Raw genomic sequence first — 115,343 nt, forward strand, 5'->3', positions numbered from 1 at the left:
GTGGCTGCGCCGGGCGGGCCCGGGTGCGGGGCCGTCGCGGAGGTACGACGTCGTGCTGGTCGACCTGCCCGACCCGGACCTCTCGCGCAGCGCGAAGCTCTACTCGCAGGAGTTCTACGGGCTGGCCGAACGCGTGCTGGCCCCGGACGGGCGGCTCGCCGTGCACGCGGGCGCGCCCGGGGCGTCGCCGAGCGGCTTCTGGACCGTGGACGCCACCGTGCGCGCCGCGGGGCTGCGCACCGCCGACTACTGGATCGGCGCGGGCCACCGGGGCGGTGACCGGGGCTTCGTCCTCGCCGCCCGGCACCACGCCCCGCCGCTGCGCCTGGCGGCGGACGCCCCCCGTCTGCGCTCGCTGTCCCCCGCGTCGCTCGCGGCGGCCGAGCGCAGGGCGGACGCGTCCGCCGTGCGGGACCTGCCTCCCTCCACGCTGATGCACCCGCGGACGGGCTGAGCGGACCCGGTGGGCGCCATCCGGGGGCGCGAACCAGGGCCGATCGCCCACCGGATCGCGCCGGGGGCGATTAGGCTCGCCCGCATGGAGCCGCATGAGGTGTTCGTTCCGTTTCCGGCCGAAACCATTCGCCAGGCGCTCGCCGACCTGGAACGCGTCGCCCGCTGCGTTCCCGGCCTCCAGCGCGACGCCGGCGCCGCGGAGGGCCTCGCCGGCCGCCTGAGGCTTCGTATCGGCGGCTCGACGATCACCTATCGCGGCACCCTCCGGCTGGCCCCGCGCGGCGGCGGCCTGTCCGTGGAGGGCGAGGCGGTGGAGGCGCGCGGCGCCGGCACGGTCAAGCTGGCGCTGGAGGTCGGCGTGGACGCCGTGTCGGGCGGGACGCTGCTGACCTTCACCGGCGGGGCGCAGGCCGACGGCCGGCTCGCGGAGTACGACGACGCCGTCGCGGCGGCCGCGGGCGTACGGCTCCTGGACCGGTTCGCCGCCGCCCTCACCTCCGACCTGGAACCGGCCGGGGAGGGCATCGAGGAGATCGCCGGCCTGGTGGACCTCGCCGAGGAGGACCTGCCCGCGCAGGTCGACGAGTTCACCGTGCACGACGTGCACGACGTGCACGAGACCCGCGACGCCCGCGGCCCGGAGACCGGGGAACCCGGCGAACTCGCCGATCACCTCTCCGGCGACCTGGACGCCGTGGACGACGACCTCGCGGACGACGACCTCGCGGACGACCTCGACGAGGACGAGGACATCGACGGCATCGGACCCATCGGCCGGGTCCCGGACGTCCCCGAGGACCCCGCGGGGATCGACCTGCCGGCCGAGGCCGCCTACGCCCGCCGCACCCTCATCGGCCGCAGCGCCGAGGAGGTCGACCACGCCCCGCCGCGCGGCCGGTACGCCCCCGTGCCCGCCCCGCAGAACGGTTCGGCCACGGCCTCGCTGCGCCGCTACGCCCCGGCAGCGGCGGCGCTGCTGCTGTCGGCGGTGGTCGCGGGGCGCGTACTGAGGCGCCGCAGGCGGTCGTTCCCGTAGGGTCGGGTCCGTGGCCACGGACCAGACCCATGACGGGCGAATCGACGAGCAGGCAGTCCAACTCGAGGCCGGGCAGGCGCGGCTGACGATCCACCCGGATCGCGGCTGCCGCGTCGCCTCGCTGACCGTCGGCGGCGTGGAGCTGCTGCGGCAGGGCGAGAAGTTCGGGTCCTTCCCAATGGTGCCGTGGTGCGGCCGCACCAGGGACGGGCAGTTCCGCAACGGCGGCGTCCTGCACCAGCTGCCGCGCGACGCCGGACCCCACGCGATCCACGGCACCGGCCGGCACACCGCCTGGCAGCAGGCGCCGGGCGCCACCGCGAGCGAGGCCAGCTTCTACTACGACCTCGCCGAGCCCTGGCCGTACAAGGGCCGGGTCACCCAGCGCTTCGCGCTCGCCGAGGACCACGCCGAGCTCACCATGAGCGTGGAGACCACCGGCGACTCCTTCCCCGCCCAGGCCGGCTGGCACCCCTGGTTCCTGCGCAACCTCGGCCGCGGCGGCCAGGACGCCGAGATCGCCTTCTCGCCGGGCTGGATGGAGCTGCGCGGCGAGGACCACCTGCCCACCGGGCAGCGGGTCGACCCGACGCCGCGCCCGTGGGACGACTGCTTCGGCATGCCGGACGGTGTGGACGTCACCCTGACCTGGCCGGGTGAGCTGCTGCTGCGGGTGACCAGCCCCGCGCCGTGGGTGGTCCTGTACGACGAGCAGCCGGAGGCGGTCTGCGTCGAACCGCAGTCCGGCCCGCCCAACGGCCTCAACACCGACCCGCGGCTGGTCACCCCGATCGAGCCGCTGGAGATGCGCGCGACCTGGGCCTGGGAACGGCTCGGATAGGCTCGCGACCATGAGTGACGCGCGTGAAGCCCTGCTGCGGCAGATCAAGGACAAGGCCGTGGTGCACGGCAAGGTGACCCTGTCGTCGGGCATCGAGGCCGACTACTACATCGACCTGCGCCGGATCACGCTGGACGCCGAGGCGGCCCCGCTGGTCGGCCAGGTCATGCTGGACACCACCGCGGACCTGGACTTCGACGCCGTCGGTGGGCTCACCCTGGGCGCCGACCCGGTCGCCACCTCGATGCTGCACGCCGCCGCCGCGCGCGGCCGGAAGCTGGACGCGTTCGTCGTCCGCAAGGCGCAGAAGGCGCACGGCATGCAGCGCCGGATCGAGGGCCCGGACATCGCGGGCCGCCGGGTGCTGGTCGTCGAGGACACCTCCACCACCGGCGGTTCCCCGCTGACCGCCGTGGAGGCCGCCCGCGAGGCCGGTGCCGAGGTGGTCGCCGTCGCCGTGATCGTCGAGCGCGGCGCCGCGCCGGCCATCGCGGAGGCGGGCCTCCCGTACCTCCAGGCCTTCGGGCTGGAGGACCTGGACCTCGCCTGACTCCCGTCCTGAGCTGGGGTTTTCATCAGGGGTCGGCCGTTTCACGTGAAACGGCCGACCCCTGACGTATGTCCACGGTGCGCATAGTGTGGAGCTGATGCGGTCGTCTGCCAAGATGGGGACGACGATGACGTCGATCCCAGGTCAGGGTCACTCACCGAACAACCCGCACATCACAAGGAGCGGACACAATGCCCATCGCAACCCCCGAGATCTACAGCGAGATGCTCGACCGGGCGAAGGCAGGCAGGTTCGCCTACCCGGCCATCAACGTGACCTCGACCCAGACCCTGCACGCCGCGCTGCGCGGCTTCGCGGAGGCGGAGAGCGACGGCATCGTCCAGATCTCGACGGGCGGCGCCGAGTTCCTCGGTGGCCAGTACAACAAGGACATGGTCACCGGCTCGGTCGCGCTCGCGGAGTTCGCGCACATCGTCGCCGAGAAGTACCCGGTCAACGTCGCGCTGCACACCGACCACTGCCCGAAGGACAAGCTCGACGGCTATGTGCGCCCGCTGCTGAAGCTCTCCCAGGAGCGCGTGGCCGCTGGCCGCAACCCGCTGTTCCAGTCGCACATGTGGGACGGCTCCGCCGAGACCCTCGACCACAACCTCGCCATCGCGCAGGAGCTGCTGGCCGAGGCCGCCAAGGCGAGGATCATCCTCGAGGTGGAGATCACCCCCACCGGCGGTGAGGAGGACGGTGTCTCCCACGAGATCAACGACGAGCTGTACACCACCGTCGAGGACGCGCTGCGCACCGCCGAGGCGCTCGGCCTGGGCGAGAAGGGCCGCTACCTGCTCGCCGCCTCCTTCGGCAACGTCCACGGCGTCTACAAGCCGGGCAACGTCGTGCTCCGCCCCGAGCTGCTGAAGGACCTCCAGGCGGGCGTGGGCGCCAAGTACGGCAAGCAGGAGCCGTTCTGGTTCGTCTTCCACGGCGGCTCCGGCTCCACCAAGCAGGAGATCGCCACGGCGCTGGAGAACGGCGTCGTCAAGATGAACATCGACACCGACACGCAGTACGCCTTCACGCGCCCGGTCGTGGAGCACATGTTCCGCAACTACGACGGTGTGCTGAAGGTCGACGGCGAGGTCGGCAGCAAGAAGCAGTACGACCCGCGCACCTGGGGCAAGTCGGCCGAGGCCGGCATGGCCGCCCGTGTCGTCGAGGCCTGCGGCGACCTGCGTTCCGCGGGCACCCGCATGAAGTAGCCGTCGCCCGCGCGAACGGCACCGGCACCGGGCCCGGCCCCTCCAGGTGGAGGGGCCGGGCCCCGGCCATACTGGGGCCCATGGCCATTCACGAGAACCTGCTCGGGGGACCGCCCCCGACCAACCTGCCCGACGACCCCGAGCCGCGCGAGCTGCTCGCCTCCGGAGCGGCCGCCGCGGACGTCGCCGCGAAGTACCCGGCGTCCTCCCTGGCCTGGGCGGAACTGGCGGACGACGCCTACGCCGGCGGCCGGGTCGTCGAGTCGTACGCCTACGCGCGCACCGGATACCACCGCGGTCTGGACGCGCTGCGCCGCAACGGCTGGAAGGGCCACGGCCCGGTGCCCTGGGAGCACGAGCCCAACCGCGGTTTCCTGCGCGCTCTGCACGCACTGGCGCGGGCCGCCCAGTCGATCGGCGAGAAGGAGGAGTACGAGCGCTGCTCCACCTTCCTGCGCGACTCCTCCCCGACCGCCGCGGACACCCTGGGCTGACGCCCGCGGGGCCCGGAACGGCCGACCCCGGACCATCGCGGCTGGTGGGAGGGGCTTGCCGGACCGGGCCCCGACCACGGATGATGCGCGATGGGTCCGGCACCCGTGTGAGCGCGGACCCGAGGGGACCGGGGCCCGCCGCCGGACGGCGGGGGGCAGACCGCTACCCGGTAGCTCGTATTCACGGAGACACCGATGTCCCACCACCCCGATGCTTCCCAGGCGGCCGCCGAGGCCCCGCACCTGGACTTCGAGGGCACCACCCCGTACGAGGACTACGTCCAGGCGGACGTCCTCACCCACCTTCAGCACCCCCGCTCCGACGACCCCGGCGAGATGGTCTTCCTGGTGACCACCCAGGTCATGGAGCTGTGGTTCACCGTCATCGTGCACGAGTGGGAGACCGCCTCCCGGGCGCTGGCGGCCGACGACCTGCCGACGGCGATGGCCGCGCTGAAGCGCAGCACGTATGAACTGCAGTCGCTGAACGCCTCGTGGGAGCCGATCGCGCACCTCACGCCGGCGCAGTTCAACGCCTACCGAGCCGCGCTCGGCGAGGGTTCCGGTTTCCAGTCGGCGATGTACCGGCGCATGGAGTTCCTGCTCGGCGAGAAGTCGGCCTCGATGCTGGTGCCGCACCGCGGCTCGCCGCGCGTCCACGCCGAACTGGAGAAGGCGCTCCACGAGCCGAGCCTGTACGACGAGGTGCTGCGCCTGCTGGCGCGGCGCGGGTACGCGATCCCGGCGCGGGACGACCTGTCCCAGCGGTACGAGGGCGATCCGGCCGTCGAGCGGGCCTGGCAGGAGATCTACTCCGGTGACCAGGACGCGGAGCTGGTGCGGCTCGGCGAGGCGCTGACCGAGGTCGCCGAACTGGTGTGGCGCTGGCGCAACGACCATCTGGTCGCCACCCGCCGCGCGATGGGTGCCAAGACCGGCACGGGCGGCTCCGCCGGGGTCGCCTGGCTGGAGAAGCGCGCCGGCAAGAACGTGTTCCCCGAGCTCTGGACGGCCCGCAGCCATGTCTGACACCACGAACCACCCCGACTCCGGCTCCGAGTCCCCCGCGGCCAGGGCGCTGCGCCTGGACACCGGCGACGAACTGGCCAAGGTCCGCGACCGCTTCGTGCTGGACGACGTGGTCTACCTGGACGGCAACTCGCTGGGCGCGCTGCCCGCCGGGGTGCAGGACCGCATCGCGGACGTCATCGCGCGCGAGTGGGGCTCCCTGCGTATCCGTTCGTGGACCGAGAGCGGCTGGTGGACCGCGCCCGAGCGGATCGGCGACCGCGTCGGCGCGCTGATCGGCGCCGCGCCCGGCCAGGTCGTGGTCGGCGACTCCACCAGCGTCAACGTCTTCAAGGCCGTCGTGGGTGCCGTCCGGATGGCGCAGCAGGCCGATCCGGGCCGCACCGAGGTGCTGGTCGACGCCACCACGTTCCCCACCGACGGGTACATCGCCGAGTCCGCCGCCCGGATGACCGGCTGCTCGATCCGCGCGGTCGACCCGGCCGGACTCGCCGCCGCGGCCGGCCCGCAGACCGCGGTCGCGCTGGTCAACCACGTCGACTACCGCACCGGCCGGCTGAACGACCTGCCGGGCACCACCGCCGCCGTCCACGCGGCCGGCGCGCTGGTGGTCTGGGACCTGTGCCACACGGCAGGGGCGCTGCCCGTGGGACTGGACGAGCACGGTGTGGACCTGGCGGTCGGCTGCACCTACAAGTACCTCAACGGCGGCCCGGGCGCGCCGGCGTACCTGTACGTCCGCCGTGACCTGCAGCCGCGCTTCGACTCGCCGCTGCCGGGCTGGAACTCCCACCGCGACCCGTTCGCGATGGAGGCCGCCTACCGGCCTGCCGACGGCAGCCCCCGCGGCCGGGTCGGGACCCCCGAGATCCTGTCGCTGCTGGCGCTGGACACGGCCCTCGACGTCTGGGACGGCGTGTCCCTGGACTCCGTGCGGGCCAAGAGCCTGGCCCTGACCGACTTCTTCCTGGAGTGCGTGGCCGGGTACGTCCCGGCGGGCCTGGTCACCCCGGTGACCCCGGCCGCGCACGCCGAGCGCGGCAGCCAGGTCGCCCTGCGCTGCGCCGACGCGGGCGCGGTGATGGGGCAACTGATCGGCCGGGGCGTGGTGGGGGACTTCCGGGAGCCGGATATCCTCCGCTTCGGATTCACCCCGCTGTACACGAGGTTCGCGGACGCGGAGCGCGCGGCCCGGGTCCTCGCCGAGGTCCTCGAAGGAAGCCGGTAAGCATGCACGACCCCACCCCGCCCCCCGCCTCCGCCGGCCGACCGGAGGTGGCCTCCGGGCCGAGCGGCACCACCGCGGCCGGCGGCGCCGGGGCGGGGGAGGCGGCCGCGCTGCGGGACGCCGCCGAGGAGGCGTCGGCGCTGGGGCACGCCCCCGTGGCGCCCGACGCCACCGCCGCGTACGGCGAACACCCCGACCAGGTCGTCGACTTCTACCGCCCGGGCGACGCCGCGCAGGGCCGCCCGGGGCCGCTCGTGGTGTTCTTCCACGGCGGCGCCTGGCGTGCCGCGTACGACCGTCGTCACGTCTCGCCGCTCGCGGCGTTCCTGGCGCGGCGCGGCTTCGCGGTGGCCTCGGTGGAGTACCGCCGGGGCAACGGCGGTCCGGTGGCGGGGCGCTGGCCGGACACTTTCGACGACGTGGCCGCGGCCGTGGACGCCGTGCCGGGACTGGCCGTGGCCGCCCTGGGCGCACCGGCCGTGGACGCCCGGCGGATCGTGCTGGCCGGGCACTCCGCGGGCGGTCACCTCGCGTTGTGGGCGGCGGCACGGCACGTGCTGCCGCCGCGGTCGCGCTGGTACCGTCCGGCGCCCGCTCCGCTGCGCGGGGTGGTCGCGCTGGCGCCGCTGGCGGACTTCGCGACGGCGGTGGAACTGGACGTCTGCTCCGGCGCGGTCACCGAACTGCTCGGCGGCGCCGAGCAGCTGGCGCTGCGCGGCCCGGAGACCGACCCGGCCGCGCTGCTGCCCACGGGCATCCCGGTGACCGTCGTGCAGGGCAGCGCCGACACCGTGGTGCCGTCCCTGGTGGCGGAGGCGTTCGTGACCGCGACGGCGAAGGCGGGCGAGGAGGCACAGCTGACGCTGCTGGCGGATGTGGGCCACTTCCCGGTCATCGACCCCGACGCCGACGCGGCGGCCGTGGTCGCCGAGGAGATCGCGCAACTGGCCTGGTGACGCCCGTGTCGTACTTGAGACGGATGCCCGGACGTCATCTTCTGCGGTGACGACGGCGGACGCAGCGATCCCTACGGTGAGAGCGTGACCGAGACGAGCCAGACCACGCTGCGGACCGAGCTCCGCATGGCGCGCGGCGCCCTGAGCGGACTGCGGCAGGACCTGATAACCGACGCCTTCGCCTTCGACCCGATGGCACCGCTCCGTGACGGGCACCCCCTGCTCGGCCTGGTGCCGCGCCGGCTGCGGGTGTACGCCCGCTGGCTGCCGCACGCCGTGCTGACCGGCTTCGCGTTCCTGCTGACGCTGGTGGCGGCGGAGAGCAACGGCGGCCTCGGAGGTTTCCTGGCCGCCCTGCTCGCCGGTGTGCCGTTGCTGACGACGATGTTCCGGCCGGTCGGCGCCTGGTGGCTGTCGCTCGGGGCCGCGGTCGTGACGGGGCTGCTGTTCACCGACGGCTGGTCGTCCACCGCGCCGTGGACGGACGCCGGTTTCGTCTCGCACCTGACGGTGATGGCGGTGGTCGCGGCGCGCTCCCGGGCCCGGGTGGCCGTCGAGATGTGGCTGCTCACCGCCGTGCTGGCACTGGCCTTCAGCTCCCTGGGGGGCTGGTACGGGGCCGACCCGTTCATCATGATCTTCCTGTCCGGCGTCCTGCTGTTCGTCGTGGCGGCGGTGCGCGGGCTGCGCGACTCCAAGAAGAAGGTGGCCGCGCAGGTCGCCGTCACCGAGGTCGAGCGCACCCGCCGCACGCTGCTGGAGGAGCGCACGACCATCGCCCGCGAACTGCACGACGTCGTCGCCCACCACATGTCGGTGATCGCCATCCAGGCGGAGGCCGCCCCCTACCGCGTCGAGAACCCGCCCGAGGCGCTGACCCAGAGCTTCGCGATCATCCGCGAGAACGCCGTCATCGCCCTGACCGAGCTGCGCCGGGTGCTGGGCGTCGTACGGGCGGAGGACTACGAGGCGCCCGACGCCCCGCAGCCGACGCTGGGCGATCTGGACCGGCTGATCGCCAATGTGCGCGAGGCGGGGCTCGGCGTGGACAAGACGGTGACCGGCGCGGTGCGCGAACTGCCGCAGGGCGTCGAGCTGTCGGCGTACCGGATCATCCAGGAGGCGCTGAGCAACACCCTGCGGCACGCACCGGGCGCCTCGGCCCGGGTGGAGATCTCCTACGTCCTCGGCGGCCTCGGCCTGCGCGTCGTCAACGGGCCGCCGCGCGGCCTGGCGAAACCGTCACCCGGGGCCGGACACGGCATCACCGGCATGCGGGAGCGGGTGACGATGCTCGGCGGCGAGATGACCGACGGGACCACCGAGGACGGCGGTTACGAGGTCGCGGTCTTCATCCCCGTCGTCGCGGACCGGTCATGAGCGCCACGACGATCCGGGTGCTGGTCGCGGACGACCAGATGATGGTCCGCGAGGGCTTCTCGGTGCTGCTCAACGCACAGCCGGACATCGAGGTGGTCGGTGAGGCGGTCGACGGCCGGCAGGCGGTCGAGCAGGTCGCGGCGCTGCGGCCGGACGTGGTCCTGATGGACATCCGCATGCCCGAGATGAACGGCCTGGAGGCGACCCGCGAGATCGTCGCCGCGGACGCCGACGCCAAGGTGCTCGTGCTGACCACCTTCGACCTGGACGAGTACGTCTACCAGGCGCTGCGGGCTGGCGCGTCGGGCTTCCTGCTCAAGGACGCCTCCGCGCGCCAGCTCGCCGACGGGGTGCGGATCGTCGCCGCGGGGGACGCGCTGCTGGCCCCGGCGGTCACCAGGCGGCTGATCACCGAGTTCAACCGGCTCGGCACGCCGCGGCCGCCGACCCAGGAACGGGTCGGGGACCTCACGGAGCGTGAGACGGAGGTGCTGGTGCTGGTCGCCCAGGGACTGTCCAACGGGGAGATCGCCGAGCACCTGGTGGTCGCGGAGTCGACGGTGAAGACCCACGTGAGCCGCGTGCTGGTGAAGCTCGGGCTGCGCGACCGGACGCAGGCGGCGGTCTTCGCGTACGAGGCGCGGCTGGTCACCCCTGGCGGCTGACGGGACGGAGGGTAGTCTCCGCACATGAGCAGCCCTGCGACCGCCTTCGATCCCTGGTCGGCCGAGTTCGTGGCCGACCCCTACCCGGCGTACTCCCGGCTTCGGGCAGAGGGCCGCGCGCACTGGTTCGAGCCCAGCAGCCAGTGGCTGATCCCGCACTACGCGGACGTCAGCGCCCTGCTGCGGGACCGCCGCCTCGGCCGAACCTACCTGCACCGCTTCAGCCACGAGGACTTCGGGCGCACCCCGCCGCCGCCCGAGCACGAGCCCTTCACCGTGCTCAACGGCAACGGCCTGCTGGACCTGGAGGCCCCGGACCACACCCGCATCCGGCGACTGGTCTCCAAGGCCTTCACCCCGCGGACGGTCGAGCGGCTCACCCCGACCGTCCAGCGGCTGGCCGGAGAACTCGTGGAGCGGCTGGTCGCGGAGGGCGGCGGCGACCTGATCGCCGCCGTCGCCGAGCCGCTGCCGGTCGCGGTCATCGCCGAGATGCTCGGGATACCGGCCGGCGACCGGCACCTGCTGCGGCCGTGGTCGGCGGACATCGTCGGGATGTTCGAGCTCAACCCGACCGAGGAGGCGGCGCGGCGGGCGGTCCGGGCGAGCGTGGAGTTCTCCGAGTACCTGCGCGAGCTGATCGCCGAGCGGCGCAAGGCGCCCGGCGAGGACCTGATCAGCGCCCTGATCGCGGCGCACGACGAGGGCGACCGGCTCAGCGAGCAGGAGATGATCTCCACCTGCGTGCTGCTGCTGAACGCCGGGCACGAGGCGACCGTCAACACCACCGGGAACGGCTGGTGGACGCTGTTCCGGCACCCCGACCAGCTGGCGGCGCTGCGCGCGGCACCTGAGGAACTGCTGCCGACCGCGATCGAGGAACTGCTGCGCTTCGACACGCCGTTGCAGATGTTCGAGCGGTGGGTGCTGGACGACATCGAGGTCGGCGGCACCGTGATCCCGCGCGGCAGCGAGGTGGCCCTGCTGTTCGGCTCCGCCAACCGCGACCCCGAGCGGTTCGCCGACCCCGACCGCCTGGACCTCACGCGGCCTGACAATCCGCACATCACCTTCGGCGCGGGCATCCACTACTGCCTCGGCGCGCCGCTGGCCCGCATCGAACTCGCCGCGTCCTTCTCGGCTCTGCTGCGGGCCGCGCCGCGCCTGGAACTGGTGGCGGAGCCGAGCTGGAACGAGGGGTACGTCATCCGGGGCCTGCGGGAACTGCGCGTCAGCTGCTGAACGCCGGCGCGCCCCGGCCGCCCGGTCCTCCGGGGCGGCGGGGGCGCTTCGTCGCGGGGGCGTCACACGACGAGGTCCCGGCGGCGCAGGGCCGCGAGGCCGCCGGTGCCCAGGGCGAGCGCGAGCACGGTGAGGAGCACCAGCGGGCCGGGGGTGACCTCCGCGGACGGTGCCTTCGGCAGGTGCGTGAAGACCGACAGGTCCATCACCCAGGGCGAGAGCTTCAGCGCCGGTCCGTACAGCCCGATCCCCAGGGTCAGCGAGGCCACGCCCCAACTCGCCACAGCGGCCTTGGGGACGGCGCCGTACAGCAGGAGCGCGACCGCCGCCACGCACCACACCGCGGGCAGCTGCACCAGGGCCGCGCCCGTCAGCCGCACCATCTGGTGCCCCGTGCCCCCGGTCGTCGCCCCGTAACCGAGGCCCATGGCGAGCCCGGACAGCAGCAGGAGCAGCACGGACCCGCCCGCGGCGAGCAGCGTGTGGCTCACGGCCCAGCGGACCCGGCCGACACCGGTGGCGAGGACGGGTTCGGCGCGGCCGGAGTTCTCCTCGCCCTGGAGCCGCAGCACGGCCTGGACGGCGTAGAGCGCCGCGATCATGCCCATCACGCCGCTCATCGAGGCGAGATAGGAGTCGACGAGGCCCGACGCGCCGCCCATGTCCCTGATGACGTCCGCGAGCCGGTCGTTGCCGCGCACGAGGTCGGTGGCCCCGTCGGCGAGGGCGCCCAGCGTGGCGCCGCCCACGGCGAAGCCGAACGCCCAGCCCCCCAGGGAACCGCGCTGCAGCCGCCAGGCCAGGCCCTGCGCGCCGCGCAGCCGGGGACCGGCCGCGGCGGGTCCGGGACGGGACGGGATCAGGGAGGCGTCGATGTCCCGCCGGGCGACCAGGGCGTACGCGAGGGCGACGAGCCCGGCGACCCATAGGGCGAACAGCGCCGGCACCCACCAGCGTTCGTCGCCGTAGGGCCGTATGTTCTCGGCCCAGCCGAGCGGCGAGAGCCAGGTCAGCGTGCCGGAGCCGCCGTCGCCGGCGGCGCGCAGCAGGAAGGCGAGGCCGAGCACGGCGCCGCCGATGCCCCGGGCGGCACGGGCGCTCTCGGTGAGCTGCGCGGCGACCGCGCCGACGGCGGCGAAGGCGCAGCCCACGCCCGCGAAGGCACAGCCGAAGGCCGCGGCCCCGAGCGCGCCGTGCCCGAGCAGCCCGAGCGTGACGAGGACGCCGAGCGCGACGGAGGCCCCGAAACCGGTGGCCAGGGCCGCGGCCAGCGGCGCCCGGCGGCCGACGGCGCCCGCGCCGACGAGTTCCAGCCGGCCGGCCTCCTCTTCCTCGCGGGTGTGCCGGACGACCAGGAGCACGGCCATCAGCCCGGCCGCGGCGGCACCGAAGGCCATCGTGCGCCAGGCCGTCAGCCCGCCGATGCCGGTGTCGAAGACGGGTCCGTACAGCGCGCGGAGCGAGGCGTTGCCCGCGGCGCTCGCGGCCACCTCGGCACGCTTGGCGGCGGTGTCGTACAGCGAACCGAAGGCGGAGGCGCTGGAGGCGACGAGCAGGGCGATCGGCACCGCCCACGCCGGGATCATGATCCGGTCGCGGCGGAGCGCGAGGCGGGTGAGCACCGCGGTGCCGGCGAGCGTGTCCGGCCGGTTCACCGCGCCGCCTCCGTCACGCCGGCGGTGTCGTCGTCCGCGGCGGCGTCGCTGTCCGTCTCGTAGTGCCGCAGGAACAGCTCTTCCAGCGTGGGCGGCGTGCTGGTGAGGCTGCGGACCCCGGCCTCGCTCAACCGCCTCAGCACCGCGTTCAGTTCCCCGGCGTCGACCTGGAGCTTCACGCGACTGCCCTGGATGTCCAGGTCGTGCACGCCGGGCAGGCCGGCCAGGGCGTCGGCCGGCCCGGCGAGCTCGGCGGTGACCGACGTGCGGGTGAGGTGCCGCAACTCGGCCAGGCTCCCGGTCTCGACGGTGCGTCCCTTGCGGATGATGCTCACCCGGTCGCACAGCGCCTCGACCTCGCTGAGGATGTGACTGGACAGCAGCACTGTGCGCCCGCGGTCGCGCTCCTCCCGGACGCACTCCCGGAAGGCCTCCTCCATCAGCGGGTCCAGCCCCGAGGTGGGCTCGTCGAGTATCAGCAGCTCGACATCGGAGGCGAACGCGGCGACGAGCGCGACCTTCTGCCGGTTGCCCTTCGAGTAGGCGCGGCCCTTCTTCGCCGGGTCCAGCTCGAAACGCTCCAGCAGCCGGCGCCTGCGCGCCTCGTCCAGCCCGCCGCGCAGCCGCCCGAGCAGGTCGATGACCTCGCCGCCGCTGAGGTTGCGCCAGAGCGTGACGTCACCGGGGACGTAGGCCAGGCGCCGGTGCAGCGCGACCGCGTCCCGCCACGGGTCCCCGCCGAGCAACCGGGCGGCACCGCCGTCCGCGCGGAGCAGCCCCAGCAGGACGCGGATGGTCGTGGACTTCCCCGCCCCGTTGGGCCCGAGGAAGCCGTGCACCTCACCGGTCTCGACGGCCAGGTCCAGGCCGTCCAGTGCGTGCGTGCGGCCGAAGGACTTGTGGAGTCCGGCCACACTGATTGCCTTCGTCATGGTTCTGAACGTACAGTACGTTCACAAATTTGTGAAGTTAAGGAACTGTATAAACTTCGGACGGGAGGCGATAGTGGTGGCAGAGCGATCCTTCGAGCCGATGACGTTCGTCGAGCGGTTCGCGGCGGAACTGGTCGAGGCCGGCATGCAGCGCATGGCCGCCCGCGTCTTCGCGGCGCTGCTCGCCTCCGACACCGGGATGCTCAGCGCCGCCGAGCTGGCCGAACGCCTGCAGGCCAGCCCCGCCGCGATCTCCGGCGCGGTCCGCTACCTCTCACAGGTCGGCATGCTGACCCGCGAGCGCGAGCCCGGCTCCCGGCGCGAGCGCTACCGGGTGCACAGCGACCAGTGGTACGAGACCTTCACCCGCCGCGACCGCATCCTCGCCCGCTGGGAGGGCACCCTCCGCGACGGCATCGAGGAGGCCGGCCCCGACACTCCCGCGGGCCGCCGCATCGCCGAGACCGCCGCGTTCTTCGACTTCCTCCAGAAGGAGATCGTCGACCTCATGGACCGCTGGCGCGAGCACAAGTCCGAACTCCGCGAGAACGGCCTCCTCTAGCCCCTGCCTCCCCGTCGCGAGTGAGCCGGAGGCGGACCGAGCCCCTAAAAAGACCGCGGCACCGTCAGCCGCCAGGCCGCCGGCATCACCGTCCAGGTGCGGCGGCGGACCGGGCCCGCGTTCGCCGCGTCAGCGGTGTAGCGGAAGTCCCGTCCGGAGACGGTGACCGTGCGGGCGTGCACCGGCGCGGCGGTCGCGGCGCCGTCGCGGCGTACCAGGACCTCGGCCAGGCCGGGGGCGGCCATGGAGACCGACACCTCCTCGACGCCGTCGTCCAGGTCGGCCAGGACGACCCCGTCGGCCTCGACGCGCAGCCGCTGGACGCCGCGCATGGCCAGGCCCGCGGGGTGCCCGTGCAGGCTGAACGTGCGGGCCAGTGAGCGGGCCCGCCGCTCGACGGGCATCAGCCACGCCGGGGTCGCGGAGGAGATGCGCAGGGCGCCCAGCACGATGCCGCCGCTGTCGTCGAGCAGGAGGTCCAGTTCCCGTTCGGCCCCGTCGAGCACCGCCCGCGCCGCGTTCACCGCACCGCCGGGGACGCCCAGCGCCCGGGCCAGCGCGGTGCTCCGCCCGACCGGGACCAGTCCGACCACCGCCTCGCCCAGCGCCCGCGCCCCGTACAGCGCCCGTACGGTGCGCAGCAGCGCCGCGTCGTCGCCCACCACGACCGGGCGCCGCCGTCCCCGGTGCTCCAGCGCCCGTACCGCCTCTTCCTCGGACTCCGGAAGTGCGATCTTCACGGAGAGCGATCCCCCGCACAGCACATCCTTCGCGATGCGTACGGATTCGCCGTCCATGACACGGGCGGCAGGGTCGATGACCACGAGCAGGGGCTGCCCGACCGGTCGCTGAGCCGACACCTTGGTCCTTCCTCAGGTAACATCTCGGTGCAAGAGCCCCTTGCGCTGCCTTGCGCCAGGGGCTTCGTCTATTCCGGGGCACCGGTCCGACCGCTCTCCCCGCCATGGGGAGCCACGTTGGACATGCCCCGCCCGGAAGGGGTGTACGCCTGTGCCCGCACTTGTGCTGCTCGGTGCTCAGTGGGGTGACGAGGGCAAGGGGAAGGCCACCGACCTGCTCGGTGGTTCCGTGGACTACGTGGTGCGCTACCAGGGCGGCAACAACGCCGGCCACACGGTGGTCGTCGGTGACCAGAAGTACGCGTTGCACCTTCTGCCCTCCGGAATCCTCTCGCCCGGGTGCACCCCCGTGATCGGCAACGGCGTCGTCGTCGACCCGGCCGTCCTGCTCTCCGAGCTGAGCGGGCTGAACGAGCGCGGCGTCGACACGTCCAAGCTCGTCATCAGCGGGAACGCCCACCTGATCACGCCGTACCACCAGACCCTGGACAAGGTGACGGAACGCTTCCTCGGCAAGCGCAGGATCGGCACCACCGGCCGCGGCATCGGCCCGGCGTACGCCGACAAGATCAACCGCGTGGGCATCCGGGTGCAGGACCTCTTCGACGAGTCGATCCTGCGGCAGAAGGTCGAGGCCGCGCTCCACGACAAGAACCAGGTCCTGGTCAAGATCTTCAACCGCCGGGCGATCAGCATCGACCAGGTCGTCGAGGAGTACCTGGGCTACGCCGAGCAGATCAAGGACTACGTCGCGGACACGACGTTCCTCCTCAACTCCGCCCTCGACGAGGGCAAGGTCGTGCTCCTGGAGGGCGGCCAGGGCACCCTGCTGGACGTCGACCACGGCACGTACCCCTTCGTGACGTCCTCCAACCCGACCGCGGGCGGCGCCTGCACGGGCTCGGGCATCGGCCCCACCAAGATCAGCCGGGTCATCGGCATCCTGAAGGCGTACACCACCCGCGTCGGCGCCGGCCCCTTCCCGACCGAGCTGTTCGACGAGGACGGCGACGCGCTGCGGCGCATCGGCGGCGAGCGGGGCGTCACCACCGGCCGTGACCGCCGTTGCGGCTGGTTCGACGCGGTCATCGCCCGGTACGCGACCCGGGTCAACGGCCTGACCGACTTCTTCCTCACCAAGCTCGACGTGCTGACCGGCTGGGAGCGCATCCCGGTCTGCGTCGCCTACGAGATCGACGGCAAGCGCGTCGAGGAACTGCCGTTCAGCCAGACCGACTTCCACCACGCGAAGCCGATCTACGAGACGCTGCCCGGCTGGAGCGAGGACATCACCCAGGCCAAGACCTTCGCCGACCTGCCGAAGAACGCGCAGGCGTACGTGAAGGCGCTGGAGGAGATGTCGGGCGCCCCGATCTCCGCCATCGGCGTCGGTCCCGGCCGGACCGAGACGATCGAGATCAACTCGTTCCTGTAGCCGCACCTGACGGAGAAGGGGCGGGCGTGCCGTACAAGCTGTCGGCGTGCCCGCCCACCGTCATACAGGGTGCCAATGGGAGGTCGCCCGGGTGTCTGCTTAGCCTTGGGGCCATGACCCCTCCTTACGCAGACCCCGGGACCGGCGCCGCCGTGAAGGCCGTCGACCGCGCGCACGTCTTCCACTCCTGGTCGGCGCAGGACCTGATCGACCCGCTGGCGGTCGCCGGGGCGGAGGGCGCGTACTTCTGGGACTACGACGGCAACCGCTACCTGGACTTCACCAGTGGCCTGGTGTTCACCAACATCGGGTACCAGCACCCCGCGGTCGTCGCCGCGATCCAGGAGCAGGCCGCGAAGCTCGTCACGTTCGCGCCCGCGTTCGCCGTGGAGTCGCGCTCGGAGGCCGCCCGGCTGATCGCCGAGCGCACCCCCGGCGACCTGAACAAGATCTTCTTCACCAACGGCGGCGCCGAGGCCGTCGAGAACGCCGTACGGATGGCCCGGCTGCACACCGGCCGTCCCAAGGTGCTCTCCGCCTACCGCTCGTACCACGGCGCCACCTCCGCCGCGATCAACCTGACCGGCGACCCGCGCCGCTGGCCGTCCGACAACGGCTCGGCCGGCGTCGTCCACTTCTGGGCGCCGTTCCTCTACCGCTCGCCGTTCCACTCGGAGACCGAGGAGCAGGAGCGCGACCGCGCGCTGCAGCACCTGGAGGACACGATCGTCTTCGAGGGACCGCAGTCCGTCGCGGCGATCGTGCTGGAGACCGTGCCGGGGACGGCGGGCGTCATGGTGCCGCCGCCGGGCTACCTGGCGGGTGTCCGCGCGATCTGCGACCGCTACGGCATCGTCCTGGTCCTGGACGAGGTCATGGCGGGCTTCGGCCGCACCGGCAGCTGGTTCGCCGCGGAGCAGTTCGACGTCGTCCCCGACCTGCTGACCTTCGCCAAGGGCGTGAACTCCGGTTACGTGCCGCTCGGCGGTGTCGCCATCAGCGAGGAGATCGCCGCGACCTTCGCCACCCGGCCCTACCCCGGCGGCCTCACCTACTCCGGCCACCCGCTGGCCTGCGCCGCGGCCGTCGCCACGATCGGGGTGATGGAGGACGAGGGGGTCGTCGGCCGGGCCGCCGAGCTCGGCGAGCACACCCTCGGCCCCGGGCTGCGCGAGCTGGCCGAGCGCCACCCGTCGGTGGGCGAGGTGCGGGGCCTGGGCGCCTTCTGGGCGCTGGAGCTGGTCCGCGACCGGGAGACCCGTGAGCCGCTGGTCCCCTACAACGCCTCGGGCGAGGCCAACGCCCCCATGGCGGCGTTCGCGGCGGCCTGCAGGAAGAGCGGGCTGTGGCCGTTCGTGAACATGAACCGCACCCATGTGGTGCCCGCCTGCAACATCACCGAGGCCGAGGCCAAGGAGGGCCTCGCGCTGCTCGACGCGGCCCTGTCCGTCGCCGACGAGCACACGCGCTGAACCCACCGGCCGCGCGTGACCCGTGCCACAGGCGCGGGCCACCCGCGGCCGGCCCTCGCATAGGGTGAGGCGCATCCAGGCGCACGCACATCCGAGGGAGGCACCGGGCATGCGGGATGGTGCAGATGCAGGCGGTCCCGTCAGACGGAGCAGTCTGCGCCAGCAGATCGCCGACGCACTGCGCGACGAGGTGCTCACCGGCCGCATGGTCGCCGGACGCCACTTCACCGTGAAGGAGATCGCCGAGCTGTACGGGGTCTCCGCGACACCCGTGCGCGAGGCGCTGGTCGACCTCGCCGCGCAGGGGCTGCTGGAGGTCGAGCACCATCGCGGCTTCCAGGTCCGCCGCTTCACCGACTCCGAGTTCCGCTCCATGGTGGGGGCCCGCACCCTGGTCGTGGAGGGCATCTTCCGCCGGATCGCCGCACGCGGCATGCGCGAGGTCGAACCCGCCGCGCTCGCCTCCGTCCGACGCCGTGCCGAGGCCGCCGCGCCGGCCGCCCGCGCCGGTGAGCTGGACGTGCTCATCGGCCACGACATCCGCTTCTGGCGCGAGCTGACCGCGCTGGCCGGCAACGCCCACGTGGCCGATTTCCTTGACCGCATCCGCATGCAGACCTGGGCGTACGAGGTGCCCTTCCTGCGTGCCCGCGCCTCCCTGGAGGGGGTGTGCTGGGCGGACCACGTGGAGCTGGTGGGTGCCGTGGAGAAGCGCGATCCGGAGACCGCCCAGCGGATCATGGAGGAATTCAACGACCACTCTCTCGGGCTGATGCGTCGGCCCCCCGGGCCCTAGCCCACTACGCTGGCCCGACCACGCACGGAAGGACTTGGAGCGCCTGTGGCCTGCGACTTGTGGCTGGTTCCCCTGGTGGACGTGCTCTGCCACAGCCCCGACAACCCGTTCGCCGAGGAAATCGCCCGCTACGACAAGGCGCTGAGCGACGCCGGTCTGCCGCCGGTACCCGTGTACAGCTACATGCCGGGCCTGTCAGGCGACGTCGCGCCGGTCGCCGGGTTCGACTACGACGCACTGCACTTCCTGCGCCGGGCGTACCTGCTGCACATCCAGGGCCTGGCCGTCACCCCGGTCGACGAACTCGGCGGGGACTACGAGCAGTTGCTGGAGATGTTCGAGACCACCGCCCAGCAGTCGCACCTGGTGTGGCACTACGACCACGCCGGCGCGTACGTGCCGCTGGACTTCCCCTTCCCGCTGGTCAACGACGAACTGCTGGAGGGCGGCGGCCCGCTGGGCTCGGCCCACGGGCTGCTGCGCGAGCTGGACTTCGTCGCGCCCGTCATCGGCATCGACCCGCTCAACCCGCCGCCCCCGCCGGTGCCGCCGGCCGGGCCCACCGATCTGGAGGAGCCGGCCGCCGCGCCCGCCCCCGACGACGGCAGCCCCTTCGGGCGGGAACGGCACGTGTGGCTGGGGCTGCACGCGGCGGCCACCCGCTCGCTCGGCCAGGGCTCGATGATCGTCTTCAGCTAGCGTCCCCCAGGGCGCTGTTCAGCCCGCGCGGGGCCCCTCCGGGGGCCGCTGGCGCGGCATGTTCGGCCGGCCGCCCGGCAGCAGCGGGAACCGCCCGCCGGTGCCGGGCGCACCGCCCTCCGGGCTGCGTGCGCCCCCTCCCCAGGTCAGGGACTGCGTACGCAACGGGGCGCCACCGGCCCGGAAGTCCAGCATCCAGTCCGCGGTCTCGGACCGTACGAGCTCCGAGACGTCCTCGGAGAACCGGCGCAGCACCGTCAGGCAGCGTTCGGCCGCCTCGGCCGCGGTGCCCTCGGTGGGGCCGAGCACCTCGCGCACGGACTCCGACGCCCAGTCGTAGCGCAGCGCCTCCAGGCGGCGCTGCACGGCCTGGGCGGTGGCCACGTCCCGCATCCACCCGGCGGTCAGGCCGAGATGGCGGTCCAGGCCGACGCAGACGACGGCCAGCAGCAGCGCGGCGTAGGCCCAGCGGTCGCGCACCCCCGCGCCGGTCACGGCGAGCACGGCGCCGGAGGTCGCGGCCAGCGCGGCGGCGATCCGCAGCCCCCTGGCCCACAGCCGCTTGCGCACGCGGTCGGCGAGGTACCACTCCACGGTGCGCACCGCCTCCGCCTCGGCCCAGCGGTAGAGCTCCTCCAGCCGCTCCGCCGGCTCGCCCCAGTCGCCCAGCGGGAACGAGGGCGCCCGCAGGTCCTCCCGCTGCCGGTGGAGCGCCCGCCGTTTCGGTTCCTCCCGAGGTACCTCCTCGGGATACATGTCCGGCTGGCTCACCTGCACGCTCCCTCGCGACTTCGATGACGGAGCCCCCTTCTTACCGCCGAACGGCTGAGCTTGCGAAGTGGATGAGGGTAATTCCGCCCTTACGAGGTGCTTGATCAGGTATGGGACCCCGCAGGCAGCACCCGATCGAGTGACGCCGCCGGTGCCGGGTGACGGGCCCGGCGCGCGACCGGCGCCGGGAGGGGCATGGGAGGGGCACGGGAGGGGCACGGGAGGAGCCGGTACCCAGCCGATACCCTTGGCGCCGTGAACGTCCTTGTCATCGGCGGCGGTGCCCGCGAACATGCCCTGTGCCGCGCTCTGTCCCTCGACCCCGACGTGGTGGCGCTGCACTGCGCCCCCGGGAACGCCGGCATCGCCGAGGTGGCCCGGCTGCACGCGGTGGACCCCCTGGACGGGGAGGCCGTCGCGGAGCTCGCCGTCCGGCTGGAGGCCGACCTCGTGATCGTCGGCCCCGAGGCCCCGCTCGTGGCCGGGGTCGCGGACGCGGTGCGCGCCCGGGGCATCGACACCTTCGGCCCGTCGCGGGAGGCGGCCGCCCTGGAGGGCTCCAAGGCGTTCGCCAAGGACGTGATGGCCACGGCCGCGGTGCCCACCGCGCGCGCGTACGTGTGCACGACCCCCGCCGAGGTGGACGAGGCGCTGGACGCCTTCGGCGCCCCGTACGTCGTCAAGGACGACGGCCTGGCCGCGGGCAAGGGCGTCGTGGTGACCGACGACCTGGAGGCGGCGCGGGCACACGCCAACGCCTGTGAGCGGGTGGTGATCGAGGAGTTCCTCGACGGCCCGGAGGTCTCGCTCTTCGCCGTCACCGACGGCGAGACCGTCGTCCCGCTGCAGCCCGCGCAGGACTTCAAGCGCGCCCACGACGGGGACGAGGGCCCCAACACCGGCGGCATGGGCGCGTACAGCCCGCTGCCGTGGGCCGATCCCCGGCTGGTCGAGGAGGTGGAGCGCACGGTGCTCCAGCCGACCGTCGACGAACTGCGCCGCCGTGGCACCCCCTTCTCCGGGCTGCTCTACGCGGGCCTGGCCATCACCTCGCGCGGAGTGCGGGTCATCGAGTTCAACGCGCGCTTCGGCGACCCGGAGACCCAGGTCGTGCTGGCCCGGCTCAAGACCCCGCTGGCAGGGCTGCTGCGCGCGGCGGCGAGCGGCCGGCTGGCCGCCTTCCCGGCGCTGCGCTGGAGCGAGGGCGCGGCTGTGACGGTCGTGGTGGCGTCCGAGAACTACCCCGGCACACCGCGCACCGGCGACCCGATCACCGGGCTGGACGAGGTGGCCGCCGAGGACGAGCACGCCTACGTGCTGCACGCCGGCACCAAGGCGGACGCCGACGGCCGGGTGGTGAGCGCCGGAGGCCGCGTCCTGTCGGTCACGGCGACCGGGCCGGATCTCGCCAAGGCCCGCGACCGCGCGTACCGGGCGGTGGCCCGGATCGGGCTGAAGGGCTCGCACCACCGTTCGGATATCGCGGAAAAGGCCGCCAGGGGCTGAACCCTGGGCAAGGCCACTCCAAGGGGTGATGGCTTGGCCATCCTGCTGACGTGAGCCCGGGGCCCAACTAGGGTGCCGCGCAAGCGCACTGCGAGAACACACCACCGCCGCACAATCGGCCCTACCGGCATTGCGGTGTCGGTGTGCGGTGCGACAGTGGGGGCATGCAGTCGCGTCAGCAGCTTGGGGGTGAGCACACCGTTGGCCGGGGAAGCAGGTGAAGGAGTCGCGCGAGCACGCGCGCTGGCCGTGCTGCGGATTCGCAGTACCGCGCTGGCGGTGGCGCTGCTGCCCGCCGCGCTGGCGGTCGTGCTGCTGGTCGGCGGCGCGACCGGCCGGATCGTCGGCGAGACCTCCGACATCCTGCGCTGGCTGGTCGTCGCCGGCGCGCTGCTGGTGCTGCTGCTCGCGGGCGGTGTCGCGGCCGTGGTCGTCCGGGCCAGGCCGGCGGTGAGTCCCACGGTCGCGGTCACCGAGAAGGCCGCCCCCGACCTCTACCGCATGGTGCGGGACCTCGCGGTGCGCCTGCAGGTGCCGGTGCCCTCCGCGATAGAGCTGACCCCGGACTGCGACAGCTGGCTGGAGGACCGCACGCACGGCACGCGCCGCAAGGCCCCGTCGCAGGCCCCCGCCCTGGTGATCGGCTCGCCCTTCATGTGGTGGATGCGGGTCGCCGAGCTGCGGGCGCTGCTCGCGCCGGTCGTGGCGGGCACGGGTCCGGCGGCCGATCCGGACATCGCCGCGGCCCGCCGCTTCGTGCGCGGGCTGGACGCGGCGGTCGGGGTGGCCACGGCCGCGTACGAGCCCTCGTTCACCGGATGGATACGCAGGCCCGCGTACGGGTTCCTCGGCTGGGTCGCCAAACTGCTGCTGCGCGGCTGCCGGGTGCATGCCGCGGAGATGGAGCGCGCGGTGGCCGGCGCCGCGTCGGAGCGGGCCCAGGCGGTCGACTACGGGCTGCGGATCGTGGCCCAGGAGCAGGTGGGACTCGCCTACGCGGGCTGGGACCGGCTGCTGACCCGGGTGGCGCTGCCGGCCTGGCGGATGGGGCGCTGGCCGTCCCGGCTGGACGCGGGCGTGGTGGCGGCGCTGACCGAGCTGTCGCGGCGGGACCGGCTGGCCGAGGGGTTCGAGTCGCGGCTGGGCGAGCGTCCCGCCTGCGACCTGCTGGAGGAGCCGGGCACCGTCGACGAGGCCGCCTCGCTGCTGGCGGCGCGGCTGTTCCACGGAGGTCCGCGGCGGCAGGGCCCCGACTGGTCGCCGGTCGCCTGGGACACCTATCCCGAAGAGGTCGTGGACCGCATCTGGCGCAGCGACGCGGCCCGGCTGATCACCGTCCTCGACGAGGCGCACGACCCGGCGGAGGCGCTCGGGCCCCGGCGGGTGTCCGTCCCCACCGGCGCCGCCGCGGGACTGACCGGCACTCCCGACCAGCCCGGCCGCGCGACCCTCGCCCGGGTGCTGGACCGGCTGTCCGCGGGCGGCAGCGAGGAGCTGGCCGCCCGGATCACCCGGCACGTGGCCCGCGAGGAAGCCGCGCGCGAGGAGACCACCCGCGAGGAGGCCGCCGCCCAGGCGGCCGTGGACGGCGCGTTCGCCCCCGTCTACCACCTGCTGCCGCCCCGCACCGGCCGGGAACTGCTCACCGATCACGTCACGGCGATGGTCTGCTGCGCCGCGGTGGACACCGCGGGCGCGGCCCCCGGCCTGGACTGGCTGGACGGCCCGGCCCTGCTGGTCGGCGGGGTCCGCAGGGGCGACCTGTCATGGCCGGTGCTCCGGCTCGTGGAGAACGGGGACGCGGCCCCGCTGCGCTCCTGGCTCACGGCCGTGGGCGTGCGTCCCGAGAAGCCGATACGGCTTGTCTGACCGGAAGTTGACCGGGTGTGTCCCGTCGACATGAATCCCTTTGAATAAAACGCCACGAACAGTGACCGGGACAGCGCATTGTGTGATGTCCTTGAGCTGGGCACGCGTACACCACCTCGGGGGACGGCGAGGAGGGGAAGATTCGTGGTGAGGGAGCAGGTCCACCGCTGGCAGTCCGGGGCACTCGCGCACGGCGTCACCGACCCGTTCGGACAGGGCCCGGTGCCATGGCTGCGCGGGGCCGAGCAGTATCTGGACGACACCGGCCAGGTCGTCCCCTGGTACGTCGATCTGACCGCGTCCCGCGGCGAGTCGCAAGCCGCGCCGCGTGTCCCGGGACCCCGGTCCGCGGACGACGTGCGCTGCCAGATCAAGGGCTTCGCCACGGGCGCCTCCGTGGCCCCGGGCGACGCGATCGACTTCCGGGTCACCGTCGACCCGCCGCAGAACTACAACGTCGACGTCTACCGCATCGGCCACTACGGCGGTGACGGCGCCGCCCAGGTGGGCACCAGCCCGCGGCTGTCCGGCATCGTGCAGCCGGCGCCGCTCACGGCGGGCCGCACGGTCTCCTGCCACCACTGGTGGCAGTCCTGGCGGCTGCAGGTCCCCTCCCACTGGAACGCCGGCGCCTACGTGGCCGTGCTGACCACGCAGGACGGCTACCGCAGCCACGCCCCCTTCACCGTGCGCGACGACCGGCCGGCCGATCTGCTCCTGCTGCTGCCGGACGTGACCTGGCAGGCGTACAACCTCTACCCCGAGAACGGCAGGACCGGCGCCAGCCTCTACCACGCGTGGGACGAGCAGGGCAGGCTGCTGGGCGAGGAGGAGGCCGCGGTCACGGTCTCCTTCGACCGGCCGTACGCGGGCGCGGGGCTGCCGCTGCACGTGGGCCACGCCTACGACTTCATCCGCTGGGCCGAGCGCTACGGCTACGACCTGGCCTACGCCGACGCCCGCGACCTGCACGCGGGCAGGATCGATCCTTCCCGCTACCGGGGGATGGTCTTCCCGGGCCACGACGAGTACTGGACCGTCCCCATGCGGCGCGCCGTCGAGGACGCCCGGGACGGCGGCACCTCACTGGTCTTCCTCTCCGCCAACACCATGTACTGGCAGACCGAGCTGGGCCCGTCCCCGTCCGGTGACCCCGACCGGCTGCTCAGCTGCCGCAAGCGCCGCGACGCGCCGCCCGGCCGCAGCGCGCTGTGGCGGGACATGGGCGAGCCGGAGCAACTGGTGCTGGGCGTGCAGTACGCGGGCCGGGTGCCCGAGCCGTCCCCCCTGGTGGTGCGCAATGCCGGCCACTGGCTGTGGGAGGCCACCGGCGCCGGCGAGGGAGACGAGATCGAGGGCCTGGTGGCCGGCGAGGCGGACCGTTACTTCCCGCGCACCCAACTGCCGGGCTGCACCGAGCGCATCCTGCTCGCGCACTCCCCGTACGAGGACTCCGCCGGGCGCCGGGCGCACCAGGAGACCTCCCTGTACCGGGCGCCGTCCGGCGCGTACGTCTTCGCCTCCGGCACCTTCGCCTGGTCCCCCGCGCTGGACCGCCCCGGCCACGTGGACGAGCGAGTGCAGCGGGCCACCGCCAACCTGCTGGACCGCATCTGCAAACACGGCTGACACCCCCGCGTCGCGCCCTCCCGGGCGGTGTGCGGGAGAATCGGGAGCCGAACCACCGATCGGGGAGGCCCCATGTCCGGATTCGTCGAGAAGCCAGAGCCGGTGCAGGTGCCCGGGCTCGTGCACCTGCACACCGGCAAGGTGCGCGACCTCTACCAGAACGAGGCCGGTGAGCTGGTGATGGTCGCCAGCGACCGGCTCTCCGCGTACGACTGGGTGCTGCCCACCGAGATCCCGGACAAGGGCCGCGTGCTGACCCAGTTGTCCCTGTGGTGGTTCGACAAGATCGCCGACCTCGTGCCGCACCACGTGCTGTCCAGCGAACTCCCCGCGGGCGCCCCGCCGGAGTGGGAGGGCCGCACGACGGTCTGCAAGTCGCTGAGCATGGTCCCGGTCGAGTGCGTCGCCCGCGGCTACCTGACCGGTTCCGGGCTGCTGGAGTACCGGGCCGACCGCACGGTGTGCGGGGTGGCGCTGCCCGAGGGCCTGGTCGACGGCTCCGAGCTGCCCGCGGCGATCTTCACCCCCGCGACCAAGGCCGCGGTCGGCGAGCACGACGAGAACGTCAGCTACGAGGAGGTCGCCCGCCAGGTCGGCGCCGACACCGCCGCCGCACTGCGCCAGGCGACCCTCGCGGTCTACTCGCGGGCCCGTGACATCGCCCGCGAGCGCGGCATCATCCTGGCCGACACCAAGTTCGAGTTCGGCTTCGACGGCGAGACGCTGACCATCGCCGACGAGGTGCTGACCCCGGACTCGTCCCGGTTCTGGCCGGTCGACGAGTGGGAGCCGGGCCGGGCCCAGCCGAGCTACGACAAGCAGATCGTGCGCGACTGGCTGACCTCCGCCGCGTCCGGCTGGGACCGGCGCAGCGAGCAGCCCCCGCCGGCCCTCCCGTCGCATGTCGTGGAGCGGACCCGGACCCGGTACATCGAGGCGTACGAGCGCCTCACGGGCCAGAGCTGGTAGCCGCCTGCCGCCCGGCGACGCGGGCCCCGGCCGTTCCCGGCCGGGGCCCGCTGCCGTTGTGTCGTCGTTCCGCCGTCGCTCCCGTGGTCATCCGGTCTTCTGTCCACAGCCTGTGGACAGAAGACCGGACGCGGCCGACACGGCGTCAGCCGTACGCCGCCCATGGGCGGGTCGCCGGGCGCCGGCCCCGCACGTCAGCCGCCGTCAGCGCCCGGCAAGGTCCGGCCCGAGCCGCAGCTCGCGGGACAACCACCGCTCCAGGGGGCTCAGCGGCACCTCGGGGCACAGGCGTTCCGGATGCCCGGCCGGCGGCCCGGAGCGGCGGGACGTCTGCGTCTCCGGCCGGACGTCGATCGCGAAGTGCAGCTCGCCCAGCGCGACCAGTTCCCTGGCGAGGAGCCGGCACACGGCCCGCAGGGCCTCGCCGGCGGACGCCCGGAGGGACTTGCGCATGGGGGACCTCCTGATCGGGCACCCCGGCCCGCGGCGGGCGGCGGGCGTGCGCGGTGCCGTCAGGATCGGCGCCGCGCACCGGTGGCCGCACCGCGACACGCTCGGACGGGGCACCGCGTCCCCCTCCCGGAAGCTTCCGGGCGAGCTCGCCCGGAGTCCGGGAACGCCGAAGGCCCCGGTCTGACGACCGGGGCCTTCTTCTCGCGAGCGGACGACGAGGCTCGAACTCGCGACCTCAACCTTGGCAAGGTTGCGCTCTACCAACTGAGCTACGTCCGCATGCCCCGCGCGTTCCCGTGCGGTGCGTCATCCACTATAGCCAACCCGGGGAGTGCTCGGCACGCACCACGCCCTGTCGTTTCGACGCGGCGTGCGCCCCCGGCCGTCCCGGCGTGTCGGGTCCCCCGCGCGCCGCCCGCCGGCGCACGGGGGCCGGGCGTCAATTCCGCAGCCCGGCAACGGTCTCGGGCCCGCGCGCTCCGGCGGGTCCGCGTTTCGGCTTCCGCCCGGTGCCGCGGCGCCGGGCGGCCGCGATGTGGGGACCGTCACACGGGTGCGGACGTCCGGAAAGGCGGACGCGTACGAAGAAGGCCCCGGTCGAATGACCGGGGCCTTCTTTCACGAGCGGACGACGAGATTCGAACTCGCGACCCTCACCTTGGCAAGGTGATGCTCTACCAACTGAGCCACGTCCGCGTGGCGCGACCACTCTACCCGATCGTGAAGACCGGTCGAGCAGTCAGAGCGGGTGACAGGGATCGCACACTGCGCCTTCCCCCTGGAAGGAGGATGTTCTACTACTGAACTACACCCGCGTGATCCGTGAGTCCGGCCTTTCGGCCTCGCCCTCGGCGCGCTTCTGACTCTAGCGGATCAACAGGGGTGGCTGTCCAATCCGTTCGGCCGGGGGCCGGCCGGCGCCATCAGTTGGCGGCGGCGTGCGCCTCGTAGACCTTCTTCGGAATGCGGCCGCGCGGCGGTACGTCGAACCCGTTGGAACGCGCCCAGGCGCGGACGGTGGCGGGGTCGGAGGTCAGCGCGGTGTGCTTGTAGGTCTTGCCGAGCCGGCTGTGGCGGCGTCCGGCCTCGACGTACGGCGCGAGTGCGGTGCGGAGCCGCTCGGCGTTCCCGGAGGAGAGGTCGATCTCGTAGGACTTCCCGTCGAGGCCGAAAGTGACCGTTTCCGCTGCTTCACCGCCGTCGAGGTCGTCGGAGAGGGTGACCACTACGCGCTGCGCCATGGATGCCGGTCCTTTCATGGAGAAGGCTGGGAACCTGCCTTGGCCCCGTTGTTCTACCGAAGTCGGCGGCCCGGGGTCAATGCTTTCCCTTTTTACATCCGGAAATCTTTTCCCGGGAGCGCGCCCGGAGAATTTCTTCGGGTGTCCCCCGGCAATCGGGCCACCCGATATTCCTGGACCATTCCGGCTTATCTACCCGCGTAGACTTTCTGGCAGGGTACGGTTGGGGACATCACCGCAGCACACCACCGGGAGTGACCGTGGCACGCGTCGTAGTCGACGTCATGCTCAAGCCGGAGATCCTCGACCCGCAGGGCCAGGCCGTGCAGCGTGCGCTGCCGCGCCTCGGGTTCGAGGGAATCGCCGACGTCCGCCAGGGCAAGCGTTTTGAGCTCGAACTGGAGGGTCCGGTCGACGACGCCGCCCTCGCCCGTATCCGCGAGATGGCCGAGACCTTCCTCGCCAACACCGTGATCGAGGACTTCAGTGTGAAGGTGGAGTCGTGACGGCACGCATCGGCGTCGTCACCTTCCCCGGCACGCTGGACGACCGGGACACCCAGCGCGCCGTGCGCCTGGCCGGCGCCGAGCCGGTCGCGCTCTGGCACCGTGACAAGGATCTCCACCAGGTCGACGCCGTCGTCCTGCCGGGCGGATTCAGTTACGGCGACTATCTGCGCGCGGGGGCGATTTCCCGCTTCTCGCCCGTGATGGACTCGATCATCGCGGGCGCCAAGGACGGTCTTCCGGTCCTGGGTATCTGCAACGGCTTCCAGGTGCTCACCGAGACGCATCTCCTGCCGGGCGCGATGTTGCGCAACAATCACCTGCACTTCATCTGCCGGGACCAGAAGCTGGTCGTCGAGAACAACGCGACCTCCTGGACCGCGGATTACGAGCAGGGCCAGGAGATCAGCATCCCGCTCAAGAACATCGACGGGCGCTACGTCGCCGACGAGCGCGTCCTGGACGAGCTGGAAGCCGAGGGCCGCGTGGTGTTCCGCTACGCCGACGGCAATCCCAACGGCTCGCTCCGCGACATCGCCGGCGTCACCAACGCCGCGGGCAATGTCGTCGGCCTGATGCCGCACCCCGAGCACGCGGTGGAGTCCCTCATCGGGACGGGGCGCACCGACGGCCTCGGATTCTTCACCTCGATCCTCAAGAAGCTGGTCACCGCATGAGCCGCACTCCTCTGGACACGGTCGAGAACGCGGCCGTGACTCCCGACGTCGAGCTGCCCTGGGCCGAACTCGGCCTGAAGAAGGACGAGTACGAGCGCGTCGTCGAGATCCTCGGCCGCCGTCCCACGGGCGCCGAACTCGCCATGTACTCCGTGATGTGGTCCGAGCACTGCTCGTACAAGTCCTCGAAGGTGCACCTGCGCCAGTTCGGCGAGAAGGCCCCGCAGTCGGACGCCCTCCTCGTCGGCATCGGCGAGAACGCCGGCGTCGTCGACGTCGGCCAGGGCTACGCCGTCACCTTCAAGGTCGAGTCGCACAACCACCCCTCGTACGTCGAGCCCTACCAGGGCGCGGCCACGGGCGTCGGCGGCATCGTGCGCGACATCATCGCGATGGGCGCGCGGCCCGTCGCCGTCGTCGACCCGCTGCGCTTCGGCGCCGCCGACCACCCCGACACCAAGCGCGTCCTGCCGGGCGTCGTCGCGGGCATCGGCGGCTACGGCAACTGCCTGGGCCTGCCCAACATCGGCGGCGAGGTCGTCTTCGACGCCTGCTACCAGGGCAACCCGCTGGTCAACGCCGGTGCCATCGGCGTCATGCGGCACGAGGACATCCACCTCGCGAAGGCGTCCGGCGCGGGCAACAAGGTCATCCTGTACGGCGCCCGCACGGGCGGCGACGGCATCGGCGGCGCCTCCATCCTGGCCTCCGAGACCTTCGACGACGCCAAGCCGTCCAAGCGTCCGGCCGTCCAGGTCGGCGACCCCTTCCAGGAGAAGCTGCTCATCGAGTGCACCCTGGAGGCCTTCCGGGAGAAGCTCGTCGTCGGCATCCAGGACCTCGGCGCCGCCGGACTGTCCTGCGCCACCTCCGAGCTCGCCTCCAACGGCTCCGGCGGCATGCGCGTCACCCTCGACGACGTACCGCTGCGCGACTCGACGCTCTCGCCCGAGGAGATCCTCATGAGCGAGTCGCAGGAGCGCATGTGCGCGGTGGTCGAGCCGGAGAAGGTCGACCGCTTCCTGGAGATCTGCGAGAAGTGGGACGTCATCGCGACCGTCATCGGTGAGGTCACCGACGGCGACCGGCTGGAGATCTTCTGGCACGGCGGCAAGATCGTCGACGTCGACCCGCGCACCGTCGCCCACGAGGGCCCGGTCTACGAGCGCCCCTACGCCCGCCCGTCGTGGCAGGACGCGCTCCAGGCGGACGACGCGAACAAGCTGCCCCGCCCGGCCACGAGCGAGGAGCTGAGGGACCAGGTCATGCGACTGGTCGCCTCCCCGAACCAGGCATCCAAGTCCTGGATCACCTCCCAGTACGACCACTTCGTGCAGGGCAACACCGTGCTGGCCATGCCCGAGGACTCGGGCATGATCCGCGTCGACGAGGAGACCGGGCTCGGCGTCGCCATCGCCACGGACGGCAACGGCCGCTACGCCAAGCTCGACCCGTACACGGGCGCGCAGCTCGCGCTCGCCGAGGCGTACCGCAACGTCGCGACGACCGGCGCCAAGCCGCTCGCCGTCTCCGACTGCCTCAACTTCGGCTCGCCCGAGGACCCCGCCGTCATGTGGCAGTTCGCCGAGGCCGTCCGCGGTCTCGCCGACGGCTGCCTGCAGCTGGGCACGCCGGTGACCGGCGGCAACGTCTCGCTGTACAACCAGACCGGCGAGGTCGCCATCCACCCGACGCCGGTCGTGGCGGTGCTCGGCGTCATCGACGACGTCGCCCGGCGCACGCCCGTCGCGTTCAAGGAGACGGGCCAGCTGCTGTACCTCCTCGGTGACACCCACGAGGAGTTCGGCGGCTCTGCCTGGTCGCAGGTCGTCCACGACCACCTCGGCGGGCTGCCCCCGAAGGTCGACCTGGAGCGCGAGCGGCTGCTCGGCGAGATCCTGATCTCGGCCTCCCGGGACGGCATGGTCGACGCGGCCCACGACCTGTCGGACGGCGGTCTGGTGCAGGCCGTCGTCGAGTCCTGCCTGCGCGGCGGGAACGGCGCGCGGCTCGTGGTGCCGGACGGTCTGGACCCGTTCGTGTTCCTGTTCTCGGAGTCCGCCGGCCGGGCGATCGTCTCGATCCCGCGCAGCGAGGAGCTCCGTTTCACCGACATGTGCGGCGCACGTGGTCTGCCCGCGACCCGCATCGGTGTCGTGGACGGCGAATCGGTCGAGGTGCAGGGGCAGTTCACGATCGGGCTGGACGAACTGCGCACGGCGCACGAGGACACGATCCCGGCGCTGCTGGGCTGATCGCACGGCGCTGCCGACGCGCCCCCGTGCCGCTGGGCGCGGGGGCGCGTTGACCTTTCGGTAACCGCACGCGCGAACGGCTGGCCCATACTCCAGGCGTGAGCGAGCGCAGAGCCCCCGGCGAACTGCCCCTGTGGCGTGCCCGTGACACCAGGCGCTGGGCGGCCTGCCGGCCGGCCGCGTGGTCCCGGCCGCGATGGGGAGCCCTGGCGCTGGCCGTCGCCGTCGGTGCGGCCGTCGCCGTGGCGCCCGGAGCCCTCGGGGCACCGCACTACTGGCTGGCGGCGGCCCAGGTGTACTGGCTGTTCCGGCTGCCCCAGCTCACCTTGGTGTCGGCGCCCCTGCTCGTGGCCCTGCCGGCGTGGCTCGCGGAGCCCGCGGTGGCCCTGCCGGTCTCCGTGGCGCTCGCCCTGTGCTGGGCCGGGGCCCGCCACCGTCTCGCGGTCCGGGGCCGGCAGCGCCTGCTCGCGGCCAACGCCGCCGGTGACGTACGCCTGCGGCTGCCGGCGCCGCTGCCCGCGCCGCGCCGCGGGCTCATGCCGCTCGTCGTCGGGCTGCCGCTGTGCGCCGCCGCGGCCGTACCGTTTCTTCTCCCGGTCGCCCTGCTCGGGTTCACGCTCCTGGTCACCGGGCTGCTGACCCGGCGGCGGGCCGCCGCGCTGCGCCGGGACGAACTGCCGGTGTTGCGCGTACTGTCCCGCGAGGACGAGGACACCCGGGTGTGGGTCTACGCCGCCGACGACACCGCGGGCCGCGTGCCGCTCTTCTCCTGCCCGGTGCGGCCCGGTTCCGCGATGCCCGACGACGACCACGCGCCCGGCGACAGCCGGCTGCGCGACACGCTGCTCTTCGGCGCGCCCTGCGAGGGAGCCGAACTGGCGCTGCTCTCCGCGGATGTGGAACACGGACCGCTGATCGACCGGGTGGCCGGGCCGGTGCGCCCGGTGGGGGGCTAACCTGCGACCGCAAGGCAACCATCGCCACGACGAGGGGTCCTGATCGATGTTCGAGTACAAGGTCGTCAACTTCCGTGAGTCGCTCATAGGGGACGCGATCGACAGCGACAAGCTGGAGAAGACGCTCAACAAGCACGCCGAGGACGGCTGGCAGCTCAAGGCCATCACCGCCGCCGACGTCAAGGGCCGCATCGGTCCCGGCGCCGTCGAGGGTCTGCTGATCACCCTCGAGCGGCCGCGCCAGGCCTGACCGCCCCGGTCCCGGTCCCGGTGCGGGGGCCGGCCGGCGCGTAGGCTGCACGCCATGCCGCCCGCCGCCCGCCGCCCCCGCACCTACGACCCGGCGCGGACCGCCGCCGCGCTCACGGCGCAGGCGGGGCATGTCCTCGACGCCGCGCGGACGCTGAGCGCGGAACAGCTGTCGGCGTCCTCGGGCCTGCCGGGCTGGGACGTGCTCCACCTGCTGGTGCACACGGTGCGCCAGATCGAGGTGGTCCCCCGGGTACTGGCCGAACCGGCCCCGGCCAAGGCGGACCTGGACCTGACGGGCTGGGCCCGCTCCACCAACCGCATCGCCGTCAACCTGGACGCGGACACCCGCGAGGCCGCGCTCGGCACCGCCGACGTCGTCGGGCGTCTGGAAGCGGCGGCGGGCGACCTGCGGGCCGCGCTGCCCGAGGCGGTCGACCCGGCCCGCGTGATCGCCATCACTCTGGGCGCGATGCGCGCGCCGGACTTCCTCGTGACCCGCCTCGTCGAACTCGTCGTGCACAGCGACGACCTGGCCACGGCGACCGGTGTCCCCGTTCCGCTGGACCGGCAGGCCCTGGCCGCCGTCGTGCGGCTGCTGGCCGACACCCTGGCCGCCACCGCGCCCGGCAACTCCGTCGAGGTCCGCGTGCCGCCGTACGCGGCCGTCCAGTGCGTGGCCGGGCCCCGGCACACCCGCGGAACCCCGCCCAACGTCGTCGAGACCGACCCCGTCACCTGGGTGCGCCTGGTCACCGGACGCACGTCCTGGGACGCCGCCCTCGCCGCCGGCGCCGTCTCCGCGAGCGGTGAGCGCGCCGACCTGGCCCCCTATCTGCCCCTGCTCGGCTGAGGCGGTGGGGGCGCCCGCATAATGCGCCGGTGACCTCGACGACCGCACCGGCGGACATACCGGCCCGCCCCTGGCTCTCCGCCGACGCGCAGCGCTGGGCCGCCGTGCGCCTGCCGGGCTGGGCGCGCCCGCTGTGGTGCGTGCCGGTGCTGCTGGTGGCGGTGATCACCGCGATCGCGTCCTCGCCTTACCCGCTGTGCACTACGGATGCGCCCTGCGGGCCGATGTGGCTGGACGCGATCGGTACGGCCGGCTTCTTCGTCCACGCGGTCTGGCTGTTCGCGCTGCCCGAGGCGGCGCTGCTGTCGGCGCCCCTGCTGTTGCTGTGGACCGCCGATCCCGCCAACTGGTCCGGCGGCACCGGTGAGCACATGGCGGCCGCCACGGTGGTGGCCGCGCTGTGCTGGAGCTGGGCGGCGGTCGCGGCGCGCCTGCGGATGCGGCGCCGCCAGCGGGCGCTCGCCCTGGAGGCGGCCGGTGGCGTCGCGCTGCCGGTCCCGTCGCTGGTCGTCCCCGTGCGGCGCGGCATGTTCCGTGCGGTCACCGGTGCCGCGGCGCTGGTGGTTGCGGTGGTGGCCGCCGTGGTCGCGGTCACCGGTGACCGCGCGGACGAGGCGCACGCCGCGGCGGCGGACCGTGTCCCGGCGGTCGTCGTCGCCAATGGCGCCGACGACCATCTCGTCGTGCGCTTCGCCGACGGCACCCGCCATCACGTCGGTGTGGCGTACCCGGAGGACTACGAGCCCGGCGCGGAGGCCGCCGTCCTCGTCGACGGCGGCTGGATGCGGCTGGCCGCGGAGCCCTACCGGGACCGGACCGGGTCGCAGCTCCTGGTGCTCGGGGCAGGCGGCGCGGGGCTCACCCTGCTGTTGTCCGCCGCCCTCACGATCATCCGCGTCCGGGCGGTGCGTCGTGGACCGGCGCCCGCGCTGCGGGTGCTGGCGCGACGCAAGCACGGCTTCACCGTGATCCGCCCGCTGGACGGCAGGGCCGGCGAGCCGGTCCTGATGTACGACCCGGTCAAGCTCGGCGGGCCGCCCCAGGGGGAGAGCGTGCTGTTCGGCCTGCCCGCCGAGGCGGGCGAGTTCGTCCTCGTCGGCTCCGGGAAGTCCGGCCGTGTCGTGACGGAGGTGAGCGCCTCTCCCGCACTGCGGTGGTCGAAGCCCGCCGCCGATCCCCGGCCGCACTGGAACGCCGGGCACCGCCGTGCGGCGGAGGCGAGGGTGGCCGAGGCGGCGGCCGCGATGAAGCCTGCCACGGGCCCCGTCCGCTGGCAGGGCGGTCCGGTGGCCCGGGCGGGGGGCGGGCTGACCCTGCTGGCTCTCGGCGCCGTCCCGGCGGTCCCCGGCTTCCTCGGCGACAACTGGTGGCACTGGATTCTCTGCGTCGTGGGCACAGTAACGATCGGCAGCGATGCGGTGGGCCTGATCAGGTGGCGCGTCACGGCCGACGCGGACGGGCTGTGGGTACGCCGTTCCTGGAGGACCCGGCATGTGCCCTGGTCGGAGGTGACCCGGGTCGACCGCACCTCCGGGGGCGACCTGGTCGTGCGCCGCACCAACGGCCTGGACGACCTTCGCCTGGGCAGCGTCGGCGACCCGCGGTGGGAGCGCTTGCGCGGCCGCCCGTCCCCCGCGACACGCGCCGCGGCCGAGCTGACCGCCATGATCCGCGACCCGGAACTGCGCCCCTGAGGTCGGTCAGGACCGTTCAGGACCAGTCAGGACGAAGGTCACATGCCCATGCGCCCCATGGGTTTACGCGCATAGAACACGGGTTTGTCGGGTTCCCTCGTTCGGACGACACCGCAACCTGCCCTAGACTCGATGACGTGCCACGTGGTGACGGACGACTCAACCACGACCTGCTCCCCGGCGAGAAGGGCCCCCAGGACGCTTGCGGCGTCTTCGGTGTCTGGGCCCCCGGCGAAGAGGTCTCCAAGCTCACCTATTTCGGGCTGTACGCCCTGCAGCACCGCGGACAGGAGTCCGCGGGCATCGCAGTGAGCAACGGCTCCCAGATCCTGGTCTTCAAGGACATGGGCCTGGTGTCCCAGGTCTTCGACGAAACCTCGCTCGGCTCCCTCCGGGGCCACATCGCGGTCGGCCATGCCCGTTACTCGACCACGGGCGCGTCGGTCTGGGAGAACGCCCAGCCGACCTTCCGTGCCACGGCCAGCGGCTCCATCGCGCTCGGCCACAACGGCAACCTGGTCAACACCGCGGAGCTGGCCGAGATGGTCGCGGCGCTGCCGCAGGGCAACGGCCGGGCCACCAAGGTCGCCGCGACCAACGACACCGACCTGGTGACGGCGCTGCTGGCCGGACAGGCCGACGCGGACGGCAAGCCGATGTCCGTCGAGGAGGCCGCCCGCCAGGTGCTGCCCAAGGTCAAGGGCGCCTTCAGCCTGGTCTTCATGGACGAGCACACGCTCTACGCCGCCCGCGACCCGCAGGGCATCCGCCCGCTGGTGCTGGGCCGCCTGGAGCGCGGCTGGGTGGTCGCCTCGGAGTCCGCCGCCCTGGACATCGTCGGCGCGAGCTTCATCCGGGAGATCGAGCCCGGCGAGCTGGTCGTCATCGACGAGAACGGGCTGCGCGCCTCCCGCTTCGCCGAGGCCAGGCCCAAGGGCTGTGTCTTCGAGTACGTCTACCTGGCCCGCCCCGACACCGACATCGCCGGGCGCAACGTCTACCTGTCCCGGGTCGAGATGGGCCGCCGGCTGGCCAAGGAGGCCCCGGCCGACGCCGATCTGGTGATACCGACTCCGGAGTCCGGCACGCCGGCCGCCGTCGGCTTCGCCGAGGCCAGCGGCATCCCGTACGGCTCGGGCCTGGTGAAGAACTCCTACGTCGGCCGGACGTTCATCCAGCCCAGCCAGACCATCCGGCAGCTGGGCATCCGCCTGAAGCTCAACCCGCTCAAGGAGGTCATCCGGGGCAAGCGCCTGGTGGTCGTGGACGACTCGATCGTCCGCGGCAACACCCAGCGTGCGCTGGTCAGGATGCTCCGCGAGGCCGGTGCCGCCGAGGTCCACATCCGGATCTCCTCGCCGCCCATCAAGTGGCCGTGCTTCTTCGGCATCGACTTCGCCACCCGCGCCGAGCTGATCGCCAACGGGCTGACCGTCGACGAGATCTGCAAGTCGCTGGACGCCGACTCGCTGGCGTACATCTCGATCGACGCGATGGTCGAGGCGACCACGATCGCCAAGCCGGATCTGTGCCGCGCCTGCTTCGACGGTGAGTACCCGATGGAGCTGCCGGACCCCGAGCTGCTCGGCAAGCACCTCCTGGAGACCGAGCTGGCCGGCGGCCCCGACGCCGCCGACGCGCTCCGTCGCCCGTAAGCACACGACGCAAGGACACCTCACAGTCATGTCCGAGAACACCGGTGCCAGCTACGCCGCGGCGGGAGTCGACATCGAGGCGGGCGACCGCGCGGTCGAGCTGATGAAGGAATGGGTGAAGAAGGCCACCCGCCCCGAGGTCGTGGGCGGGCTCGGCGGCTTCGCCGGCCTCTTCGACGCCAGCGCCCTCAAGCGCTACGAGCGCCCCCTGCTGGCCTCCGCCACCGACGGCGTGGGCACGAAGGTGGACATCGCCCGCCGGATGGGCGTCTACGACACCATCGGCCACGACCTCGTCGGCATGGTCGTGGACGACTTGGTCGTGTGCGGCGCCGAGCCGCTGTTCATGACCGACTACATCTGCGTCGGCAAGGTCTTCCCGGACCGGGTCGCCGCCATCGTCAAGGGCATCGCGGAGGGCTGTGTACTGGCCGGCTGCGCCCTGGTGGGCGGCGAGACCGCCGAGCACCCGGGCCTGCTCGGCGAGGACGAGTTCGACGTCGCGGGCGCCGGCACCGGCGTGGTCGAGGCGGACCGGCTGCTGGGCGCCGATCGCATCCGTAAGGGTGACGTGGTGATCGCCATGGAGTCCTCCGGTCTTCACTCCAACGGGTACTCGCTCGTGCGTCATGTGCTCTTCGACCGGGCCGGCTGGGCGCTGGACCGCGAGGTCGCGGAGTTCGGCCGCACCCTCGGCGAGGAGCTGCTGGAGCCGACCCGGATCTACTCGCTGGACTGCCTCGCGCTCACCCGCACGGCCGAGGTGCACGCGTTCTCGCACGTCACCGGCGGCGGTCTGGCCAACAACCTGGCCCGGGTCGTGCCGGACCACCTGCACGTCACCGTGGACCGTTCGACGTGGGCACCGGGCGCGGTGTTCCGGACCGTCGGCGAACTGGGCGGGGTGGCGCGGCACGAGCTGGAGAAGACCCTCAACATGGGCGTCGGCATGGTCGCCGTGGTCCCCGAGGAGTCGGTGGACGTGGCGCTGGCGACGCTGGCCGACCGGGGCCTGGAGGCCTGGGTGGCCGGTGAGGTCCTGGAGCGCGGCGAGCGCGCCGAGGCCGTCGAGCTCACCGGTGAGTACGCGGACTAGGGAGCCCGGGGCGGCCGGCACGGCCAGGTCGGAGGCCCGCCCCGCGCCCCGCGGAACGGGCATCACGAAACCCGGTCCGGGCGTGCCCGGACCGGGTCAGTGGTCAAGCTGGATTGGATTGTGCAGCGTCAAGCGCGACGACGTTGGGACGAGGGCTCGGACTCGTCTTCGTCCTCGTCGTCCTCATCGTCGCCGTAGAGATCCGCGTACCGTGCGTACGGGTCGTCTTCCAGCTCGTCGTCATCGTCGTCCTGCTGTACCTCCGGCGGATTTACCGGCAGTGGTGACGATGCGCCCAGCTCTTCGGCCAGACGTGACAGGTCAGTGCCGCCGCTGTTGTACTTCAGCTGGCGGGCGACCTTCGTCTGCTTGGCCTTGGCCCGGCCGCGCCCCATTGGCTCGACCCCCTCAACGTGGGGCTCGACGGCCCCGAGTCTTGACACGCGTTCACGATGTGGAACGGGCCCTCGCAGGAGAGTCCCGGTCCGTAGGGCTTCAACGGTACCTGCTTCCGAGGCCGCACGGTACGTCGCCCGCACGACGCGCGTCGGAGCAGAGGCCCGCCGAGGGCCCGTCCTGGCTGGTCAGTCGTGATTTTACCTTCTTCCGCCGCGGTCTGGCTGCCGGGGCGTGGTAACGACCGAATCTCCAGTCTGCGGCCCGTGTCCCGGGCGGCCGGCGAAGGCCGTACGGGTGAACGACGGGCGCGCGCACACCGTACGACGGCGGGGCGGTCCGGTGTCCGCTTTGTGATGGAGGACACGCCCCCGCCCGGCCGGGCGGGGGCGTGTCCTCCCGTGCCGTCAGTTGGCGGCCGAGGGCCGCAGCCAGCGGTCCGAGGGGGTGCGCTCGGCCATGCGCTGCTCGGCGAGCCGGTCGGCCGCGGCGGCGGGCGGGATGCCGTCGGCCGCGGCGCGCTCGAAGATGGCCAGCGTCGTGTCGAAGATCTTGGTCGCCTTGCCGCGGGCCCGCTCGAAGTCGAAGCCGTGCAGTTCGTCGGCGACCTGGATCACGCCGCCCGCGTTCACCACGTAGTCGGGCGCGTACAGGATGCCGCGGTCGGCGAGGTCCTTCTCGACACCGGGGTGCGCGAGCTGGTTGTTGGCCGCACCGCAGACGATCGTCGCGGTGAGGGCCGGCACGGTGTCGTCGTTGAGCGCGCCGCCGAGCGCGCAGGGCGCGTACACGTCCAGCGGGGTCCTGATCAGGACGTCAGCGTCGGTGACGGCGGTGACCTGGGGGTGACGGGAGGTGATCCGCTCGACGGCTTCGCCGCGAACGTCGGTGATCACGACCTCGGCGCCGTCCTGGAGGAGGTGCTCCACCAGGTGGTGGCCGACCTTGCCGACGCCGGCGACGCCGACCCGGCGGCCGCGCAGCGTGGGCTCGCCCCACTTGGCCCGTGCGGCGGCCCGCATGCCCTGGAACACGCCCCAGGCGGTCAGCACCGAGGAGTCGCCGGCGCCGCCGTTCTCGGGCGAGCGGCCGGTCGTCCACTGCGGGTTGGCCCGGGCCACGACGTCCATGTCGGCGACGTACGTGCCGACGTCGCAGGCGGTCACGTAGCGACCGCCGAGCGAGGCCACGAAGCGGCCGTAGGCCAGCAGCAGTTCCTCGGACTTGACGGTGTCCGGGTCACCGATGATCACGGCCTTGCCGCCACCGAGGTCCAGCCCGGCGAGCGCGTTCTTGTACGACATGCCGCGGGCGAGGTTGAGCGCGTCGGCGACGGCCTCCTCGTCGGAGGCGTAGGCGTGGAAGCGGGTGCCGCCGAGGGCCGGGCCCAGGGCGGTGGAGTGGATCGCGACGACGGCCTTGAGGCCGGTGGCGCGGTCCTGGCACAAGACGACCTGCTCGTGTCCTCCCTGATCCGATCGGAACAGGGTCCACAAGGGGGAGACGATGCCGGATGTCTGACGTACGTCGGTCACTGTGGTGACTCCCGATGTCCAGAGGTCGCCCTCCGAGCGGGTGGGGAGGGCCGGTTGCGAGAAGAGTAGAGCCACCTGGTCCTGTGCATGCTTCCAGTGTCGTGGATCACTCCCGGTGGGGGAAGCGACGTGGGACGATGCCAGGGCGGATGCCGTCGTGAGGGAGCGGGTGTGGGCTTGTCTTCGGTACTGGTCCCGTACGCGTCGTATCTGCGCGTGTACGAGCCGCTGGCGGCCTTCCCGGAGCCCGAACGAAGCCGCTGGTACCGCTATGCCGCGGCGGGCGCGGAACGGACCGCACAGGACGAACTGCGCCAGTCCCTGGCCAACCTCCTGCCCGTCCCCCCGGTGCCCGTTCCGGTGCACGAGAGCCCGGACGCCTTCGTGACCGTCGTGGACGGCGTGACGCACGTCTGCCCCTGGCGCACCCGGCTGCGCGGCTGGCTGGCCCTGGAGGACCTCGCCGAGGAGTTCCCCACCGCGGTGCTGGACGCCGTGCTGCCCAAGGTCGTGCGGGAGCAGGCGGCGGCCGACTACGAGGCGTGGCGGGCCGAGAAGCCGGAGAACGCCGACGCGCGGCCGTGGATCCGCAGTGCGACCTGGCATGTGCCGGTGCGCTGGTTCACGCTGTTCGACGACTCCGAGCGGGAGTACGAGCCGGCCGGCGCCGGGGAGTCCAAGCAGCCGGTGATGCGCTACCGGACCCCCATGGTGCAGGCCCGCCGGCGTACGGCGCGGGGCCTTCGGGTGCTGAAGGATTCACTCGATGAGGGAGTCCTGATCGACGGCCTGGTAGATGTAGGGCGCTGGCTGGAGGAGTTCCACCCGCGGTCGCTGGTCGAACTCGACTACGGCGGTCTCGTCCACGTCATCCCCGAGGACCGGCTCGCCGACGACCACTCCGCCACCGACGTGGCGGACGCGCTCGCGGCACTGCGCGCCGGGGACGGGTCGCGGGCCGGCGAGGCGTACGAGCGTCTCACCGACCGCTGGCGGGCCGTCCGGGAGCTGCAGTACGCGAGTTGAGGGACCGTCGGAAGTCCTTTGGCGCGGGGACCTTGGTCCCGAGTGCGGTCGACCGGTACCTTTGGCCTAAGGGTGACGTAAAGCACCTTTGGGGGGCTTGCCCTCATCCCTACCCCCCATGACAATATGGGACATCGGGTCCGTAAGGACCTTATTCCGTCTGCTTAGGACGGAATGTCCGATCTTGCATCCCTTGAGGTGGGGCTGTTGCTCGTGGGTTGGCTGTGACTGATCGTCACTCTGGTGTGACTGTCCGTTATGGCCCGGTCCATCGGCTTCCGTCGAGCTTAGACACCTCAGAGGGCAAATCCATCGGTTTGGCCGACACGGCTGGACAGATGGTGTAGTTGTAGTGCCGAGGACAAGCCGTTCGTCCTATTACCGACTCGGCCCGCGTCCGCCATTTCGGGCAACGCGGGTCAAGGTGCAGAATTTAGAGGAAAGAACCGTGTTGGTTCGGTTCTCTCGAGGAGGCCGCTCATGACCGCTCGCACCCCTGATGCCGAGCCGCTGCTGACCCCCGCTGAGGTCGCCACGATGTTCCGCGTGGACCCGAAGACGGTCACGCGCTGGGCCAAGGCTGGCAAGCTCACGTCCATCCGCACGCTCGGCGGGCATCGCCGCTACCGCGAGGCGGAGGTCCGTGCACTGCTGGCGGGCATTCCGCAGCAGCGCAGCGAGGCCTGACCTGATCCAACGGGCGCTCGCGCAGGGCCCCCAACCTGCCGAAACGTCCGCTCCAACGGGTCCCTGCCCCCATCAGGGAAGCCCAAGGGAACCTTGATCGCACCGGAGTCCGCCGGCTCCGGTGCGATCTTTTTTGTGCGCGTGATGTGTCCGTCTTGTGCGGACGTGCGGCTCATGGGCACGGTGCAATTGCACATATTAAATTGACGGTCCCCCAGGAGGCCTCAAGTTCCCCCAGAGTCGAAACTCTTGGCGTGACTCCCGTCACATGCACGGGTCTTGCCCTCAGTGTTCCCTGTGCGGTAGTGACTTTCCGCACTTCTGCCGCCCGTTCCGGCGCCGGCCCCAACAGTCGGTGGCGGACCGGGTGGTGGCGTGTGCGGCCCTCGCGCCGCGCCCGTGCCCGGCTGCCGGCGCCGGCGGCAGGGCACGGGCGGCCGAGGGCGCGGGTGCCGCCCCGCAGGTGCCGATGTCCGGTGAAGCCATGAGCCAGGCGTACCACGCACGAAGGCCCGGATCCAGAGGATCCGGGCCTTCCTTTACTGCGGTCCTGACGGGATTTGAACCCGCGGCCTCCACCTTGACAGGGTGGCGAGCACTCCAAACTGCTCCACAGGACCTCGTTCCGCCGCCCTCTTTCCTGGCGACGAGGAAGACTGTACAGCAGGTCAGAGGGTGAAAGCGAACCGGATACCGGGCGGCCTCGCGGCGGGCGGCGGGGGTTGCCGCGGGGTCAGCCCCAGGCCTCGTCCAGCGCCTTGAAGATGCGCTTGTCGGAGACGGGGAAGGCGGTGCCGAGGGCGTGCGCGAAGTAGCTCACGCGCAGCTCCTCGACCATCCAGCGGATGTCGCGCACCCGCTCGGGGACGGGCCGCCCGGCCGGCCGGGCGGCGAGCAGCTCGGCGTACTCGGCCTGGATCTCCCGGACCTTCTCCATGCGTGTGGTGTCGCGCTGGGCGCCGCTGGGCATCTGCTGCAGCCGCCGGTCGACGGCGACCAGGTAGCGCATCAGGTCCGGCAGCCGGCGCACGCCCGTGGCGGCCACGAAGCCGGGGTGCACGAGGGCCGCCAGCTGCTCCTTGACGTCCGCGAGGTTGGCGACCAGCGCCAGGCTCTGGGTGGCCTTCAGACGGCGCTCACAGGCCTGCCAGGCGGCCAGCACCTGGCGGACCTGCCCCACCGTCTTGATGGTCAGTTCGACCAGGTCCGCGCGCACGGAGTCGTAGAGCTTGCGGAAGGACTCCTCGTCCCAGACCGGTCCGCCGTGGTCGGCGACGAGGCGGTCGGCGGCGGCGGTGACGCAGTCGTCGAAGAGGGCGGCCACCGAGCCGTGCGGGCTGCGCGACAGGGCGAGCTTGTCCTGGTTGGACAGCCGGTCCGCGACGAACTTCGCGGGGTTGGCGGGCACGTTCAGCAGGATCAGCCGGCGGGTGCCGCGCCACATCGCCTCGGCCTGCTCGGCCTCGGTGTCGAAGAGCTGCACGCCCACGCTCTCGCCCTCGTCCACCAGCGCCGGGTACGCCTTGACCGGCTGGCCGGCCCGCCGGGTCTCGAAGGTGCGCGGCAGGGTGCCCACGGTCCACTGCTTCAGGCCCGTGCGCCGCTCGATGCCGATGGAGCCCGCCGCGTCGAAGGCCTTGGTGATGGCGGCCTTGGTCTTCGGCCGGAGGCTGAGCTTGAGTGCCTCCAGGTCCTTGTCCTCGGCCAGCTTGCGGCGCCGCTCGTCGGTCACCCGGAAGGTGATCTTCAGATGGTCGGGCACCTTGGCGAGGTCGAAGTCCTCGGCCGTGACGGGCACGCCCACCATCCGCTGCAACTCGCGCGCCAGCGTCTCCGGGAGGGGGTCCTGCACCGGCACGACGCGGTCCAGGAACGCCTTCGCGTAGTTGGGCGCCGGTACGTAGTGGCGCCGGATCGCCTTGGGCAGCGAGCGGATGAGCTCGGTGACGACCTCCTCGCGCAGGCCCGGGATCTGCCAGTCGAAGCCGTCCGCGGTGATCTGGTTGAGCACCTGCAGCGGGACGTGGACGGTCACGCCGTCCGCGTCGGCGCCGGGTTCGAACTGGTAGGTCACCCGCAGCTTGAGCTTCCCCTGCCGCCAGGAGTCGGGGTAGTCGTCCTTGGTGACGGCCTCGGCGTTCTCGTTGATGAGCATGGAGTGCTCGAAGCTGAGCAGCTCCGGCCGCTCCTTGCGCTGCTGCTTCCACCACGAGTCGAAGTGCGCGCCGGACACCACGTGTTCGGGCACCACGCGGTCGTAGAAGTCGAAGAGCGTCTCGTCGTCCACGAGGATGTCGCGGCGCCGCGCCCGGTGCTCCAGCTCCTCGACCTCCGCGAGCAGTTTGCGGTTGTCGTGGAAGAACTGGTGGTGGGTCCGCCAGTCGCCCTCGACCAGCGCGTTGCGGATGAACAGCTCGCGGCTGGTCTCCGGGTCGATCTTCCCGTAGTTGACCTTGCGGTCGGCGACGATCGGCACGCCGTACAGCGTCACCTTCTCCAGGGCCACGACCGCGGCCTGGTCCTTCTCCCAGTGCGGCTCGCTGTAGGACCGTTTCACCAGATGCTGGGCGAGCGGTTCGATCCACTCCGGTTCGATGCGGGAGTTGACCCGCGCCCACAGCCGCGAGGTCTCCACCAGCTCGGCGGACATGATCCAGCGCGGCGGTTTCCTGAAGAGCGACGAGCCGGGGAAGACCGCGAACTTGGCGCTGCGGGCGCCCAGGTACTCGTTCTTGCTGTCGGTGTCCTTCAGGCCGACGTGCGACAGCAGGCCGGCCAGCAGGGACTGGTGCACGTGCTGGGCGTTGACCTCGTGGTCGCCCTCGGCGAGGTGGATGCCCATCGTCTTGGCGACCGTCCGCAGCTGGCTGTAGATGTCCTGCCACTCGCGGATGCGCAGGTAGTTGAGGAACTCCGTGCGGCACATCCGGCGGAAGGCCGAGGAGGACAGCGCCTTCTGCTGCTCGCGGACGTACCGCCACAGGTTGAGCAGCGCCATGAAGTCGCTGGTCTCGTCGGCGAAGCGGCGGTGCTTCTCGTCCGCCTGCTGCTGTTTCTCCTGGGGGCGCTCGCGCGGGTCCTGGATGGACAGTGCGGCCGCGATGACCATCACCTCGCGGACCACGCCGTTGCGCTCCGCCTCCAGCACCATGCGGGCCAGCCGCGGGTCCACCGGCAGCTGGGAGAGCTTGCGGCCGGTCTGGGTGAGCTTCTGCCCCTCCAGCGCGCCCAGTTCCTGGAGCAGCTGGACGCCGTCCTTGATGTTCCGGGCGTCCGGCGGGTCGATGAAGGGGAAGCGGGCGATGTCGCCGAGGCCCGCGGCGGTCATCTGCAGGATGACGGAGGCCAGGTTGGTGCGCAGGATCTCCGCGTCGGTGAACTCCGGGCGGGACAGGAAGTCGTCCTCGGAGTACAGCCGGACGCAGATGCCGTCCGCCAGCCGTCCGCAGCGGCCCTTGCGCTGGTTGGCGCTGGCCTGGCTGATCGGCTCGATCGGCAGCCGCTGCACCTTGGTGCGGTGGCTGTAGCGGGAGATGCGGGCCATGCCCGTGTCGATCACGTACCGGATGCCCGGGACGGTGAGCGAGGTCTCCGCGACGTTGGTGGCCAGCACGATGCGCCGGCCCGTGCCGCGCTGGAACACCCGGTGCTGCTCGGCGGAGGACAGCCGCGCGTACAGCGGCAGTACCTCGGTGAAGCGCAGCTGCCGCTTGTTGAGGGCGTCGGCGGTGTCGCGGATCTCCCGCTCACCGGAGAGGAAGACCAGGATGTCGCCGGGGCCCTCGGCCTGGAGCTCGTCGACCGCGTCGCAGATCGCGGTGATCTGGTCGCGGTCCGCTTCGTCGGCGTCCCCGTCCCCCTCCGCCAGGAGCGGCCGGTACCGCACCTCGACCGGGTACGTACGCCCGCTGACCTCCACGATCGGGGCGTCGCCGAAGTGCCGGGAGAAGCGCTGCGGGTCGATGGTCGCGGAGGTGATCACGACCTTGAGGTCGGGGCGGCGGGGGAGCAGCTGGGCGAGGTAGCCCAGGATGAAGTCGATGTTGAGGCTGCGCTCGTGCGCCTCGTCGATGATGATCGTGTCGTACTGGAGCAGCTCGCGGTCCGTCTGGATCTCGGCGAGCATGATGCCGTCCGTCATCAGCTTGACCAGCGTGCCGTCGCCGACCTGGTCGGTGAAGCGGACCTTCCAGCCGACCGCCTCGCCCAGCGGGGTGCGCAGCTCCTCCGCGACGCGCTCCGCGACCGTGCGGGCGGCGATCCGGCGGGGCTGGGTGTGCCCGATCAGGCCGCGGACGCCGCGGCCCAGCTCCAGGCAGATCTTCGGGATCTGGGTCGTCTTGCCGGAGCCGGTCTCGCCCGCGACGATCACGACCTGGTGGTCCCGGATCGCCGCGAGGATCTCGTCCTTCTTCTGGCTGACCGGCAACTGCTCCGGGTACGAGATCGCGGGTATGGCCGTGCGCCGCGCCTCGACCTTGAGGGCGGCCTTGTCGATCTCGGTCCCGATCTCCGCCAGCACCGCCGTACGGGCCTCCGGCTTGCGGATGCGGCGGGCGCCGTCGAGGCGGCGGCCGAGGCGCTGCGCGTCGCGCAGGGTGAGCTCGGTGAGCCGGGTGCCGAGCTCGGCGAATGCGGGGGTGGGGGGCTGCGTAGACATAGCGCGTTCCAGCATCGCATTCGGTACGGCCCACGGGCGAACCCATTTCGGTCGGCGGACCCCCGGGCGCGATGCCCGTGCGATGTCCGTGCGATGTCCGGCGGGGCCGGAGGGCCGGTACACGGGGATGCCGCGCGCGACGTGCGGCATCCCCGGACCGGGGAGACGATCGAGGAGCGGAGTCCTCCCGGGAAGCGGGCCGTAGCCCTCGCTCCCCGCGGTCCGGGGCTCCGCGCGCGTGATCCACGACCCCGGCACGTCCGCAGGAAGGACCTCACCATGGCCGCTCCCACCGTTGTGATCACCGGCGCGCTCACCGGCATCGGCCGTGCCACCGCGGAGGCGTACGCGCGCCAGGGCGCGAACGTCGTGGTGTCGGGCCGCCACCAGGAGGCCGGCGAGCAGCTCGCCGGGGAACTGGGGGCGCTGGGCGGCCGGGCGGACTTCGTCAGGACCGACGTGCGCCTCGAGGCCGAGGTGCAGCGGCTCATGGAGCACGCCGTCCAGACCTACGGGAAGATCGACGTCGCCTTCAACAACGCCGGCACCGAGGGAACCCCCGGCGGCATCGAGGACATCACCGACAAGGAGTACGACGCCGTCTTCGACACGAACGTGCGCGGGACGCTGCTGAGCATGAAGCACGAGTTCCTCGCCATGAAGAACACCGGTGGCGGCAGCATCGTCAACATCAGCTCCACCTACGGCCAGATGGGCTTTCCCGGCGCGGGCCTGTACGTGGCCAGCAAGCACGCCGTCATCGGCATCACGAAGGTCGCCGCCATCGAGGGCGCGCTGGTCGGCATCCGGGTGAACGCGGTGGCTCCCGGCTTCACCCGGACCGCCATGTACGAGCGGGTCACCGCCTCGGACGGGTTCCGCCGGGCGGTGGACTCCGTCCTGCCGATGCACCGCCCCGGCACCCCGGAGGAGATCGCGGACGCGGTGCTCTTCCTCGGTTCGGAGAAGGCCTCCTACATCACCGGGCAGACCCTCACCCTGGACGGCGGGCTCATGGCCGGCTGGCCGCTCTTCCCGGTCGGCTGACCCCGCGCGACGTCCGCCTGCTCGGCAGGCCGGGGGCCACGCCCCGGGACAACGCGAAACCCCCGCCGAGGATCTCGGCGGGGGTTCCTGCCCTTGCGGGCTGCTGTGGCTGGGGCCGGGGTCGAACCGGCGACCTATCGCTTTTCAGGCGATCGCTCGTACCAACTGAGCTACCCAGCCAGCGCGGTCCTGACGGGATTTGAACCCGCGGCCTCCACCTTGACAGGGTGGCGAGCACTCCAAACTGCTCCACAGGACCCAGCTTTGCGCTTCTCTGTGCGAGACACAGTCTCGCACAGGTCAGTGCGTGCCCCCAACGGGATTCGAACCCGTGCTACCGCCTTGAAAGGGCGGCGTCCTGGGCCACTAGACGATGAGGGCTGATGGCCCGCCGGGCGGTGTTTCGGCCGTCGGGGACGTGAGAAGCATATGGGATGCGGCGGGAGATCGCCAAAACGCTTTAGCCCGCGCCCGTCGGGCGGACCGCGGGGGACGGCTCCCGCCCGGGTGCCACCTCCGCCGGCAGGTGGCGGGAGACCTCGGCCGTCGACTGGCCCAGACCGCCCAGCGTGATCTCGTCCCAGGCCTGCAGGGCGTGGGTGTCGCGGTCCAGGTAGAGCACCGAGGCCTCCACCTTCTGCGGCGTGTCGCCCTCCACGGCGCGCAGCCCGCCGCCGCCCGTCGTGCCCTGCACCATCAGCCGGCTGCCGTGCTCCAGGACGCTGACGTTCCGCTGATGGGTGTGCCCGGCCAGGATCAGCGGGACGGTGCCGTCGGCCTCGGCGGCCGCGACGGGGTTGTGGGCGATGGCGATGTCGACCGTGTGCCCGGCCGCGTCCTGCCGCCGGACGGAGTCGGCCAGCCGCTGGCCGGCCCGGCGTTCCGCGGCGTCGCCGGCGGCCTCGACCGAGCGGTCCGGGGTGAACTGCGGGTCGCCGATGCCGGCGATCCGCAGCCCCTTCACGACCGCCGAGTCCCCGTTGTCCACCACGATGGCCCCCTTGCGCGCCGCCACCGCGCGCTGGCTGTCCATCGAGTCGTGGTTCCCGCGCACGAAGACGTAGGGCGCGCCCAGGTCGGGGATGGCGGAGGTGAAGCCGTTCTCGGCGGCGGTGCCGTGGTCCATCAGATCGCCGGTGTCCACGATGACGTCGATCCGGTACTCGGCGACGACGGACTGGATGATCTGCCAGGCCGCCGGGTTGAGGTGGATGTCCGAGACGTGCAGCACCCGCAGGGTCGACGGGTCGGGGGTGTACGCGGGCAGCGTGGAGGTCGCGTCGTACAGCCGGGTCATGTTGGTGACCAGGCGTGCCAGCTCCTGCTGGTAGACGTCGAAGTCGCTGACGATGCTGCGGGCGTTGCCGACCACGGACGGCGCGCTGCTCAGCAGCCCGGAGAACTTCGGCTCCAGGACACTGCGCGGGTTCCACGTCCCGTACGCCGTGCCCGCGCAGGCCGCCAGCACCACCAGTGACAGGCCGCCGGCGGCCAGGGCCCTGCGGGGCCTGCGGTAGACGGCCAGGCCCAGGGCGGTGGCGCCGGTCAGCACCGCCAGCGACGAGCGCAGCGCGAGCTCCGCGGTGCTGTTGCGCACGTCCGAGGCGACCTCGTCCTGCAGCCCGCTCAGCCGCTCCGGGTGCCGGACCAGGGCCTGGGCGCGCTCGGGGTCGAGGGTGTCGACATCCACCACCAGCCGCAGCGGGCCGTCGTGGCTGTCGAGCTGCAGGGCTCCCAGCGGCGCCACGTTCACCTTGGTGTCCCCGGTCCACGCCGGGTGCAGGGACATCCGGGTGTTCATCGGCCCCACCGGCTCCTTGATGCTCCCCAGCACCACCAGTCCGAGCCAGCCGCCGATCAGCGTGACCGCGACCAGCGCGAGCGCGGTGAGCCAGGGGCGGTGCGGCGTGCCGAGGGCGGGAGCGGCGGGAGTTGGACGAGAGGCGCCCGCGGAGGGGGAGGGACGACGCCCAAGGGCACGACGCAGCACGGACCGGACGCGGTGCGGCAGATCTCGGAGCATTGCCGACGTATGCCCGCCTCCTCCCTCGCGTAAGCCCCGTTACCCCCAGCCCAGCTCGTGGAGGCGTTCCTCCTCGATGCCGAAGTGGTGCGCCACCTCGTGGACGACGGTCGTGGCGACCTCCTCCACGATCTGCTCGGTGGTGGAGCACAGCCGCTGGGTCGGGCCCCGGTAGATCGTGATGCGGTCGGGGAGCACCCCGGCGTACCACTCGCCGCGCTCGGTCAGGGGAGTGCCCTCGTACAGGCCGAGCAGCCCGGGGTCGGACGGGTCGGGTTCGTCCTCGACGAACACCGCCACGTTGTCCATGACCCGGGCCAGCTCGGGCGGGATCCGGTCCAGCGCGTCGCTGACCAGTTCCTCGAACGCTTCGCGCGACATCTCCAGCACACCGCCCATTGTCCGGGACGGCGGGGCGACAGGACAGCGTCCGACGCGGATCGGGTCACACGGGCGCGGCGCCGGCGAAGGCGGCGGCCGCTCCCGCGGCGATGCTCACCACCACGAGTACGTGGTCGGCGCGCCGCACAGTCCGGTGCCCAGCAGGAGTTGGAGCCGGGTGGACGCGTCGGCCGCCACCGCGCCGGTGACCGCGCCCAGGATCAGCGACCCGGCGACGTTCACGGTGAGGGTGTCCCCAGGGGAAGACGCCGTCGTGCCGCGACTGGACCTACGGTCCGTCAGATGGCGCAGGGCGCGCCGATCGCGGCGCCCACGGCGACGAGCAGCCGGTTCACCCGCGTCACCCCCGCAGGTGCCGTGCACGACCTCCACCCCCTCGACCGTGGCCGGACCCGTGGTCAGCACCGCCCGCAACCGCGGCAGGAGGGCCCTCACCCGTTCGGAGCTGTCCACGACGACGATCATCGGCAGGTGCGTGGGCGCGGTGCACGATCTCGCTGTGCAGCGGCCGGTGGTGCCAGGTGTCGCGCTCCCCCGCGTGGACGGTGAGCCGGAGCGCCGGACCGGTGAGCATCATCACGTCCTCCACAGACGGCGGGTCAGCGCCGCCGCGGACCACACGCAGAGCCGGGCGGCAGGGCGGCAGGGCGGTCCTGGGTGTGGCCGCCAGGTAGAGCAGGGCGACGGCGACCCGGCCGGCGGTCAGCAGTCGCTGCACGTCGACCGTGTACGTCGACAAGGTCGTGAAGCCGCCGGGCACGCCGGTCCCCAGGAACGGCCGGACGAGGCGGTGCGGCGAGGGAAGGCGTTCGGCGACCACCGCCATCAGCACGCCGATCGCCGCGTAACCGGCCGCGTTCACCAGGAAGGTCGTCCTCGGGAAGGTCCCGGCCGCGGTGGCGTGGAGCAGCCCCGCGCCGTAGCGGGCGAACGCCCCGGCGACCCCGCCGAGTGCGACGACGGCGACCACCGGACCCTGGTCGCGCAGCGGTGCCCTCCACCGGGAGCGCGGCGGGTCGCCCGCTGCCCGTGCCCGCCGACTGCCCATGCCCTGGGCGGTATCCGAGAGGGGCCGGGGGAGGGCCGGCCGGGCGGCGTGCGGCCGCGGGCGTGTCCCCGGGGGCCGCGGGCCCGTTGGGCAGCGCGGAACCCGCTCAGCGGGACGACCCGCCCGCAGACCCACTCCTGATCATCTCCGGACCTTCTTCAGACGTCCTCAGACCTTCCGAGGTGCTCCCGTGACCCCTGCCACAGCCCGCGCGCGCACGGCGGCCGCACTGCTTCTCCCCGTACTCGCCCTGGGGTCCCTGACCGGCTGCATGACCGTCGGCGGCACGGGCAGCGACGCCAAGCCCGACGGGATCTCCTCGGGGATCTCCGGTGAGGACGGCGGGGCCGGCGGCGCCGGCTCGGACGGCGGTCTGGGCATGCCCCGCGTCGCCCCGGGCGTCCCCGGCGGCCGGCCGGGCCGGCCGGGGCACTCCCCGTCGGCCTCGCGGTCGCCGTCGGCGAGCGCGCAGGAATCGGTGCCGGGGCCGACCCAGGGTCCGGGCGCCCCGCACAGCGGCAAGCCGTCGGGACGGCCGTCGTCCTCGCCCCGGCCCTCGACGCCCGCGTCCCCCTCCGACCGGCCCTCGCCCTCGTCGTCGCCCGGTGGCGGCGAGTCGTCCGCGCCGCCCTCCGGCGGCTCCTCGCCCGAGCCGTCGCCCTCCAGTGCACCGTCCGCCAACGGGGCCGCCTGAGGCCTCCCGGACCGAATTGGCCAAAGCGGCCACCTATGCGTATGCTGGTAGATCGTTTGATCCCATTGCCCGGCGCCGAACCGAGACGCGCCGCGTTGGCGCGTTCCTTTTCTCCTGTGGCTGACCGCATAGAGGCGGTTGTAAGCAACCTCCGGAGCTGGCGCGTGCCGAAATCTCCGAGAGGTTTTAGCTTCAGCATGTCTATTGACACTGCCGACCGTTCCGCCATGCCCTTCGACAGCAACGACACCACCGACGTCATCGACGAGGCCGTCATCGAGGAGCACACCGCTCCCGAGGCCGTCGAGGCCGAGGCGCCCGGGACCACCTTCGGCGACCTGGGCCTGGCCGAGGCCATCGTCCGCAAGCTGGCGCAGAACGGTGTCACCACCCCCTTCCCGATCCAGGCCGCGACCATCCCGGACGCCCTGGCCGGCAAGGACATCCTCGGCCGCGGCCGCACCGGCTCCGGCAAGACGCTCTCGTTCGGCCTGCCGCTGCTCACGCAGCTCTCCGGCGGCCACACCGAACGCAAGCGTCCGCGCGGTGTGATCCTCACCCCGACCCGCGAGCTGGCGATGCAGGTCGCCGACGCCCTGCAGCCGTACGGCGACGTGCTCGGCCTGAAGATGAAGGTCGTCTGCGGCGGTACGTCGATGCAGAACCAGATCTACGCCCTGGAGCGCGGCGTCGACATCCTCGTCGCCACCCCGGGCCGGCTGCGCGACCTGATCGACCGCGGCGCCTGCGCGCTGGACCAGGTGCAGATCGCCGTCCTCGACGAGGCCGACCAGATGGCCGACATGGGCTTCCTGCCCGAGGTCACCGAGATCCTCGACCTGGTTCCCAAGGGCGGTCAGCGGCTGCTGTTCTCCGCCACGCTGGAGAACGAGATCGACACGCTGGTCAAGCGCTACCTGAAGGACCCGGTCACGCACGAGGTCGACCCCTCGGCGGGCGCGGTCACCACCATGACCCACCACGTGCTGATCGTGAAGCCCAAGGACAAGGCGCCGGTCACCGCGGCCATCGCCGCCCGCAAGGGCCGCACCATCATCTTCGTCCGCACCCAGATGGGCGCGGACCGCGTCGCCGAGCAGCTGCGCGAGTCGGGCGTCAAGGCCGACGCCTTGCACGGCGGTATGACCCAGGGCGCGCGCACCCGCACGCTGGCCGACTTCAAGGACGGTTACGTCAACGTCCTGGTCGCCACGGACGTCGCGGCGCGCGGCATCCACGTCGACGGCATCGGCCTGGTGCTGAACGTGGACCCGGCCGCCGACCACAAGGACTACCTGCACCGCTCGGGCCGCACCGCCCGCGCGGGCGAGTCCGGCACGGTCGTCTCCCTGGCCCTGCCGCACCAGCGCAAGCAGATCTTCCGGCTGATGGAGGACGCGGGCGTCGACGCCTCGCGCCACATCGTCGGCGGCGCCGGCGCGTTCGACGAGGACGTCGCCAAGATCACCGGCGCCCGTTCGCTGACCGAGGTCCAGGCGGACGCGGCCGGCAACGCCGCCCAGCAGGCCGAGCGTGAGGTCGCCGACCTCACCAAGTCCCTGGAGCGCGCGCAGCGTCGGGCCGCCGAACTGCGCGACGAGGCCGACCGCCTCACCGCCCGCGCCGCCCGCGAGCGCGGTGACGACCCCGAGGCGGCCGTCGCCGCCGCCCAGGCCGAGGCCGCCGAGGCGGTCGCCGCCGCTGCCGCCGTCCCGGCGCAGGCCGAGGCCCCCGCCGAGCCGGCCGAGCAGCGCACCTTCCAGCGCCGCGACGACCGGGGCAACTACGAGCGCCGCCGCGACGACCGCCCGTCGTACGGCAACCGTGACCGCGACCGCGGTTACGAGCGCCGCGACGACCGTCGTGACGACCGCCCGTCCTACGGCAACCGCGACCGCCGCGACGACCGCCCGGCCCGCCCGTCCCACGACCGCCGCGACGACCGTCCGTCCTACGGCAACCGTGACCGCCGCGACGACCGTCCCGCGTACGGCAACCGCGACCGTCGTGACGACCGCCCGTCGTACAACAGCCGTGACCGCCGCGACGACCGCCCGGCCCGCCCGTCCTACGAGCGCCGTGACGACCGCCCCGCCTACAACCGCGACGAGCGCCCGGCGGCCCGCTCCTACGACCGTCCGTTCAACCGCGACCGTCGTGACGACCGCCCGTCGTCCTTCGGCCGCGACCGCGACAACAACGACCGCCGTCCGTACGGCCGTCGTGACGACCACCGCCCCGGCACCACCGGTACCGGCACGGGAACCGGCTCCTTCGGCCGTCGTGACGACAAGCCGCGCTGGAAGCGCAACGGCTGACGCCGTGTGAACCGCGCCTGAACGTAGAGGGGCCCGGCAGGTGGACACCACCTGTCGGGCCCCTTCGCGTTGCCACCTGGGCTTCCGGGGCCTGAGAGGCGGCTGTTAGGGTCCGTGGTAATTGCGTGGGGGGTACAAGCCGGGGGGCTTGGGGGATTCCGCGGCGCCGGACGCCGCGACACCAGTGACCGCTGTGCCGCTCCGCTTCTTCGTGACTTCCAGGAGGAACGGGTGGCCAGACGTGCCCTCGTCCGTGGCGGCGCGGCCGCCGTCACCGCAGTCGCCACCGCCGTGGCCCTCGGTTCGCTCATGCCCCTGGCGGCCGCCGATCCCGTCGGATCCGCGGAAACGGTCTTCCAGGCGGATCGCTACTACCCGCGTTCGGACAGCCTGCTGAGCGCGGGCCCGACGGGGTACCTGCACATCCAGGAGGGCCGTGAGGGCCTTCTGTGGACGCGCTATGACACGGGCGCGACGACGGAATTGGGGCAGTGGGCGGAGGGTTCTTCCGCGGCTTTTCTCGGCTCGTCCTCGGACATCGTGGTCGAGCACGTCACGTCCCCCGACGAGGCCGTGGTCCTCCATGACATGGCCGCCGGCACCACCACTGAGGTGCCGATCACCGGGGGCTCCTACCTCGGCGCCTTCGGCGGCCACGTGCTCGGCCAGGTCAGTGAGGCCGGCGGCAGCAGGGCACTGCGGGTGTACGGCGGCGACGCGCCCGCCGAGGGCAGGCCGGTCGCCGGGTGGCCGTCCGGTGTCACGTCCCTCCCCGTGGTCCTGGGCGGCGACGAAGGTACGGCCGTCGTCCGGTACCTTCAGGCCCGCTCCTACCATCTGGCGCTGGTGGACCTCGTCGCCGGTAAGGTCACCCGTGATCTGGCCCTTTCCGCCATGCCGACCGCCGTGGCGCTGAGCGACGACCGGTTCGCCTGGTTCACTGCCGGGAACACGGCTCATGTCCTGTGGCGGAACGACTTGACGGCACCCGAGAAGCCGGTGGGGTTGCCCGGTACCTCGGGCGTCCCGTTCCTCGGGCTTTCGGGCGACTGGCTGATCGTGGCGCGTTCCTACGACGGTCACGGGGACATGGCGGACGCCTCCGGCCAGCCGCTGCGCGCCGTGCCTCTTTCCGGCGGCGATCCGGTGACCGTGCTGCGTCACGCGGGCACCGGGTTGGTCCCCCTTCCGGACGGCGGTCTTCTGGTGGCGGGAGGAGCGGACTCGGCCCATTGGGCGGTGCGCAAGCTGACCGCCAAGGGTGCGGCAGCACCGGAGACCACCGAGGTGACCGCCCTCGCTCCCGTGGCCGCGAGGATCAATCGCCTCTTGCTCGCCAACGGCACCCTGGCCACGGACGAGGAGGACAGCAGCTTCATGGCCGAAGACGTCGTCCGTCGCGTCAGCGGGGACGGGTCGCTCTCGGTGAGTGCCCCGGTCCTGAGGGACTGGTCGTTTCCGGACTCCGACGGCCCGGTTGCCACCGGGGACGGCCGTGCGGTCCGGGTCACCGACGATCCGTGGGGTGATCCCGGTTCCTCTGTGCAGTCGATCGACGAGGACGACGACGCCGGTTTCTTCTACACCTACTCCGGTTCCGCGACTCTCGTCGACGTCTCGGGCCGCTACGCGGTCGTCAACGGCACGTCGCCCACCAAGCAAGTCGTCGGCGACCTCGCTGTCCACAGCAACCTTCGGCCGATCCTCACGCGCCCGGTCACCGCGGTCGCGGTCTGGGGCAGCAAGCTGTGGAAGCCCGCGGCGGCGAAAGGCAGCGTCAACTCCTACGACCTGAAGACGAAGAAGACCTCCGCCGACATCGCCCTCGGCTCCGGCTGCGTCCCCCAGGAACTGCAGGCCGTAAGCCGCTGGCTGTACTGGTCCTGCGGTCCCACGGCCAAGGCGGGTGTGTGGGACCTGACGGCGAGGAAGAACATCCCGGTCCCGTCCGGCGAGGCGCTGCTCGGCGACGGATACCTCGTCCGTCACGACCGGGCCGCGGGCGAGCTGCTGCTGACCGACTTCCACAAGGGCGGGGGGACGGCGGCGGTCACGGCCGCCTTCGCCGATCTGCCGGCCGGCGATCCGCAGGCGGATCGCCGGATCACGTGGACCGTCGACAAGTACGCCGGCAACGTGGCCTACGTGGATTCCGCCCAACGCATCCACATCAAGCCGGTCACCGTGCCGCGTTCCCCCGTCGCCCTCCTCGATTCGCGGGCGGACACCTTCACGAACCTGCGCCTTCCCGACGTGGGCGACAACACCTGGCACGGCACCTGGCTGCTGTCCCGCCCGCCCGTGGCCTGGGCCCTGACCTTCCGGAACCGGGCGGGCAAGGCCGTGCGGACCATTCGCGGCACGGCGCACCAGGGTGCGCAGGTCAGCACCACCTGGAACGGCACTGACGACCATGGCGCGGTGGCGGTCGGGGGCTTCCACACCTGGACGCTGGCCACGGACCCGGGCGACGGCACCGGCTTCCGCACGGTCGCCTCGGGCGCGATGCAACTGGCCGGCGCCAAGAGCGCGTGGCGCGACAGCGACGGCGACGGCATGGGGGAGATGCTGGGCCTGCGGCCGCAGGGCGTGCTGGACTACGACGGCTTCGCGCCCGGCGGGCAGAGCGTCGTGCTGACCAGTTACTCCAAGGGCTGGAACCCCACAAACCGCTTCGTCCCCTTCGGCGACCTCGACGGCGACCGCTGCATGGACACCCTGATGCGCAACACGGCCGGCGAGCTCTACCGCTACAGCGGCCGGTGCAAGGGCCCCATCACCACGACCAGCCCCCGAATCCTGCTGGGGAAGGGTTTCCAGGCCTACAACGTGCTGACCTCGCCCGGAGACCTCACCGGTGACGGCCGCGCGGACCTCATTGCCCGCAGGTCCTCCACCGGCGACATCTACCTCTTCGCCGCGACGAGCAGCGGAAAGCTGGCGGCGGGCAAGCGGATCGCGTCCAAGTGGAGCGTGTTCAAGAAGCTTGTCGGCGTGGGTGATCTCAACGGTGACGGGTTCGGCGACCTGCTGGCGCAGGACAAGTCGAACGAGTTGTGGCGCTTCTCCGGGGACGGCAAGGGCCACTTCAAGCCCCGTGTCCTGCTGGCGAAGAACTGGGGGGCCCAGTACAACGCGGTCGTCGGGGTCGGGGACATCTCGGGCGACGGCAACGCCGACCTGGTCGCCCGCGACAACTCCCACAACCTCTACCGCTACGGCGGGACCGGCAAGGGCACCTTCGGCGGACGCGTGCTGATCTGGTCCGCCATGACGGGCTACGGCGCAGTCTCCTGATGGGGGAGACGATGAGGAACGTGGTCGTGGGGGGCCGCCCTGCCGACGCTCACCGGTTGCGCCGGCGTGGCGGTTCGTCCTCGAACTCCTGGTCCGCCGCCTCGAAGGCGCGCGGCGTGCGGTGTTCCTGACGTACGGGACCGGGCGGTCTCCGTGCCGCTCGGCGACTGACGGAAACGTGGCGGCAACACCCCAGTCGTCCACGGGGCGAATACGGTCAATTTCAGCCAGCGGCCGACGCATGCCGTGCCCCCGGCGAGGGAATCGCTGGGGGCATGACAATTCCAAAAGGAACGGACGCGGCCGAAGGGCCCGCCGCCCCGGTCACCGACGAGGAACGCCTCGCCCAGCTGGGCTACACGCAGGTACTGGCCCGCCGCATGTCCGCGTTCTCCAACTTCGCGGTCTCCTTCACGATCATCTCGGTGCTCTCCGGCTGCCTGACGCTCTACGCGTTCGGCATGAACACCGGCGGCCCCGCGGTCATCACCTGGGGCTGGGTCGGCGTGGGGCTGATGACCCTGGTCGTCGGTCTGGCCATGGCCGAGATCTGCTCCGCCTACCCGACCTCCGCGGGCCTGTACTACTGGGCCCACAAGCTCGCCCCGGCGCGCAGCGCCGCCGCCTGGGCGTGGTTCGCGGGCTGGTTCAACGTGCTGGGCCAGGTCGCCGTGACCGCGGGCATCGACTTCGGTGCGGCGAGCTTCCTCAACGCGTACCTGGACCTGCAGTTCGGATTCGCCAGCACCCCCGGCCACACCATCGTGCTGTTCGCGGCGATCCTGCTGCTGCACGGGCTGCTCAACACCTTCGGCGTGCGCGTCGTCGCGCTCCTCAACGACATCAGCGTCTGGTGGCACGTGCTCGGCGTCGCACTGATCGTCGGCGTGCTCGCCCTCGTGCCCGACCGGCACCAGTCGACCTCGTTCGTCTTCACGCACTTCGTCAACAACACCGGCTGGGGCAGCGGCGTGTACGTCGTGCTGCTGGGCCTGCTCATGGCGCAGTACACCTTCACCGGCTACGACGCCTCCGCCCACATGACCGAGGAGACCCACGACGCGGCCACCGCCGGCCCGCGCGGCATCGTCCGCTCCATCTGGATCTCGTGGATCGCCGGCTTCGTGCTGCTGCTCGGCTTCACGTACGCCATCCAGTCGTACGACAAGACCCTCGGCACGGCCACCGGTGTGCCGCCCGCCCAGATCCTCATCGACGGCGCCGGCGCGGTCGGGGGCAAGCTGCTGCTGCTCGTCGTCATAGGCGCCCAGCTCTTCTGCGGCATGGCCTCCGTCACCGCCAACAGCCGCATGATCTACGCCTTCTCGCGCGACGGAGCCCTGCCCTTCTCCGCCACCTGGCGGCGCATCAACCCCCGCACCAAGACCCCTACGAACGCGGTCTGGCTCGCCGCCCTGGGCGCACTCGTCCTCGGCCTGCCCTACCTGATCAACCTCACCGCGTACGCCGCCGTGACGTCCATCGCCGTCATCGGCCTGTACATCGCGTACGTCATCCCCACGCTGCTGCGCATCCGCAAGGGCGACGCCTTCGACCGCGGACCCTGGCACCTGGGCCGCTGGTCCCGGCCCATCGGCGTCGTCGCCGTCGTGTGGGTGGGCTTCATCACGGTCCTGTTCATGCTCCCCCAGGTGAGTCCCGTCACCGTCGACACCTTCAACTACGCGCCCATCGCCGTCCTGGTCGTGCTCGGTTTCGCCGCCGCCTGGTGGTTCGCGTCCGCCCGGCACTGGTTCCTCCGCGACCACGCTCCGGCCCCCACGGACACCCCGGGCTGACGCCGCCGGCGGTCGTCGTCGTCCCCTCCGCGACGGCGACCGCGTCCAACAGGCCCAATGCGCTCGGAGCGACGGCCGACGTCCGGCTATGCTGCGGTGTGCGGGCCGTTAGCTCAATTGGCAGAGCAGTGGACTTTTAATCCATTGGTTGTGGGTTCGAGTCCCACACGGCCTACCCGCAGGCGGTTGGTCTCGCCACCGCTGTCCTGCGTGAATGCGGCCCCACCGGTTCCGACCGGTGGGGCCGCAGCCCGTTCGCGGGGCGCGGGGACCGAGGGCCGGCCCGCTGCCGGCCCGGGAGTCCGGCGATCACGTCCCGCCCGCCGGGCGTCGAATCCCCCGGGACAGCCTGCCTGTTGCGGAGCGGGACGGCCGACTGTGCCTCAGATCACGCGCGGGTGCCGGTCCTCGTGCGGGGCCGGTCCTCTCCGCGGGTGAGCCGGACTCAGACCGCGGACGGCTGTCCCGCGGCCTGGGCGGGTCGCTTGCCCAGGTTCTGCCAGCCGACAGCGCCGAGCACGGGGAAGAGGATCAGGACGGCCAGCCAGCCCGCCTTGGGCAGTATGCGGATGCGCGCCTCGGGCGTCCTGATGCAGTCGACCACAGCGGACACGTACAGCGCCGCGACTATCAGGTAGATCGCGTAGACCAGCAGCGACGACATCCGGCCACCTCGTTTGCCAGGGGCACGTGCCCGCCTGTGTGCGGCACGGTCCGGCCTCACCCGCAAACCATGGTACGGGCGTGCGAAAGCGCGCTCGAGGCGGACGCAGCGGTCCTGCGTCACAGCCAGACGCCCGGCCCCGCTCCGCGCCGGCCGAAGAGGGCCTCGCGGCGCAGGGACCCCGGCAGATCGATCGGGCTGTGGGCGATGCCGAGGATCGTGCCGTCGATGCGGACGCGGCGGCCCCCGGTGCCCGTCGGCGGGCAGCCGGCCACTCGGCATGCCACCTGGCCGGGATGACCCGGGGCAGGAACGGTCGCATCCTGGAAGTGCGGCCCCGCTCGCACACCCCGGCAGGCACTTGCCCGCGCGGCGGGGTCGCCCGGGGAAGCGGTCCGGCGCGGCTCTCATCCTCCACGCTGGGGCCGTGCCGGACGCCGTCACCCATTGAGCGTGCCACGCGCGCGCCTGCGGCCAAGGCGGGGCAGGATGGCGGTGCGAGCCCGAGGGCCACGGTCCGGAACCCGCCAGGTCCTCGCGCCATTGGTCGGCCCCCGTCGCGGCGAAGCGGCGGGGGCCGAGGTCCGTCCGACAAGTGCGGGCACCCACCGCGGGTGCGCGGTGGGTGCCCGTGCCGTCCGTCCGTGGCCCTCGCCGTCGGGCGCCCGGCAGTCTCAGGACGCGGGGCCCGGCGCCGGCATGGTTCGGTTCGACCAGGTGCGCGCCCGCGACGCCGGGGCCCGCTGGACGCGGGTTGCCCCCCGCTGACCTGCGGCGAGTGCGTGGCCACCGGGCGCCGGCCTCCCCGACGTGCTCGGCGAGCCGCGCCCCCGCCCCAGAAGCACGGCCTTCACCGTTTCCGCCAGAAGTGGCGATCCCGCGGTGCTGCCGTGCGCACCTGCTTGCCCGGCGCGGGGCCGGACAAGAGCCAGGGCAGCAGAGCCCAGTCCTGGAGGTGCAGCCATGAACACCGCAGACGCCCGCGCCCTCCTTGGCGGAGGGGGTGCCGAAACCGTCCGGGCCCCGGCCCGCCGCGCGATCGGGACCGCACCGCCGTCACCTGAACTGCTGGCGCGACTGCGCCGCGTTTTCCTGGGCCCGCCGTCAGCGGCGGATCCCAAGCGATGAGCGCTCCCGCCGTCGAGCGGTTGAAGGGGTGACGACGTGACTCGAGTGGCCCTACCGTTCCCCCATGAGAACCGTGCTCTGGACGCTGGCCGGACTCTTCTTCGGAGCTCTCGCCGTGTCCAGCTTGGTCGAGATCGTCACCGGGTTCCGGAGCGGGTTCGGTGACGTGGTCATCGGTGCCGGGCACCTGATCCTCAGCGGTTTGGCCGTGGGCCACGCCATAGGCAAGGCATGGAAGGGCCATGCCGCCCCGAATCGGTGACCCCGGCATCTGGCGGACGGCGGCCGCCCGGGTCAGGACGCGTAGCGGGTCACGTCGGTCACCCGGCACGTCACCTTCCCCGTGGCCTCCGCCGTGCCCTGCGCCTCCTCCTCCGCGATCTGGCCGGGGCGCAGGTTGTTCGTCGCGGCGAAACCCTCGCTGATCCGCGTGCCCTTCGCGTCGACGAACTCGACCTGCACCATGTAGTTCGACGTCTTCGAACTGCGGTTGGTGATGGTGAGCTTCGCGCTCGGCCACGTGGTGAAGGCCTCGATCTCGCACGCGGTGAGTCTCACGTCGCCAGTCGGGCCTGCCGCCGCCTCCCGCGCGCCGTCGTCTCCGTGCGTCGCGGGCGCGTCGGCCGACGCCATGCCCGCCCCCGGCTTGGGGTCGTCACCCCCGCCCCCGCCCCCGCCCCCGCTCGCCGCGACCGCGATGATCGCGAAGAGGACGGAGAGCAGCACGATGCCGAGGCATCCGAAGCCGACGATCTTCCCCGCGCCGGACTTCCTCGGGGCCGGGGCCGGGGCCGGCGGCGGCGCGCCCCATCCGGGCTGCGGAGGTCCGGACGGCGGCGGGTACTGAGGTTGCGACATGGCGTCCCCCTGAGTCATGGTGCGTGTGGGTGCAAACGTGGCAGAGCGGCGTATGACGGGGCATGCCACCACGAACTCCGTGACGCGGCCGTGACCGTATGGGGACGGATCGCTCATTGTTGGGCGTACGAGACGGATCACCCGCCGTACGCCGGTCAGTTGGAAGCGGACGGCCGGGCCGCTGGGCGCGGGTCCAGGGCGCGGGGCGGGGCTCCGTAACGGATGGGGCGTGTGCGCCGGAGTACGGCGCGCCCGTATCGTGGGGCACCGCGAGCGCCGCCGCGCGGCTCGTCCCGCGGCGCTCGCGCCGCCGACGCCCATCGCACTTGCCAGGAACCGGACCTCATATGACCGCACCCTCCTTGCACAGCTCCGCCGACCTCGCCTCCCTCAGCCCCGAACTCCGGGACGACCTGCGCGGCTACGCGGACCTCGGCGGTTTCACGCTGACCGCCGCCACCCACGCCTGGTACGCCGCCGCGGAGACCGTCGGCGGCCCCGAGGAGGCGCGCGCCGCCTCCACCGTTCTCACGGAACTGCGTGTCCGTGACCTGCCCGCGGTCACCAAGGCCGCGAGCCGCATCGGCGAGGGCACGGACTTCGTCGCCCCCGGCACCGTGGAGGAGACCGAACGGATCGTCGCGCTGCTGCTGCGCGTGCGGTCCACGCTGCGGACGCTGAGCCCCGAGGCGTACGGGCTGTCCGACGAGGACCTCGACGAACTGATCGCCGCCACCGCGAACGGCGCGTGGCGGCGCGAGCGCGGCCTCAAGGTGTCCTGGCTGCGCCGCCGCGCCCCCGGCAAGCGGGCCCGTGCCCTCGCTGCCGGCCGGGCCCGGCGCGACGCCCTCCACGCCGCGCTGACCGCCACCTCCGCCGACCGCGCCGAATGGGCCGCGCTCGAGGTCCCCGGCCGCCCGACCCTCCCGGCCGACGCGGACTTCCTCGACGAGGGCGCCCGCGCATCGCAGGCGGCCGTCGAGGGCCTGCGCGAACTCGGCCGCCTTCTGGGGGCTGAGGGCGACCTCGCGGCCCTCCCGTTCACGGAGCTGACCGAACTCCTCGATCGCCTCGCCGCGGACGAGGGCACACTCTTCCGCCTCCCCACCCTCCGCGCCACCCGTGACCGCCTCACCGAGGGCGGCCTCACCAATCTCCTCGCGGACCTCACGGAGCACCGCACGGACTCCGCCGCCCTTGCGGCCCTCCTGGGCGAGACCGCGGCCACCGGTACGGCGTCCGTGCCCGCGCCCCGGTCGTCGGCGGACCCGGCCGTCGAGTCCGGTGTCGAGGCGGAGCCTGCTGCCGACGAGCCGGTCGTCGCGCCCGTGGCCGACGTCGAGGTGGTCGAACCGCGGTCGCAGGTGAGCGTGGAAGCGGAGCCGGAGCCGGAGCCGGATGCCGCTGTCCCTGCGGTAGCTGAGCCGGAAGCGGCTGTCGAGCCCGAGTCGGCGGCCGAGGCTGCCATGGTTCCGGCGGAAGGTGAGCACGAGCCCGAGCCCGAGCCCGAGCACGAGCACGTGGCGGAGGCCCCCGCGCCGGAGCCTGAGGTTGTCGCGGAGTCGGAGCCCGTGGCCCCGGCGGAGGTTGAGGCCGAGCCTGAGCCGGAGGCCCTGACGCCTGCGGAGCCCGGGGCTCCCGTGGTTCCGGCGGATGTTGAGCCCGAGCACGAGCCCGTGGCGGAGGCCCCCGCGCCGGAACCCGAGGCTGTTGCGGAGTCGGAGCCCGTCGCTCCGGCGGAGGTTGAGGCCGAGCCCGTGGCGGATGCCGCTGTCCCTGCGGCAGGTGAGCCGGAAGCGGCTGTCGAGCCCGAGCCGGCGGCCGAGGCGGTATCCGAGCCCGAGCCCCAGCCCGTGGCTGCTGCTGAGCCCGCCGCCGAGGCGGTGGCGTCGGAGCCCGAGGCCGAGGTGGCAGCCCCGGCCGAGCCGGAGACCCTGACCCCTGCCGAGCCCGAGCCGGCGGCCGAGGCTCCCCCGGCTCCGGCGGAAGTTGAGCCCCGGCCCGCCCCCGCGCAGCCGGTGGCGGAAGCCCCGGAGCCCGAGGCGGCGGCCGCGGAAGCGGTCGAAGCGGTCCGGTCCGAGGCGCCCGAGGAGCCCGGCGCGGGGCGGCCGGCGAAGCCGGCGATCGTGGCCGGGAAGGCCGTGACGGCGTACGCGCCGGAGGAACTGGCCGCGCTCGTGCGGTGGATCGACACGGACGGCGTGAAGCGCACGGACGACGAGTTGCTGCGCGCGGCGATGAAGGAGCTCGGGTTCGCCCGGCTCGGGCCGCGCATCAAGGAGGCGCTGGGCGCGGCGGTCGCCACAGCGCGGGCCTGACCGCGCCGCGAAGGCGGGACACGGCGGCGCATGCCGCTCCGTGGGGGCACTTTCCAGCCAGGGAAGTGCCCCCACGGGCGTTTTCCGGACGGGGCGCGCGCCACGTGCGTGCCTTCGTCGCACACACATCCGTGCGATGTACGTTCCCCTGGGGGCAGAGCCGAGGACCGCGGGAAGAAGCACGCCCCGACCCGCGCGGGGGGACCCATGAGCAGAGACCGCCGTAATCCGCCGGAGCGTCCGGGGGCGGCGGCGAGGCAGCCGTCGCGCCCGGTGGGCGTGGCGACCGCGCGCCGTCTCGTGTCGCGGATGCGCCCGGCGTACCCGCGTCCGGGGCGGACGGGGCCGCGCCGCTGGGTGCCGTCGTGGCGGCAGGTGCTGGGGCTGGTGCTCCTCGGCCTGTCAGGGGTCTCCACCGTGGTGGGCGTGGCCTATGCGGCCACCGACATCCCCGAGCACCTCAACGACTTCGCCACGCAGCAGGACAACGTCTACTTCTGGGCCGACGGCTCCGAGATGGCGAGGACCGGCCCGGTCAACCGCCAGGACATGCCGCTCGACAAGATCCCGGAGAAGGTGCAGTGGGCCGTGCTGTCCGCGGAGAACGCCACCTTCTACTCCGACTCGGGTGTGTCGATGAGCGGTATCGGCCGCGCGGCGCTGAACATGGCGGGCGGCGGTGACACGCAGGGCGGCTCCACGATCACCCAGCAGTACGTGAAGAACGCCTATCTGAACCAGAACCAGACGTTCACCCGCAAGTTCTCCGAGATGTTCATCGCGATCAAGCTCGACAACAAGATGGGCAAGAAGGAGATCCTGCAGCGGTATCTGAACACCAGCTGGTTCGGCCGCGGCGCCTACGGCATCGAGCGGGCCTCCTGGGCGTACTACGGCAAGGACGCGTCGGAACTGACCCCGAGCGAGGGCGCGTTCATCGCCTCCCTGCTCAAGGGCGCCGGCCTCTACGACCCGGCGGTGAGCAGGGCCAATCACCGGCGTGCCGTGGAGCGGTGGGGCTGGGTCCTGGACCGGATGGTGGCCACCGGTCATCTGTCGCAGCGGGAACGCGCGGCGTACCGCACCTTCCCCGAGCCGCACGACCCGCCCAAGTCGGCCGGTCTGGACGGTCAGACGGGCTACCTCGTGGACACGGCGCGGGCGTACGTCAGCGCCCACTCGCCCATCTCGGACAAGGAGTTCGACCTCGGCGGGTACCAGGTCCACACCACCTTCGAGAAGCCGAGGGTGGCCGCCATGGCGGGCGCGGTGAAGAAGGAGCTGAAGGGCGTCCGGGGCACGGCCGGCGTGCGGGCCGGGGCGGCGTCGGTGAGTACCGGCGGGCGCATCCTCGCGCTGTACGGGGGACCGGGTTATGTGGAGCAGGGCTTCAACGACGCCAACATCACGATCGTCCCCGCGGGCACGACCTTCCTGCCCTTCGTGCTGGCCTCGGGCATGGAGAACGGCGTCCTGAAGCAGCGAGGCGAGCCCCGTACGCCGGTCGACGGTTCGACCCTCTACGACGGCGACGACAAGGTGGCGATCCGCACCCCTGAAGGGCCGTACTGGGACCGGGGCGGCCGGGTGGTCAAGGGCGCCAACGACGGGGGCCGGTCCTGGGGGCAGATCTCCCTGCGGGACGCGCTGGCCGAGTCCGTCAACGCCCCCTTCATGCAGCTCGGCATGGACGTGGGGCTGGACCGGGTGACGGCGACCGCGACCCGCGCGGGCCTGCGGCCCGCCGGCATGGGGGCGCGGGTGCCCGCGTTCTCGCTCGGCAACTCCACTCCGAGCCCGATCCGCCTGGCGAGCGCGTACGGGACCTTCGCCGACCGCGGTGTCCACGTCGAGCCGTTCTCCGTGGACCGGATCGACCGGCACGGCGCGACGGTCTTCCACCAGGAGGTGAAGGGCACGCGCGTGATGGCGGCCGCGACCGCGGCCACCGTGACCGAGGGGTTGCGCGACTCGGTCGAGCACGGCGCGGGGCGCGCCGCCGCGGCGGCCGGGCCGGGTGCCGCGGGGAAGCCGGGTGTCGCGGAGGACGAGGTGATCGGCGCCCCCGTCGCGTCCTGGTTCGCGGGTTACCGCGGCGAGGTGTCGACGGCGGTGGCGTTCTTCCGGGTGGACCCGAAGAAGCAGGAACTGGTCGCGCTGAAGGGTCCGGGGGTCTCCGGGATCAGCCCGACGCGGGTCTGGACGCGGGTCATGTCCTCCAGGGGGTGAGCCCACGGGGACCCGGGGCCGGACGGGGGACCCCGCGCGTCACTTGAGGTACGTCGTCCAGTCCGGTGCCTGGGCGGGGTCCAGGAGCCGCAGTTTGTACAGCACCTCGGGGTCCTGCGCGTCCATCCAGTCCGCGAGCTCCTTGAAGGAGACGCAGCGCACGTCCTTGCGGACGCAGACGTCGCGCATGACGTCCTCGACGGCCTTCATGTACGCCCGGCCGTTCCAGGTCTCGAAGTGGTTGCCTATGAACAGCGGGGCCCGGCTGCCGTTGTACACACGCTGGAAGCCGTTGAGGTAGCCCCGGCGGGTCTTCTCCTCCCACTCCGGGTACTCGGCCGGGTCGCCCTCGGTGCTGTCGCCGGACTGGTTGGCGAGGAAGTTGAAGTCCATGGACAGCACCTGGAAGTCGCTGTCGGCGTAGGGCACCAGCTGCAGCGGGAAGTCCCAGATGCCGTTCTTCTTCGCGGGCCATATCTGGAAGTCGCCGGGGGAGCTGGCGTCGTACCGCCAGCCGAAGGACTTCGCGGCCTTCAGCAGGTTCTTCTGGCCCTCAAGGCAGGGGGCGCGGCCGCCGGCGAGGTCCTTGGCGTAGTCGAAGGGGAGCGGGGCGATGTCCTTGTAACCGGTGTTGGTCTTCCAGCGCTCCACGAAGGAGTAGGCCTGCCTGATCTCGCTCTTCCACTCCTCGACGCTCCAGTCGCCGCCGCCCTTGGCGCCGCAGAAGTGCCCGTTGAAGTGGGTGCCGATCTCGTCGCCGTCCTCCCAGGCACCGCGCAGCTGCTCCAGGGTCTGCCGGATGTGCTCGTCGGTGGGGAAGGAGATGGCGGCGCTGCCGACGCCGTGCTGCGGAGGGTGGTACAGCGCCCGCTTCGACTCGGGTACCAGGTAGATGCCGGTGAGGAAGAAGCTCATGTGGGCGTGGGTGTCCTGGGCCACCCTCCGGAAGTGGGAGAAGAGGTGGTCCTGGTTCTGCAGGGCGCCGTCCCAGGAGAAGACGACGAACTGCGGCGGTTTCTCGCCGGGTTCGAGCTTCTCGGGCTTGAGCTGGCCGGGCTGCGGGCCGGTGTAGGCGGTGGAGCCGTCGCCGATCACCCGGGTCCTGCCGTCCCAGGGCTTCACGGTCTTCTTGGCGCGGTCCTTCTTGGCGCGGTCCTTGATGCCGTGGATCGTGGGGTACTCCGCCGCGCCCGCGGGCGACGTGCCGCCGCCGGTGTCCGGCCCCCGGCTCACCCCGGACAGCCCGACCAACAGCGCCGCGACGGTCCCCACAGCCGTGAGCACGGCCGTGCCGCGTCCGGTTTTCGCCATGCCAGCACGACCGCCTCACGCCCCGAACCCCACGCCCCCAAGAGCCCTACGCCTTACTGACTACGCGTAGGGGTCGAGAGGTTGCGTCACACGGGTCACCTTCTTCGCGTCGAGGGCGGGGATCGCGTCCTCCCGCCCGGTCTGCCCGTTGGGGTGCCATGTGCCCTCGACCCGCAGCCAGGTGTCCGCCGCGGGCGCCGAGGTGGTGCCGCGGATCAGGACCTTGTGCGTGAGGGCGTCCGCGGCGCAGCAGCTGATGGTCAGCCGGGTCAGGTACCAGCCGCCGCCCTTGGCCGGGGTCGCGAAGCCGGTGAGCACCACCCGCCGTCCGGCCAGCGACCCGGAGTCGTCCCACACCGCCCGCACGGTGAAGTCGGCCAGGGTCATCGTCAGCGGGTCCGTCGCGGGGAGCGGGGGGAAGGCGGCGTTGCCGGCGCGCGACGGCTCGACGGCGGTGCTCTCCGAGCGCTGCGCGGTGTACGAGCCCAGGGCGGGCGGCGCGATGAGGAGGACGGCCAGTACGGGAAGGGTCAGCAGCCACGCGCTACGGGGTCCGACCTGCGCGTGGTCCCGCGCCGGCCCCTGTTCCGGTGTCCCCCCGTCCTGCCCGCCGTCCGCACCGGCGCCCGGGGCGGCCCGGCCGCGCAGCTGCGCGTGGAGGGCCAGGACCACACCCGTCACCCCGAGGGCGACCAGCAGCAGACCGGAGGCGATCAGGTACGGCCGCATGGACTCCCGTACGTACCGCAGGTAGGAGGTGCCGAGCAGGGAGATGCGCAGCACGCACGCGCCGAAGAGGACGAGCAGCAGGGCTCTGGTCTCGCGCGTCACAGCAGCCACCACCCCACGAGCGACGCCATCACTACTCCCGTCACCAAGGTGGCCGCCGAGAAGCGCCACGCGAAATCACGACCGAAGGTGCCCGTTTGCAGGGCGAAGAGCTTCACGTCGACCATCGGGCCGACGACCATGAAGGCCAGCCGGGCCGTCATGGGGAAGGCGGTCAGGCTCGCCGCGACAAAGGCGTCGGCCTCGGAGCAGACCGCGAGCAGCACCGCGAGCACCGCCATGACGAGGACGGAGACCACGGGCACCCCGCCGAGGCCTTCCAGGAAGCCGCGCGGCACCAGCACATTGAGCGTGGCTGCGGTCAGCCCGCCGACCACGAGCCAGCCGCCCGCGTGCAGGAAGTCGTGCTCCAGGGTCTCCCGGTACCGCTGCCGACGGCTCTCCCGCCCGGTGCCGCCCGGCAGTTCACCACGGGCCTTCGGGCGCAGCCATTCCGGCCGTCCGAAGCGGGCCCACAGCCAGCCCATGGCAGCGGCCGTTGCCAGGGAGGCGGCGAAGCGCGCGAGGACCACCATGGGCCGGCCCGGGAAGGCGACCGCGGTCGCCGTGAGCACGACGGGGTTCACGGCGGGCGCCGACAGCAGGAAGGCGAGCGCCGCCGAGGGCGCCACCCCGCGGGCCATCAGCCGCCCGGCGACGGGTACCGAGGCGCACTCGCAGCCCGGCAGCACCGCCCCGGCGACCCCGGCCAAGGGCACCGCGAGCGCCTCCCGCTTCGGTAACGCCCGCTCCAGGAAGGAGGCCGGCACGTAGACGGCGATGGCGGCCGAGATCACGGTGCCCAGCACCAGGAACGGCAGCGCCTGCACGCAGACGGCCAGGAAGACCGAGGCCCAGGCGCGCAGCCAGGGCGCGTCGAGGCGGCCGGCCAGCGGGCCCTGGGCGGCCAGCACCAGGAGCATGCCGCCGACGAGCAGTTCGAGATCGCGGGCGTGGGGTCTCCTCCGTCGTCGGCGGTCCCGGCGCGGCTGCCGGTCCCGCTCGGTCCGGAGGGCTCCTCCTCCGCCCGCGTGCTCCGTCGGGATCATCGTCAAGGTGCCCCCCGCGGTGGAAACGTCGTGCCGTACGTCGAACAACCGCGCCATGTTCGCATGTCTGTATGTGCGTTCAGCGACGTGATCGGATTGGGGGGCGACTTCCAGATTTCACCTGAACTCTCTTGCCTTGCCCCTTTCTACGCGCGTAACTTGACGCAGTCCGCCGTACGTTGGCCCGAATCCGACGGGCCGACGGCCGTTGAAGGAGAACCTCGTGCCGATCGCAAGACCGAGCCGAAACCGCAGCCGCACCGCGGCATTCGCTCTGATATCGACCGGAATCGCCACTTCCGTCGCCCTGACCGGACTGCCCGCCGCCCACGCGGCCCCGTCCTCGTCCGCGGTCGTCGCCGAGGTGTACGGCGGTGGCGGCAACTCGGGTGCGACGCTGACGAACGACTTCGTCGAGCTCGCGAACGCCGGGACGGCCGCGTACAACCTCTCCGGCTACAGCGTGCAGTACCTGCCCGGTTCGCCCTCCGCCTCCTCCAAGTGGGGCGTGACGCCGCTGACCGGGTCCATCGCCCCCGGCGGCCGCTACCTGGTCTCCGAGGCCGCCGGCACCGGCGGTACGACCGCCCTCCCGGCCGCCGACGCCAGCGGAAACATCGCGATGAGCGGCACCACCGGCACCATCGCCCTGGTCTCCGGCACCACCCCGCTGACCTGCCTCAGCGCCGCGGACTGCGCCGCCGACACGCGCATCGTCGACGTGGTCGGCTACGGCACCGCCACCGTCCGCGAGGGCAGCCCGGTCTCCGGCGCGAGCAACACCGCCTCCGTGTCGCGCGGCTCCTCCCTCGCCGACACCGACAACAACGCGGCCGACCTGACCGCCGGCACCCCGAGCCCGGTCAACACGGCGGGCCAGACCCCCGGCGGCCCCGGAGGCGACCCGGGCGACGGCGGCCCCACGGAGCCCGGCACCACCCGCATCCACGACATCCAGGGCACCACCCGGGTCTCCCCGCTCAAGGGCCAGACCGTCACCGGCGTGCCCGGCATCGTCACCGGCGTGCGCACCACCGGCTCCAAGGGCTACTGGATCCAGTCCACCGGGACCGACGTCGACACCGACCCGCGCACCAGCGAGGCCGTCTTCGTCTACACCGGCTCGGCCAACCCGACCGTCGCGGTCGGCGACAAGGTGCTGGTGACCGGCAAGGTCTCCGAGTACTACCCCGGCACCGGCTCGCAGTCGGTCACCGAGATCACCGGCCCGACCGCCACCGTGCTCTCCAGCGGCAACACCCTGCCCGCCGCGGTCCGCCTCGACCAGACCACCATCCCGGACACCTACGGGCCGGACGCCGCCGGCGGCAGCATCGAGAACCTGCCGCTGCAGCCCGACGTCTACGCCCTGGACTTCTACGAGGCCCACGAGGGCGAGCTCGCCCGCTTCACCGGCGGCAGGGTCGTCGGCGGCACCAACGAGTTCGGCGAGGTGTGGCTGACGCTGAAGCCGAACGAGAACCCCTCCGAGCGCGGCGGCACCGTGTACGGCTCCTACGCGCAGCCCAACACCGGCCGCATCAAGGTGATGTCGCTGAACAGCGGCGCCCCGGTCCCGGCCGCCAACGTCGGCGACACGTTCACCGGCGACACGACCGGCCCCGTCGACTACGACAGCTACGGCGGCTACAACCTCCAGGCCACCACCGTGGGCACCCGGGTCGACATGGGCCTGAAGCGCGAGGTCACCCGCAAGCAGAAGGACGCCGAGCTCGCGGTCGCCACGTACAACGTGGAGAACCTCGACCCCTCCGACCCGGCCGACAAGTTCGCGCGGCTCGCCGAGGGCGTCGTCACCAACCTCTCCTCGCCGGACATCGTGGCGCTGGAGGAGATCCAGGACAACAACGGCGCCGTCGACGACGGCACCGTGGCCGCCGACCAGACGGTGCGCAAGTTCATCGACGCGATCGTCGCCGCCGGCGGCCCGCGCTACGACTGGCGCTCGGTCGACCCGACGAACGACACCGACGGCGGCGAGCCCGGCGGCAACATCCGTCAGGTCTTCCTCTTCAACCCCGACCGCGTGGTCTTCAAGGACCGCCCGGGCGGCGACGCCTCCACCGCGGTCGCGCCGGTCGCGACCAAGAAGGGCGTCCGGCTCTCGGTCTCGCCCGGCCGGATCGACCCGGCAAGCACGGCGTGGACCAGCAGCCGCAAGCCGCTGGTCGGCGAGTTCGAGTTCAACGACAAGCAGGTCATCGTCGTCGCGAACCACTTCAACTCCAAGGGCGGCGACGAGCCCCTGCACAGCAAGGACCAGCAGCCCAACCGCACCTCCGAGGCGCAGCGCAAGCAGCAGGCCACCGAGGTCAACTCGTTCGTGAAGTCGCTGCTGGACGTCGACAAGAACGCGCGCGTCGTGGTCCTCGGCGACCTCAACGACTACGAGTTCTCCGACGCCCTGTCCACGCTCACCTCCGGCGGTGTGCTGACCGACCTGCTCACCACGCTCCCCGCCGAGCAGCGCTACACCTACGTGTACGAGGGCAACTCCCAGTCCCTCGACCACATCCTGCTCAGTCCCGACCTGCGGCGCTACGACTACGACGTCGTGCACATCAACGCCGAGTTCGCCGACCAGGCCAGCGACCACGACCCGCAGATCGTCCGGATGCGCCTGAGCGGCGCCCAGGCCGACGACTGACGGTCCCCGACGGTCGTGTGATCACGTGGAAGGGGGGCGGTGCCGGCCGGCACCGCCCCCCTTGCGCGTACCGGACGTGTCAGCGGTGGTCGCGCTCGTGGTGCGGGACGCCGTTGCGGAGCGCCTCGTCGCCGGTCCAGGTGGCCAGCAGCTGCAGCGCGGCCTCGGAGGAGGAGCCGGGCTCGGCGGTGTGGATGCACATGGACTGGTCGGCGTCGGCGGGGAAGACGACGTTCTCGTAGGCCAGCGTCAGGTCGCCGACGACCGGGTGGTGGTAGTGCTGGACGCCGTGGGTCCGCTCCCGGACGCCCTGGTCGGCCCACCAGTCGCGGAACTCCGTGCTCTTTATCGTCAGTTCGCCGACCAGCTCGGTCAGGCCGGGGTCGTCGGGATACCGCGCGGCCTGTGCCCGCAGGGCGCCGACGAGTTCGGCGGCGTAGGCCGCCCACTGCCGGTACAGGTCCCGCGCGGCCTCGTCGAGGAACAGGAAGCGCGCCAGATTGCGGTCCCGGTGCGGGAGCGCGTCGAAGTCGGTGATCAGCGCCCGGGCCAGCCGGTTGGACGCCAGGACGTCGGCGTGGCGTCCCAGTACGAGGGCCGGTGAGCGGCCGTCCAGCAGATTCAGCACGCGGTGCACCTCCGGCCGGACCCGCTGCGGCCGGTGCGGCGGGCGTCGGCGGGCGGCGCGGCGCGGCCGCGCCAGCTCGAAGAGGTTCGCCCGTTCGTCCGCGTCCAGCCGCAGGGCCCGGGCCACGGCGTCCAGCACCGCGTCGGAGACATTCTGGTGCCGGCCCTGCTCCAAACGGGTGTAGGAGTCGGTGCTCACACCGGCGAGCCGCGCCAGTTCCTCCCGCCGCAGCCCCGGCACCCGGCGCGCCGTGCCGCTGACCGCCACCCCCGCGTCCTGAGGGCTCAGCCGGGCCCTGCGGGTCCGCAGGAACTCCCTGAGCTCGGCGTTGTGCTCCATGTCCTCCAGTATGGGCGGCCGGTCATACCTCCGCCCGGCCCCGCGTCCCCGCCCAGGTCGCGGGCCCGCGGGGCCGCCGATGCGGGGCGGGGCAGCCCCTCAGGAGTCACTGGGCGCCCTCCTCCAGGCGGCGGAGGCGTTCCTGGAAGTGGTCGAGGCGGGCGCGCAGGGCGGCGGCCTCGGCGGCGAGCTCCTGACGGAGCGGAGGGGTGCTGTCGGCAGGGTGCGGCGCCTCGCCGGTGACGTTGACGCCGGGGCCCGCGAGGCGGCCGAATTCCGCCGGGGTCAGCACCCTCAGGCCCGCCGCGCAGACGTGGCAGTTGGCCTGGAGCCCGCGCCAGCCCGGCAGGCCCGTCCCGTCGCGCACGAAGACCCGTGCCGGGCGGCCGCAGCGGCAGGCCGCCATACGGACGGTGCGCACCCGCTGCCGGGCGTAGCGCATGCCGCGTTCGTACCGGGTGTACGCACCCAGCACCCCGACCTGCAGGATCACCGCGTCACCGCAGTCCGTGGCGCAGGTCAGCGCCTGCGCCTCGGCTGCCGTGTGCAGGCAGTAGAAGCCGCAGTCACAGCCCTTGGCGGGGCTGGCGTGCCGCCTGCCGTAGCCGCACCGGGCGTCGTCCAGGACGCCGTACACGATGCGCCCGCCGAGGGACACGCCCCGGAAGCCGACGCGTGTGCCGTCCGCGGAGAGCATCGGGAACGCCAGCTTCCAGCCGGTCGGCGGCACCGCCGGCCGCTCCTCCGGCAAGCGGCGCCCGTACCTCACCGGACCGCGGCCTCGGCGCTCTCGGGCTCCCCCACGGCCGCCTCGTCCGCGCCGGAGGCCGTCCGGGCCGTCACGGCCGTCGCGACGTCGATCTCCTTCGCGACCCCGGCCGGCTCCTCGCCGGTCTCCTCCGCGTAGCCCTTGGCCAGTGCCTTGCCCAGCTTCATGCCAGCCTCCAAGATCGGGCGAATCCGCCGTACTCGGGCATGATGACGCACCCTCGCGGCCGTCGCACAGGGGGCATGGGGGCTCCCCGCCGCTCCCGGCCGTACGCCCCGGGCCGCCCTGCGGGACGGTGGCCGGCGACCGGGACAACGGCCCCTCGAAGGCCCTGCGGTTGACGGCGCATCAGCATGCGGCCCGCCGGGCGACCGACTTGCCCTGCTTCGCTTGGGTTTCGGCACCTGCCCCGAAGCCAGCACGCGGCAGCCGCGGGTGTCAAGGGTGACGATCCTCACCCCGCCGTCGAGTGGTGCGGGGGGTGCGTGAGGGGCCGCGGTGCCGAAGCCCTCCGTGCTGTCGCCGTCCGCCGTGTCCCGCCGTCGCGCGCACCGCGCTCCGCCACGGCCCCCGCGGCCGCCGTCCGCCGACCCGCTTTCGGCCGCGCCCAGTGGCGTGAAGTGCACCGCAGACTCGTGGCAGACGGCACCGCGGAGGACCTGGCGCGGGGTCTCGGCGCCCGCCGGGAGGGGGTGTTGGGCGCTCGGGGTCCGGGGCGACCCTCACTCCTCGTGAGCAGAGCACTCCCTTCCGCATAACGACTGATGCACACTCACATCTCCCGTAGGTCACGGCAGTCACAGTGGGATGTGGAGAAATGCCCGTTCCATCCGCATAGATTCCCGCTGTGAACTCGCCGAAGCGGCTTGGAATTGGGTGCCGCCTCTATTAACGTTCGATAACGCAGCGCGGTCACCCGTCGCCCGCCAGGGCGGCGCCGTGCGCTTGCCGAATCCCGTCCGCGGGAACCGGGGAACCACTTCCTGGGGTGAATCGGGGGCCTTTCACGGTCCTCGTAGGAGACCTTCCTGCTCCGAACCCGTCAGCTAACCCGGTAGGCGAGAAGGAAGGAAAGGAGTGCGCCCGCGTGGCGTCGAACGAGCCTGCCCTGATACCCGGACAACAGCGACAAGGGACCGGGTACACCAACCCCGAGTGGGACACCGCCGAGTGGAACATGGCCGCCGGCTGGACTCCCCCGGCCGCCGAGCAGACTCCGCCGACGAAGAACGCGATAGACGGCTGGGACACCGCGGAGTGGAACTTCGCCGCCGGCTGGGTCGAGGAAGCACTCGCCGCGGCCCCCGCCCCCGTCGCCGAACCGGTCGCGCCCGTCCAGCCGGTCGCCCCCGTGCCCGAGCCGCGCAGCGCGGTCGAGGCCGCCGCCTTCGTCGACGGGGCGTACGACGCGCCGGAGACCGGCCCCGCCCACGAGGCGGACACCCGCGACGCGTACACCGCGCAGACCACGCAGACCTTCTCCCCCTTCGGCGAGCCGGAACCGGCCGCCGAACCGTGGAACCCCACCGAGGAGTCCACCGCCCCCGTCCGTGGCCGGCACCGGGTCGCCAAGCAGCGCTCCCTGTCCCGCGGTTCGGCGGTCTTCGGCGTCGCGGCCGTGGCCGTGCTCGGCGTCGGCGGTGTCGCGACCGCCGAGGGCAAGAACCCGCTCCCGGTCTCCCTGCCCAACCTGCCCGAGGTGAACAAGGTGCCCGGGCTCGGCTCGCTGCTCGACAGCCAGCCCACCGCCAAGCCCGTTGCCCAGGCCCTGACCCCGGGCGCCGGCGAGGCGCTGCGCAGCCGGATCCTCGATCAGGCCCAGCAGCAGCGGAACGCCGCCGACGCGGCCGCGCGGTCCGCCGCGCAGCAGCAGGCCGCCGCCAAGGCGGCCAAGGCCGCCGCCGCGCAGCAGGTGCGCGAGAAGGCCGCGGCCAAGAAGAAGGCGGCCCAGGAGGCCGCGAAGAAGGCCGAGGCGCTCCGGCTGGCCGAGCTCGCCAAGAGCTACACCCTGCCGCTGACCTCGTACACCCTCACTGCGAGCTTCGGGCAGTCCAGCTCCCTGTGGGCCAACACCCACACCGGCCAGGACTTCGCCGCCCCGACCGGCACCCCGGCCAAGGCCATCCACAGCGGCACCATCACCTCGGCCGGCTGGGCGGGTTCGTACGGCTACCGCATCATCCTGACCCTCGACGACGGCACCGAGCTCTGGTACTGCCACCTCTCCTCGATGCTCGTCACCTCGGGCAAGGTCTCCACCGGCGACACCATCGGCCGCGTCGGAGCGACCGGCAACGTCACCGGCCCGCACCTGCACATCGAGGTCCGCCCCGGCGGCGGCGACCCGATCGACCCGATGCCGTGGCTGCGCAGCATGGGCATGAACCCCTGATCCCGAGCTGACGCCCTGCGCACGGACCCCGGCGGCCTGGTGACACCCCCGACACCAGGCCGCCGGTCCGTCGTTTCCGGGCCGATGACCTACGGGACGAGGAAGTTGTAGAGCTCCGAGATCCGCGGCGGCCCGCTCGGCTCCGGGAACCCGGACTCCTTGGCGGCGGGCATCATGATCACCAGGTAGGCCTCCAGCGCCTCCGCCGAGTCCCACACGTTCACGATCCGCAGACCGTCGTTGGTGATCACTGCGGCGTGGGCCAGCAACCCGGCGGGGGGATGGCCGGGGCCGAATCCGGCGCGGTGATTGGCCTCCTCGTACTGCAGGGCCGTCACGCCCGGGAACTCGACCTCCGCCAGGACCGTCATGGGAACCTCCCGTTTCCCTCTACGCCCAATTTCCCCCGGCTGCGGAGCGCCCGCAACGGGAGGCCGCCGCGCGCCCCGGGGACGCGCGGCACCATGGGCGGGGCCGGAAATCCGCTACAGCGCCTCCATGCGTACGTCCGCCGCGTCGCAGGCCACCGTCTCGTCCGCGTAGACCTCGCACACCGGGCGCCCGTCGGGCGTCATGGTGTGCTCGACCTCCCACAGGCTGAGCTCCTCGCCGCTCGCGAGGAGGAACGCGTGCTCGTACAGCGTCCAGCCCACCACGCGGCCGGTCCCGATACGGGTGTGCCGGCCGGTGACGTACGCGATGTCGTGACCGACCGCCGAACCCAGCTGGGCGCGCAGGTCGTCGCCGGGCGCGTCCCTGTTCTCGGCACGGCGCAGCACCCGCCAGGCGTGCTCCGCGGAGTCCTCCCGCATGTACTGCCTCGGGCCGGGCAGCGGCTCCGCCCCGACCCGCGGCAGCCGGGCCAGCCACTCCGCGGCCTCGGCCTCCAGCTCCTGCGGCGCGGGCTCACCGAAACGCAGGTCGATCACATGCTGCGCGGCGACGAGCACGTCGGGGTCCGCGTACACCTCGTACAGCGGGTCCTCGCCGGGGCCGGTGTTGTGCTCGATCTCCCACAGCACCTGGGTGCCGCCGTCCGCGAGCAGGAACGTGTGGCGCAGCGTGCGCCGGCTCAACCGCCGCGGCGGCCCCTTGCGCTGGCGGAAGGACGCCAGCTCCGTGCAGCCCATCAGCGCGGTCTCCAGCCGCCCCAGCACGACGTCGTCGATCTCGAACGCGTTCTGCGCCCGCGCCAGCACCACCTCGACGTCCGCCGGACCTGCCCCACCTGGTCGCGCGTTCCCCATGCGGTCCTCCTGCTTACGGCATTCCCCGCGCACCATTGCTGGGCACACAGCGTAGTGGCCCGTGAGCACTCCGCGTCGGGGGTACGGGAAAAATGGTGCACCCCTACCCGTAGGAGGCGCGTAAACGGGACAGCCCCCGCGGCGTACCCCCCGATGCCACTATGCGCCCATGCGCGCGCTCTTCGTAGGCCTCTGCACACTCGACGTCATCACGCGGGTCGACCACGTCCCGGCCCCCAACGAGAAGCTGGCCGCCTCGGCCCAGCTCATCGCGGCCGGCGGGCCCGCCACCAACGCCGCGGCGACCTTCGCCCACCTCGGGGGCGAGGCCGTCCTGCTCACCGCCTTCGGCGGCCATCCGCTGTCCGCGGCGATCGACGAGGACCTGGCGGCGCTCGGCGTCGCCGTCCTCAACCTCACCGCGGACTCCCCGGAGCCGCCGGCCGTCTCCACGATCCTGGTCACCGAGTCCACCGGCGACCGGGCCGTCGCCTCCCCTGCATCGGCCCGACCGACGCCGCCGGACGACCTCGAAGCGCTCGTCGCCTCCGCCGACCTCGTCCTGATCGACGCCCACCACCCGGCCCTGGCCCTTCCTGCGGTTCGCCACGCCCGCGCCGCGGGCATCCCCACCCTGCTCGACGCCGGCAGCTGGCGCCCGGGCACGGCGCCCCTGCTCCCCTACACCGACCTCGCCGTCTGCTCCGCCGACTTCCGCCCCCCGGGCACGTCGTCCCCCGCCGACGTCCTCGCCTACCTCCGCGGCGCCGGCGTCCCCTGGCCGATCGTCACCCGCGGTCCCCTCCCGGTCCTGTGGGCCGACGGCGAAGTCCCCGTCCCCGCCCCCACGACCGTCGCCGACACCCTCGGCGCCGGCGACATCTTCCACGGCGCCCTCGCCCACGCCCTCCTCACCCACGTCCGCACCCGCCTCACCCCCGCCCTCCTCACCACCGCCCTCCGCTCCGCGGCGGCAACCGCCTCCCGCTCCTGCGCCTCCTTCGGCACGCGGGCATGGATGCGGTCGTGAGGTACGGGTGGTATCCACCTTCGGGGATCAGGACCTGTCCCGACCGCTCGTCCTGTTCGCGACCACGGTGAAGAGCACTGCGCCCACTGCGAGGACGGCCCAACCGACGGCCGACTCGGACACGGACATCTGCGTCTGCTTGGGCAGCAGCGACAGGCCGCCGAGCACGACGAACATGGCAAACATGTAGCTCAGCCCGGCCAGCAGCAACCAGCGCAGCAGTCGACTCACGCGCGCGTTGGACGACTTGTCGGTCATGGGGATTCCGCCTCTTATTCGACGATGTTGTGGCACTGGGTCCCGCGCTTCTCGCCACTGGCGAAGAAATCTGCGCAGGCTTTCCCGTAGTGCTTCAACGTCCGCCTAGAGTCATCGACACGCCCTACCGCCGTCATGAAAGTGCACGAGTGGTGCATGGAACCCGGCCGAATGAGGTATGTCTTCCCGTCAGCATCCGAGTAGCGCCAGTCGATATGCCAGTTGCACCACTTACCACCACCGGTGTCGCCGCCGAGGATGTCCTGCACCGATGCTTCCTCGCGGGTGATCGTTCGTCCGCTTCCCTTGATGACGTGACCGATCGTGGCTCCGGGAGCACAGAGCTGCAGACCCTTTACGTCGAAGCAGAAGCTTCCGACCTTCCCGTACCCCACGGCCGTGGCCGAAGCCGGTGCCGAAAAGCTGATGATGGTGGCGACGGCGGTGGACGCGGCAAGAGCCGCCTGCGTGATATACCGCGCTGCAACGTTCGCTCGCTCCATGGGGACTCCTCCGATGCTCTTGAACTGCGGATGCACCGGAAACGGGGGGAGTGGATCACGAGGTACGCCGTGTTGCACGGTGGTGACACAAGGTCGCCCCAGGGAGTGGTGCAGGAACCTTCAAGCGGTAGTTCTGCAACAAGATCAGCCGACGGCGAGCGCGGAATAGGTCCACACGTCGGCGGGCAGTTCGTGCTGGAGTTCCCATTGGATGGCCATGGGTTTGCTGCCTTCGTGCGTCCGGTACTGGGCCGGGCCGAGAAGCATCCAAGGCTGCGGTCCGCCGATGTCGGTCGTGTTGTAGCGGCGGAGGAAGAGCAGGACGTGTGTCCCCATCTGACGGTGGCGCTGGTAGCGCAGGCCGGTAGGTGAACTACTGGAGGTCGCGTTCTGCGATTCCCAGTGGAAGCGGACCTCGCTCATGGCGTAGTCCTTGTACCGCGTCTGCGGTGAGAAGTCCTTCTCGTCCTTCTCTAGAGTGATGAATAGCGCGTCTGTCCGAATGTCCTCGCACCATTTCACGCCCGCTTGGAAGTGTCCGGGCAGGGAGCCGCCCAGGGCTGCGTCTCCGAGAGCGGAAAGGATCTCGGCGCGGTTGTAGCCGGCGTGCACGGTCAGGGGCAGGTGCGCGTGCGGGCCCGTCAGGGGGACGGGAACGTGGTCGGCGCGGTCCAGGTTGTAGGAGAGGACTTGGCGGAGTTCGCTCCGCAGGTCGGGCTGAACCCGGAGTGCGTCGAAGCCCTCCTGGTAAGCGGAGAATCCGTTGCCGAGCGGCCACAGTGAGAAGAAGAGCATCCGCGCGTAGGCCTGCCCGCGCTCGTCGAGGTCCCCGTACGGGGGAGCGTCGTCCCGCAAGAGGCGCTGGTAAGCAGCGACCCGCTCCGGGTCGTTGACGTGCAGGATGGCAGAGACCCGCTTCAGGAGCGCGGCTTCACCCTCGGGGTGTTCAGGGGCGAGCAGCTTGCTGCGGCGCAGGAGGCCGGTCCACGAGTTGCCGCCACGGTAGATCTCCTTGAGTTCGCGCCTGCTCTCAGCCAGATAGCCCGCGAGGGCGGGTTCTGCGTAGGTGCTAACTTCGCGAGCGAGTTGGGCGACGTTGACGTTGATCTGCGTACGGATGTTGTTGATCACGGCTTCCTTGGCCTTCGGCTCAAGGATGATCTGGCAGCCGGACGGCAGTTGCGGGAAGTCATGCTCGATGTTGGATAGCAATCGGTTGCGTGTGAAGTTCGTCAGAGCCCGGAACTGCTCCTCGAAGCGGAACTCCTTGCGGTGCTGGCCGATGAAGTCGAGCACGGTCAGGACGGCCTTGCCCTCGCTGCGCCGCAAGCCACGGCCGAGTTGCTGCAGGAAGACCGTCGCGCTGGAGGTGGGGCGGAGCAGCAGGAGCGTGTCGACGTCCGGGATGTCCAGCCCCTCATTGAAGAGGTCGACGGAGAATAGGATCTGAACGGTCCCGTTCTTCAGCTCGTTCAGTGCCGCCCTCCGCTCCTCGCGAGGAGTCTCCCCAGAGAGCGCCTTGGCGTTGAGCCCCGCTCGGCAGAAGAACTCAGCCATGAAGTGGGCGTGCGCGACGGAGACGCAGAAGCCCAAGGCCCGCATGGAACCCGGGTCGGCGATCTTGTCCTTGACGGCCCGGACGACGAGTCGAGCACGTGCGTCGTTGCCGGTGAACAGATTGTTCAGCCCGTTCCGGTCGTAAGTGCCGTTCGTCCAGGTCACGGCGGTCATATCCGTGTTGTCGGTGATGCCGAAGTAGTGGAACGGACTCAGCAGGTCGTTCTCGAGCGCTTCCCAGAGCCGCATCTCGGCGGCGATGCGACCGTCGAAGTACGCGTCCTGGACGTTTTGGCCGTCCATGCGCTCCGGTGTGGCCGTCAAGCCCAGCAATTCCAGGGGGGTGAAGTGATCCACGATTTTGCGGTACGTGGGCGACACCCCGTGGTGGAACTCGTCGATGACGACGACGTCGAAGTGGTCGGGCGCGAACCTGTCGAGCGCCTTCGCATTGAGGGACTGGACGCTGGCGAAGACATGGGTCCAGTGTTCCGGGATCTCGCCGCCGACGAGCAGTTCACCGAAGTTCGCGTCCGTCAGGACGTCCTGGTAGGTACGCTGCGATTGCTCGAGGATCTCCTGCCGGTGTGCAACGAAGAGCAGCTTGAGGTCATCCCTGCCCAGCACTTTGCGCAGGTTTCTGTAGTCGAGCGCGGCCATGACCGTCTTGCCGGTCCCCGTTGCGGCCACGAGGAGATTGCGGTGGCGGCTGTGGACGTCTCGTTCGACGTGCAGCCGCTCCAGCATGTCCCGCTGGTGTGGGTACGGTCGTACTTCCAGCCCGGACAGACTGATGGCGCGACTGCCCGATGTCTGGTTTCCGTTGCCGGCGGCCCGCCGGAGGGCTTCGTCGAGACGTGCGGCGTGCTGGTCCGGGTCGTAGGTCTCGAAGGACGGCTCGCTCCAGTAGGAGTCGAAGGTGGCTTCGAACTTCTTCAGTACCGCGGGCGTAGCCACGGACGAGAGCCGGACGTTCCATTCGAGGCCGTCCAGCAGGGCGGACTTGGAGAGATTGGAACTGCCTACGTAGGCCGTGTCGTAGCCGGTGTCGCGCCGGAAGAGCCAGGCCTTGGCGTGCAGCCGCGTGGAGCGCAGTTCGTAGTTGATTTTCACCTCGGCATCGAAGTCACGCACGAGCCGGTCGAGGGCCCGGCGTTCGGTGGCGCCGATGTACGTCGTGGTGATGACGCGGATCCGCACACCGCGGGCTTGGGCTGCCTTGAGGGCCTGCTCCAGCACCCGGAGCCCGTGCCACTTCACGAAGGCGCAGAGCAGGTCGATGCGATCGGCGGTCGCCAGCTCGTGCCGCAGTTCGGAACCAAGGCTGGGGTCCTCGGGCGAGTTGGTGATCAGTGCCGTCTCCGACAGCGGCGTCGCGGGCCTGACCGAGTAGACCCCGGCCGCTTCCTCCCGAGCCACGGCAAGGAGTTGCCGAGGACCTTCCGCGACTGACTCCTTCCCCTGGTGGGTGCCATCGATCGTGGAGACCGACTCGAGGATCAGATTGGCAGCCACGATCTGTTCGGCCGGACTGAGGTCCTTGAGGACGCGCTCGACCGCTCCTCCGATGTGCCGGGAGAGCACATGCGGTGATGACTGCGAACCGACGACCTCATCGTGCACGGTCCAGCCCTGCGCGCGCAGCGTGTGGATGCGCTCTTCGAGCTGGCCGGTGATCAGCTGCTCGTAGAGACCCGTCACTGGATCCACAGAATGAGTCGCGTCAGTCACAAGGCCCCCCGAATGTCGTCACGATGGTCAAGTTCTACAGCAAGCCGCTGACAGCCATGCCTGCGCTCTGCCCCTCCCGTCGGGGGCCGACCTAGGCTGGCGGGCGTGATACGTGCCGTCGTGTTCGACGTTGGGGAAACGCTCGTCGACGAGACCGAGATCTGGGGTTCGTGGGCTGACTGGTTGGGGGTGCCCAGGCATACGTTCTCGGCAGTGTTCGGGGCGATGGCGGCCCGCGGACGGGAGCAGGGGGATGCTTTCCGTGTGTTCAGGCCCGACTTCGACGGGGAGGCCGAGGAGCGAGCGCGCGCCGCGGCCGGGAGGGGAACCCGATTCGGTCGTGAGGACCTGTATCCGGATGTCCGCCCCTGTATCCAGGCGCTGCGGGACATGGGCGTGTGGGTCGGGATCGCGGGGAACCAGCCGGTGCGGGCCGAACGGGATCTCATGGACTGCGAGCTGCCGGTGCAGATGATCGCGACGAGCGCGGGATGGGGCGTGAAGAAGCCGGATCCGGCCTTCTTCGAGCGGATCATCGCGGAGTGCCCGTTTGACGCTCGCGAGGTGGTGTACGTCGGGGACCGCGCGCTCAACGACGTGGTGCCGGCCAAGACTGCTGGATTGGCGACGGCACTGATCAGGCGCGGCGTGTGGGGCTTTGTGCCGGACGAATTCGATCCCGAGCAACTGGCCGATGTCCGGCTGCACGGGCTGGATGAGCTGCCGCAGTGGGTGGCCGCGCGTCGGCGGGCGTGAGCTGGGCGGCGGGCGCAGCATGGGCGCATGAGTACGAGCGAGACCCCGGTCACCGATGGCTTCGAGCAGGCGTTGGACGCGTTGCGGCGGGCGCCGTACGGGGTGGGGGACGAGGCGTTGTGGGAGGTGGAGGGGAGCGTGCTGTGGGAGGCGCGCATGCATTTGGAGGCGTGGGAGCGGGTGGTGCGGGGGCTGGAGGCGGGGCGGGTGACCGCACGGGGGGAGCTGGCGTGCCGGGACGGGGTGGCCGGGCTGGCACGGAAGCTGCCGGGGCCGGTGGCGGAGGTGTACGGGGAGGCCTTGGGGGAGGTCGACGGCCGGTACATGGAGCTGACGCTGGAGGACGACGACGCGCCGGGCGGCGCAAGCGGCTGGTGGTGGGGCCGGCGGCCGCGGGCGGGGTGGGCGTGACAGTGGGGCCGGGCACACTGGTCGTATGTGCCGAAGCGTCAAGACGCTGCGTCCGCCGATGACGACCGACGTGAGTGACGAGGACATCAGGGCGGCCGCCCTCCAGTACGTGCGGAAGATCTCCGGGTTCCGGGCGCCGGCGGCGCACAACCGGGAGGTCTTCGAGGAGGCCGTGGACGCGGTGGCCGCGGCCACGCGGGAGTTGCTCTCCGGGATCGAGGTACGCGGGCAGCAGGCGCCGGCCTAGCGGGGCGTGTCACTCGGGGTGCGTGGGTGATTTCGGTAGGTTGTCGCCTGCTTGCTTCCGTCTGTCCGTCCAACGCTCCACTGGGGTACGCCATGTCCGTTGTCCGCAAGGCCCTCGTCGTCACCGCGCTCACCGCCCTCCTGCTGGCCGGCGCGGTCGTCTGCCAGTCAGCGGCCGGGGAGTGACACGTACTGGTGCAGGCCCGGGATGGTGAGCAGGTTCGCCCGCAGGAGCTGGTTGTAGGTCACGACCTGTGTGAAGAACAGCGGGATCGGGATCGTCAGCCCGGGCGGCAGCGGGGGCGGCATGTCCGGGGTGAAGGTGACGGGCAGCAGCCCGAGCAGGTTGCCGCTCAGCACCCGGGTCAGCAGGACGACCGGGCGGCCCGTGGCCGTGGTGGTGCTCCAGGGGCGGCCGTCGGTCTCCAGTTCGCCCTGGCAGGGTGCCCAGGGCGCGGGCTCGGGTGACACGTGGCCGATCCCGGGCAGGCCGATGTCCAGCATCGGCAGGGCGAGGCCGGGCAGCCCGTGGAAAGGCGGCGTCCAGTTCTCGGCGCGGCCGCGTGCGCAGGCAGGTGAGAGCAGGCCGGCAGTCTGGCGCAGGTTCGCGATGTCGACCCGCCAGGCGGTGAAGACCAGGACGCGCTCGCGGCCGTGCCGCGTGGGGACGCCCGTGATGCCGCGGTACGTCAGCCCGGTCAGCACCAGCAGCGGGGTCAGCACGCGGAAGGGCTGCTCCGCGGCGAGGCCGGGCGGGCGGTAGCGCCCGGCGCCGATGGACAGTTCCAGCGAGACCTGCGGCAGGCACCAGGGGGAGTCCGGCGTGCCGCCGCCGATGCGGATGCGTGGTGGGAGCAGCGACAACGGCGCGTCCATGCCGCGGTCGGCGGGCGGCCGGGGCACGATCAGATCCAGCAGGCTGTCCGGGGTGATCTTGTTGCCGGACAGGATGCCGGTCGGGACGTGCGGCGGCTGCGGCCTCCTCTTCCCCGGGTCGCTGCCGCGAGCCTCCCGTCCGCGCTGCGGCGCCGCGCGCCGGGGGACCCCCTCCGCGCGCGGCGCGGGCGGCGCGGACGGTGCGGCGTGGCGCAGCCCGAGCAGGTCCGACACCGCCCCGAGCAGGCCGCCGCCCCCGGACGACGGTGACGCGGACGGCGAAGGGGACGGCGAAGGGGACAACGGGGGCACCGGTGCCGCCCGGCGCTGCGACGGCACGGGAACGAGCGGGGCGGCCGGGCCGTGCGGGGCCGACCTCGGCGCCGGCGGGCCGATGTCCAGTTTCCCGTGCACCGGCAGCGGCGCCTCCAGCCCGACGCCGAGACGCAGGCCCGCTCGCGCCTCCTTGGCCGTGCCGGTGCCGTGCACGGTGGGGTGGCGTGCCTGGTACAGCCCGTCCAGGACGCCGCAGATCGCCTCGTGCGCGCGCCGGGTCGCCTCCGCGCCGGACGCACCGGACGCGCCGGACGCACCGGACGGCGGCCCTTCGGCCGCATGGTGGTCGTGCGCCGCGGACGCCGCCATCGGCTGCAGGCCCCCGGCCAGCAGCGCCCCGCCCACCGGGATGACGCTCAGGGCCCGCAACCGCGTGACGGTGCCGGCCCGCAGGCCGCGGCTGGTCTCCGGCTGCGGCCCGGCGGGGGGTGCGGCCGGGGGCGCCGCGGGCGGCGGCTCCGGCAGGTCACCCCCCGGGGCGCCGGGCGCCGCAGGGGCGTCCGGCTCCCGCGGGGCCTCCGGATCGTGCGCCGGGCCCGCACCGCCTCCGCCCCCGCCCCAGTCCGGCACCGGCCGTCCCCGTCCCCAGCGGCCGTTCCCGTCGCCGTAGGGCACCCAGCTGACGGCCATCGCTCCGCCCGCCACTCCGAGCAGGAAGCCGATCAGGAAGCCGCCGAAGTTGGACAGCACCAGGGAGGCGACGGAGAAGACCAGGGTGGCGATGCCGGCGAACGTCCGGTAGTGCGGCGCGAACCACATCGTCAGGCCGAGGACGATCAGGAAGACGCCCATGAGCAGGCCGGAGACGCCCGCGATGCCCTCGTGGATCATGAGGGACAGCGGCGCGAGCGGGATGGAGAGGATCTCCAGGCCCGCGAGCAGGGTCCAGAAGCCGGCCCAGAAGGGCCGGGACCGGCGCCAGAGGCGGAAGCGGGACCGGATTTTCCTCGGTGGGATCAAGGCGGCGGGCCCCCTCAGAAGCAGGAGTGGTCGCCGCGCCGCACGGTGAGGTGCAGGTCCGGCAGTCTGAACGTGGCCGCGCTGACGGAGCGCGTGGTCTGGCGGAGGTTGTTGATGACGACCGTGGAGGCCTGCTCGGCGAACGTGCCCGGTGTGCCCTGCACGCCGGGCACGCCGCGCACGGTGCCCGCGTCCTGGCCGATGTTGATGTTCTGGAAGACGGCGTCGCCCCGCAGGTCGTGGGCGTCCGCGATGAGGCGGTCCGCGTGGGCGGGCGTCGAGGTGAGCCGCAGGGTGACCGCGCCCAGTAGCGGGACGTTCTGGACGACGGACTGGCACAGGTGGTGGAGGGTGGCCGAACGGATGCCGGACAGCGCTTCGGGGTAGAGCCCGTCGCGGCCCCGGTCGACGACGCCGAACTGCACGAAGCCGTCGCCTTCGAGCCGGGTGGCGGCGATCTGGAAGCTCTCGCCGGCGACCGGGAAGGAGTTGGCGGAGACCCCGAAGGACGTGGCCAGCGCGCCGGAGGCCATCGTCGCGACGAGAGCGCCGGCGGTGGCGAGTGTCGGCACCATGACGAGGGCGAGCCGCTTCCAGCTGGTGCGGCCGGAGGGACGGGCGTCAGAGGTCTGCACGCCTGGTCAACCGTCGGACAGTCTGATCGGTGGCTCGGTGCGCGGTGGCAATCACCCCGACGGCGGTACGCGCTCGCCCATTCGGGTCAGGGCACGCCTCAGAAGCAGGGTTGCGCGCCCTTCTTCACGGTCAGGTGCAGGCCGTTGAGCCGGAAGGTGGCGGCGTTGATCGAACGTGTGGTCTGCCGCAGGTGGTCGATGCGGACGCTGTCGGCCTGCTGCCCGAAGGCGCCGGAGGGGCCCTTGGCGCGGCCGTCGCCGGGCAGCTGGGCGGCGTCCGCGCCGATCTGGATGTTGCGGAACGTCGCGTCGCCCTCCAGGGCGTCCGTGTCGACGATCAGCTGGTCGGCGTGGACGGGCTTGCTGCCGCCGCCCGCCTTGATCAGCATGGTGACCTTGCCGATGCCGGGGAGGGAGCTGACCACCGACTGGCACAGGTTGTGCAGTTCCGCGGAGCCGATCGCGGAGACGGCCTCGGGGAAGTCGCCGCGGGCGGAGGAGTCGACGGCGAGGTACTGGGTGAATCCCGTGCCTTCCAGGGAGTCCGCGGCCACCTGGAAGCTCTGGCCTGACAGCGTGGCGGTCGTCGGCGATATCGCCAGTGAGACCGGTACCGCGCCGGCGCCTATCCCGGCCACGAGCGCGGCCGAGACGGCCAGCGTCGGGACGAGGGCGATCGCCATCCGTTTCCAGCTGGTCCGGCCGGAAGGGCGGTGGCGGGGGCTGGGCGAGCTGCTCGTGTGGGGGCTCACATCGCCATTGCAACCCCGGCCGGGGACCCCGGCAACCGCAGTCGATCGCCGGCCGCGGGCGTGGGCGCGCCCGGGATCAGCGGTGGCGGCCGCCCTGCGAGTACGGGTAGGGGCGCGGCTGCTGCCAGTACGGGGCGGGGGCCTGGGCAGGGGCCGGGGTCTGGGCCTGAGCCGGGCCCTCCGGCGCCGCCGGTGAAGGTTGCGGGGGCAGCTGCTGCCCCCACCCCCCGCCCGCCCCGTACGCCGCCGACCCCCACTGCGGAGCGCCCCACTGAGGTGCCCCCCACTGCGGGGCTCCCCAGCGCGGAGCCCCGTAGGGCGCGGCCCCGTACGGGGCCGCGGGACGCTGCCCCCAGGCGTACACGGCGGGGTACGGCGGGCGGATGGTGTGGGCCGCATGGGTGAGTGCCGGCTGGGCGACGGTCTTGCGCTCCCAGAGGTGGTGCAGGAGTTCCTGCTCCCGCGCGTGGAAGTCGGGACCGGCGGCGCCGCGGTTGGCGCGGGCCCGCAGGAAGGCCAGCGAGGTGGCGAAGGAGACGTACTCGCGCACGGTACGGGCGGCGGCCGGGCCCTGCGCGCGGCGGGCGGCGGCGCGGGCCAGCGAGCGCCCCCTCATGGAGCCGATGGCGAGGGGTTCCGGCAGGGTCAGCCAGCCGGCCACGGCGTACAGCGGGAGCTGGGTGCGGATGGTCTTGAGCTCGTGGGAACGGGACCAGATCGCGAGCCAGACCAGCAGGCCGAACAGCGGGATCATCAGCGTCGCGTACACGGCGAGGAAGCCCAGCGGGCCGAAGGATGCGGAGCCGTTCCAGGTGCCGTGCAGCGTCATCGCGAGCAGCCAGCCGCCGATCGGGGCGAGCCAGCGGCGGGCCCGGCCGGGGCGGGAGGTCGCGGCGATGCCGAAGCCTATGCCGGTCAGCGAGGTGAACAGCGGGTGGGCGAACGGCGTCATCACGATCCGGACCACGAACATCGCGGCGGTGGTGGGGCCGACGCCCCCGCCGCCCAGCGCCTGGTCCTCGGCGAAGCCCGAGCCGAGGTAGAGGATGTTCTCGGTGAAGGCGAAGCCGGTGGCGGTGAGTCCGGCTATGACGACCCCGTCCACGACGCCGGTGAAGTCACGGCGGCGGAAGAGGAAGAGCAGCAGGATCGCGGTGCCCTTGGTGCTCTCCTCCACGAAGGGGGCGACGAAGGTCGCGCCCCAGCTGTCGCTCTGCGCGGGGCTTGCGGTGAAGGTCGAGGCCAGCAGTTCGGTCGCGTACTCGTTGGCGAGGATGGCGACCAGCGTGGCGGCGCACGCACCCCAGGCGAAGGCGAAGACGGCGTTCCGCAGCGGGGTGGGCTCGACGCGGTCCAGCCACAGGAAGGCGCCGCCGAGCAGCGGCACGGGCAGGATCGCGAGGGCGAGGCCGACGAGGAAGCCCTCGGTGCCGGTCTGCCGCCGCACCAGGGCCAGGATGATCACTCCGCACAGCGCGAGCACCGAGAAGAGCACCACCAGGCGCAGCGTCCGGTTCTCCCAGAAGTGGCGGCGCGGCTTGTAGCGCCACTGGCCGGGTGCGGGCAGCGCGAAACTCGGTTCGTGCCGGCGTTCCGGGTACTCGGGGACGTCCGGGTGGGCCGCCGGGCCCGGCAGGGGCGGGTCGGGCGAATGCGAGTACGAGGACACCCAACGACCTTACGGGGGAGTGGTTGCGGCGCGCGACGGTGTTTCGCACAACGTCACTGGTGAGCCACAACGATCGCCCTGTGTCCGGCCGACGTCAACAGGTGCTACCGGCGGGTGAAGACCAGGTCGTTGACGACGTGGCCCTTGGCGATGCCCTGCCGCTCGAACTTGGTCATCGGCCGGTGCTCCGGGCGCGGCCGCGCGTAGCCCTCCCCGTGGGCGTTGACGAGGTGCGGGTCGGCGGTGAGCACCTCGAGCATCTGCTCGGCGTACGGCTCCCAGTCGGTCGCGCAGTGCACGGTCGCGCCGGGCCGCAGCCGCGAGACGGCCAGGGCCACGAACTCGGGCTGGATCATGCGCCGCTTGTGGTGCCGCGCCTTGGGCCAGGGGTCGGGGAAGAAGACCCGCAGCCCGGCCAGTGAGCCGGGGGCGAGCATGTCGCGCAGCAGGATGACGGCGTCGCCGTTGGCGACCCGGATGTTGGACAGGCCGTTCCGCTCGGCGAGACGGATGAGGTTGCCCTGCCCGGGGGTGTGCACGTCCGCCGCGAGGATCCCGGTGCCGGGATCGGCGGCGGCCATGGCCGCGGTGGCGTCGCCCATGCCGAAGCCGATCTCCAGGACCACCGGGCGGTCGTCGGCGAGGTCCGCGTCGGCGAAGAGTTCGCCGAGGTCCAGCGGGCTGCCGTCGATGTCGACGCCCCAGTCCGCCCAGTGCCGTTCCAGCGCCGCCTGCTGCCCGTGGGTGACCCGGCCGCGGCGGGGGTGGAAGGTGCGGATGCGCTGCTCGGTGTGCGCGTCCGGATGCGGGTGGGAGGCGGGGCCGCCCGGGAAGTGGGGGGTGTGGGGCTTGTACATGGTGCGTCGATTTTACGTGTGCCCCGCGGCTTCCAGTGCCCGCCGGGCGATCTCCCGGCCGATCGGCAGCGACGCGGTCGCGGCGGGCGACGGGGCGTTGAGCACGTGCACGAAGGGGCCGCTGCCCGCGAAGAGGAAGTCGTCCACGAGTTCCCCGTCGCGCAGGACCGCCTGGGCCCGTACACCAGCGGCGGACGGCACGAGGTCGGCGGCGGTCACCTCGGGCAGCAGCCGGCGCACCTCGTCGGTGAACGCCCGCTTCGACAGCGACCGGCGCAGCTCGCCCGCCTCGTACCGCCAGTGCCGGCGGGCGATCCGCCAGGTGCCGGGGAACAGGGCCGTCTCCAGCAGGTCGCGCGCGCTGACCGTGCGCCGCCGGTAGCCCTCGCGGGCCGGGGCGGGCACCGCGTTGGGGCCGATGTGCACGGTGCCGTCGATGCCGCGGGTCAGATGGACGCCGAGGAAGGGGAACGCGGGGTCGGGCACCGGGTAGACCAGGCCGCGCACCAGCCGGCTGCGGGCCGGGGCCAGCTCGTAGTACTCGCCGCGGAACGGCACGATCCGCACCCCGGTGGTGTCGTCGCCGGCCAGCCGCGCGATCCGGTCGGACTGCAGGCCGGCGCAGTTGACGAGCGCCTTCGCGCGGATCGGGGGTCCGGCGGCTGGTTCGACGATCACGGTGCCGCCGTCGCGGTGCACCGCCCGGACCTCGGTGCCGTACGCCGTGCGCGCCTCGCCGGACTCGGTGGCCAGGCGGGCCATCGCCTCCGCGACCGCGGTGAAGTCGCACACCCCGGTGGTGCCGACGTGGATGGCGGCGAGGCCCGCGACGTGCGGTTCGCGTTCGGCGATCTGGGCGGGGCCCAGTTCGCGGACCGGGATGTCGTTCGTCCGGCCGCGCTGCACCAGGGCGTGCAGCCGGGGCAGCTCCTCGCGCGCGGTGGCGACGATCAGCTTGCCGGTGACCTCGTGCGGGATGTCGTGCCGGGCGCAGAACTTCACCATCTCGGCGGCGCCCTGCGTCGCGTAGCGCGCCTTGAGCGAGCCGGGGCGGTAGTAGATGCCGCTGTGGATCACGCCGCTGTTGTGGCCGGTCTGGTGCCGGGCCGGGCCCGGTTCCTTGTCCAGCACGGCCACGGTCGTGCGGGGCGACGCACGGGTGATCGCGTACGCGGTGGCCAGGCCGACGATGCCGGCGCCGATCACGACGACGTCCGCGGTGTCCATGCGCGCGGTCACCTCCCGCTTGAGGCTTGGCCCGCCCGCGCCCCCGTCAAACCTGCGAGCGGACCGGTGTGACGTGGTTGTCCCGCGGACGGCGACGGCCGCCGCACCGGGAGCGGTGCGGCGGCCGTCGTGACCTGCTGTGCGGGCGTCAGGCAGCGGACTTGCGGCGGACGACCACCACGATCGCGGTGCCCAGGCCGAGCGTGAGGAGCGCGGCACCGCCGATGGTCAGCGCGCCGCCGGCGCCGGTGAACGCGAGGCCGCCGCCCCCGGAGTCGCCCCCGGAGGAGGCCGAACCGCTGTCGCCGGACGTGCCGCCCGAGACGGACGAGCCGTCGTCGGAGGAGGACGGGCTCGCGCTCGGGCTCGGCGACGTGCCGCCGGAGGTCGATCCGTCCGTCGACGAGCCGTCGTCGTCGCGGGGGTTCAGGACGATCCACGCGGTGTTGTTGGACTGGTTGGGCTCGACCGGGTTGTTCCAGGCCGGCAGCGTGATCTTGGCCTTGGCGTTCTCCACGACCGTGTCGATGCGCAGCTCGAACGGGAAGGAGAGCTTCGTGTTCTCCAGGAGCGGGGTGTCCACCCAGCACAGGTAGCCCTTGACACCCTCGTTGAGGGTGGTGGAGCGGCAGCTGCTCGGGCTCTTGGTCACCTTGGCGCCCGCGGGCACGCCGACCGTGAAGCCGAGCGGCTCACCGCCGGAGCGCAGCGCGCTGATCCAGGCGGGGCCGTCGTTGCGGAACCCGATGTCCGCCTTCACCGTGTCGCCCGCCCCGCCCCGCGCGGTGGCGCCGGTCAGCACGAGGTCGTAGGTGTTGTGGCTGGGCAGGTCCAGCTCGGAGTAGCGGGTGTAGTCGCCGGCCGGGGCGCCCGGGACCTCCTTGAGGGTCAGCGGTGCGCCGGTGCCGGGCGTGTAGTCGTCGCCCGTCAGCAGGGCCTTGGCCTTCTGCGCGCTGACCGCGGAGAAGCCGTAGCTGAAGACGTCGCCGAGCGCGTAGCCGGCCGTCTTCACCTTCAGCGGCTCGGCCAGGGCGTACGCCGTGCCGGGCTTGTAGACCCCGTCGAAGGTGCAGATCGCGTCCGTGCCCTGGTACAGCAGCGACCCGTCGGTGGTCTGCTTGTAGGCGCAGTTGCCGTAGCTGTCGGGGAAGCTCAGCCCGCGTGAGCCGTGGAAGCGCAGGACGGCGCCGTCGGCGGCCATGCCGCCGGCGTTGCGGAACCCGACCGGGGCGTCGTAGGTGTCGCCCGCGGCGAAGCCCTTGGGCTCGGTCAGGCTGCGGCCCAGGAGCTCGGGGCCGCCGACGAGCACGTCGATGGTGAGCGGCGTGAAGGCGACGCCCTCGCCCTCGCCGGTGACCTTGATGGAGCCGAAGTCCCCCGCCTCGCTCTGGCTGTCGAGGTCCAGCCGGATGCCGCCGAGGCGGTTGGCCAGCTCGCCGGCATTGATGGTGTTGCCCTCGCAGACGGCGGTCAGACCGCTCGACGCGCAGGGCAGCTTGACGGCCGCGACGCCGGCGAGCGCCGTGGCGTCGATCCTGATCTTGTACTCGCCCTCGTGGACGACCGGGATCACGCCGTCGTCGCCCGGCTCGTCGTCGCCGGGTGCCGCGAGGCGCAGGGTGACCTGCGGCTCGCTCGGGTCGTCGTCGCCGCCCTGGAGCGAGAGGTCGACGCGGTTCGCGCCGGTGATGGTGACCGGCAGCGGGGTGCCGTCGGCGGCGACGGCGGGCGCGGCGGCTCCGAACCCGGCGGCCAGGACAGCGACCGCCGCGAGCGCGCGGGCTGCCCGGGGGACGGAACTGCGGACGGAACGTCTCATCAACGCTTCCTTGTCGGGTCTCGGTATACCTCGTGTGTGCCGTCCTGGGCACACGTCCTTCAGACCCGCGGAACACCGGCTTCGTTGTACATGGACGCGTCACAGAAACATCACAGCTGACCGGCGCGCCCGTCCGCGCACGGCGGAAGGGCCCCACGCCGGTGGGGCCCTTCCGTGCGAAGCGTGCCGAGGAGTGCCGCCCGGCCGCGGGCTACGTGGTGAAGGAGAAGTACTTCCAGGCGCCGTAGGTCGTGGAGTTCACGGTGTCGCCCGAGGAGCCGTTGACGTACGAGGAGCGCACGCGCATCCGGAAACCGGTCTCGTGCGTACCGGTCAGGGTCACGACGGACTTGCCGTTGGTGCCGAGCGCGAAGTACTGCGATCCCCCGTCGTACCACCGGCCCTGGTAGGAGAACTCCAGGTTCAGCCGCTGCGCGCGGCCCTTGTAGTACGTCATGGTCGTGGTGAAGACCGGGTTGGTCTTCTTGTGGAAGTACGCGTAGGAAGTGGAGCCGATCTTCGCCGTCTTGTACTGCTTGGCGATCGTCGTCGCCACCCTCACCTTGGCGTACGCCGTGGCCGTGACCGTCCTGGAGGCCGAGCGGGCGTCACCGGCGAAGACCGCCGTCACCGTGATGTCGCGGGTCATGTCCACGGTGACGGACAGGTTGCCCTTGGAGTTGACCTTGCCCGTCCGCACCAGCTTCTTCGGCTTGTCCGGACCGAACGGGTCTGCCCAGATCTGCACCGTGCGGTTCTGGTACGTGGATCCCAGGTGCGCGGTGAACGAGACGTCGGCGCCGTACGCGTACAGCGTGCCGTTGTGGTTGAGGCTCAAGGAGGTGGCGGCCCGTGAGACGGCGACCGTGTCCTTGCCCGACGCCGGCGCGTGCGTGGCGTCGCCCGCGTACTGCGCGGTGTAGGTGACGTTGCCGCCGGCCGGCGGTATGTCCGTGAAGGAGAACGCGCCGGAGGAGCTGACCGTCTTCGTTCCGAGCGACTTGCCCTTGGGCGAGACGATGTCGGTGCGGGTGACGGTGACCTTCGCACCGGACGGGAAGGACTTGGCGGAGGCCAGCTTGCCGGTGACGCTGAGCTTCTTCGCCCGGGTCGCCTTGGCCGGCGCCGAGACGGTCGCCTTGACCGGGTAGCGGGTCGCGTTGTCCAGGACCCGCAGATAGGTGCCGCTGTAGCCGTTCGCGAGGGCGAACAGCTTGCTTCCGTCCGGGGCCCAGGCCAGCCCCTGGCCGACGATGGTGTCGCCGCCCGCGGTGCCCTGGCCGTACGTGTAGGTGCGGTAGGGCGTCTTCGCACCGGGTTTGAAGACGTAGATGTCCTTGTCGTACCAACTGAACGCGGACACGGCGATCGTGCCGTCCGCCGCGATCGCGGCGGAGTTCGGGTTGGCCGCCTCGACCGGGTAGGCACCGGTGCGGCTGAGGTCGTCGGTGTTGATCGCGGTCGCCGCATAGGGCATTTCGCCGGAGGCGGCGACGATCTTCTTGGCGTCGCCGCTGAGTGCGAAGTCGCTCATGTAGTTGTCGGCCTCGGCCGGCATGCCCTGCTTGCGCAGTACGGGGGCGCCGGAGGACACGTCGTACACGGCGAGACCCGACCACGTGCCGTGGACGCCGATCACCAGGGTGTTCCCGGCCGACTCCAACTCGGGGGCGTCGTAGAAGCCCACGCCCGGGAGCTGGTCGAGAGCGATCTCCGGGGTGCCCGACGCGGGGTCGAACGATCCCAGGTGGTGGGACGGTTGCTGCCCGTACATGAACCAGACCCGGCCGCCCGCGACCGCCAGCGTCTGCGGGTCGGTGTTCTCCCCGGTCGGGTAGTGCGCCGCCGCGGTGGCGGTGGACGTCTCGATGGCCACGACCGCGTCCTCACCCGGGACGGCCGCGTAGACGGTGCGCGAGTCGGGCGTGATCGCCAGGTCCCGCACCCCGGGCAGATTCGGCACGGTCGCCACGGGCTTGCCCGTGTAGTCGGTGACGACGACCTTGTTGCCGTCGGGGTCGCTGATGTAGACCCGCTTGTGGGCGCCGTCCACGGCGATGTCGCCGTACGAGGCGATGGGCAGGGCCTTGCTGGAGTCCGCCGCGGCGGGACTCACGGTGCCGGCGACCAGGGCCGCCGAGCTGAACACGACCGCGAGCGCGGTCGAGGCGGTGCGCGTGCGCACGGTGATGTGTACCCCCACTGAGAGCCCGGTGGACGCACCGGGTGCCGAACCGGGCCGCGCGACGCCTGCACGCCGTCCGTGTGGGGACGATGTGAAGGGCGCGGCCGCAGGGCAGCGTATGTCACTGCCACGACAGAGGGGGAGCGGGTTTCCGCGGGGTGGTGGGGAGCGGCCCCGCCGCGCCGGGAGAGCCGGTCAGGGCGGGGAACAGCCACCCCGGCCCGCGAAGGAAGGCGTGCCGGGGTGCGTGACGACGCCTCCTACGCCGGCGCCGCCAGCAGCGGACGCGCCCGCTCCCGCAACTCCGCGACCCGCGGCTCGTTGCCGTACGGCTCCAGCCGGTGCAGCAGGTCCCGCACGTACTCGGTGGTGCGGGCCGAGGAGATCCGCCCGGCGACCTCGACCGCCTTGACCCCGGCCGCGCAGGCCGCGTCCAGGTTGCCGGACTCCAGCTCCGCGACGGCCGAGACGACCAGTCGCAGCCCGTGCGAGCGCACGAACTCCTCGGTGGGCCGGGCGAGTGCCGTCTCGGTGAACCGCCGCACCTGGCCGGGCACCTTGAGATCGCGGTAGCACTCCGCGGCGTCCGCGGCGAGCCGGTCGTAGGAGTAGAAACCGAGCCAGGCCGGGTCCGCGTCGCCGTCGCGGGCGCGGTCGAGCCAGGACTCGGCGGCGGCCAGCGCGGCCGCGCAGGCGTGGCTCTCCCCGGCCTTGGCGTGGGCGCGGGCCTCGACCAGATGGAAGAACGACATCGTGCGCGCCGTGGCCAGCCCGCGGTTGCGCTCCAGGGCCGCCTGGGCGAGGTCGACGCCCTCGTCGGCGAAGCCGCGGTAGGTGGCCTGCAGCGACATCGACGCCAGGACGTAGCCCCCGAGGGGGACGTCGGCCGCGGCGCGGGCGAGCCGCAGCGCCTGGATGTAGTACCGCTGAGCGGCCTCCTGCTGTCCGGTGTCGAAGGCCATCCACCCGGCCAGCCGGGTGAGTTCGGCCGTGGCGCCGAACAGCGACCGGCCGACGTCGTCGGAGTACGAGCCGAGCAGCAGCGGCGCCGCCTCGACCCGCAGGCACTCCGAGACCATGCCCGAACGCCAGTCGCCGCCGCCGTACTTGGAGTCCCAGCGGCGCGCGTCCTCCGCGGCCTCGCGGAGCTTGCCGACGTCGGAGTGGCCGACGTGGTGCGTGCCCGGGGCCGGGTCCTCGCGGGCGACGCGGGCGTCGGCCGGGGTTATCAGCCAGCGGGAGGCGGGCGTGACGTAGGCGCTGACCGCGAACGAGCCGGCCAGGCTCTGCCAGATGCCGCCGCCGCCCGGGCCGCGCCGACCGGGGTCGAGCTTCCACAGGTCGGTCGCCGACTTCACCGCCTCCCCGATGTCGCGCGGGAAGGCGAGGCCCACCTCGGGCGCGGGGTCGGCGTCGGCCAGGCCGATCTCGTGCAGTGGCACGGGGCGGCCGAGCTTGCTGCCGATGGCGGCCGCGATGAGGTGCGGGGCGGCGCCCTGCGGGACCATGCCCTTGGTCACCCAGCGGGCGACCGAGGTCTTGTCGTACCGCAGGGTCAGCCCGCGCTGGGCACCCAGGTCGTTGACCCGGCGGGCGAGTCCAGCGTTGCTGATGCCGGCCAGGGCGAGAAGGGTGCCGAGTTTCTCGTTGGGCCCTCGGGGTTCTTTGGTCATGACCACTACCGCCTCTCGCCGTAAGCGCGAGGGCCGTGTACGCCTGCCACGTCTGTCACACCCTCTCGACGCACCACAACGGCCGCCCCGGCGTCTCTTGTGGAGACGAGCGGGGACCGCCGCCGCCCGAGGGCATGCGCCGGACCCCGAGCCGCCGGGACCTTCGCTTCTCGGGTGAACCCAGGGTAGTTCTCCGCATCCCGACCGTTAAGAGCTGTTGTCCCGGATGGCGAGATTCCTGCCCTGAATGCGGCCTCGCGACTCCTGCTGGTGGCGCGTGCTACCGGCGTATGCGGCCGTGCGCCCATCCGCGCGCTCTGTGCCGATTCGTACGGTGGCGCTTCCATGGTGCCGTGGGTCGGCCCGCGGCTCTCATGTGCGGCTATGGGGGGCAGCAGCGGGCCAGGGGGCTCCGCCACCACAATCCCCGCGGGTGGCGGACCGGTCCGGGGGGCGTGCCGCGCCTCCCGGACCGCGCCGCCCACATGGCACACAACGGACGAATGCGGGCTGGTGGGACATTGGCCTGAAAACGACGTTTCAAGTCCGTCGGTGTGTGTGAAGTGGCTCTGATCAGCGGGGAGTTGGGCCTAAACGGCCCCTCGCCGGACCGTGCGTCGCACGGGGCCCGGCGCTCGACCATGCCCTCATGCGCCTCCTTTCGCGCCGCTCCGTGGCAGCATGTTCCCCGGACGGAGCGGCAGTTCGGCCTGCCGCGGGGGCCAGTTGTCCACGAAGAGGCCCCCCTGGTCCACAACCTGTGGAGGCGGGCGATGCGGTGGCTGGTCGGCTGGAGCAACGCCGCGGTGGGCCAGGTCCCCGGGGCGCGCGGCCGCACACTGCTTCCGGTGGGCGCCCAACTCCTGTGGAGTGACCCCGATCCGCTGTGGGCCGTGGGGGACTGGCGCGCCGACGAGGTGCGCCTGGTACACGCCGAGAACGGCTCCGTCGCCCGGCTGGCCGTGCTGGGCCGTTGCGCCGCCTCCGACGCCGACCTGCGGGTCGGGCTCTTCGCGGCGCGCGGCGGCGCGCTGCGCCACCTGACCACCTGGGCCGGCAGCTACACGTGCGTCCTGCAGATAGGGCGCCGGATCACCGTGCTCGGCGATCTCGCGGGCGCCCGGCCGGTGTTCCACACCCGGTGGGCGCGCGGCACCGCGTACGCCACGGCGGCGCTCCCACTGGCCGACCTGACCGAGGCCGCGCTCGACGTCACGTACCTGGCGGCGCTGCTCGCCTGCCCGGACTCCCCCGAGGCGCTGGGCGACGGCACGCCGTACGCGGGCGTGCGCCGGGTGCCGCCGGGGCACGCGCTGATCCTGCGGGAGGCGGTGCCCGAGGTGAGCGGTTACGAGCCGACCGCCTCCCTGGCGGTGGCCGGAACTCCCGCCGCCCATGTGCCGCCGGAGCGAGCGATCGCCGGCGTGCGGGACGCCCTGGTGGACGCGGTGCGCGCCCGGCTGGCACAGCCCCGCTTCGTACCGGAGCCCGGCGAGGAACCGGCGCCCGGTGTGGGCTCCGACCTGTCCGGCGGCAGCGCCTCCTCCACGCTCGCCCTGCTGGCGGCGGGACTGCCCGGCATGCCCGGCACCCCACTGGGGCACGGCGCGGCGGCCGGCCAGCGGCTGCTCGCGGTCACCTTCAACGACCTCACCGCGGGCGGCGGTCCGGCCCGTGAGGCCGAGCTGGAGCGGGCCCGCGCCCTGGCCGCCGACCCGCGCCTGCACCACGTGGTCGTGCCCGGCGGCGCGCGGGCGCTGCCCTACGCCGACCTCGACGCCGTCCCCCTCACCGACGAACCCGGACCCTCCCTGGTGGCCGCCGGACGGCACCGGCTGCGCCTCGCGGCGGGCGGCGCCGACCACCTCGTCGGGCACGGCGCCCGCCAGGTGCTCGACGCGCACCCGGCGCGCCTGGCCGACCTGCTGCTGGACCGGCGCCGCCGCAGCCTGCTGAGACCTGTCACGGCCCTCGCCCGCGCCGACGGGCCCGCGGGCCGCTCGGTGTTCGTCCCGTTCACGGTCTACCGCGCGGCGCGGCGGCTGGCCCGCACGAGTTATCAACAGGGTGTGCAGAACGCCGCCGCACAGCTGATGGCACGCCGCTTCGACGAGCACGCCGGCCCTCTCCAGGCCTCCCTGGCGGCGCTCGCGTGGTGCCGTCCGGGCCCGGCGGCGCGCTGGCTCACCGGCGAGGCGCTGGCTGAAGTATCGGTTCGCCTGCAGGAGGCGGCCGCCCGCCCCCGTACCGCGGTCGAACGCCCCGGTGAGCGCCGGGCGCAGTCCGCGCTCGCCCGGCACGCCGCCGACCACCGCGTCTTCGAGCAGGCCGCGGAAGTGCGCAGCCAGCGGATCCACGCCCCCTTTCTCGACAACCAGGTCGTCCGCGCCTGCCGCGCGCTCCCCGAGACCCTGCGCGTCCAGCCCGGTGCCCGGGCCACGGTGCTGCGCTCGGTCCTGGAGGGCGCGGGCATCCGCGACCTCCCCCCGGGGTGGGGCGCCACCTCCCAGGTCTCCGCGGCCGCCGCCGCCCGCACCGGTCTGCGCGCCTCCGTCGACGGCCTCCTCGACCTCTTCGACGCGCCGCTCCTCGCCGACGCCGGCCTCGTCGAGGCCGGCGTCGTCCGCGCCGCCCTGCGCGCGGCCGCGGGCGGGGAGGCCGTCGCCACCGACGGCCTCGCCGAACTGGTCGCCACCGAGGTGTGGTTGCGGCGGCTCCTGGCCCGCCGCGGCTCCTGCTGGACCGGCACCGACGCCCCTGCGCAGCGCGCCGTCGCGGGCGGCGTGCACCGCCTCCCGCTCTGAGCGTCACGTCATGCCGCGGGACGGGAGCGAGGCCAGTTGCCTGCCTCCCGGTGACGGGCGGGACGGACCCGGCACCGAGAAGCCGCGTGGAGCCCGCCATGTGAGGGCCCGTCAGGCACGGGATCCGTCCCTGCCACTCCCCCCATGACCACCCCGCTTTGGCGTCGCCGGGGGAATCCGGGAAACTCTCCCCATGCGCATCCCTTCCGTCACGGCGGTCGTCCTCGCCGGGCTGGCGGCCCTGGTGGCCCTCGGCCCGGTCGCGTACGCCACCAAGGAGAGCGGTGGCGGGAAGGGCACGGTCGCCGTCTACGACGAGGAACTGGGCAGGACCCGGGGCGACAAGGCCACGGTGTGCACCTTCCACCTGCGCGGCGAGGGCTTCGAGCCGGGGCAGGCGGTCAACTGGGCCGTGGACCGCGCCAAGGGCGGCCCGGCGATGAACGGCACCTTTGTGACGGGGGACGAGGGGACGGGCAGTTCGGCCCGCATCGTGCTCGCCAACGGCGGCTACCGGCTGACGTGGTTGGGGGAGGGCGCGAAGCCACGCGGCTTCACGGTGGCGTGCGCGGCGATGACGCCGACGCCCGCACCGGCGGCGCCGGCCTCGCCGGTGCCCTCGTACACGCCGGTGCCCGCCGCGTCGATGGCCGCGGCCCTGCCGGGCCAGGGTCCGCTGTCGGCGGCCTCGGGCACCCTGGGGGAGTCGTCGGGGACGGCGGGCACGGTCGGGGCGGCGCTGTCGGCGGCCGCGCTGTGCGGGGCCGGGGCCGCGGCGGTGCTGCTGCGCAGGCGGCGCCCCGCGCGCAGGGTCAGCCGCCACCGCAGGGCGGCGGGCTGAGTCCGCCGGAGGCGGGGCTGTCGGTGCCGTGCCCGACAATGGTGGAACCGTAGGACACCGAGGAGCACCACAGGACGGACGGGCACGATGGCGGTATGGGACGACGTGGTCGGCCAGGAGCGGGTGACGGAGCAGCTTGCCGCCGCCGCGCGTGACGCCGACGCCTTTGTGACGGCCGCCGCCGCGGGCACCGCCCTGCCGTCCGCGTCGAAGATGACTCACGCCTGGCTCTTCACGGGGCCGCCCGGCGCGGGCCGCGACACGGCGGCACGCGCCTTCGCCGCCGCGCTGCAGTGCGTGAGCCCGGACCGGGCCCTGGGCGGCGTGCCGGGCTGCGGCTTCTGCGACGGCTGCCACACCACACTGATCGGCACCCATGCCGACGTCGAGGTGGTGCGCACCGATCTGCTCTCCATCGGCGTCAAGGACACCCGTGACCTGGTGCGCCGCTCCATCCTGTCCCCGGCGTCCGGCCGCTGGCAGGTCATCGTCCTGGAGGACGCCGACCGCCTGACCGAGGGCGCCGGCAATGTGCTGCTGAAGGCCGTCGAGGAGCCCGCGCCGCGCACGGTGTGGCTGCTGTGCGCGCCCTCCATCGAGGACGTGCTGCCGACGATCCGCTCCCGCTGCCGTCACCTGGTGCTGCGCACCCCGCCCGTCCAGGCGGTCGCCGATGCGCTCGTGCGCCGTGACGGCATCGACCCGCGGGTCGCCGAGGCCGTCGCCCGCGCCACCCAGGGCCACATGGACCGGGCGCGCCGGCTGGCCACCGACGAGCAGGCCCGGGCGCGGCGCGCGGCCGTGCTGAAGCTGCCGCTGCGCGTGGACGACGTCGGCGGCTGCCTCAAGGCCGCCCAGGAGCTCGTGGACGCGGCGACGGAGGACGCCAAGCAGCTGTCGGAGGAGCTCGACGGCAAGGAGACCGAGGAGCTGCGCGCCGCGCTCGGCGCCTCCGCGGGGGCGGGCAGCCGCATGCCGCGCGGCACGGCGGGCGTGATGAAAGACCTCGCCGACCGCCAGAAGCGCCGCTCCACCCGGACCCAGCGCGACACCCTCGACCTCGCCCTCACCGACCTGGCGGGCTTCTACCGGGATGTGCTGGCGCTGCAGGTCGGCACGTCCGTGGCCATCGCGAACGTCGAGGCGCGGGACGCGGTGGAGCGCATCGCGTCCGGCTCCCGTCCGGAGAACTCACTGCGCCGCATCGAGGCCGTCCTCGCCTGCCGCGACGCGCTCGACCGGAACGTTGCGCCGCTGCTGGCGGTCGAGGCGATGACGCTGGCGCTGCGGGCCGGCTGACGGCGCCGTCGTCGCGGACGCCCCCGCAGGGCCGCCGACCTGCTCATTTGTGCGGCGGACGGGTGATCGTCTGCGTTCCGCCGCGTCGTCACCCGGTGCCGCGCGGGCCCTTGCCCCAGGCTGGCGTCCGGTGCCCCCGCTCCCTGTCCCCGCGGGGGTGAGCGAAGCGAGCGGGGGCGCGCCCCTGCCTCCGGCGTGGGTGGCCGCCCGTGCCCGGAGGGCTGTGGGGGACCTGCGCGAGGTGGTGTGCCGTACGTGCCCATGGTGGCCGAGGTCGTCCTTCTGTCCGCGTTGCCGGTGCTGGCCGGCGCCGCCGCGTTGCTGCTCGCCCGTTCGGCGCTGCGGCACTGGTGGGAGCAGCGCGCGGGCCGCGTCTATGAGCTGCCCGTGGCCTACGGCGGGGCGGCGCTGCGGGCGGGCGGGGCGGTCCTGGCCCTCGGTGCCGCGTTCCTGACGGCGGCCTTCCCGCCGCTCGCGGACCTCGCGCGGCCGGACGGGGCACGGGACGTGGTCGTCGCGGCGGCCCCCGCGCCGCCCGCACCCGCGGACGTCCGGCCCGGACAGCCCCCGGAGCCCGAGGAGGACGACGCCCCGCCGCGCACCCTGGGGCATCCCTCCGGCGGCACCCTGGAGGAGCTGGAGGACGGCACCCGCGTCTGGCTGCCACCGCAGTACGACTTCCCGAACTCCGCCGGGCTGTACTTCCCCCTGGTCGTCGCCCACCTCGACCCCGCCGACCCGGACCTGTTCGCCGGTTTCGCCGCCCAGTCGCTGCGCGGCCTGGCCGACCCCGTCGTCGTCGTGATGCCCGCCCGCTGCGGCGGCGGGGCGGTGGAGCTGCCCGACGAGGTGGGCCGGCTCTACCGCGTCCTGCCGGGCCGGACCGCCCGCGCGGTGCTCGGTGTGGGCCAGGACGCGGAGTGCGTGGTGCGCGGGCAGTTGCAGCGCCCCTCCCGGTACGCGGCCGCGATCGGCGTTTCCGGCGCCTACGAACCGGACGGCCCGCAGGACCTGGACGGCGGCGCCGCCCGTTCCCCCGCGCGGCCGTACGGCGGCGGCGCGTACCCGGACCGTGCCGCGACCCGCCCGCAGCTGCTGCTCGCCGTGCCCTCCGGCGAGGAGAGCGCCCGCAGCTCCGCCCTCGCCCTGCGGGACCGGATGCGCGGGGCGCCCGCCGAGGTGCGGGTACTGGACAACATCACCCCCCGGCGCAGGCTCTTCGCCCTGGTCGCGGGCTATGTCACCGAGAAGCTGGACGGGCCCGGACGGCCGTGACCGTGCTCGGACTCTGTCGCGGAATCACCCGTATGAGGGCTGTGGATAACGGTTCGCCCGCGGCCGTGCGGATACGCTCGCAAATACCACCACGAGGGAACCGAGGCTCTGATGCGCGCCCTGCTCCGTACTTCCGGCACCGTCCTCGCGGTCGCCGGGTTCCTGCTGTCCGCCTGCACGACCGGGGGGACGAGCCATTCCGCCGCGGCCACGTCGGCCGCGGAATCGCTCAGCGCCCTGCCCGCGGACATCCCGCAGGATCTGCGGCCGTACTACCAGCAGAAGATCAGCTGGCAGGCCTGCAAGGACATGCCCGGTATGCAGTGCGGCACGATGAAGGCGCCGCTCGACTACAAGCACCCTTCGGGCGGCACGGACCTCAACCTGGCCGTCGCCCGCAAGAAGGCCGCGGGTCCCGGCAAGCGCCTCGGCTCCCTGCTGGTCAACCCGGGCGGCCCCGGCGGCTCGGCCATCGACTACCTGCAGTACGCCGCCTTCGGCTACCCTGCGGCCGTCACCGCGCGGTACGACATGGCCGCCATGGACCCGCGGGGCGTCGCCCGCAGCGAGCCGGTCGTGTGCCTGCCCGACAAGCAGATGGACACCTACTCGGCCACCGACGTCACCCCCGACGACAAGGCCGAGGTCGACAAGCTCGTCGCCGCGGACAAGACCTTCGCCAACGGGTGCCGGCAGCGCTCCGGCAAGCTGCTGGAGCACGTCACCACCGTCGACGCCGCCCGCGACATGGACATCTTCCGCTCGCTGCTCGGCGACGCGAAGCTGAACTACGTCGGCAAGTCCTACGGCACCTTCCTCGGCGCGACCTACGCCGGCCTGTTCCCCCAGCGCGTCGGCCGGCTCGTCCTGGACGGTGCCGTCGACCCGTCCGTCTCCGCCCTGGAAAGCAGCCGCGCCCAGGCCGGCGGGTTCGAGGTCGCCTTCGACGCCTTCGCCAAGGACTGCATCCGCCGGCGCGACTGCCCGCTCGGCACCAAGAGCACCGCCGACGCCGGCCGCCGCCTCGACGCCGTCTTCCGCTCCCTGGACGCCAAGCCGCTGCCCACCGGCTCCAGCCGCAAGCTGACCGAGGCGCTCGGCACCACCGGCGTGATCTCCGCGATGTACGACGAGAGCATGTGGCCCACCCTGCGCACCGGGCTCTCCAAGGCCGCCAAGGGCGACGGCAGCGTCCTGCTCCGCCTGTCCGACTCGTACTACGAGCGCGACAACCAGGGCCACTACTCGAACCTCATGTACGCCAACGCCGCGGTGAACTGCACCGACCTCCCGCCGGCCCTCACCGGCCCGCCCGCCGCCGATCGCGCGGTGTCCACCTTCCGCGAGGCCTCCTCGCACTTCGGTGACAACCTGGCGTGGTCCAGCCTCATCTGCGCCTACTGGCCCGTCCGCCCCACCGGCCACCCCCAGCGCATCGAGGCCCGCGGCGCCGCCCCCATCCTCGTGGTCGGCACCACCCGCGACCCCGCGACCCCCTACGGCTGGGCGAAGTCCCTCGCCGAGCAGCTCGACTCCGGCGTCCTGCTGACCTACAAGGGCGACGGCCACACCGCCTACGCCCGGGGCAGCGACTGCATCGACAAGGCGGTCAACACCTACCTCCTCAAGGGCACCCCGCCCGCCGCCGGCAAGACCTGCTGACCCGGCCACCCGGGAGGCCCCGACCCTGGTCAGGGCCTCCCTCAGAACTGTGTAGACTTGTGCCCGCTGCCGATGCGAAGCTGTCTCGGGCAGCTTGCCGCCTTAGCTCAGTTGGCCAGAGCAACGCACTCGTAATGCGTAGGTCTCGGGTTCGAATCCCGAAGGCGGCTCACCTGAACCCCCAGGTCGGATCTAGTCCGACCTGGGGGTTTGTCGTTCAGTGGATAGCGGTGGTGTCGAGTACGTGCCCACACCCCTGTGGGGGTCGGCGAGGCCGGCTGTGCGCCCAGGTCCGCCGCTGCCGGGGGACCGCCGCCTACGCCACGCAGCGCCTCCACGAAGGCGCCTGCGGCCGATGGACTCGACTGCTGCTGTGAACATTCGGCCATCGGCACGAGGCGTGCCGCTGCATCGGAACTACGCGTGCCGGGTCGGACCCGCTCGCTCAGACCTGCGCCTTCCGCCGCCGCCCGACAACCCAGAGCCCGCCGCCGGCACCGAGTGCGACCAGCGCAACTCCACTGATGATCTGGAGCCCGGTGGCGCCAGTGTGCGCAAGCGCGCCCTCGTGGCCCTGGTCGCCGGGGGAGTTGCCGCCGTCGGAGGCACCGCCGTCGGTCGACCCGCCGTCGGTCGATCCGCTGCCGCCCGACCCGCTGCCGCCACCGGTTCCGTTGCCGGGCTTGCCGGTGAGCACGAATGTCGCCGTGTTGTTCGCCAAGTTCTTGTCGACGGCCCACGTCGCATCCTCGAAGACCCTGGCAGGGCTGACCTCGACTGAGCCGGACGCGTTCTTGACGACCTTGTCGATCTTCAACGTGAAGGTGTACGAGACCGTCTGGCCGACGTTCACGGACGAGTGCGAGAGACACGTGTACAGCAAAGCTGCGGCCTGCTGCTCCCCGCTCCCGCCCGTGGACTTCGACCTCTTGCAGGCTTCGGGCTTGTGCACGACCTCTGCACCCTGAGGCACCGTGAACGTGGTTTCGGTTTTGGTTGCGAAGAAGGCGCCGAACCACGCCGGGCCCTGGTTCGTGAACCCGACCGTGGCCGTCACCGTGTCCCCGACGCTACCGCTCGCCGCGCCGCCCCTGGCCACGAAATCGGCCGTGTTGTGTGTCTCGAACAGCATGCCACCGGAGACCGTGTGCCACGTGTCGGTCGCGTTCCCGCCCTCGTCGCTGTAGATCGTCTTCAACGTGGTCACGGTCAGCGCGGGGCCCGTCCCCTTGGTGAACTCGGCCGAGCCCCGGGCGCTCGCTCGCGCGGCGGCGGTGTCCTCGAAGACCTGGTAGTGGATCGCGTCGACCAATGCACGCTTGTTGACGGCGAGTTGGACCGGCTCATCGAGGTGGCCGTACATGCCGGGCCCGAAGGTCCGGTCGATCTCGCAGAGCGCCTCCGTCACGGGCTGTGACCACGTGTCCGGGTTCCGAGTCGTCCGTGTCGCGTACTCGCAGTTGGAGTACTTCGTCACGAAGTCCAAGCCGTCCGTGACGTCCATCTTCAGCAGTATCCCTTGGACTTCGCTGCCCCAGTTGGCGAAGCCGAGAGGCGCCTTGTAGACGTCGCCGACTGTGGTGTGCTCGGCTTCGTCGCCGCTGTACAGCGGCGATACGCCGAGGTCGGGCCCGCCGACCCGGACGCGGATCCCCGCGTTTTGAAAGTCCACGCCGTCGGCCTGGGCGGTGACCTTGACGGCGCCGTCGTCGCCGATCTTGTTGCCCTTGACGCTGGTGAGGTGCACCGGATCCAGCTCGGAAGGCCCGTGGTGGAGGGTCTGGTCACCGTGACAGGTTTCGATCATGCCGGACGTCGTGCAGGTGAAGCCCGCCTGAGGGATGCTCACGTCCGCGATGCCGGCCAGCTCGCTGAAGTCGTAGGTGTAGGTGACATCGATGGTGGTGTCCGCTCCCAAGTTGTCCACGAGCATACGGGTCGTGCCTTCACCCGGGCCGCCTTCATGGTCGTACGGTTGCAGTACGACTACTGGGGACGACCAACTGAGTTCGACCAAGGTGTCGGAGGCGTGAGCCATGCCGGTGCCCACAAGGGCCGCCGCCAGGAATGCCAGAACACCAAGCCCACCGGCCAGGTGCCGAAGCAGAGTTGCGCGAAATTTCATGCCTTGGTGACTGACAGGACAGTCCGTCAGTTGCAGGGGGCATGGTTACGGAATGGTGAACGCCGGTAATCGCCCGCCAGACCTCTGGGCTGACAGCCGTCGCCTCCACCCTGCGAAGGGTATGTCGGTCAAGGGGATCGCGCGCTACCTGGGGATCGCCGGGAACACCGTGCGGCGGGCCGCGGCCGTGTACCCACCGTTAGCTGTCTGCTTCGTGAACGTCCAAACCCGCGCGTCCCGGCTGAACATGCTGTGGGGCCACAGGTCGGGGAGCTGACACCGTCGAGCCTCAGCGCGGGGCGGCAGGTGACGGGCGAGAGGCCGTTCTTATGAACAAAGCCACCCGCGCCAGTGCTCAGCCACTGCCCCAGGGTCGCCGCAAGATCCCTGCCCCAAAAATCCTCACCAGCGCGTAGACGTTGACGAGCGCTACACAGCCTTCGGTCTCAGTCGGTGTCTCAGTTGACGCCAGTTCCGGGGTGGTTCGCGTCTGTCTGAGGTGATCGCTGTCAGTTCGCTTCTGATGGGTTGATGGCGACGAGCTCGACCTCGAAGCCGTCGGTGTTCTCCAGGTAGGCAGCGTAGGTCTGCTCGCCTCCAGCGTGCGGGTGGCGGTCGGGGAACATCAGGCTCCAGCCGTGCCGCGGGGCCTCTGAGGCCAGCGCCTCCACCATGTCGTGGCCTTCAATGTGGAACGCCAGATGGTTCAGGCCAGGTCGGCACCGGTCGTGCTGGTCGGAGGTGAGGGCCGGGGACTGCTCGAAGACCAGGTAAGTCGCCCCGAGCCGCCAGCTGCGGCCGTTGCTCCAGCTCTGGAACAGCGTGTAACCCAGGGCTTCCAGCAGCCAGCCGAAGGAAGAGGCGGCGCGGTCGAGGTCGGGCACCCAGATCTCGACGTGGTGCAGCATCCCAGTGGCCGGGCGCGTCATGCCGCCACCGCCGGGACGGGTCCGGCCAGGTGGCCGCGTTCGAACCGGGCGCCGGCCCGGACCAGGGCGACCAGGTGCGGCGCGTTCACCGACCGCCACCGGTCCTGCGCGGACTCGACCAGCTTGAACACCATCGCCAGGGCGGCCGTCCTGCTGCCCGCGCCCTTGGTCACCTTCGTCCGCAGCCGAACGGTGGCGAAGGTCGACTCGATGGGGTTGGTGGTCCGCAGGTGGATCCAGTGCGCGGCGGGGAAGTCGTAGAACGCCAGCAACTCGCCCTCATCATCGGTGATCTTCTTGACCGCCTTGGGGAACTTCGCACTGTACTGCTTGGCGAACCCCTGGACGGCCCGGGCCGCGTGCTCGCGGTCTTCGGTATGGCAGATGTCCTGCAGGGCCTTCTTTGCGGCCGGCTGGGCGGACTTGGGCAGGCAGTCGATCACATGAGTGGTTGTGTGAACCCAGCACCTTTGTTCGCGGGTGGTGGGGAAGACCTCGCCCAGGGCCTTCCAGAAGCCGAGCGCGCCGTCCCCGACCGCGAGCACCGGAGCGCGCATGCCACGGCGGGCGCAGTCCCGCAGTAGGCCGGCCCAGGCCTCGGACGACTCCCGATAGCCATCCGTCACCGCCACCAGTTCTTTGGTGCCGTCGGCACGCACGCCGATCATCACCAGGACGGCGGCCTTTGTTTCCTCCAGGCGTATCCGCAGGTGAACGCCATCGGCCCACACATACACGTAGTCGGTGGTGGACAGGTCGCGCTCCTGGAACGTGGTGTGGCCGGCTCGCCACTGCTCGGTAAGCCGGGTGACGGTGGCTGGCGACAGCCCAGCCGTCGAGCCGAGGAACTGCTCCAGCGCGGGCACGAAGTCGCCCGAAGACAGGCCGTGCAGGTAGAGCAGCGGCAGCACCTCGGCGATCTTCGGTGACCTCCTGGCCCACGGGGGCAGAATCGCCGAGGAGAAGCGCTTCCGCTCGCCGGTGGCCTCATCGACGCGCTTGTCGTTGACCCGCGGCGCCTTCACCTCGACCACACCGGCCGCCGTGGTGATTTTCCGCGGCTGGTGGTGGCCGTTGCGGACCACCAGCCGACGGCCCCACTCGTCCCGCTCATCGGCCAACTCGGTGATGTAGGCCTTGACCTCTGCCTCCAGAGCGCCGGCGAGCATCCGTCGTGCGCCCTCCCGGACGATCTCGTCCATCCGGCCCTTCTTCATTCTCGTGACCGGTTCGTGGTCCAGCAGCATCCGGGCCCACCCCCAGAACCCCGCACCCCGGACACGCCGGTGGCCCGGCCGGGGTTCACCGCCCCGGCCGGGCCACCTCGCGCTGACGCGCGCTCACGGTCGCCCGTGTGCGGGCCCGCGCGTCAGCGCGTCAGCGCTTCGCGCTGCCGTCCTCCCAGTGCTTGGTCACGGGAGTCGCCGTCACGTCGCCCGAGTACACCAGTGCCACACGGTGGTTGTACTGGATCGTGTACTGCGTCTTCGCGCCGGTGACGACCGTCCCGCTGGACTTGAAGAAGTCCACCGTGGCGTTCGGCGGCTGCGTGGCCACGTAGGCCTGGCCGGCCGGCAGGGTGTACACGCCCAGCGGGACCTGCGTCGAGGCGCCCAGGCCGGTCGGGTACTCCGACGCGTCCGGGTAGCTCGACCCGTAGACGTCGACCGGAGTGCTGCCCGCGGCGGAGATGATCTTCACGCCGTAGGCCTGCTTGGTGTTCTGGCCGCCCGGGTTGTAGAACCACACCTTCGCGCCGCTGAACCAGATCGCCGTCCAGTCGCCCTGCTCGTCGGCGACGACGAACTGCTGGCCGGTCTGCGCGGTGCTGCCCCAGTCGCTGATCTCGTCGGTGCCCGGGGCGGTGCCGTGGATCGCCTGGTCACCGAAGAGCGGGGCGGACGCGTCCGGCGCGGTGCGCAGGAAGACGAAGTTCGACGCCTGCTGCCGGTCCGTGCACGCGGTCGTCGCGCCGGTCGGGTCGTCGATCGGGCACACCCGGACGGTCTGCAGGTTGGTGTCGAAGACGGGGTCGATGGTCACGACCGAGCCCACGGGCGCGGTGCCGCGCAGGCCGCTGAGCGGCGCGCCGAGCAGGCGCATGAAGTGGTCCCAGTCCCAGCTCGGTCCCGGGTCCCAGTGCTGAGCGCGGATACCGGACGGGCTTCCGCCGGCGACGTTGTCGTGACCCACGATGTGCTCGCGGTCCAGCGGTATGTCGAACCGGTGGGCCAGGTACTGCACGAGGTAGGCGGTGGACTCGTACTGCGCCTCGGTGTACCAGGTGGCGCCCTGCGCGGCGAAGCCCTCGTGCTCGATGCCGATCGAGTGCAGGTTCGAGGAGTAGTTGCCCGCCTGGAACGCGATGTCCTTCGTGGCCACCATCTGCGTCACCGCGCCGTCCGAGGACCGCATGACGTAGTGGGTCGACACGCCGTTCGACGGGTTGGCGAGACCGGCCACGCCGGAGTCGTACGTGCCCTCCAGGTCGTGGATGACGATGGTGTCGATCTTGATGCCGTTGGCGGGGCGGTTCGACACCTGCATGCCGGCCGGGGAGCCGGGCACGAAGGTGCACGGCACGGCCGGCGGGCACTCGGTGGCGGTGGTCGCCGATGCCTTCAGGTGCAGCCGGTCCACCTGGGCGGTGGCGGGGCGCACCGAGGGGGCGGCGTTGAGCCGGACCCGCTGGCCGTCCTTGGTGGTGACGCCGGCGCCGCCGCGGATGGTGGCGAAGACGCGGTCGGCGAAGCCCGCCGCGTCCCGCTTCTGCGGCGACTGGCTGTAGCGGGCGACCGCGCCGTACCACTGGGCGGCGTCCGCCGGTGCGCCGCCGGCCACCTGCTTCTCGTACGAGGCCAGCAGGGCCGCGCCACCGCGGATGTTCGCCGCGGGGTCCGTGCGCAGCGCGTCCTCGGACAGGCCGGTCAGCTTCGCGGCGGCCTGCAGGGTGTGCAACGCCGGGTTCGCGGCCATCGACTTCAGGTCGCTGCGCCCGACGGCGCCCGCGCCGTCGTCGGCCATCATGGCCGGGGTCACGTCGGTGAGGTGCATGGGCCCGTAGCCGCCGTCCGCGCTGGCCTGCGCGCCGTGCGACTCCCAGGCCGACTCCTGGTACGCCAGGCCGAGCAGGACGCTCGGCGGGACGTGGTACTCCGCGGCGGCCGAGGCGAAGTCCTGCTGCCGGGCCGTGTCCGCGGTGGTCGTGGTGCCGCTCGTCGTGTCGGCCAGCGCGTTGACCGGCAGAACGGCCAGGCCGCTCGCGGCCACCGCGCCCATCGTGATCGCGAGCGTCAACCGCCGCCGCGTCTTCCTTCTGTGCAAGGTGCTGATCCTTTACGGGAGCTCAGAACTGGAGAGGTCGTCGGGCACTCCGCGGGCCGGGCCGCCACCGGGGACCGCGCTTGCCGGGGCCTCGACCGGCGATATGGTAACCGACCGGTCATCTACAGCCAAACCCACTGCAACGCGCGTGACCCGGCCGGTGCCGCTGGCTCCGGAGGGCCGTCGTCGCAGCTCAGGACATCCGGTCCCCGCATCCGCCACATTGCCGTGCGGGCCGTCCGCCCCTCGCGAGGGCGCCCGTGACGCCAGGCGTCACGGCTGAACTGCTTGACGATGCAAATAGACTACGTGGTCGATGCACGGGGGCGCCACGCGGTCGGGCGACGAAGGTGTGAAGGTCTTGAACAGGTCCCCCGCGGCGCTCGACCCGTTGCCTCCGCTCCTCCGGGCCTTGCCGCTCATCCTCCGAACCCGCGAACGGTGGCCGTGTACGCGGGAGGCAGGCGTCAGGGCCCCTCGGCCGGCGGGCGGCGTGTGGCCGGCCGCGGTACCGAGGAGCCCTGCTGCAGCGGTGGTTCAGCGCTCGCGCGGGGGTGTCCCGGCGATCGTCGCGGCCTGGGTCAGGCCGTGGTGACGGTGACGTCGGCCGCGTTCACGTACACGTAGCGGTGGTTGAACTGCACCGTGTAGTACTGCTTGGCGCCGGTGACGACGCCCTGCCGGCTCGGGAAGAAGTCCTGGCCGTTGACCGGGGGCTGGTCCGCCACGTAGGCCTGGCCCACCGGGATGCCGTAGTTGGGCGCCGTGAGCGGGTTCTGCGCGTCGGGGCCCCAGCCGGCCGGGACCTCGGACGGGTCGGGGAAGGCCGTGCCGTAGACCGGCGCGGTCGTGGTGCCGGCCGCGGTGAGGATCTTCACACCCGTGGTCGGGATGGTGTTCTTGCCCTCGGGGTTGGAGATCCAGCCCTTCTGGCCGTCGAACCAGATGGCCGTCCAGTCGCCCTGCTGGTCGGCGACGACGAACTGCTGGCCGGCCTGGACCGTGGTGCTCCAGTCGCTGACGTCGTCGGTGCCGCTCGTCGCGGTCGGGTGCACGTTCGCGTCCAGGACGAGCGGGGAGTCCTCGCTGGGGCCCTGGTGGACGAAGAGCGAGCTCGCCGGGACCGTCTTCGGGGTGCACACCGGGGTGCTGCCCGTGGGGTCGTCGGCCGGGCAGACGGTGAACGTCTGCAGGTTCTTGTTGAAGGTGGGCGCGATGGTCACCACGCTGCCGACCGGGCCGACGCCGCTCGTCCCGTCGTCGAACGGGGCGCCGATCTTCTTCATGAAGCGGGTCCAGTCCCACTCGTTGCCCTGGTCCCAGTGCATGCCGGCCAGGTCGGCGGTCTTGCCGCCGGGCACGTTGTCGTGGGCCAGGATGTGCTGGCGGTCCAGGGGGATGTCGTACCGGTCCGCCAGGTACTTCACCAGCTTGGCCGTCTGCTGGTAGGCGACGTCGGTGTACCACTGCGCGCCGAAGGCGGAGAAGCCCTCGTGCTCGATCTGGATCGCGTGCAGGTTGCTGTCGTAGTTGCCGTCACCGAAGGCGACGTCCTTGTCCGACACCATCTGGGTGACCGCGCCGTCGGAGGAGCGCATCACGTAGTGCGCGGCGGCGGCGTTCGGTCCCTGGAAGGTCCGGATGGCCGCGTCGTAGGAGCCCTCCGTGGTGTGCAGCACGATCTGCGTGATCTTGATGCCGTTGGCGGGCCGGTTGGAGACCTGGACACCCGTGGACGACGCCTGGACGAACTGGCAGTCCATCGACTTGGGGCACTCGGCCGGCGTGTTCGGATCGGTCTTGGCCAGCTTGAGCTCGGCCAGCTGCCCGGTGGCCGGGGTGGCGGACGGGTCGGCCTGCACGGTGACCTGCTGACCGTCCGACGTGGTCTGCCGGACGCCGGAGCGGATCGAGGCGAAGACGTCCGAGACGAAGGACTGCGCGGCCCTCTCGTTCGGCATCTGGCTGTACTTGGCGACCGCCCCGGCCCAGTCGGAGGCGTTGTCCGAGGTCTGGCCGGTCAACTGCTTCTGGTAGGAAGCCAGCAGGGCGGCGCCGCCGCGGAGGTTGTCCCGCCGGTTGTGGCGCAGGTCGTCGGCGGGGATGCCGGTGAGCTTCGCGGCGGTGAGCAGGGTGTGCAGCTCGGGGTGCTTGGTCGCGGAGGTGAGCTCCGAGTCGCCGGTGATGCCCGAGGGGCCCTTCCGCAGCATCTCCGGAGTGGCGTCGGTGAGGTTCATGAATCCCCACCCGGCGTTGTTGCTGTAACCGGAGTGGGACTGGAGCCCGGACTCCTGGCGGGCCACGCCGAGGAGCACGGAGACCGGCACGTGGTACTCGGCCGCGGCCGCTTCGAAGTCCGCCTGGGTGGCCGACTGGTGCGGGGCCGGGCCGGACTGGCCCGCCAGGGCGGTCGAGGGCAGGAGCGTGAAGGCACCCACGGCCAGAGCTCCGCCGGCGACGACGGCCGGAAGCAGGCGCTTCCTTGTTCGCTTGTGCAAGGCATTCCTTCCGATACTGCTTCTACTGCTGTGTGATGCGCAGCACGCACGGCGCGGGGACCGTCAGGTGTCCGATCGGTGATCCCGTGCCGCGTTCGGTCACGCCCGCATCGTCGGCGCCACCGGCCGGGCGGATTCCGCCCGGATATGGGTGCGCCGACGTGAACGGGGGAGGTGCGCACCGGAGTTCAGTTGTGCCCGCCGAACCCGACATCGTTGTCATGACGACCCGTCGAAGTCGATCGATCAGCGGCATGTCGAGCATTCAATCACACGCTTCGTTGGTGACGGCATCGATTCCTCGATGTGGACGGCGAGGCGTCGGTCACCCTCTGCGGACCGGGTGCGGGCCCGGTAACTCACCGGGATTTCGCGCCTTTTGATGCCGGAATCCGGCGCTCCGCAAGCTACCGGCTGGTCACAACGTTTCACAACATCTTCAGATGGTGTCGCGCCCGGGTGAAGCGGAAGCGTCCTGCGGGTGGCCCCGGGACGGGACCCGGACGGGGCTCGGGCAGGAACCGGACAGGAACCGGACAAGGCCCGGACAGGAACCGGGCAAGGCCCGGACAGGAACCGGACGGGACCCCGCCCGGAGGGGCGACGGGGCGGGCGGATAAGAAGGCCGGATGACCCGGATACCGACCCGGCGGCGCTGATGCCGTCCCTGGATACCGCCCAGTGGGCGGTGGCCCTGCTCGCGCTCTTCCTCGTCGGCTACTCCAAGACCGGGGTGTCCGGGGCGGGGACGGTGGGGGTGGCGCTGTTCGCCCTCGTGCTGCCGGCGAAGCTGTCGACCGGAGTGCTGCTGCCGCTGCTGCTGGTCGGCGACGTGGTGGCGGTGGCGTCGTACCGGCGGCATGCCGACTGGGGCCGGCTGGTCCGGCTGTTCCCGTGGGTGGTGGTGGGCGTCCTGCTGGGAGCGGCGGTGGTGCGCCGGGTGGACGACGCCCGGATGCGGGAGCTGATCGGGGCGCTGCTCCTGCTGATGCTCGCGGTGCACTGGTGGAGCCGGCGGCGTGGCCCGGACGACCGGTTGGTGCACCACCGGGCCGTCGCCGCGGGGGCCGGGGTGCTGGCCGGGTTCGCCACGATGACGGCGAACGCGGCGGGACCGATCATGGCGCTGTACTTCCTGGCCGTCGGGCTGCCGATGCTGGGGTTCCTCGGCACCAGCGCCTGGTTCTTCCTGCTGCTCAACGCCTTCAAGGTGCCGTTCAGCGTCGGGCTCGGCCTGATCACGCCCGCGACGCTGGCCTTCGGCGCGCTCACCGCCCCGGCCGTCCTCGCCGGTGCCGCGGCCGGCCGGGCGACGATCAGCCGTATCAGCCCGAAGGTCTTCGAGCGGGTCACGGTCGTGCTCACCCTGTTGGCGGCCGTCCGCCTGGTCACGCTCTGACACCCGGAGGGACAGCGCGCCGTGCGCGCTGTCCCTCCGCTGACACATGGCTTTCCTCGGTCCGTACTCGTTGTCACGGCAACGGCCGGTCGCGCGCCGCACGAGCGGGCGCGTCCGGGAGTCCAGACGAGAGAAGGCGCGCATGAACGTCAGTGCACACATCGAGGCCGTCTACGCGGAGGTCTGCCGGCGCAATGCCGGTGAGCCCGAGTTCCACCAGGCGGTGGGGGAGGTGCTGCACTCGCTGGCGCCGGCACTTCAGGCGCACCCGGAGTACCTGGAGGCGCGGATCGCGGAGCGGGTGTGCGAGCCGGAACGGCAGGTGATCTTCCGTGTGCCGTGGGTGGATGACCAGGGCCGGCCGCAGGTCAACCGGGGCTTCCGGGTGGAGTTCAGCAGCGCCCTCGGGCCGTACAAGGGGGGCCTGCGCTTCCACCCCAGTGTCAATCTGGGCATCGTGAAGTT

Annotated in this window: 92 protein-coding genes, 9 tRNA genes, 3 pseudogenes and 1 riboswitch (2 of these 105 only partly in view); of the genes and pseudogenes, 55 read left to right on the forward strand and 49 right to left on the reverse strand. The window is 72.3% G+C overall.

Annotated features, from left to right (window positions below; all coding sequences use genetic code 11):
* The 12 genes from ACIP98_RS01465 to ACIP98_RS01520 all read left to right on the forward strand — a co-directional run.
* Positions 1-454: the 3' end of a polyamine aminopropyltransferase gene (locus tag ACIP98_RS01465; protein ID WP_401973142.1), read on the forward strand. The gene continues 1,127 nt to the left of window position 1, outside the view; 454 of the gene's 1,581 nt are visible here — the last part of the coding sequence; the start codon falls outside the window, past its left edge; the stop codon is at positions 452-454.
* Between the two features lie 84 nt (positions 455-538).
* A complete protein-coding gene (locus ACIP98_RS01470) occupies positions 539-1,492 on the forward strand; it encodes an SRPBCC domain-containing protein (RefSeq protein ID WP_319660247.1) in 954 nt (317 codons plus the stop codon).
* A 10-nt stretch (positions 1,493-1,502) separates the two neighbouring features.
* Positions 1,503-2,333 (forward strand): aldose 1-epimerase, encoded by an 831-nt coding sequence (locus ACIP98_RS01475; RefSeq protein ID WP_319660248.1) that lies wholly within the window; start codon positions 1,503-1,505, stop codon positions 2,331-2,333.
* Positions 2,334-2,343: 10 nt separating this feature from the next.
* A complete protein-coding gene (pyrE, locus tag ACIP98_RS01480) occupies positions 2,344-2,883 on the forward strand; it encodes an orotate phosphoribosyltransferase (RefSeq protein WP_319660249.1) in 540 nt (179 codons plus the stop codon).
* Positions 2,884-3,074: 191 nt separating this feature from the next.
* A complete protein-coding gene (fbaA, locus tag ACIP98_RS01485) occupies positions 3,075-4,097 on the forward strand; it encodes a class II fructose-bisphosphate aldolase (RefSeq protein WP_319660250.1) in 1,023 nt (340 codons plus the stop codon).
* A gap of 80 nt (positions 4,098-4,177) precedes the next feature.
* Positions 4,178-4,591, forward strand: a complete 414-nt coding sequence (locus ACIP98_RS01490; protein WP_319660252.1) for a DUF3151 domain-containing protein — start codon at positions 4,178-4,180, stop codon at positions 4,589-4,591.
* Positions 4,592-4,786: 195 nt separating this feature from the next.
* Complete coding sequence (locus ACIP98_RS01495; protein WP_319660253.1) at positions 4,787-5,620, forward strand: tryptophan 2,3-dioxygenase family protein; 834 nt, start codon at positions 4,787-4,789, stop codon at positions 5,618-5,620.
* The gene (gene kynU, locus ACIP98_RS01500; protein WP_319660254.1) at positions 5,613-6,848 is read left to right on the forward strand and encodes a kynureninase; all 1,236 of its coding nucleotides are present in this window, start codon (positions 5,613-5,615) and stop codon (positions 6,846-6,848) included. Before ACIP98_RS01495 ends, kynU begins: the two co-directional genes overlap by 8 nt.
* Positions 6,849-6,850: 2 nt before the next feature.
* Positions 6,851-7,804, forward strand: coding sequence for an alpha/beta hydrolase family protein (locus ACIP98_RS01505; RefSeq protein ID WP_401973145.1), 954 nt, complete (start codon positions 6,851-6,853; stop codon positions 7,802-7,804).
* Positions 7,805-7,888: 84 nt separating this feature from the next.
* On the forward strand, positions 7,889-9,184 hold the full coding sequence (locus ACIP98_RS01510) for a histidine kinase (protein ID WP_401973146.1): 1,296 nt from the start codon (positions 7,889-7,891) through the stop codon (positions 9,182-9,184).
* The gene (locus tag ACIP98_RS01515) at positions 9,181-9,849 is read left to right on the forward strand and encodes a response regulator transcription factor (protein ID WP_319660256.1); all 669 of its coding nucleotides are present in this window, start codon (positions 9,181-9,183) and stop codon (positions 9,847-9,849) included. Before ACIP98_RS01510 ends, ACIP98_RS01515 begins: the two co-directional genes overlap by 4 nt.
* 24 nt (positions 9,850-9,873) lie before the next feature.
* Entirely contained in the window at positions 9,874-11,091 is a 1,218-nt protein-coding gene (locus ACIP98_RS01520) for a cytochrome P450 (protein WP_401973147.1), read from the forward strand.
* 62 nt (positions 11,092-11,153) lie between these two features.
* On the opposite strand, the gene ACIP98_RS01525 is transcribed toward ACIP98_RS01520, so the two are convergent.
* On the reverse strand, positions 11,154-12,746 hold the full coding sequence (locus tag ACIP98_RS01525) for an ABC transporter permease (protein ID WP_401973149.1): 1,593 nt from the start codon (positions 12,744-12,746) through the stop codon (positions 11,154-11,156).
* Positions 12,743-13,678 carry an ABC transporter ATP-binding protein gene (locus tag ACIP98_RS01530; protein WP_319660258.1) on the reverse strand — a complete coding sequence of 312 codons (936 nt, stop codon included), beginning with the start codon at positions 13,676-13,678 and terminating at the stop codon, positions 12,743-12,745. The genes ACIP98_RS01525 and ACIP98_RS01530 overlap by 4 nt, the downstream gene beginning before the upstream one ends.
* Positions 13,679-13,778: 100 nt before the next feature.
* Here ACIP98_RS01530 and ACIP98_RS01535 point away from each other — a divergent pair, with 100 nt between their 5' ends.
* Positions 13,779-14,240 (forward strand): GbsR/MarR family transcriptional regulator, encoded by a 462-nt coding sequence (locus ACIP98_RS01535; protein WP_401973428.1) that lies wholly within the window; start codon positions 13,779-13,781, stop codon positions 14,238-14,240.
* A gap of 44 nt (positions 14,241-14,284) precedes the next feature.
* Here the strand turns inward: ACIP98_RS01535 and ACIP98_RS01540 are convergent, their stop codons facing one another.
* Positions 14,285-15,064 carry a diacylglycerol kinase gene (locus ACIP98_RS01540; RefSeq protein ID WP_319660400.1) on the reverse strand — a complete coding sequence of 260 codons (780 nt, stop codon included), beginning with the start codon at positions 15,062-15,064 and terminating at the stop codon, positions 14,285-14,287.
* Positions 15,065-15,251: 187 nt separating this feature from the next.
* On the opposite strand from ACIP98_RS01540, the gene ACIP98_RS01545 reads away from it, so the two are divergent.
* The 4 genes from ACIP98_RS01545 (at position 15,252) to ACIP98_RS01560 (ending at position 19,502) form a co-directional block, all read left to right on the forward strand.
* A complete protein-coding gene (locus ACIP98_RS01545) occupies positions 15,252-16,535 on the forward strand; it encodes an adenylosuccinate synthase (RefSeq protein ID WP_319660259.1) in 1,284 nt (427 codons plus the stop codon).
* 113 nt (positions 16,536-16,648) lie between these two features.
* On the forward strand, positions 16,649-18,007 hold the full coding sequence (locus ACIP98_RS01550; RefSeq protein ID WP_401973150.1) for an aspartate aminotransferase family protein: 1,359 nt from the start codon (positions 16,649-16,651) through the stop codon (positions 18,005-18,007).
* A gap of 109 nt (positions 18,008-18,116) precedes the next feature.
* Positions 18,117-18,803, forward strand: a complete 687-nt coding sequence (locus ACIP98_RS01555; RefSeq protein WP_319660261.1) for a GntR family transcriptional regulator — start codon at positions 18,117-18,119, stop codon at positions 18,801-18,803.
* 45 nt (positions 18,804-18,848) lie between these two features.
* A complete protein-coding gene (locus ACIP98_RS01560; RefSeq protein WP_319660262.1) occupies positions 18,849-19,502 on the forward strand; it encodes a hypothetical protein in 654 nt (217 codons plus the stop codon).
* An 18-nt stretch (positions 19,503-19,520) separates the two neighbouring features.
* On the opposite strand, the gene ACIP98_RS01565 is transcribed toward ACIP98_RS01560, so the two are convergent.
* Positions 19,521-20,273: an SLATT domain-containing protein gene (locus ACIP98_RS01565; protein ID WP_319660263.1), complete on the reverse strand. Its 753-nt coding sequence runs from the start codon at positions 20,271-20,273 to the stop codon at positions 19,521-19,523.
* A 255-nt stretch (positions 20,274-20,528) separates the two neighbouring features.
* Here ACIP98_RS01565 and purD point away from each other — a divergent pair, with 255 nt between their 5' ends.
* The 4 genes from purD to ACIP98_RS01585 all read left to right on the forward strand — a co-directional run bounded on the left by purD (position 20,529) and on the right by ACIP98_RS01585 (position 26,246).
* Positions 20,529-21,779 (forward strand): phosphoribosylamine--glycine ligase, encoded by a 1,251-nt coding sequence (gene purD, locus ACIP98_RS01570; RefSeq protein ID WP_319660264.1) that lies wholly within the window; start codon positions 20,529-20,531, stop codon positions 21,777-21,779.
* Between the two features lie 189 nt (positions 21,780-21,968).
* Complete coding sequence (locus tag ACIP98_RS01575; RefSeq protein ID WP_319660265.1) at positions 21,969-23,648, forward strand: hypothetical protein; 1,680 nt, start codon at positions 21,969-21,971, stop codon at positions 23,646-23,648.
* A 144-nt stretch (positions 23,649-23,792) separates the two neighbouring features.
* Entirely contained in the window at positions 23,793-25,277 is a 1,485-nt protein-coding gene (locus ACIP98_RS01580) for a N,N-dimethylformamidase beta subunit family domain-containing protein (RefSeq protein WP_401973153.1), read from the forward strand.
* 72 nt (positions 25,278-25,349) lie between these two features.
* Positions 25,350-26,246, forward strand: a complete 897-nt coding sequence (locus ACIP98_RS01585) for a phosphoribosylaminoimidazolesuccinocarboxamide synthase (protein ID WP_319660267.1) — start codon at positions 25,350-25,352, stop codon at positions 26,244-26,246.
* A 204-nt stretch (positions 26,247-26,450) separates the two neighbouring features.
* Here the strand turns inward: ACIP98_RS01585 and ACIP98_RS01590 are convergent, their stop codons facing one another.
* The 5 genes from ACIP98_RS01590 to ACIP98_RS01610 form a co-directional block, all read right to left on the reverse strand.
* Entirely contained in the window at positions 26,451-26,699 is a 249-nt protein-coding gene (locus tag ACIP98_RS01590; RefSeq protein ID WP_401973154.1) for a DUF6059 family protein, read from the reverse strand.
* Between the two features lie 206 nt (positions 26,700-26,905).
* Positions 26,906-26,978, reverse strand: a tRNA-Gly gene (locus ACIP98_RS01595).
* 344 nt (positions 26,979-27,322) lie between these two features.
* Positions 27,323-27,395 (reverse strand) — tRNA-Gly (locus ACIP98_RS01600).
* Positions 27,396-27,442: 47 nt separating this feature from the next.
* Positions 27,443-27,514 (reverse strand) — tRNA-Gly (locus ACIP98_RS01605).
* 108 nt (positions 27,515-27,622) lie between these two features.
* Complete coding sequence (locus ACIP98_RS01610) at positions 27,623-27,940, reverse strand: Lsr2 family protein (protein WP_319660269.1); 318 nt, start codon at positions 27,938-27,940, stop codon at positions 27,623-27,625.
* A 260-nt stretch (positions 27,941-28,200) separates the two neighbouring features.
* Here ACIP98_RS01610 and purS point away from each other — a divergent pair, with 260 nt between their 5' ends.
* From purS to purM, 9 genes are all read left to right on the forward strand, one after another.
* Positions 28,201-28,446, forward strand: a complete 246-nt coding sequence (gene purS / locus ACIP98_RS01615) for a phosphoribosylformylglycinamidine synthase subunit PurS (protein ID WP_319660270.1) — start codon at positions 28,201-28,203, stop codon at positions 28,444-28,446.
* Entirely contained in the window at positions 28,443-29,123 is a 681-nt protein-coding gene (gene purQ, locus ACIP98_RS01620; RefSeq protein WP_319660271.1) for a phosphoribosylformylglycinamidine synthase subunit PurQ, read from the forward strand. The genes purS and purQ overlap by 4 nt, the downstream gene beginning before the upstream one ends.
* Positions 29,120-31,378, forward strand: coding sequence for a phosphoribosylformylglycinamidine synthase subunit PurL (gene purL, locus ACIP98_RS01625; RefSeq protein ID WP_319660272.1), 2,259 nt, complete (start codon positions 29,120-29,122; stop codon positions 31,376-31,378). The genes purQ and purL overlap by 4 nt, the downstream gene beginning before the upstream one ends.
* Before the next feature lie 98 nt (positions 31,379-31,476).
* A complete protein-coding gene (locus ACIP98_RS01630) occupies positions 31,477-32,334 on the forward strand; it encodes a hypothetical protein (protein WP_401973156.1) in 858 nt (285 codons plus the stop codon).
* A gap of 46 nt (positions 32,335-32,380) precedes the next feature.
* Positions 32,381-32,584 (forward strand): DUF4177 domain-containing protein, encoded by a 204-nt coding sequence (locus tag ACIP98_RS01635; protein ID WP_319660274.1) that lies wholly within the window; start codon positions 32,381-32,383, stop codon positions 32,582-32,584.
* A 54-nt stretch (positions 32,585-32,638) separates the two neighbouring features.
* Positions 32,639-33,436 carry a sterol carrier family protein gene (locus ACIP98_RS01640; RefSeq protein WP_401973159.1) on the forward strand — a complete coding sequence of 266 codons (798 nt, stop codon included), beginning with the start codon at positions 32,639-32,641 and terminating at the stop codon, positions 33,434-33,436.
* A gap of 29 nt (positions 33,437-33,465) precedes the next feature.
* On the forward strand, positions 33,466-35,130 hold the full coding sequence (locus ACIP98_RS01645; protein ID WP_401973161.1) for a hypothetical protein: 1,665 nt from the start codon (positions 33,466-33,468) through the stop codon (positions 35,128-35,130).
* Positions 35,131-35,267: 137 nt separating this feature from the next.
* Positions 35,268-36,785 (forward strand): amidophosphoribosyltransferase, encoded by a 1,518-nt coding sequence (gene purF, locus ACIP98_RS01650; RefSeq protein WP_319660277.1) that lies wholly within the window; start codon positions 35,268-35,270, stop codon positions 36,783-36,785.
* 28 nt (positions 36,786-36,813) lie between these two features.
* Positions 36,814-37,881 (forward strand): phosphoribosylformylglycinamidine cyclo-ligase, encoded by a 1,068-nt coding sequence (gene purM, locus ACIP98_RS01655; RefSeq protein ID WP_319660278.1) that lies wholly within the window; start codon positions 36,814-36,816, stop codon positions 37,879-37,881.
* 128 nt (positions 37,882-38,009) lie between these two features.
* On the opposite strand, the gene ACIP98_RS01660 is transcribed toward purM, so the two are convergent.
* Together ACIP98_RS01660 and ACIP98_RS01665 are read right to left on the reverse strand one after the other, a co-directional pair.
* Positions 38,010-38,324 carry a DUF3073 domain-containing protein gene (locus tag ACIP98_RS01660; RefSeq protein ID WP_319660279.1) on the reverse strand — a complete coding sequence of 105 codons (315 nt, stop codon included), beginning with the start codon at positions 38,322-38,324 and terminating at the stop codon, positions 38,010-38,012.
* 360 nt (positions 38,325-38,684) lie between these two features.
* Positions 38,685-39,812 carry a Leu/Phe/Val dehydrogenase gene (locus ACIP98_RS01665; RefSeq protein WP_401973163.1) on the reverse strand — a complete coding sequence of 376 codons (1,128 nt, stop codon included), beginning with the start codon at positions 39,810-39,812 and terminating at the stop codon, positions 38,685-38,687.
* A gap of 171 nt (positions 39,813-39,983) precedes the next feature.
* Here ACIP98_RS01665 and ACIP98_RS01670 point away from each other — a divergent pair, with 171 nt between their 5' ends.
* A complete protein-coding gene (locus tag ACIP98_RS01670) occupies positions 39,984-40,838 on the forward strand; it encodes a hypothetical protein (protein ID WP_319660281.1) in 855 nt (284 codons plus the stop codon).
* 480 nt (positions 40,839-41,318) lie between these two features.
* Positions 41,319-41,525: a developmental transcriptional regulator BldC gene (bldC, locus tag ACIP98_RS01675; protein WP_003949541.1), complete on the forward strand. Its 207-nt coding sequence runs from the start codon at positions 41,319-41,321 to the stop codon at positions 41,523-41,525.
* 545 nt (positions 41,526-42,070) lie between these two features.
* Here the strand turns inward: bldC and ACIP98_RS01680 are convergent.
* Both ACIP98_RS01680 and hrpA read right to left on the reverse strand, forming a co-directional pair.
* Positions 42,071-42,145: transfer RNA gene (locus tag ACIP98_RS01680), tRNA-Asp, on the reverse strand.
* A gap of 113 nt (positions 42,146-42,258) precedes the next feature.
* Positions 42,259-46,185, reverse strand: coding sequence for an ATP-dependent RNA helicase HrpA (gene hrpA, locus ACIP98_RS01685; protein WP_319660282.1), 3,927 nt, complete (start codon positions 46,183-46,185; stop codon positions 42,259-42,261).
* Between the two features lie 279 nt (positions 46,186-46,464).
* Between hrpA and ACIP98_RS01690 the strand changes: the two genes are divergently transcribed.
* Positions 46,465-47,232 carry a glucose 1-dehydrogenase gene (locus ACIP98_RS01690; RefSeq protein WP_319660283.1) on the forward strand — a complete coding sequence of 256 codons (768 nt, stop codon included), beginning with the start codon at positions 46,465-46,467 and terminating at the stop codon, positions 47,230-47,232.
* A gap of 106 nt (positions 47,233-47,338) precedes the next feature.
* On the opposite strand, the gene ACIP98_RS01695 is transcribed toward ACIP98_RS01690, so the two are convergent.
* From ACIP98_RS01695 to ACIP98_RS01730, 8 genes and pseudogenes are all read right to left on the reverse strand, one after another.
* Positions 47,339-47,412, reverse strand: a tRNA-Phe gene (locus tag ACIP98_RS01695).
* A 4-nt stretch (positions 47,413-47,416) separates the two neighbouring features.
* Positions 47,417-47,491, reverse strand: a tRNA-Asp gene (locus ACIP98_RS01700).
* A gap of 49 nt (positions 47,492-47,540) precedes the next feature.
* A tRNA-Glu gene (locus ACIP98_RS01705) sits at positions 47,541-47,613 on the reverse strand.
* Between the two features lie 79 nt (positions 47,614-47,692).
* Positions 47,693-49,255 (reverse strand): metallophosphoesterase, encoded by a 1,563-nt coding sequence (locus ACIP98_RS01710; protein WP_319660284.1) that lies wholly within the window; start codon positions 49,253-49,255, stop codon positions 47,693-47,695.
* Between the two features lie 39 nt (positions 49,256-49,294).
* On the reverse strand, positions 49,295-49,645 hold the full coding sequence (locus ACIP98_RS01715; RefSeq protein ID WP_319660401.1) for a metallopeptidase family protein: 351 nt from the start codon (positions 49,643-49,645) through the stop codon (positions 49,295-49,297).
* A gap of 114 nt (positions 49,646-49,759) precedes the next feature.
* A pseudogene (locus ACIP98_RS01720) lies at positions 49,760-49,992 on the reverse strand (fluoride efflux transporter FluC); the annotation flags it as partial.
* Between the two features lie 88 nt (positions 49,993-50,080).
* Positions 50,081-50,134 (reverse strand): annotated as a pseudogene (locus ACIP98_RS01725) (hypothetical protein); the annotation flags it as partial.
* 99 nt (positions 50,135-50,233) lie between these two features.
* Positions 50,234-50,705: pseudogene (locus tag ACIP98_RS01730) on the reverse strand (CrcB family protein).
* A gap of 190 nt (positions 50,706-50,895) precedes the next feature.
* Between ACIP98_RS01730 and ACIP98_RS01735 the strand changes: the two are divergent.
* The 5 genes from ACIP98_RS01735 (at position 50,896) to ACIP98_RS01755 (ending at position 58,988) form a co-directional block, all read left to right on the forward strand.
* A complete protein-coding gene (locus tag ACIP98_RS01735) occupies positions 50,896-51,399 on the forward strand; it encodes a hypothetical protein (protein WP_319660286.1) in 504 nt (167 codons plus the stop codon).
* Between the two features lie 197 nt (positions 51,400-51,596).
* Positions 51,597-53,717, forward strand: a complete 2,121-nt coding sequence (locus tag ACIP98_RS01740) for a DEAD/DEAH box helicase (RefSeq protein ID WP_401973166.1) — start codon at positions 51,597-51,599, stop codon at positions 53,715-53,717.
* A 231-nt stretch (positions 53,718-53,948) separates the two neighbouring features.
* The gene (locus tag ACIP98_RS01745; protein ID WP_401973167.1) at positions 53,949-57,014 is read left to right on the forward strand and encodes an FG-GAP-like repeat-containing protein; all 3,066 of its coding nucleotides are present in this window, start codon (positions 53,949-53,951) and stop codon (positions 57,012-57,014) included.
* A 275-nt stretch (positions 57,015-57,289) separates the two neighbouring features.
* Positions 57,290-58,813: an amino acid permease gene (locus ACIP98_RS01750; protein WP_319660289.1), complete on the forward strand. Its 1,524-nt coding sequence runs from the start codon at positions 57,290-57,292 to the stop codon at positions 58,811-58,813.
* Between the two features lie 102 nt (positions 58,814-58,915).
* A tRNA-Lys gene (locus ACIP98_RS01755) sits at positions 58,916-58,988 on the forward strand.
* 270 nt (positions 58,989-59,258) lie between these two features.
* On the opposite strand, the gene ACIP98_RS01760 is transcribed toward ACIP98_RS01755, so the two are convergent.
* Positions 59,259-59,477, reverse strand: a complete 219-nt coding sequence (locus tag ACIP98_RS01760) for a PLDc N-terminal domain-containing protein (RefSeq protein WP_319660290.1) — start codon at positions 59,475-59,477, stop codon at positions 59,259-59,261.
* A 119-nt stretch (positions 59,478-59,596) separates the two neighbouring features.
* Positions 59,597-59,764 (reverse strand): hypothetical protein, encoded by a 168-nt coding sequence (locus tag ACIP98_RS01765; RefSeq protein WP_401973169.1) that lies wholly within the window; start codon positions 59,762-59,764, stop codon positions 59,597-59,599.
* Positions 59,765-60,669: 905 nt separating this feature from the next.
* Here ACIP98_RS01765 and ACIP98_RS01770 point away from each other — a divergent pair.
* Positions 60,670-60,867, forward strand: a complete 198-nt coding sequence (locus ACIP98_RS01770; RefSeq protein WP_401973171.1) for a hypothetical protein — start codon at positions 60,670-60,672, stop codon at positions 60,865-60,867.
* 32 nt (positions 60,868-60,899) lie between these two features.
* Here the strand turns inward: ACIP98_RS01770 and ACIP98_RS01775 are convergent, their stop codons facing one another.
* The gene (locus tag ACIP98_RS01775) at positions 60,900-61,463 is read right to left on the reverse strand and encodes an FxLYD domain-containing protein (protein ID WP_401973172.1); all 564 of its coding nucleotides are present in this window, start codon (positions 61,461-61,463) and stop codon (positions 60,900-60,902) included.
* A gap of 347 nt (positions 61,464-61,810) precedes the next feature.
* Between ACIP98_RS01775 and ACIP98_RS01780 the strand changes: the two genes are divergently transcribed.
* Positions 61,811-63,781 carry a hypothetical protein gene (locus tag ACIP98_RS01780; RefSeq protein WP_401973174.1) on the forward strand — a complete coding sequence of 657 codons (1,971 nt, stop codon included), beginning with the start codon at positions 61,811-61,813 and terminating at the stop codon, positions 63,779-63,781.
* A gap of 207 nt (positions 63,782-63,988) precedes the next feature.
* Entirely contained in the window at positions 63,989-66,010 is a 2,022-nt protein-coding gene (locus ACIP98_RS01785) for a transglycosylase domain-containing protein (protein WP_401973176.1), read from the forward strand.
* Between the two features lie 39 nt (positions 66,011-66,049).
* Here the strand turns inward: ACIP98_RS01785 and ACIP98_RS01790 are convergent, their stop codons facing one another.
* Genes ACIP98_RS01790 through ACIP98_RS01800 form a run of 3 tightly spaced genes read right to left on the reverse strand, consistent with a single transcriptional unit; the run spans position 66,050 to position 69,198 of the window.
* Positions 66,050-67,321 (reverse strand): hypothetical protein, encoded by a 1,272-nt coding sequence (locus ACIP98_RS01790; RefSeq protein ID WP_401973178.1) that lies wholly within the window; start codon positions 67,319-67,321, stop codon positions 66,050-66,052.
* 60 nt (positions 67,322-67,381) lie between these two features.
* Positions 67,382-68,152 carry a TIGR03943 family putative permease subunit gene (locus ACIP98_RS01795; protein WP_401973179.1) on the reverse strand — a complete coding sequence of 257 codons (771 nt, stop codon included), beginning with the start codon at positions 68,150-68,152 and terminating at the stop codon, positions 67,382-67,384.
* Positions 68,149-69,198: a permease gene (locus ACIP98_RS01800; RefSeq protein ID WP_401973430.1), complete on the reverse strand. Its 1,050-nt coding sequence runs from the start codon at positions 69,196-69,198 to the stop codon at positions 68,149-68,151. The genes ACIP98_RS01795 and ACIP98_RS01800 overlap by 4 nt, the downstream gene beginning before the upstream one ends.
* A 223-nt stretch (positions 69,199-69,421) precedes the next feature.
* Here ACIP98_RS01800 and ACIP98_RS01805 point away from each other — a divergent pair, with 223 nt between their 5' ends.
* Positions 69,422-71,866, forward strand: coding sequence for an endonuclease/exonuclease/phosphatase family protein (locus ACIP98_RS01805; protein WP_401973180.1), 2,445 nt, complete (start codon positions 69,422-69,424; stop codon positions 71,864-71,866).
* A 79-nt stretch (positions 71,867-71,945) separates the two neighbouring features.
* Here the strand turns inward: ACIP98_RS01805 and ACIP98_RS01810 are convergent, their stop codons facing one another.
* The 3 genes from ACIP98_RS01810 to ACIP98_RS01820 all read right to left on the reverse strand — a co-directional run bounded on the left by ACIP98_RS01810 (position 71,946) and on the right by ACIP98_RS01820 (position 73,769).
* A complete protein-coding gene (locus ACIP98_RS01810) occupies positions 71,946-72,833 on the reverse strand; it encodes a helix-turn-helix transcriptional regulator (RefSeq protein ID WP_319660301.1) in 888 nt (295 codons plus the stop codon).
* 106 nt (positions 72,834-72,939) lie between these two features.
* Complete coding sequence (locus ACIP98_RS01815; RefSeq protein ID WP_401973182.1) at positions 72,940-73,563, reverse strand: hypothetical protein; 624 nt, start codon at positions 73,561-73,563, stop codon at positions 72,940-72,942.
* A gap of 35 nt (positions 73,564-73,598) precedes the next feature.
* Complete coding sequence (locus ACIP98_RS01820) at positions 73,599-73,769, reverse strand: hypothetical protein (protein WP_401973183.1); 171 nt, start codon at positions 73,767-73,769, stop codon at positions 73,599-73,601.
* 769 nt (positions 73,770-74,538) lie between these two features.
* Positions 74,539-74,678: riboswitch (cyclic di-AMP (ydaO/yuaA leader) on the forward strand.
* 275 nt (positions 74,679-74,953) lie between these two features.
* Here ACIP98_RS01820 and ACIP98_RS01825 point away from each other — a divergent pair.
* Entirely contained in the window at positions 74,954-75,994 is a 1,041-nt protein-coding gene (locus tag ACIP98_RS01825) for a M23 family metallopeptidase (protein WP_401973432.1), read from the forward strand.
* 89 nt (positions 75,995-76,083) lie between these two features.
* On the opposite strand, the gene ACIP98_RS01830 is transcribed toward ACIP98_RS01825, so the two are convergent.
* The gene (locus ACIP98_RS01830; RefSeq protein WP_401973185.1) at positions 76,084-76,365 is read right to left on the reverse strand and encodes a hypothetical protein; all 282 of its coding nucleotides are present in this window, start codon (positions 76,363-76,365) and stop codon (positions 76,084-76,086) included.
* A 114-nt stretch (positions 76,366-76,479) separates the two neighbouring features.
* Positions 76,480-77,241, reverse strand: a complete 762-nt coding sequence (locus ACIP98_RS01835) for a DUF6227 family protein (protein WP_401973186.1) — start codon at positions 77,239-77,241, stop codon at positions 76,480-76,482.
* A gap of 169 nt (positions 77,242-77,410) precedes the next feature.
* On the opposite strand from ACIP98_RS01835, the gene ACIP98_RS01840 reads away from it, so the two are divergent.
* Positions 77,411-78,271, forward strand: a complete 861-nt coding sequence (locus tag ACIP98_RS01840) for a PfkB family carbohydrate kinase (protein WP_319660307.1) — start codon at positions 77,411-77,413, stop codon at positions 78,269-78,271.
* Between the two features lie 27 nt (positions 78,272-78,298).
* Here ACIP98_RS01840 and ACIP98_RS01845 read toward each other — a convergent pair whose 3' ends face one another.
* The 3 genes from ACIP98_RS01845 to ACIP98_RS01855 all read right to left on the reverse strand — a co-directional run bounded on the left by ACIP98_RS01845 (position 78,299) and on the right by ACIP98_RS01855 (position 82,320).
* Positions 78,299-78,529, reverse strand: coding sequence for a hypothetical protein (locus tag ACIP98_RS01845; RefSeq protein WP_319660308.1), 231 nt, complete (start codon positions 78,527-78,529; stop codon positions 78,299-78,301).
* A 14-nt stretch (positions 78,530-78,543) separates the two neighbouring features.
* Positions 78,544-79,032 carry a hypothetical protein gene (locus tag ACIP98_RS01850; protein WP_319660309.1) on the reverse strand — a complete coding sequence of 163 codons (489 nt, stop codon included), beginning with the start codon at positions 79,030-79,032 and terminating at the stop codon, positions 78,544-78,546.
* Between the two features lie 144 nt (positions 79,033-79,176).
* Positions 79,177-82,320: a DUF3427 domain-containing protein gene (locus tag ACIP98_RS01855; RefSeq protein ID WP_401973189.1), complete on the reverse strand. Its 3,144-nt coding sequence runs from the start codon at positions 82,318-82,320 to the stop codon at positions 79,177-79,179.
* Between the two features lie 105 nt (positions 82,321-82,425).
* On the opposite strand from ACIP98_RS01855, the gene ACIP98_RS01860 reads away from it, so the two are divergent.
* From ACIP98_RS01860 to ACIP98_RS01870, 3 genes are read left to right on the forward strand one after another with little or no spacing between them, the layout of a single operon-like run.
* A complete protein-coding gene (locus ACIP98_RS01860) occupies positions 82,426-83,076 on the forward strand; it encodes an HAD family hydrolase (protein ID WP_319660311.1) in 651 nt (216 codons plus the stop codon).
* Positions 83,077-83,103: 27 nt separating this feature from the next.
* Entirely contained in the window at positions 83,104-83,487 is a 384-nt protein-coding gene (locus tag ACIP98_RS01865; protein ID WP_319660312.1) for a hypothetical protein, read from the forward strand.
* 25 nt (positions 83,488-83,512) lie between these two features.
* Complete coding sequence (locus tag ACIP98_RS01870; protein WP_401973191.1) at positions 83,513-83,734, forward strand: DUF2277 domain-containing protein; 222 nt, start codon at positions 83,513-83,515, stop codon at positions 83,732-83,734.
* Between the two features lie 167 nt (positions 83,735-83,901).
* Here the strand turns inward: ACIP98_RS01870 and ACIP98_RS01875 are convergent, their stop codons facing one another.
* From ACIP98_RS01875 to ACIP98_RS01915, 9 genes are all read right to left on the reverse strand, one after another.
* Entirely contained in the window at positions 83,902-85,905 is a 2,004-nt protein-coding gene (locus tag ACIP98_RS01875; RefSeq protein ID WP_401973193.1) for a DUF6114 domain-containing protein, read from the reverse strand.
* Between the two features lie 14 nt (positions 85,906-85,919).
* Positions 85,920-86,540 (reverse strand): DUF6230 family protein, encoded by a 621-nt coding sequence (locus tag ACIP98_RS01880; RefSeq protein ID WP_401973195.1) that lies wholly within the window; start codon positions 86,538-86,540, stop codon positions 85,920-85,922.
* A gap of 98 nt (positions 86,541-86,638) precedes the next feature.
* Positions 86,639-87,223 (reverse strand): DUF6230 family protein, encoded by a 585-nt coding sequence (locus tag ACIP98_RS01885; protein WP_401973196.1) that lies wholly within the window; start codon positions 87,221-87,223, stop codon positions 86,639-86,641.
* 145 nt (positions 87,224-87,368) lie between these two features.
* The gene (locus ACIP98_RS01890; protein ID WP_319660317.1) at positions 87,369-88,961 is read right to left on the reverse strand and encodes a PrsW family glutamic-type intramembrane protease; all 1,593 of its coding nucleotides are present in this window, start codon (positions 88,959-88,961) and stop codon (positions 87,369-87,371) included.
* 104 nt (positions 88,962-89,065) lie between these two features.
* On the reverse strand, positions 89,066-89,818 hold the full coding sequence (gene trmB / locus ACIP98_RS01895; RefSeq protein WP_319660318.1) for a tRNA (guanosine(46)-N7)-methyltransferase TrmB: 753 nt from the start codon (positions 89,816-89,818) through the stop codon (positions 89,066-89,068).
* 12 nt (positions 89,819-89,830) lie between these two features.
* Complete coding sequence (lhgO, locus tag ACIP98_RS01900) at positions 89,831-91,045, reverse strand: L-2-hydroxyglutarate oxidase (protein WP_401973199.1); 1,215 nt, start codon at positions 91,043-91,045, stop codon at positions 89,831-89,833.
* A gap of 148 nt (positions 91,046-91,193) precedes the next feature.
* Positions 91,194-92,864, reverse strand: a complete 1,671-nt coding sequence (locus ACIP98_RS01905) for a hypothetical protein (RefSeq protein ID WP_319660320.1) — start codon at positions 92,862-92,864, stop codon at positions 91,194-91,196.
* A 211-nt stretch (positions 92,865-93,075) separates the two neighbouring features.
* Positions 93,076-95,049 (reverse strand): Ig-like domain repeat protein, encoded by a 1,974-nt coding sequence (locus ACIP98_RS01910; protein WP_319660321.1) that lies wholly within the window; start codon positions 95,047-95,049, stop codon positions 93,076-93,078.
* Positions 95,050-95,309: 260 nt separating this feature from the next.
* Positions 95,310-96,722, reverse strand: coding sequence for an MFS transporter (locus ACIP98_RS01915; RefSeq protein WP_319660322.1), 1,413 nt, complete (start codon positions 96,720-96,722; stop codon positions 95,310-95,312).
* A 773-nt stretch (positions 96,723-97,495) separates the two neighbouring features.
* Between ACIP98_RS01915 and ACIP98_RS01920 the strand changes: the two genes are divergently transcribed.
* From ACIP98_RS01920 to ACIP98_RS01945, 6 genes are all read left to right on the forward strand, one after another.
* On the forward strand, positions 97,496-99,526 hold the full coding sequence (locus ACIP98_RS01920) for an asparagine synthase-related protein (RefSeq protein WP_401973201.1): 2,031 nt from the start codon (positions 97,496-97,498) through the stop codon (positions 99,524-99,526).
* 193 nt (positions 99,527-99,719) lie between these two features.
* Positions 99,720-100,367, forward strand: a complete 648-nt coding sequence (locus ACIP98_RS01925) for a hypothetical protein (protein ID WP_319660324.1) — start codon at positions 99,720-99,722, stop codon at positions 100,365-100,367.
* 87 nt (positions 100,368-100,454) lie between these two features.
* Positions 100,455-101,666, forward strand: coding sequence for a DNA polymerase III subunit delta' (locus ACIP98_RS01930; protein ID WP_319660325.1), 1,212 nt, complete (start codon positions 100,455-100,457; stop codon positions 101,664-101,666).
* Positions 101,667-101,912: 246 nt separating this feature from the next.
* Complete coding sequence (locus ACIP98_RS01935; RefSeq protein ID WP_319660326.1) at positions 101,913-102,941, forward strand: hypothetical protein; 1,029 nt, start codon at positions 101,913-101,915, stop codon at positions 102,939-102,941.
* Positions 102,942-103,052: 111 nt separating this feature from the next.
* On the forward strand, positions 103,053-104,603 hold the full coding sequence (locus ACIP98_RS01940; protein WP_319660327.1) for an alpha/beta hydrolase: 1,551 nt from the start codon (positions 103,053-103,055) through the stop codon (positions 104,601-104,603).
* A gap of 96 nt (positions 104,604-104,699) precedes the next feature.
* Positions 104,700-104,773, forward strand: a tRNA-Thr gene (locus tag ACIP98_RS01945).
* A 275-nt stretch (positions 104,774-105,048) separates the two neighbouring features.
* On the opposite strand, the gene ACIP98_RS01950 is transcribed toward ACIP98_RS01945, so the two are convergent.
* The 5 genes from ACIP98_RS01950 to ACIP98_RS01970 form a co-directional block, all read right to left on the reverse strand.
* On the reverse strand, positions 105,049-106,536 hold the full coding sequence (locus ACIP98_RS01950) for a hypothetical protein (protein ID WP_401973203.1): 1,488 nt from the start codon (positions 106,534-106,536) through the stop codon (positions 105,049-105,051).
* 701 nt (positions 106,537-107,237) lie between these two features.
* Positions 107,238-107,636 carry a VOC family protein gene (locus tag ACIP98_RS01955; protein ID WP_401973205.1) on the reverse strand — a complete coding sequence of 133 codons (399 nt, stop codon included), beginning with the start codon at positions 107,634-107,636 and terminating at the stop codon, positions 107,238-107,240.
* Between the two features lie 17 nt (positions 107,637-107,653).
* Positions 107,654-108,904 carry an IS256 family transposase gene (locus ACIP98_RS01960; RefSeq protein ID WP_401973207.1) on the reverse strand — a complete coding sequence of 417 codons (1,251 nt, stop codon included), beginning with the start codon at positions 108,902-108,904 and terminating at the stop codon, positions 107,654-107,656.
* A gap of 130 nt (positions 108,905-109,034) precedes the next feature.
* Positions 109,035-110,981 carry an N-acetylmuramoyl-L-alanine amidase gene (locus ACIP98_RS01965; RefSeq protein WP_401973209.1) on the reverse strand — a complete coding sequence of 649 codons (1,947 nt, stop codon included), beginning with the start codon at positions 110,979-110,981 and terminating at the stop codon, positions 109,035-109,037.
* A 581-nt stretch (positions 110,982-111,562) separates the two neighbouring features.
* Positions 111,563-113,479, reverse strand: coding sequence for an N-acetylmuramoyl-L-alanine amidase (locus tag ACIP98_RS01970; protein ID WP_401973210.1), 1,917 nt, complete (start codon positions 113,477-113,479; stop codon positions 111,563-111,565).
* A gap of 658 nt (positions 113,480-114,137) precedes the next feature.
* On the opposite strand from ACIP98_RS01970, the gene ACIP98_RS01975 reads away from it, so the two are divergent.
* Both ACIP98_RS01975 and gdhA read left to right on the forward strand, forming a co-directional pair.
* On the forward strand, positions 114,138-114,878 hold the full coding sequence (locus tag ACIP98_RS01975) for a sulfite exporter TauE/SafE family protein (RefSeq protein ID WP_319660340.1): 741 nt from the start codon (positions 114,138-114,140) through the stop codon (positions 114,876-114,878).
* A 142-nt stretch (positions 114,879-115,020) separates the two neighbouring features.
* Positions 115,021-115,343, forward strand: partial view of an NADP-specific glutamate dehydrogenase gene (gdhA, locus tag ACIP98_RS01980; RefSeq protein WP_319660341.1) — the beginning only. Its footprint extends 1,024 nt past the window's final position; 323 of the gene's 1,347 nt are visible here — the first part of the coding sequence; its start codon is at positions 115,021-115,023; the stop codon falls past the right edge of the window.

The sequence above is a fragment of the Streptomyces sp. NPDC088354 genome, from assembly GCF_044753585.1.
Classification (GTDB): Bacteria; Actinomycetota; Actinomycetes; order Streptomycetales; family Streptomycetaceae; genus Actinacidiphila.

Bases quoted from the DNA above. Each gene is read 5' to 3' on its own strand.
- ACIP98_RS01470 (WP_319660247.1), top strand. From the start codon at position 539: ATGGAGCCGCATGAGGTGTTCGTTCCGTTTCCGGCCGAAACCATTCGC.
- pyrE (WP_319660249.1), top strand. From the start codon at position 2,344: ATGAGTGACGCGCGTGAAGCCCTGCTGCGGCAGATCAAGGACAAGGCC.
- fbaA (WP_319660250.1), top strand. From the start codon at position 3,075: ATGCCCATCGCAACCCCCGAGATCTACAGCGAGATGCTCGACCGGGCG.
- ACIP98_RS01490 (WP_319660252.1), top strand. From the start codon at position 4,178: ATGGCCATTCACGAGAACCTGCTCGGGGGACCGCCCCCGACCAACCTG.
- ACIP98_RS01495 (WP_319660253.1), top strand. From the start codon at position 4,787: ATGTCCCACCACCCCGATGCTTCCCAGGCGGCCGCCGAGGCCCCGCAC.
- kynU (WP_319660254.1), top strand. From the start codon at position 5,613: ATGTCTGACACCACGAACCACCCCGACTCCGGCTCCGAGTCCCCCGCG.
- ACIP98_RS01505 (WP_401973145.1), top strand. From the start codon at position 6,851: ATGCACGACCCCACCCCGCCCCCCGCCTCCGCCGGCCGACCGGAGGTG.
- ACIP98_RS01515 (WP_319660256.1), top strand. From the start codon at position 9,181: ATGAGCGCCACGACGATCCGGGTGCTGGTCGCGGACGACCAGATGATG.
- ACIP98_RS01520 (WP_401973147.1), top strand. From the start codon at position 9,874: ATGAGCAGCCCTGCGACCGCCTTCGATCCCTGGTCGGCCGAGTTCGTG.
- ACIP98_RS01530 (WP_319660258.1), bottom strand. From the start codon at position 13,678: ATGACGAAGGCAATCAGTGTGGCCGGACTCCACAAGTCCTTCGGCCGC.
- ACIP98_RS01535 (WP_401973428.1), top strand. From the start codon at position 13,779: ATGACGTTCGTCGAGCGGTTCGCGGCGGAACTGGTCGAGGCCGGCATG.
- ACIP98_RS01550 (WP_401973150.1), top strand. From the start codon at position 16,649: ATGACCCCTCCTTACGCAGACCCCGGGACCGGCGCCGCCGTGAAGGCC.
- ACIP98_RS01555 (WP_319660261.1), top strand. From the start codon at position 18,117: ATGCGGGATGGTGCAGATGCAGGCGGTCCCGTCAGACGGAGCAGTCTG.
- ACIP98_RS01585 (WP_319660267.1), top strand. From the start codon at position 25,350: ATGTCCGGATTCGTCGAGAAGCCAGAGCCGGTGCAGGTGCCCGGGCTC.
- ACIP98_RS01590 (WP_401973154.1), bottom strand. From the start codon at position 26,699: ATGCGCAAGTCCCTCCGGGCGTCCGCCGGCGAGGCCCTGCGGGCCGTG.
- ACIP98_RS01610 (WP_319660269.1), bottom strand. From the start codon at position 27,940: ATGGCGCAGCGCGTAGTGGTCACCCTCTCCGACGACCTCGACGGCGGT.
- purL (WP_319660272.1), top strand. From the start codon at position 29,120: ATGAGCCGCACTCCTCTGGACACGGTCGAGAACGCGGCCGTGACTCCC.
- ACIP98_RS01635 (WP_319660274.1), top strand. From the start codon at position 32,381: ATGTTCGAGTACAAGGTCGTCAACTTCCGTGAGTCGCTCATAGGGGAC.
- ACIP98_RS01640 (WP_401973159.1), top strand. From the start codon at position 32,639: ATGCCGCCCGCCGCCCGCCGCCCCCGCACCTACGACCCGGCGCGGACC.
- purM (WP_319660278.1), top strand. From the start codon at position 36,814: ATGTCCGAGAACACCGGTGCCAGCTACGCCGCGGCGGGAGTCGACATC.
- bldC (WP_003949541.1), top strand. From the start codon at position 41,319: ATGACCGCTCGCACCCCTGATGCCGAGCCGCTGCTGACCCCCGCTGAG.
- hrpA (WP_319660282.1), bottom strand. From the start codon at position 46,185: ATGTCTACGCAGCCCCCCACCCCCGCATTCGCCGAGCTCGGCACCCGG.
- ACIP98_RS01690 (WP_319660283.1), top strand. From the start codon at position 46,465: ATGGCCGCTCCCACCGTTGTGATCACCGGCGCGCTCACCGGCATCGGC.
- ACIP98_RS01710 (WP_319660284.1), bottom strand. From the start codon at position 49,255: ATGCTCCGAGATCTGCCGCACCGCGTCCGGTCCGTGCTGCGTCGTGCC.
- ACIP98_RS01740 (WP_401973166.1), top strand. From the start codon at position 51,597: ATGTCTATTGACACTGCCGACCGTTCCGCCATGCCCTTCGACAGCAAC.
- ACIP98_RS01750 (WP_319660289.1), top strand. From the start codon at position 57,290: ATGACAATTCCAAAAGGAACGGACGCGGCCGAAGGGCCCGCCGCCCCG.
- ACIP98_RS01760 (WP_319660290.1), bottom strand. From the start codon at position 59,477: ATGTCGTCGCTGCTGGTCTACGCGATCTACCTGATAGTCGCGGCGCTG.
- ACIP98_RS01770 (WP_401973171.1), top strand. From the start codon at position 60,670: ATGAGAACCGTGCTCTGGACGCTGGCCGGACTCTTCTTCGGAGCTCTC.
- ACIP98_RS01775 (WP_401973172.1), bottom strand. From the start codon at position 61,463: ATGTCGCAACCTCAGTACCCGCCGCCGTCCGGACCTCCGCAGCCCGGA.
- ACIP98_RS01780 (WP_401973174.1), top strand. From the start codon at position 61,811: ATGACCGCACCCTCCTTGCACAGCTCCGCCGACCTCGCCTCCCTCAGC.
- ACIP98_RS01785 (WP_401973176.1), top strand. From the start codon at position 63,989: ATGAGCAGAGACCGCCGTAATCCGCCGGAGCGTCCGGGGGCGGCGGCG.
- ACIP98_RS01790 (WP_401973178.1), bottom strand. From the start codon at position 67,321: ATGGCGAAAACCGGACGCGGCACGGCCGTGCTCACGGCTGTGGGGACC.
- ACIP98_RS01800 (WP_401973430.1), bottom strand. From the start codon at position 69,198: ATGATCCCGACGGAGCACGCGGGCGGAGGAGGAGCCCTCCGGACCGAG.
- ACIP98_RS01810 (WP_319660301.1), bottom strand. From the start codon at position 72,833: ATGGAGCACAACGCCGAGCTCAGGGAGTTCCTGCGGACCCGCAGGGCC.
- ACIP98_RS01820 (WP_401973183.1), bottom strand. From the start codon at position 73,769: ATGAAGCTGGGCAAGGCACTGGCCAAGGGCTACGCGGAGGAGACCGGC.
- ACIP98_RS01830 (WP_401973185.1), bottom strand. From the start codon at position 76,365: ATGACGGTCCTGGCGGAGGTCGAGTTCCCGGGCGTGACGGCCCTGCAG.
- ACIP98_RS01835 (WP_401973186.1), bottom strand. From the start codon at position 77,241: ATGGGGAACGCGCGACCAGGTGGGGCAGGTCCGGCGGACGTCGAGGTG.
- ACIP98_RS01840 (WP_319660307.1), top strand. From the start codon at position 77,411: ATGCGCGCGCTCTTCGTAGGCCTCTGCACACTCGACGTCATCACGCGG.
- ACIP98_RS01845 (WP_319660308.1), bottom strand. From the start codon at position 78,529: ATGACCGACAAGTCGTCCAACGCGCGCGTGAGTCGACTGCTGCGCTGG.
- ACIP98_RS01850 (WP_319660309.1), bottom strand. From the start codon at position 79,032: ATGGAGCGAGCGAACGTTGCAGCGCGGTATATCACGCAGGCGGCTCTT.
- ACIP98_RS01865 (WP_319660312.1), top strand. From the start codon at position 83,104: ATGAGTACGAGCGAGACCCCGGTCACCGATGGCTTCGAGCAGGCGTTG.
- ACIP98_RS01870 (WP_401973191.1), top strand. From the start codon at position 83,513: ATGTGCCGAAGCGTCAAGACGCTGCGTCCGCCGATGACGACCGACGTG.
- ACIP98_RS01885 (WP_401973196.1), bottom strand. From the start codon at position 87,223: ATGGCGATCGCCCTCGTCCCGACGCTGGCCGTCTCGGCCGCGCTCGTG.
- trmB (WP_319660318.1), bottom strand. From the start codon at position 89,818: ATGTACAAGCCCCACACCCCCCACTTCCCGGGCGGCCCCGCCTCCCAC.
- lhgO (WP_401973199.1), bottom strand. From the start codon at position 91,045: ATGGACACCGCGGACGTCGTCGTGATCGGCGCCGGCATCGTCGGCCTG.
- ACIP98_RS01905 (WP_319660320.1), bottom strand. From the start codon at position 92,864: ATGAGACGTTCCGTCCGCAGTTCCGTCCCCCGGGCAGCCCGCGCGCTC.
- ACIP98_RS01915 (WP_319660322.1), bottom strand. From the start codon at position 96,722: ATGACCAAAGAACCCCGAGGGCCCAACGAGAAACTCGGCACCCTTCTC.
- ACIP98_RS01920 (WP_401973201.1), top strand. From the start codon at position 97,496: ATGCGGTGGCTGGTCGGCTGGAGCAACGCCGCGGTGGGCCAGGTCCCC.
- ACIP98_RS01925 (WP_319660324.1), top strand. From the start codon at position 99,720: ATGCGCATCCCTTCCGTCACGGCGGTCGTCCTCGCCGGGCTGGCGGCC.
- ACIP98_RS01930 (WP_319660325.1), top strand. From the start codon at position 100,455: ATGGCGGTATGGGACGACGTGGTCGGCCAGGAGCGGGTGACGGAGCAG.
- ACIP98_RS01940 (WP_319660327.1), top strand. From the start codon at position 103,053: ATGCGCGCCCTGCTCCGTACTTCCGGCACCGTCCTCGCGGTCGCCGGG.
- ACIP98_RS01950 (WP_401973203.1), bottom strand. From the start codon at position 106,536: ATGCTCGTGGACAACTTGGGAGCGGACACCACCATCGATGTCACCTAC.
- ACIP98_RS01955 (WP_401973205.1), bottom strand. From the start codon at position 107,636: ATGCTGCACCACGTCGAGATCTGGGTGCCCGACCTCGACCGCGCCGCC.
- ACIP98_RS01960 (WP_401973207.1), bottom strand. From the start codon at position 108,904: ATGCTGCTGGACCACGAACCGGTCACGAGAATGAAGAAGGGCCGGATG.
- ACIP98_RS01975 (WP_319660340.1), top strand. From the start codon at position 114,138: ATGCCGTCCCTGGATACCGCCCAGTGGGCGGTGGCCCTGCTCGCGCTC.